102 protein-coding genes and 1 tRNA gene (1 of these 103 running past the window's edge) are annotated in these 114,209 nt (G+C 67.9%); 62 read left to right on the top strand and 41 right to left on the bottom strand.

Features of this window, described 5'->3' with window-relative positions:
- On the top strand, positions 1 to 228 hold the end of the coding sequence (gene htpX, locus JI752_RS08455; protein ID WP_216962232.1) for a protease HtpX. It extends 681 nt beyond the left edge of the window; the window shows 228 of its 909 coding nt (coding positions 682–909); its start codon lies beyond the left edge, outside the window; it ends in the stop codon at positions 226 to 228.
- A 76-nt stretch (positions 229 to 304) separates the two neighbouring features.
- Here the strand turns inward: htpX and JI752_RS08450 are convergent, their stop codons facing one another.
- A complete protein-coding gene (locus JI752_RS08450; protein ID WP_216962229.1) occupies positions 305 to 2,377 on the bottom strand; it encodes an EAL domain-containing protein in 2,073 nt (690 codons plus the stop codon).
- Between the two features lie 161 nt (positions 2,378 to 2,538).
- Positions 2,539 to 3,564 (bottom strand): EF-P beta-lysylation protein EpmB, encoded by a 1,026-nt coding sequence (gene epmB / locus JI752_RS08445; RefSeq protein WP_216962226.1) that lies wholly within the window; start codon positions 3,562 to 3,564, stop codon positions 2,539 to 2,541.
- 131 nt (positions 3,565 to 3,695) lie between these two features.
- Here epmB and efp point away from each other — a divergent pair, with 131 nt between their 5' ends.
- From efp to JI752_RS08410, 7 genes are all read left to right on the top strand, one after another.
- Positions 3,696 to 4,262: an elongation factor P gene (gene efp / locus JI752_RS08440; RefSeq protein ID WP_216962224.1), complete on the top strand. Its 567-nt coding sequence runs from the start codon at positions 3,696 to 3,698 to the stop codon at positions 4,260 to 4,262.
- A gap of 224 nt (positions 4,263 to 4,486) precedes the next feature.
- On the top strand, positions 4,487 to 5,830 hold the full coding sequence (locus JI752_RS08435; RefSeq protein ID WP_216962221.1) for a TRZ/ATZ family hydrolase: 1,344 nt from the start codon (positions 4,487 to 4,489) through the stop codon (positions 5,828 to 5,830).
- 58 nt (positions 5,831 to 5,888) lie between these two features.
- Positions 5,889 to 6,614 (top strand): bifunctional 2-polyprenyl-6-hydroxyphenol methylase/3-demethylubiquinol 3-O-methyltransferase UbiG, encoded by a 726-nt coding sequence (gene ubiG, locus JI752_RS08430; RefSeq protein ID WP_216962218.1) that lies wholly within the window; start codon positions 5,889 to 5,891, stop codon positions 6,612 to 6,614.
- Positions 6,614 to 7,300: a phosphoglycolate phosphatase gene (locus tag JI752_RS08425; protein WP_216962215.1), complete on the top strand. Its 687-nt coding sequence runs from the start codon at positions 6,614 to 6,616 to the stop codon at positions 7,298 to 7,300. The genes ubiG and JI752_RS08425 overlap by 1 nt, the downstream gene beginning before the upstream one ends.
- A complete protein-coding gene (locus JI752_RS08420; protein WP_216962212.1) occupies positions 7,297 to 8,001 on the top strand; it encodes a phytoene/squalene synthase family protein in 705 nt (234 codons plus the stop codon). The genes JI752_RS08425 and JI752_RS08420 overlap by 4 nt, the downstream gene beginning before the upstream one ends.
- A 186-nt stretch (positions 8,002 to 8,187) precedes the next feature.
- A complete protein-coding gene (gene folE2, locus JI752_RS08415) occupies positions 8,188 to 9,120 on the top strand; it encodes a GTP cyclohydrolase FolE2 (protein ID WP_216962209.1) in 933 nt (310 codons plus the stop codon).
- Between the two features lie 97 nt (positions 9,121 to 9,217).
- A complete protein-coding gene (locus JI752_RS08410; protein ID WP_216962206.1) occupies positions 9,218 to 10,942 on the top strand; it encodes a GGDEF domain-containing protein in 1,725 nt (574 codons plus the stop codon).
- Positions 10,943 to 11,140: 198 nt separating this feature from the next.
- On the opposite strand, the gene JI752_RS08405 is transcribed toward JI752_RS08410, so the two are convergent.
- The 3 genes from JI752_RS08405 to yidD form a co-directional block, all read right to left on the bottom strand.
- Positions 11,141 to 11,920 (bottom strand): M23 family metallopeptidase, encoded by a 780-nt coding sequence (locus tag JI752_RS08405; RefSeq protein ID WP_254200586.1) that lies wholly within the window; start codon positions 11,918 to 11,920, stop codon positions 11,141 to 11,143.
- A 98-nt stretch (positions 11,921 to 12,018) separates the two neighbouring features.
- Positions 12,019 to 13,374 (bottom strand): dihydroorotase, encoded by a 1,356-nt coding sequence (locus JI752_RS08400; protein WP_216962200.1) that lies wholly within the window; start codon positions 13,372 to 13,374, stop codon positions 12,019 to 12,021.
- On the bottom strand, positions 13,350 to 13,607 hold the full coding sequence (yidD, locus tag JI752_RS08395) for a membrane protein insertion efficiency factor YidD (protein ID WP_216962197.1): 258 nt from the start codon (positions 13,605 to 13,607) through the stop codon (positions 13,350 to 13,352). Before yidD ends, JI752_RS08400 begins: the two co-directional genes overlap by 25 nt.
- A 265-nt stretch (positions 13,608 to 13,872) precedes the next feature.
- Here yidD and dksA point away from each other — a divergent pair, with 265 nt between their 5' ends.
- The 3 genes from dksA to JI752_RS08380 all read left to right on the top strand — a co-directional run bounded on the left by dksA (position 13,873) and on the right by JI752_RS08380 (position 16,149).
- Positions 13,873 to 14,970, top strand: a complete 1,098-nt coding sequence (gene dksA, locus JI752_RS08390) for an RNA polymerase-binding protein DksA (RefSeq protein WP_216962194.1) — start codon at positions 13,873 to 13,875, stop codon at positions 14,968 to 14,970.
- 148 nt (positions 14,971 to 15,118) lie between these two features.
- Complete coding sequence (locus tag JI752_RS08385; protein ID WP_216962191.1) at positions 15,119 to 15,577, top strand: nucleoside deaminase; 459 nt, start codon at positions 15,119 to 15,121, stop codon at positions 15,575 to 15,577.
- A 53-nt stretch (positions 15,578 to 15,630) separates the two neighbouring features.
- Positions 15,631 to 16,149 (top strand): DUF2314 domain-containing protein, encoded by a 519-nt coding sequence (locus JI752_RS08380; RefSeq protein ID WP_216962188.1) that lies wholly within the window; start codon positions 15,631 to 15,633, stop codon positions 16,147 to 16,149.
- Positions 16,150 to 16,207: 58 nt separating this feature from the next.
- Here JI752_RS08380 and JI752_RS08375 read toward each other — a convergent pair whose 3' ends face one another.
- The 3 genes from JI752_RS08375 to cysS form a co-directional block, all read right to left on the bottom strand.
- A complete protein-coding gene (locus JI752_RS08375) occupies positions 16,208 to 17,428 on the bottom strand; it encodes an MFS transporter (RefSeq protein ID WP_254200582.1) in 1,221 nt (406 codons plus the stop codon).
- Between the two features lie 61 nt (positions 17,429 to 17,489).
- Positions 17,490 to 17,942, bottom strand: a complete 453-nt coding sequence (locus JI752_RS08370; RefSeq protein ID WP_216962182.1) for a SufE family protein — start codon at positions 17,940 to 17,942, stop codon at positions 17,490 to 17,492.
- A 171-nt stretch (positions 17,943 to 18,113) separates the two neighbouring features.
- Positions 18,114 to 19,481, bottom strand: coding sequence for a cysteine--tRNA ligase (gene cysS / locus JI752_RS08365; RefSeq protein ID WP_216962179.1), 1,368 nt, complete (start codon positions 19,479 to 19,481; stop codon positions 18,114 to 18,116).
- Between the two features lie 226 nt (positions 19,482 to 19,707).
- Here cysS and JI752_RS08360 point away from each other — a divergent pair, with 226 nt between their 5' ends.
- From JI752_RS08360 to JI752_RS08310, 11 genes are all read left to right on the top strand, one after another.
- Entirely contained in the window at positions 19,708 to 20,121 is a 414-nt protein-coding gene (locus JI752_RS08360; protein WP_216964166.1) for a hypothetical protein, read from the top strand.
- A 279-nt stretch (positions 20,122 to 20,400) separates the two neighbouring features.
- Positions 20,401 to 21,420, top strand: coding sequence for an N-acetylornithine carbamoyltransferase (locus tag JI752_RS08355; RefSeq protein ID WP_216962176.1), 1,020 nt, complete (start codon positions 20,401 to 20,403; stop codon positions 21,418 to 21,420).
- Positions 21,421 to 21,495: 75 nt separating this feature from the next.
- The gene (locus JI752_RS08350; RefSeq protein WP_216962174.1) at positions 21,496 to 22,740 is read left to right on the top strand and encodes an argininosuccinate synthase; all 1,245 of its coding nucleotides are present in this window, start codon (positions 21,496 to 21,498) and stop codon (positions 22,738 to 22,740) included.
- Between the two features lie 7 nt (positions 22,741 to 22,747).
- Entirely contained in the window at positions 22,748 to 23,836 is a 1,089-nt protein-coding gene (locus tag JI752_RS08345) for an acetylornithine deacetylase (RefSeq protein WP_216962171.1), read from the top strand.
- Positions 23,837 to 23,995: 159 nt separating this feature from the next.
- Positions 23,996 to 25,324, top strand: coding sequence for an acetylglutamate kinase (locus JI752_RS08340; protein WP_216962168.1), 1,329 nt, complete (start codon positions 23,996 to 23,998; stop codon positions 25,322 to 25,324).
- Entirely contained in the window at positions 25,321 to 25,941 is a 621-nt protein-coding gene (locus JI752_RS08335) for a GNAT family protein (RefSeq protein ID WP_216962165.1), read from the top strand. The genes JI752_RS08340 and JI752_RS08335 overlap by 4 nt, the downstream gene beginning before the upstream one ends.
- Positions 25,938 to 26,906, top strand: a complete 969-nt coding sequence (gene argC, locus JI752_RS08330) for an N-acetyl-gamma-glutamyl-phosphate reductase (RefSeq protein ID WP_216962162.1) — start codon at positions 25,938 to 25,940, stop codon at positions 26,904 to 26,906. The genes JI752_RS08335 and argC overlap by 4 nt, the downstream gene beginning before the upstream one ends.
- The gene (gene argH / locus JI752_RS08325) at positions 26,903 to 28,195 is read left to right on the top strand and encodes an argininosuccinate lyase (protein ID WP_216962160.1); all 1,293 of its coding nucleotides are present in this window, start codon (positions 26,903 to 26,905) and stop codon (positions 28,193 to 28,195) included. The genes argC and argH overlap by 4 nt, the downstream gene beginning before the upstream one ends.
- Before the next feature lie 91 nt (positions 28,196 to 28,286).
- Positions 28,287 to 29,423 carry a serine hydrolase domain-containing protein gene (locus JI752_RS08320; RefSeq protein ID WP_216962157.1) on the top strand — a complete coding sequence of 379 codons (1,137 nt, stop codon included), beginning with the start codon at positions 28,287 to 28,289 and terminating at the stop codon, positions 29,421 to 29,423.
- Between the two features lie 26 nt (positions 29,424 to 29,449).
- Positions 29,450 to 30,616 carry a glutamate 5-kinase gene (gene proB, locus JI752_RS08315; RefSeq protein ID WP_216962141.1) on the top strand — a complete coding sequence of 389 codons (1,167 nt, stop codon included), beginning with the start codon at positions 29,450 to 29,452 and terminating at the stop codon, positions 30,614 to 30,616.
- On the top strand, positions 30,613 to 31,896 hold the full coding sequence (locus JI752_RS08310; protein WP_216962138.1) for a glutamate-5-semialdehyde dehydrogenase: 1,284 nt from the start codon (positions 30,613 to 30,615) through the stop codon (positions 31,894 to 31,896). Before proB ends, JI752_RS08310 begins: the two co-directional genes overlap by 4 nt.
- A gap of 11 nt (positions 31,897 to 31,907) precedes the next feature.
- Here JI752_RS08310 and JI752_RS08305 read toward each other — a convergent pair whose 3' ends face one another.
- Together JI752_RS08305 and JI752_RS08300 are read right to left on the bottom strand one after the other, a co-directional pair.
- The gene (locus JI752_RS08305) at positions 31,908 to 32,753 is read right to left on the bottom strand and encodes a D-hexose-6-phosphate mutarotase (protein WP_216962135.1); all 846 of its coding nucleotides are present in this window, start codon (positions 32,751 to 32,753) and stop codon (positions 31,908 to 31,910) included.
- 171 nt (positions 32,754 to 32,924) lie between these two features.
- Positions 32,925 to 33,001, bottom strand: a tRNA-Pro gene (locus JI752_RS08300).
- A 183-nt stretch (positions 33,002 to 33,184) separates the two neighbouring features.
- Between JI752_RS08300 and hisS the strand changes: the two genes are divergently transcribed.
- Both hisS and JI752_RS08290 read left to right on the top strand, forming a co-directional pair.
- Complete coding sequence (hisS, locus tag JI752_RS08295; protein ID WP_216964164.1) at positions 33,185 to 34,567, top strand: histidine--tRNA ligase; 1,383 nt, start codon at positions 33,185 to 33,187, stop codon at positions 34,565 to 34,567.
- A 147-nt stretch (positions 34,568 to 34,714) separates the two neighbouring features.
- The gene (locus JI752_RS08290; protein WP_216962132.1) at positions 34,715 to 36,601 is read left to right on the top strand and encodes an aromatic amino acid lyase; all 1,887 of its coding nucleotides are present in this window, start codon (positions 34,715 to 34,717) and stop codon (positions 36,599 to 36,601) included.
- Positions 36,602 to 36,661: 60 nt separating this feature from the next.
- Here JI752_RS08290 and JI752_RS08285 read toward each other — a convergent pair whose 3' ends face one another.
- Positions 36,662 to 38,497 (bottom strand): diguanylate cyclase, encoded by a 1,836-nt coding sequence (locus JI752_RS08285; RefSeq protein WP_216962129.1) that lies wholly within the window; start codon positions 38,495 to 38,497, stop codon positions 36,662 to 36,664.
- A gap of 248 nt (positions 38,498 to 38,745) precedes the next feature.
- Here JI752_RS08285 and JI752_RS08280 point away from each other — a divergent pair, with 248 nt between their 5' ends.
- The 11 genes from JI752_RS08280 to JI752_RS08230 all read left to right on the top strand — a co-directional run bounded on the left by JI752_RS08280 (position 38,746) and on the right by JI752_RS08230 (position 48,564).
- A complete protein-coding gene (locus JI752_RS08280; RefSeq protein WP_216962126.1) occupies positions 38,746 to 39,072 on the top strand; it encodes a YerC/YecD family TrpR-related protein in 327 nt (108 codons plus the stop codon).
- An 11-nt stretch (positions 39,073 to 39,083) separates the two neighbouring features.
- Positions 39,084 to 39,998, top strand: coding sequence for an ATP phosphoribosyltransferase (hisG, locus tag JI752_RS08275; RefSeq protein WP_216962123.1), 915 nt, complete (start codon positions 39,084 to 39,086; stop codon positions 39,996 to 39,998).
- A gap of 26 nt (positions 39,999 to 40,024) precedes the next feature.
- Positions 40,025 to 41,326 carry a histidinol dehydrogenase gene (hisD, locus tag JI752_RS08270; RefSeq protein ID WP_216964162.1) on the top strand — a complete coding sequence of 434 codons (1,302 nt, stop codon included), beginning with the start codon at positions 40,025 to 40,027 and terminating at the stop codon, positions 41,324 to 41,326.
- Entirely contained in the window at positions 41,323 to 42,423 is a 1,101-nt protein-coding gene (hisC, locus tag JI752_RS08265) for a histidinol-phosphate transaminase (RefSeq protein WP_216962120.1), read from the top strand. Before hisD ends, hisC begins: the two co-directional genes overlap by 4 nt.
- Positions 42,420 to 43,499, top strand: a complete 1,080-nt coding sequence (gene hisB, locus JI752_RS08260) for a bifunctional histidinol-phosphatase/imidazoleglycerol-phosphate dehydratase HisB (protein WP_216962117.1) — start codon at positions 42,420 to 42,422, stop codon at positions 43,497 to 43,499. The genes hisC and hisB overlap by 4 nt, the downstream gene beginning before the upstream one ends.
- A gap of 46 nt (positions 43,500 to 43,545) precedes the next feature.
- On the top strand, positions 43,546 to 44,148 hold the full coding sequence (gene hisH, locus JI752_RS08255; RefSeq protein WP_216962114.1) for an imidazole glycerol phosphate synthase subunit HisH: 603 nt from the start codon (positions 43,546 to 43,548) through the stop codon (positions 44,146 to 44,148).
- A gap of 26 nt (positions 44,149 to 44,174) precedes the next feature.
- Positions 44,175 to 44,927 (top strand): 1-(5-phosphoribosyl)-5-[(5-phosphoribosylamino)methylideneamino]imidazole-4-carboxamide isomerase, encoded by a 753-nt coding sequence (gene hisA / locus JI752_RS08250; protein WP_216964160.1) that lies wholly within the window; start codon positions 44,175 to 44,177, stop codon positions 44,925 to 44,927.
- Positions 44,921 to 45,697: an imidazole glycerol phosphate synthase subunit HisF gene (gene hisF, locus JI752_RS08245; RefSeq protein WP_216962111.1), complete on the top strand. Its 777-nt coding sequence runs from the start codon at positions 44,921 to 44,923 to the stop codon at positions 45,695 to 45,697. Before hisA ends, hisF begins: the two co-directional genes overlap by 7 nt.
- Positions 45,687 to 46,313 (top strand): bifunctional phosphoribosyl-AMP cyclohydrolase/phosphoribosyl-ATP diphosphatase HisIE, encoded by a 627-nt coding sequence (gene hisIE, locus JI752_RS08240; protein WP_216962093.1) that lies wholly within the window; start codon positions 45,687 to 45,689, stop codon positions 46,311 to 46,313. The genes hisF and hisIE overlap by 11 nt, the downstream gene beginning before the upstream one ends.
- A gap of 71 nt (positions 46,314 to 46,384) precedes the next feature.
- A complete protein-coding gene (locus tag JI752_RS08235) occupies positions 46,385 to 47,974 on the top strand; it encodes a calcineurin-like phosphoesterase family protein (protein WP_216962090.1) in 1,590 nt (529 codons plus the stop codon).
- Positions 47,975 to 47,979: 5 nt separating this feature from the next.
- Entirely contained in the window at positions 47,980 to 48,564 is a 585-nt protein-coding gene (locus JI752_RS08230) for a YdeI/OmpD-associated family protein (RefSeq protein ID WP_216962086.1), read from the top strand.
- Between the two features lie 358 nt (positions 48,565 to 48,922).
- On the opposite strand, the gene mtnC is transcribed toward JI752_RS08230, so the two are convergent.
- The 3 genes from mtnC to JI752_RS08215 all read right to left on the bottom strand — a co-directional run bounded on the left by mtnC (position 48,923) and on the right by JI752_RS08215 (position 50,920).
- On the bottom strand, positions 48,923 to 49,621 hold the full coding sequence (gene mtnC / locus JI752_RS08225; RefSeq protein WP_216962082.1) for an acireductone synthase: 699 nt from the start codon (positions 49,619 to 49,621) through the stop codon (positions 48,923 to 48,925).
- Between the two features lie 106 nt (positions 49,622 to 49,727).
- Positions 49,728 to 50,285 (bottom strand): acireductone dioxygenase, encoded by a 558-nt coding sequence (locus tag JI752_RS08220; RefSeq protein ID WP_216962079.1) that lies wholly within the window; start codon positions 50,283 to 50,285, stop codon positions 49,728 to 49,730.
- Positions 50,282 to 50,920, bottom strand: coding sequence for a methylthioribulose 1-phosphate dehydratase (locus JI752_RS08215; RefSeq protein ID WP_216962076.1), 639 nt, complete (start codon positions 50,918 to 50,920; stop codon positions 50,282 to 50,284). Before JI752_RS08215 ends, JI752_RS08220 begins: the two co-directional genes overlap by 4 nt.
- Before the next feature lie 116 nt (positions 50,921 to 51,036).
- Here JI752_RS08215 and JI752_RS08210 point away from each other — a divergent pair, with 116 nt between their 5' ends.
- A complete protein-coding gene (locus JI752_RS08210; RefSeq protein ID WP_216962073.1) occupies positions 51,037 to 51,387 on the top strand; it encodes a high-potential iron-sulfur protein in 351 nt (116 codons plus the stop codon).
- An 85-nt stretch (positions 51,388 to 51,472) separates the two neighbouring features.
- Here JI752_RS08210 and JI752_RS08205 read toward each other — a convergent pair whose 3' ends face one another.
- Together JI752_RS08205 and JI752_RS08200 are read right to left on the bottom strand one after the other, a co-directional pair.
- The gene (locus JI752_RS08205; protein WP_216962070.1) at positions 51,473 to 52,897 is read right to left on the bottom strand and encodes an amino acid permease; all 1,425 of its coding nucleotides are present in this window, start codon (positions 52,895 to 52,897) and stop codon (positions 51,473 to 51,475) included.
- Positions 52,898 to 52,996: 99 nt separating this feature from the next.
- Complete coding sequence (locus tag JI752_RS08200) at positions 52,997 to 54,469, bottom strand: amino acid permease (RefSeq protein ID WP_216962067.1); 1,473 nt, start codon at positions 54,467 to 54,469, stop codon at positions 52,997 to 52,999.
- A 308-nt stretch (positions 54,470 to 54,777) separates the two neighbouring features.
- Here JI752_RS08200 and JI752_RS08195 point away from each other — a divergent pair, with 308 nt between their 5' ends.
- Complete coding sequence (locus JI752_RS08195) at positions 54,778 to 55,365, top strand: NUDIX hydrolase (RefSeq protein ID WP_216962064.1); 588 nt, start codon at positions 54,778 to 54,780, stop codon at positions 55,363 to 55,365.
- A gap of 204 nt (positions 55,366 to 55,569) precedes the next feature.
- Here the strand turns inward: JI752_RS08195 and serA are convergent, their stop codons facing one another.
- On the bottom strand, positions 55,570 to 56,808 hold the full coding sequence (gene serA, locus JI752_RS08190; RefSeq protein WP_345777334.1) for a phosphoglycerate dehydrogenase: 1,239 nt from the start codon (positions 56,806 to 56,808) through the stop codon (positions 55,570 to 55,572).
- A gap of 134 nt (positions 56,809 to 56,942) precedes the next feature.
- On the opposite strand from serA, the gene JI752_RS08185 reads away from it, so the two are divergent.
- The 3 genes from JI752_RS08185 to JI752_RS08175 all read left to right on the top strand — a co-directional run bounded on the left by JI752_RS08185 (position 56,943) and on the right by JI752_RS08175 (position 60,795).
- Positions 56,943 to 58,346, top strand: coding sequence for an FAD-binding oxidoreductase (locus JI752_RS08185; protein ID WP_216962058.1), 1,404 nt, complete (start codon positions 56,943 to 56,945; stop codon positions 58,344 to 58,346).
- Between the two features lie 296 nt (positions 58,347 to 58,642).
- Positions 58,643 to 58,963: a DUF2388 domain-containing protein gene (locus JI752_RS08180; protein WP_216962056.1), complete on the top strand. Its 321-nt coding sequence runs from the start codon at positions 58,643 to 58,645 to the stop codon at positions 58,961 to 58,963.
- Between the two features lie 44 nt (positions 58,964 to 59,007).
- A complete protein-coding gene (locus tag JI752_RS08175; protein ID WP_216962053.1) occupies positions 59,008 to 60,795 on the top strand; it encodes a DUF4105 domain-containing protein in 1,788 nt (595 codons plus the stop codon).
- Between the two features lie 178 nt (positions 60,796 to 60,973).
- Here the strand turns inward: JI752_RS08175 and JI752_RS08170 are convergent, their stop codons facing one another.
- From JI752_RS08170 to JI752_RS08135, 8 genes are all read right to left on the bottom strand, one after another.
- Positions 60,974 to 61,435 carry a GNAT family N-acetyltransferase gene (locus tag JI752_RS08170; protein ID WP_216962050.1) on the bottom strand — a complete coding sequence of 154 codons (462 nt, stop codon included), beginning with the start codon at positions 61,433 to 61,435 and terminating at the stop codon, positions 60,974 to 60,976.
- Positions 61,436 to 61,487: 52 nt separating this feature from the next.
- Positions 61,488 to 62,054 (bottom strand): elongation factor P-like protein YeiP, encoded by a 567-nt coding sequence (gene yeiP / locus JI752_RS08165; protein ID WP_216962048.1) that lies wholly within the window; start codon positions 62,052 to 62,054, stop codon positions 61,488 to 61,490.
- A gap of 118 nt (positions 62,055 to 62,172) precedes the next feature.
- Positions 62,173 to 62,943 carry an SDR family NAD(P)-dependent oxidoreductase gene (locus JI752_RS08160; RefSeq protein WP_216962045.1) on the bottom strand — a complete coding sequence of 257 codons (771 nt, stop codon included), beginning with the start codon at positions 62,941 to 62,943 and terminating at the stop codon, positions 62,173 to 62,175.
- A gap of 79 nt (positions 62,944 to 63,022) precedes the next feature.
- The gene (locus tag JI752_RS08155; RefSeq protein ID WP_216962042.1) at positions 63,023 to 65,611 is read right to left on the bottom strand and encodes an EAL domain-containing protein; all 2,589 of its coding nucleotides are present in this window, start codon (positions 65,609 to 65,611) and stop codon (positions 63,023 to 63,025) included.
- 15 nt (positions 65,612 to 65,626) lie between these two features.
- On the bottom strand, positions 65,627 to 66,520 hold the full coding sequence (locus JI752_RS08150; protein ID WP_216964158.1) for a hydroxymethylglutaryl-CoA lyase: 894 nt from the start codon (positions 66,518 to 66,520) through the stop codon (positions 65,627 to 65,629).
- Between the two features lie 11 nt (positions 66,521 to 66,531).
- The gene (locus JI752_RS08145; RefSeq protein ID WP_216962040.1) at positions 66,532 to 68,553 is read right to left on the bottom strand and encodes an acetyl/propionyl/methylcrotonyl-CoA carboxylase subunit alpha; all 2,022 of its coding nucleotides are present in this window, start codon (positions 68,551 to 68,553) and stop codon (positions 66,532 to 66,534) included.
- A 4-nt stretch (positions 68,554 to 68,557) separates the two neighbouring features.
- The gene (locus tag JI752_RS08140) at positions 68,558 to 68,944 is read right to left on the bottom strand and encodes a VOC family protein (protein WP_216962038.1); all 387 of its coding nucleotides are present in this window, start codon (positions 68,942 to 68,944) and stop codon (positions 68,558 to 68,560) included.
- Between the two features lie 21 nt (positions 68,945 to 68,965).
- A complete protein-coding gene (locus JI752_RS08135; protein ID WP_216962036.1) occupies positions 68,966 to 69,748 on the bottom strand; it encodes an enoyl-CoA hydratase-related protein in 783 nt (260 codons plus the stop codon).
- 162 nt (positions 69,749 to 69,910) lie between these two features.
- Between JI752_RS08135 and JI752_RS08130 the strand changes: the two genes are divergently transcribed.
- Genes JI752_RS08130 through JI752_RS08120 form a run of 3 tightly spaced genes read left to right on the top strand, consistent with a single transcriptional unit; the run spans position 69,911 to position 72,296 of the window.
- Entirely contained in the window at positions 69,911 to 70,171 is a 261-nt protein-coding gene (locus tag JI752_RS08130; protein WP_216962033.1) for a FeoA family protein, read from the top strand.
- Positions 70,168 to 72,039 (top strand): ferrous iron transport protein B, encoded by a 1,872-nt coding sequence (feoB, locus tag JI752_RS08125; RefSeq protein ID WP_216962031.1) that lies wholly within the window; start codon positions 70,168 to 70,170, stop codon positions 72,037 to 72,039. The genes JI752_RS08130 and feoB overlap by 4 nt, the downstream gene beginning before the upstream one ends.
- Positions 72,040 to 72,041: 2 nt before the next feature.
- On the top strand, positions 72,042 to 72,296 hold the full coding sequence (locus JI752_RS08120) for a DUF6587 family protein (RefSeq protein WP_216964156.1): 255 nt from the start codon (positions 72,042 to 72,044) through the stop codon (positions 72,294 to 72,296).
- 255 nt (positions 72,297 to 72,551) lie between these two features.
- Here the strand turns inward: JI752_RS08120 and JI752_RS08115 are convergent, their stop codons facing one another.
- The 7 genes from JI752_RS08115 to JI752_RS08085 all read right to left on the bottom strand — a co-directional run bounded on the left by JI752_RS08115 (position 72,552) and on the right by JI752_RS08085 (position 78,701).
- A complete protein-coding gene (locus JI752_RS08115; protein ID WP_216962028.1) occupies positions 72,552 to 72,917 on the bottom strand; it encodes a hypothetical protein in 366 nt (121 codons plus the stop codon).
- Complete coding sequence (locus tag JI752_RS08110) at positions 72,914 to 73,513, bottom strand: polymer-forming cytoskeletal protein (RefSeq protein ID WP_216962025.1); 600 nt, start codon at positions 73,511 to 73,513, stop codon at positions 72,914 to 72,916. Before JI752_RS08110 ends, JI752_RS08115 begins: the two co-directional genes overlap by 4 nt.
- 388 nt (positions 73,514 to 73,901) lie before the next feature.
- Positions 73,902 to 75,512, bottom strand: a complete 1,611-nt coding sequence (locus tag JI752_RS08105; protein WP_216962022.1) for a carboxyl transferase domain-containing protein — start codon at positions 75,510 to 75,512, stop codon at positions 73,902 to 73,904.
- A gap of 162 nt (positions 75,513 to 75,674) precedes the next feature.
- The gene (locus tag JI752_RS08100; protein ID WP_216962018.1) at positions 75,675 to 76,052 is read right to left on the bottom strand and encodes a hypothetical protein; all 378 of its coding nucleotides are present in this window, start codon (positions 76,050 to 76,052) and stop codon (positions 75,675 to 75,677) included.
- 310 nt (positions 76,053 to 76,362) lie between these two features.
- Positions 76,363 to 76,731, bottom strand: a complete 369-nt coding sequence (locus JI752_RS08095; protein ID WP_216962015.1) for a hypothetical protein — start codon at positions 76,729 to 76,731, stop codon at positions 76,363 to 76,365.
- A gap of 122 nt (positions 76,732 to 76,853) precedes the next feature.
- On the bottom strand, positions 76,854 to 78,029 hold the full coding sequence (locus JI752_RS08090; protein WP_216962012.1) for an acetyl-CoA C-acyltransferase: 1,176 nt from the start codon (positions 78,027 to 78,029) through the stop codon (positions 76,854 to 76,856).
- Between the two features lie 96 nt (positions 78,030 to 78,125).
- A complete protein-coding gene (locus JI752_RS08085) occupies positions 78,126 to 78,701 on the bottom strand; it encodes a GNAT family N-acetyltransferase (protein WP_216962009.1) in 576 nt (191 codons plus the stop codon).
- A gap of 124 nt (positions 78,702 to 78,825) precedes the next feature.
- Between JI752_RS08085 and JI752_RS08080 the strand changes: the two genes are divergently transcribed.
- Positions 78,826 to 81,744, top strand: coding sequence for an autotransporter serine protease (locus JI752_RS08080; RefSeq protein ID WP_216962006.1), 2,919 nt, complete (start codon positions 78,826 to 78,828; stop codon positions 81,742 to 81,744).
- Between the two features lie 146 nt (positions 81,745 to 81,890).
- Here JI752_RS08080 and JI752_RS08075 read toward each other — a convergent pair whose 3' ends face one another.
- The 4 genes from JI752_RS08075 to JI752_RS08060 form a co-directional block, all read right to left on the bottom strand.
- A complete protein-coding gene (locus tag JI752_RS08075; protein WP_216962003.1) occupies positions 81,891 to 83,048 on the bottom strand; it encodes an isovaleryl-CoA dehydrogenase in 1,158 nt (385 codons plus the stop codon).
- 167 nt (positions 83,049 to 83,215) lie between these two features.
- Positions 83,216 to 83,923 (bottom strand): carbonic anhydrase family protein, encoded by a 708-nt coding sequence (locus tag JI752_RS08070; RefSeq protein WP_216962000.1) that lies wholly within the window; start codon positions 83,921 to 83,923, stop codon positions 83,216 to 83,218.
- 477 nt (positions 83,924 to 84,400) lie between these two features.
- A complete protein-coding gene (locus JI752_RS08065) occupies positions 84,401 to 85,504 on the bottom strand; it encodes a Glu/Leu/Phe/Val dehydrogenase dimerization domain-containing protein (RefSeq protein WP_216961997.1) in 1,104 nt (367 codons plus the stop codon).
- A gap of 188 nt (positions 85,505 to 85,692) precedes the next feature.
- On the bottom strand, positions 85,693 to 86,958 hold the full coding sequence (locus JI752_RS08060) for a 2OG-Fe(II) oxygenase (protein WP_216961995.1): 1,266 nt from the start codon (positions 86,956 to 86,958) through the stop codon (positions 85,693 to 85,695).
- An 816-nt stretch (positions 86,959 to 87,774) separates the two neighbouring features.
- Between JI752_RS08060 and JI752_RS08055 the strand changes: the two genes are divergently transcribed.
- The gene (locus JI752_RS08055; RefSeq protein ID WP_216961992.1) at positions 87,775 to 91,266 is read left to right on the top strand and encodes a methylmalonyl-CoA mutase family protein; all 3,492 of its coding nucleotides are present in this window, start codon (positions 87,775 to 87,777) and stop codon (positions 91,264 to 91,266) included.
- Positions 91,267 to 91,671: 405 nt separating this feature from the next.
- Here JI752_RS08055 and JI752_RS08050 read toward each other — a convergent pair whose 3' ends face one another.
- Positions 91,672 to 92,499, bottom strand: a complete 828-nt coding sequence (locus JI752_RS08050) for a hypothetical protein (RefSeq protein WP_216961979.1) — start codon at positions 92,497 to 92,499, stop codon at positions 91,672 to 91,674.
- Between the two features lie 636 nt (positions 92,500 to 93,135).
- On the opposite strand from JI752_RS08050, the gene JI752_RS08045 reads away from it, so the two are divergent.
- The 3 genes from JI752_RS08045 to JI752_RS08035 all read left to right on the top strand — a co-directional run bounded on the left by JI752_RS08045 (position 93,136) and on the right by JI752_RS08035 (position 95,394).
- On the top strand, positions 93,136 to 94,281 hold the full coding sequence (locus tag JI752_RS08045; protein ID WP_216961977.1) for an SDR family oxidoreductase: 1,146 nt from the start codon (positions 93,136 to 93,138) through the stop codon (positions 94,279 to 94,281).
- Positions 94,282 to 94,353: 72 nt separating this feature from the next.
- Positions 94,354 to 94,842, top strand: a complete 489-nt coding sequence (locus tag JI752_RS08040; RefSeq protein ID WP_216961975.1) for a hypothetical protein — start codon at positions 94,354 to 94,356, stop codon at positions 94,840 to 94,842.
- Between the two features lie 81 nt (positions 94,843 to 94,923).
- Positions 94,924 to 95,394, top strand: coding sequence for a DUF1456 family protein (locus JI752_RS08035; protein ID WP_216961973.1), 471 nt, complete (start codon positions 94,924 to 94,926; stop codon positions 95,392 to 95,394).
- Positions 95,395 to 95,406: 12 nt separating this feature from the next.
- Here the strand turns inward: JI752_RS08035 and JI752_RS08030 are convergent, their stop codons facing one another.
- Positions 95,407 to 96,129 (bottom strand): rRNA pseudouridine synthase, encoded by a 723-nt coding sequence (locus JI752_RS08030; RefSeq protein ID WP_216961971.1) that lies wholly within the window; start codon positions 96,127 to 96,129, stop codon positions 95,407 to 95,409.
- 227 nt (positions 96,130 to 96,356) lie between these two features.
- On the opposite strand from JI752_RS08030, the gene JI752_RS08025 reads away from it, so the two are divergent.
- From JI752_RS08025 to JI752_RS08005, 5 genes are all read left to right on the top strand, one after another.
- Positions 96,357 to 97,718, top strand: a complete 1,362-nt coding sequence (locus JI752_RS08025; RefSeq protein ID WP_216961970.1) for a BamA/TamA family outer membrane protein — start codon at positions 96,357 to 96,359, stop codon at positions 97,716 to 97,718.
- A 127-nt stretch (positions 97,719 to 97,845) separates the two neighbouring features.
- Positions 97,846 to 98,742, top strand: a complete 897-nt coding sequence (locus JI752_RS08020; RefSeq protein WP_216961967.1) for a restriction endonuclease — start codon at positions 97,846 to 97,848, stop codon at positions 98,740 to 98,742.
- A 75-nt stretch (positions 98,743 to 98,817) separates the two neighbouring features.
- A complete protein-coding gene (locus JI752_RS08015; protein WP_216961965.1) occupies positions 98,818 to 99,540 on the top strand; it encodes a hypothetical protein in 723 nt (240 codons plus the stop codon).
- 53 nt (positions 99,541 to 99,593) lie between these two features.
- On the top strand, positions 99,594 to 100,151 hold the full coding sequence (locus tag JI752_RS08010) for a DUF3228 family protein (protein WP_216961962.1): 558 nt from the start codon (positions 99,594 to 99,596) through the stop codon (positions 100,149 to 100,151).
- Between the two features lie 148 nt (positions 100,152 to 100,299).
- Entirely contained in the window at positions 100,300 to 100,668 is a 369-nt protein-coding gene (locus JI752_RS08005) for a DUF4019 domain-containing protein (protein ID WP_216961960.1), read from the top strand.
- A gap of 42 nt (positions 100,669 to 100,710) precedes the next feature.
- Here the strand turns inward: JI752_RS08005 and JI752_RS08000 are convergent, their stop codons facing one another.
- Positions 100,711 to 101,028, bottom strand: coding sequence for a PAAR domain-containing protein (locus JI752_RS08000; protein WP_216961957.1), 318 nt, complete (start codon positions 101,026 to 101,028; stop codon positions 100,711 to 100,713).
- Positions 101,029 to 101,241: 213 nt separating this feature from the next.
- On the opposite strand from JI752_RS08000, the gene JI752_RS07995 reads away from it, so the two are divergent.
- Together JI752_RS07995 and JI752_RS07990 are read left to right on the top strand one after the other, a co-directional pair.
- Positions 101,242 to 102,165, top strand: a complete 924-nt coding sequence (locus JI752_RS07995) for a M14 family metallocarboxypeptidase (RefSeq protein WP_216961954.1) — start codon at positions 101,242 to 101,244, stop codon at positions 102,163 to 102,165.
- Between the two features lie 76 nt (positions 102,166 to 102,241).
- Positions 102,242 to 103,342, top strand: a complete 1,101-nt coding sequence (locus tag JI752_RS07990) for a Gfo/Idh/MocA family oxidoreductase (protein WP_216961951.1) — start codon at positions 102,242 to 102,244, stop codon at positions 103,340 to 103,342.
- Positions 103,343 to 103,668: 326 nt separating this feature from the next.
- Here JI752_RS07990 and JI752_RS07985 read toward each other — a convergent pair whose 3' ends face one another.
- Entirely contained in the window at positions 103,669 to 104,637 is a 969-nt protein-coding gene (locus tag JI752_RS07985) for a hypothetical protein (protein ID WP_216961948.1), read from the bottom strand.
- Between the two features lie 88 nt (positions 104,638 to 104,725).
- On the opposite strand from JI752_RS07985, the gene JI752_RS07980 reads away from it, so the two are divergent.
- Positions 104,726 to 105,886: a glycoside hydrolase family 18 protein gene (locus JI752_RS07980; protein ID WP_216961946.1), complete on the top strand. Its 1,161-nt coding sequence runs from the start codon at positions 104,726 to 104,728 to the stop codon at positions 105,884 to 105,886.
- Positions 105,887 to 105,913: 27 nt separating this feature from the next.
- Positions 105,914 to 106,267 (top strand): hypothetical protein, encoded by a 354-nt coding sequence (locus tag JI752_RS07975; protein ID WP_216961943.1) that lies wholly within the window; start codon positions 105,914 to 105,916, stop codon positions 106,265 to 106,267.
- Positions 106,268 to 106,288: 21 nt separating this feature from the next.
- Here JI752_RS07975 and JI752_RS07970 read toward each other — a convergent pair whose 3' ends face one another.
- Positions 106,289 to 106,924 carry a DUF4136 domain-containing protein gene (locus JI752_RS07970; protein WP_216961940.1) on the bottom strand — a complete coding sequence of 212 codons (636 nt, stop codon included), beginning with the start codon at positions 106,922 to 106,924 and terminating at the stop codon, positions 106,289 to 106,291.
- 230 nt (positions 106,925 to 107,154) lie between these two features.
- Between JI752_RS07970 and JI752_RS07965 the strand changes: the two genes are divergently transcribed.
- From JI752_RS07965 to JI752_RS07945, 5 genes are all read left to right on the top strand, one after another.
- On the top strand, positions 107,155 to 107,880 hold the full coding sequence (locus JI752_RS07965) for a hypothetical protein (RefSeq protein ID WP_216961937.1): 726 nt from the start codon (positions 107,155 to 107,157) through the stop codon (positions 107,878 to 107,880).
- A 370-nt stretch (positions 107,881 to 108,250) separates the two neighbouring features.
- Positions 108,251 to 110,365 (top strand): type VI secretion system tip protein TssI/VgrG, encoded by a 2,115-nt coding sequence (gene tssI, locus JI752_RS07960; RefSeq protein WP_216961933.1) that lies wholly within the window; start codon positions 108,251 to 108,253, stop codon positions 110,363 to 110,365.
- Positions 110,362 to 111,234 carry a DUF4123 domain-containing protein gene (locus JI752_RS07955; RefSeq protein WP_216961930.1) on the top strand — a complete coding sequence of 291 codons (873 nt, stop codon included), beginning with the start codon at positions 110,362 to 110,364 and terminating at the stop codon, positions 111,232 to 111,234. Before tssI ends, JI752_RS07955 begins: the two co-directional genes overlap by 4 nt.
- A gap of 33 nt (positions 111,235 to 111,267) precedes the next feature.
- The gene (locus tag JI752_RS07950) at positions 111,268 to 113,910 is read left to right on the top strand and encodes a T6SS effector BTH_I2691 family protein (protein ID WP_216961928.1); all 2,643 of its coding nucleotides are present in this window, start codon (positions 111,268 to 111,270) and stop codon (positions 113,908 to 113,910) included.
- On the top strand, positions 113,910 to 114,209 hold a 300-nt coding region (locus JI752_RS07945; protein WP_216961926.1), incomplete at its 3' end, for a hypothetical protein. The genes JI752_RS07950 and JI752_RS07945, both read left to right, overlap by 1 nt.

Genomic DNA, 114,209 nt, shown 5'->3' with positions numbered 1-114,209 from the left:
GGCGGTGCCCGCCTGGCCGGTCGCGAGAAGATGATCGCCGCGCTGCAGCGCCTGTCGATGACCTACGGCGAGAGCACGCTGCCCAAGACCGTGCAGGCGTTCGGCATCAGCGGCGCGGTGGGCCACGGCCTGCGTCGCCTGCTGATGACCCATCCGCCGCTGGAAGAGCGCATCCAGGCGCTGCGCAATGCGCCGATGGAGCAGGTACGCGGCACCGTGGTCGGCTGATCGCGGCCGCCACGTTGTAACGAAAAAGCCCGCCGGAAGGCGGGCTTTTTCTTTTATGCACGATGGAGCCTGACGCTCAGAACTCGTAGTCCATCGCAGGCGAGGGCGGCGCCAGGAAATTGCCCTGGGCGTAATCGATGCCTGCGCCGAAAAGCGTGCTCATGCTCGCCGCGTCCTGCACGAATTCGGCGATGGTCGTCTTGCCCAGTTCGCGCGCCTTCTCGGCGATTTCGCGCACCCGCGCCTGGTGGTCGGGATTGCCGCTGAGGTCTTCCATGAAGCTGCGGTCGATCTTCAGCAGCGCCGCGTTGAAGTGCGTGAGCAGCTGGAACGAATTCAGGCCCACGCCGAACTGCTCCAGCCCCACGCGCACGCCGTACTGGGCGACCTGGGCCTGGAATTCCTGCGCCGCGCGCAGGTGCGTGAACACCTTCGATTCGGGCAGCTGCAGCACCAGCAGGTTGCCGTCGGCGCCGTGCTTGGCCAGCTTTTCCTGGATGTAGGTCTGCAGCGTGTTGTCCTGCAGCGAGGCCTGGGTGATCTTGACCAGTACCGTGGTCTGGCGGCCGGACTTCATGCGTTCGCCGATGACCGAGATCGCCTTGCCCACGACCCAGCGGTCGATTTCCCACAGCAGCCCGTGTTCCTCGGCGATCTGCAGGAAGGCCAGCGGCGGCACGAGTTCGCCGTGCTCGCCCTGCAAGCGCAGGTAGGCCTCGTACATCTCGATCGGCTCGCCGTGCAGGCCGATGAGGGGCTGGTATTCCATGACGAAGCGGTCGGCGTCGAGCGCGTCGCGAATGCGCTGCACCCAGGCTTCCACGCGCTCTTCCTCGGCGCGGTCGGCCGCGCCGGGGTCGAACAGTTCGGTGCGGTTGCCGCCCACGCCACTGGCCGACTGCAGGCACAGACTGGCCTTGCCGAGCACGGCGGTGATGCTGGCGATCTTCTCGCCGATCTGCACGCCGCCGATGCTGACGGTGGTGCTGATCGAACGGTCCGCGGTTTCCAGCACGTGGTCGGCGAAGGCGGCGCGGATCTTCTCGGCCAGGCCGAGTGTGTGGCGGTGGTCGCTGTTGGGCACGAGCACGGCGAACTGGTGTTCGCCAAAGCGCGCGGCGACGTGCTCGGCGCCCAGCGCGCCGCGCAGGCGTTCGCCCATCGCCGCAACGAGCGCATCGGCCGCGTCCAGGCCGATCTCCTGGAGCAGCCGGTTGAAATGGTCCGGCTCGATCAGCAGCAGGCCATGGTGCGTGGCGTTCTGCGCGGCGTCGGCGACGGAGTCTTCCAGCGAACGCAGGAACGTGGCGCGATTGAGCAGGCCGGTGACCTGGTCGCGCTGGCGCAGCGCTTCGACTTCGCGCGCGAGTTCCGGATCGACTTCCTGCCGGCGCAGGATGACCTGCAGGCAGCTTTCGCCTTCGTAGGTGGCGCTGGTGAATTCCATCACCGCCGGGAACGCGTTGCCGTCGAGCGCGCGCGCCTCGGTCTCGTGGCGCGGCGGGGCCTCGCCCTTGGAAATCTGCTTGAGCAGCTGCTTGAACCCTTCGACCTTCTGCGGCGCGATCAGGTCCAGCAGCGACATGCCCTCGATGTCCTCGAAGGACTCGAAGCCGAACACCTCCAGGTAGGCCTGGTTGGCGCGGATGTGCATGCCTTCGTGGATGTAGGCGATGGGCTCGCGCGAAGAGTCGATCAGCGCGTCGCAGCGGCGCTCGGTCTCGCGGATCTGCGCCTCCAGGCGGCGCTGCGAACGGCGCGCCTCCAGGTCCGCCCATTCCTGACGGACACGCACCTGAACGTGCTCGCCGCTGCGGCGCAGGACGATGCCGCGCGCGCCCAGGGTGATCATCTCCAGCAGGCGCGTGTCGTCGACGGTGTCCAGCAGCATCAGCACCGGCAGGTCCTTGCCGCTGGCGTCGACCGCCTGCATGACCTTGGTGATCGGCACCAGCGTCGCCTCGCGCGCCGCCAGGACCAGGTCCGGCGATTGGCTGGCGATGAGCGTGGCCAGGTCGTTCTCGTTTTCCGGCCGCGATGGTCGCACCGCGATGCCGCTGTTGCGCAGGCCGCTGACGATGGCCTCGGCTGCCTCGACGCTGTCGTCGATGATCAGCAGGCGCAGCGCCGTGTCTTTGCCGAAATGCATTGCGTCACCTCCCCAAGCACGAGTTATGACATGAACAGGATGTTCAGTCCATTCGTGCGCACCGGAAATCCGGGGATATGACGGTTTAGCGACCGCAGCGGCGCGAACTTGAGACCCGCGTCGCGCGCACGATGCCAAATGCGCCGGATTGGCGGTGTCGACTAGAGCGGACGTTTGCCCGGGTCGCCGGCGACCTCGCGCACGAGCTTGGGCACGAGGTAACCCGACACGCGTGCCGCCAGCTCGCGGTGCAGGGCCAGCGCTGTCGTGTCGGGGACTTCGAAGTGCGCCGCGCCCTGCACGCGGTCGAGCTGGTGCAGGTAGTAGGGCAGCACGCCGGCCGTGTGGCCGCGTTCGCTCAGTGCGGCCAGCGCATCCACCGAATCGTTGACCCCGCGCAGCAGGACGGCCTGGTTGAGCAGCAGCGCGCCGGCGCCGCGCAGGCGTGCCAGGGCCGCGTCCACGGTGGCATCGAACTCGTTGGCGTGGTTGGCGTGCAGGACCACGGTGACCGGCCAGGGCAGGGCGGCGAGCCAGTCCACCAGCGAGTCGTCCACGCGCTCGGGCAGCACGACCGGCAGGCGCGTGTGCACGCGCAGGCGCTTGAGGTGCGGCACGGTGGTCAGCGCGTCGGTCAACTCGGCCAGCTTGGGCGTGGCCAGCGACCACGGATCGCCGCCGGACAGGATCACCTCGTCGATGGTCTCGTCGGCGCGGATCGCCGCCACCGCTTCGCGCCAGCCGGCGGCGGCGGCGGTTTCCTCGGCGTACGGGAAGTGGCGGCGGAAGCAGTAGCGACAGTGGATCGCGCACGAGCCCGTGGCGATCAGCAGGGCGCGCCCGCGGTACTTGCGGATCACGCCGTGGCCGGCCTTGGCCGCGCCGTCGCCCACCGCGTCCAGGCTGAAGCCGGGCATGGGGCGCATCTCGGCGTCCAGCGGCAGGACCTGGCGCAGGAGGGGGTCGCTCGCGTCGCCGCGTCGCATTCGGGCGACGAAGCCATGCGGTACCCGCAGCGGGAACTGGGTGGCGGCCTCGTCCGAGACGCCCAGCGCGGCCGCGTCCAGGCCGAGCATCGACAGCAGTTCACGTGGATCGCGTACGGCATCGCGCCACAGCTGTTGCCAGCGCGGTGCGGGGGCGGCGGACGTGGCGGGGTGCTGGGAAAGGGGGGCAGCAGGTATCATGACGGACCGGTTTTCCTTGCGCCGCGGCCATCCGGCCGGGCACAACAGCCCGACATTCTAGCCTCCCGCCCGCACTCACCGCATTGGGGGCGGCCGGACGACACCTATTCACCTAAGCAGGAGCTCCACTCATGGCCACCCTGGGCATGAACGACGTCAAGAACGGCCAGAAGATCCTGGTCAACAACGACCCGTGCATCATCACCGAGACCGAGTACGTCAAGCCGGGCAAGGGTCAGGCCTTCACCCGCGTGAAGTACCGCAGCATCAAGTCCGGCCGCGTGGTCGAAATGACGATGAAGGCCACCGACAGCGTCGAGCAGGCCGACGTCGTCGACACCGACATGCAGTACCTGTACTCCGACGGTGAGTACTGGCACTTCATGAACCAGGAGTCGTTCGAGCAGGTGCAGGCCGACAAGGCCGGCATGGGCGGCGCCGAGAAGTGGCTCAAGGGCGAGGAAGCCTGCGTGGTCACGCTGTGGAACGGCACCCCGATCGCCGTGCAGCCGCCGAACTTCGTCGAGCTGAAGATCACCGAGACCGACCCGGGCGTCCGTGGCGACACCTCGGGCGGCGGCGGCAAGCCGGCCACGCTGGAAACCGGCGCGGTGGTTCGCGTTCCGCTGTTCGTCGGCCAGGAAGAAATCATCAAGGTCGACACCCGCTCGGGCGAGTACGTCAGCCGAGTGAAGTGATGCATCGGCCCGCTCGCGCTCCGCGCGAGCGGCTTTGCCGATGCGTCATCCCGGCGAAAGCCGGGATCCAGGCTGTCACGCGATCCGAAGGTCATCCCTTCGCCCGCGAGTCCGCTTCCGTAATATCGGAAAGCGATCCTGGAACCATGCGAGCCGCGTCGCGGCTCGCACCCCTCCCCAACCCTCCCCTGCAGGCAGGGGAGGGCGCATAGAAGAGAGGCCGCATGACCCACGACCGCATCCCCGAAGCCTGCGACCTGTTGATCGAAGCCGGATGGGTGGTGCCCGTGGTGCCGCGCGGCGTGGTCCTGGAGGATCACGCCGTCGCCGTGCGCGACGGCGCGATCGTCGCGCTGCTGCCGATCCGCGAGGCGCGTACGCGCTTCACCGCGAAGGAAACCGTCTCGCGTCCCGACGCCGCGCTGATCCCCGGCCTGGTCAATGCGCACACGCACAACCCGATGACGCTGCTGCGCGGCGTCGCCGACGACCTGCCGCTGATGGAGTGGCTGCAGGGCCACATCTGGCCGGTCGAAGGCGCGGTGATGGGCCCGGAGTTCATCGAGGACGGCATCACCCTGGCGATCGCCGAGATGCTCCGCGGCGGCACCACATGCGCCAACGAGAACTACTTCTTCCCCGACGTGCAGGCCGCCGTCTACAAGCAGCACGGCTTCCGCGCGCGCGTCGGCCTGCCGGTGATCGACTTCCCGACCGCGTGGGCGAAGACGAGCGAGGAATACTTCGAGCGCGCCGGCGAAGTGCACGACCAGTGGCGCGACGATCCGCTGGTGGCGACCGCCTTCGCGCCGCATGCGCCGTACACCGTGTCGGACGAGAATCTCGAGCGCATCCGCATGCTCTCGGACCAGCTCGACATCCCGGTGCACCTGCACACGCACGAGACCGCGCACGAAGTGGTCGAGTCGCACGAGAAGCTCGGCCAGCGGCCGCTTGCGCGTCTGGACCGCCTGGGCCTGGTGAACGATCGCCTGATCGCCGTGCACATGACCCAGCTCACCGACGCGGAGATCGCGTTGTGCGCGCAGCGCGGCGTGAGCGTGGTGCATTGCCCGGAATCCAACCTCAAGCTCGCCTCGGGCTTCTGCCCCGTCGGCAAGCTGGTGAAGGCCGGCGTGAACGTCGCCATCGGCACCGACGGCTGCGCCAGCAACAACGACCTGGACATGTTCGGCGAGACGCGCACCGCAGCGCTGCTGGCCAAGGCCGTGGCGGAGGACGCCTCCGCGTTCGACGCCGCCACCGCGCTGCACGCCGCCACGCTCGGCGGCGCGCGCGCGCTGGGCTTCGAGTCGAGCATCGGTTCGATCGAGCCGGGCAAGCAGGCCGACCTGGTCTGCGTCGACCTGGGCCAGTTGGAAACGCAGCCGCTGCACCATGTCGTCTCGCAGCTGATCTACGCCACGGGCCGCCACCAGGTCAGCGATGTATGGATCGCCGGCCGCGCGAAGCTGCGCGAGCGCATGCTCGTCGACATGGACGCGGCCGCGCTCGTCGCCAACGCGCGGCAGTGGCGCGAGCGGGTCGCGGCGATCCGGCTGACCTGACCTTTCGATTCCATCCGTTGCGGCCGTCATCCCCGGATGACGCTTGCGGAGACTTTGCATGACGACTCAATCCTCGACCGACAGCAACTTCAGCCAGTCCGAACTCGACAAGTTCGGCGCGCTCGCGCAGCGCTGGTGGGACCCGGAAGGCCCGCAGAAGGCGCTGCACGCCCTCAATCCCGCGCGACTGGGCTACGTGGCGCAGCGCACGCCATTGCGCGGTGCGCGCGTGCTCGACGTGGGCTGTGGCGCGGGCCTGCTCAGCGAAGCGATGGCGCGCGAGGGCGCCAGCGTCACCGCGCTCGACCTGGCACCGGAACTGGTGAAGGTCGCGCGCCTGCACGGCTTGGAATCGGGTGTGAAGGTCGACTACCGCCTGCAGTCGGTCGAATCGCTCGCCGACGAGATGGCCGGGCAATTCGATGCTGTCACCTGCATGGAAATGCTCGAGCACGTGCCCGATCCCGGCTCGATCATTCGCGCCTGCACGATGCTGCTGCGGCCGGGCGGCAAGCTGTTCCTGTCCACGCTCAACCGCACGCCGGCCGCGTTCGCGCTGGCGATCGTCGGCGCCGAATACGTCGCGCGCCTGCTGCCGCGCGGAACGCACCAGTACCGCGACTTCATCAAACCGCACGAACTGGGCGCCTGGCTGCGTGACGCCGGCCTGTCGCTGGAAGACGTGAGCGGCCTGATGTACGAGCCCTGGCGCAACAGCGCCCGCGTGATCTCGCGCACCGACGTGAACTACCTGGCCTGCGCGGCCAAGCCGGACGTGGCGTGATGGCGGTGGTGGAGGCGGTGAAGTTTCCCAAGGCGGTGCTGTTCGACCTGGACGGCACGCTGCTGGACAGCGCGCCGGACATGGTCGCGGCGATCGACGCGATGCGCGCGCGCCGCAACCAGCCGCCGATGGCGCTGACCGAGCTGCGCCCGCACGTGTCCAAGGGCGGGCGCGCGATGGTCGCGGCGGCCTTCCCCGAGGTTCCGGAGGATGAGCGTCAGCACTGGCTTCCCGAATTCCTGGACAGCTACGAGCAGGCGCTGGGACGTCATAGCGTTCTGTTCGACGGCGTCGACGCGATGCTCGCGGCCCTGGAACAGTCCGGTTGCATCTGGGGCATCGTCACCAACAAGCCCGAATACCTCGCGCGCCAGGTCATCCCCGTGCTGGGCTGGGAAACGCGCTGCGCGGTGCTGATCGGCGGCGACACGCTCAGCGAGCGCAAGCCGCATCCGTTGCCGCTGCTCGTCGCGGCCGAATGCATCGGCGTGGCGCCGGAAGACTGCGTGTATGTCGGCGACGATGAGCGCGATATCGTCGCCGCGCGCGCCGCCGGGATGCCGTCCGTGGTCGCGCTGTGGGGCTATCGCCTCGACGGGGACGATCCGAGCGCCTGGCAGGGCGACGTGATGATCGAAACACCTTCGGAGCTGCTGCGTCCCGACGCCTGGCCGGTCACCCGATGACGGCACCCGACCGCGACGAGGCGCTCGACAGCTTCCTCGACAAATGGCGCGCGCGCTGGCCGGAGTGGGGCGTGGCGCAGGTCTTCGTGCCGCTGCATCAGCGCGACACGGCACTGGCCTGGGCCGCACTGCTGCAGGAACTGACCGATGCGGCCTGGGGCGGCGATGACGCCCGCCCGGGCGAGGCAAAGCTGGCGTGGTGGATGGAAGAGCTGCAGGGCTGGTCGCGCGGCGTCCGTCGGCATCCGCTGGGCATCGCGCTGCAGAAGCTGCCGGCGCCCTGGCAGGTGCTCGCGGCGGCCGTCCCGTCGTTGCGCGAAACCCGCGAGCGCCCGCGCGATCGCGACGACGCCTTCGCCATGTTGAAGCCGTTCGCGCAGGCCGCGGGCGAGGTCGAGGCGTCGCTGTTCAGCGGGACCCCGGACGGTCTCGCGCTCGTGCAGGCCGGCCTGCTGCATGCACGGCTGGCGCACACCGGCGAGTCGGCCGCCCCGCTGAGCGTGCTGGCCCGGTCCGGCGAGGGCGCGATGGCGCACGCCTGGGGAGACGAACTGTCCAGGCACTGGCCGAACGCCACCGCCACCCGGCCGCGACGCCTGTGGGCCGCGCTGGCCCGCCAGCGTCTGCGTCGCGGCGACGCCGCCACGCCGCTGCCGCCCTGGTCGGCCCTGTGGACCGCCTGGCACGGCGCACGCGGGTAAGGCAGGTCGCTTGCGCGGCATGAGTCCCGTAGCGATCCGCCGGGGACGGCAGCCTCGACTATCGTCCCGATAGGCGCCCGCGCGCGCCGGAACTGACTGTTGCAGCCCCTCCGCCGGCCGCCGCCGGAGCGGCCGCTACAATGGCCCCCGCTTGCGCTCCCCCGCGCCGACCCCACTTCAAACGCCGTGACCACGACCTCGACCACTCCGCGCCGTCTCCCCGATGTCGCTTTCGACGCCGCCGCCGCGGCGCGACCGCTCGACTGGGTCGGCATGTCCAACATCGCGCTTCCGCTGCGCGTCACAGGTTCCGACGGCGAGACGATCACCGTCGCCGCATCGGTCGACGTCGCGGTGGACCTGAAGGACGCCAACGCGCGTGGCATCCACATGTCGCGCATGTACCTCCAATTGCAGGATGCCTTCGCCAGCGAGACCGTCACGCCGGCCGGCCTGCGCCGCGTGTTGCAGACGCTGGTGGAGAAGCAGGGCGGTATTTCCAGCGCGGCGCGTCTGGTGTTGCGCTACGAACAACTGCTGTTGCGTCGCGCGCTGGCCAGCGCCAATGCGGGCTGGAAGCGCTATCCGGTGGAAATCGAGGCGACGCTGCGCGAGGGGCATCTGCATCTTGCGCTGCGTTTCAGTGTCGAATACTCCAGCACCTGTCCGGCCTCTGCTGCGTTGTCGCGCCAGCTCAACGCCGAGCGCTTCTCCGAAGATTTCGCCGCCGCGCGCCCGCTTTCGACGGCGGTGGTGAGCGAGTGGCTGTCTTCCGAGCGCGGGCTGGCCGCCACGCCGCACGCGCAGCGCAGCCGCGCCGACGTGCGCGTGGAACTGCGCCCGGCCTTCGACGAACTCCCGCTTGCGGCGTTGATCGACTCCCTCGAGGCGGCGCTGGCCACCCCGGTGCAGACGGCCGTGAAGCGCGAGGACGAACAGGCCTTCGCCCGCCTCAACGCCGAGAACCTGATGTTCTGCGAGGACGCCGCCCGCCGGGTGGCGGCCGCGCTGTCGGCCGATCCGAGGATCGAGCGTTTCGACGCACAGGTGGCCCATTTCGAGAGCCTGCACGCCCACGACGCCGTGGCGCGGGTCACGGGGCAGGGCACCTCGGCCTGACCGCCGGCCGGCGTCGGGCCGCCCTTCGTCGGGCGTTTTCGCGACGCAGTTCTCACTACGCTATGCTCCCTGACCTAGCTCGGGGACCAGACGGGTCATGGGGAAACCCTTGCGTCGGTGGTGGCAGGCTGCTTTGGCCGGGTTCGGCATGCTCGTGGCGACGTCCGCGTCGGCGCAGCTGTTCGACATGTCCCGGCTCGACGGCGATCCTGTGCCGGCCCAGGTCGTCTCCGGCGGGCACCAGAGCGAATTCGCCCGCGTCGAAGGCCAGGCCATCCACGAGACCAGCAGCCGTCCGCGCTGGTGGCGGCTGACCGCACGCCAGTCTGTGTCGCCGGCCGAATCGCCGAACCTGGTCCTGCGCTTCCCCTATCTCAACCACGTCGAAGTCTGGCGGCCCGGCGAAGTCCTGCCGGTGCGCCGCGGTCTGGTCGGCAGCGACGCCGATCCCGACTTCTCGACCCGCGCATTGGTGATCCCGCTGCCGCAGGGGCTGGCCACCGGCGAATCGATCTACCTGCGCGTGCAGGCCCTGACCCCGTCGCCGATGGCGGTGGACGTGGAGCCGCTGACGGTGGTGCATCGCCAGGACCTGCGGCACGTCGCCCTGCGCACGTTCGTGCTGGGGACGCTGGTCGTCCTGGCGCTGCTGGCCGTGGGCTTCTGGGTGGGAATCGGCGAACGCAGCTATGCGTATCTGTTCCTGACGCTGGCGTCGCAGGCGCTGTACCTGGCCTGTGTCGGCGGCGAGGTGCGCGCGCTGCCGTGGCTGGCCGACCTGGTCGGCGCGGATCCGCGCGTGGGCCGCATGTTCGGTCTGCTCGGCGTGCTGGCGAGCAACAGCTTCGTCGCGCTCTACCTCAACCTCCCGGAACGCCATCCACGTTTCATGCGCGTGCTGCACGGCTGCAACGCGGTGCTGCTGGTGCTGCTGCTGGCCAACCTGGGCAGCGCGGCGGGTTGGCTGGGGTGGCTGGCGAATGCGGTCTTCCTGGTGTCGGCGGTGACGACCTTCGTCGCCAGCATCGCCGGCGCGTGGAGCCGGCAGCGCGAGGCGTATTTCATGGTGCTGTCGTGGGCGCCGATGATCGCGCTCGTCATGCTGCGCATGGGCGAACTGCTTGGCGGTTGGCGCAATCCGGAGTGGATGGAGTACGCGTTCCCGATCGGCCTGGCGATGGGCGGCCTGGTGCTGACCATCGGCCTGACCGACCACATGCACCAGATGCGCCGCGATCGCGACCACGCCAGCCGACTGGCGACCTACGACGTGCTCACCGGCGCGCTCACGCGTTCGGCGATCAACGAGCGCCTGGAGGCGCTTGCCGACGCCGCGCATCGCGGGCGGCGTCCGCTGTCGGTGGTGTTCTTCGACATCGATTTCTTCAAGCGGATCAACGATGCGCACGGTCACCGCGTCGGCGATCAGACGCTGCGCATTGTCGCGCTGCGCACGCGCAACCGCTTGCGTACCTACGACCTGTTCGGGCGTTACGGCGGCGACGAAGTCCTGGTGGTGCTGCCCGACACGCAGTTGCGCGAGGCGCTGTGCGTGGCCGAGAACCTGCGCGCGGCGGTGAACTGCCGGCCACTGTCGATCGACAACCGTTTGTTCAGCACGACTTTGAGTCTGGGCGTCGCCGAGCTGCACCACGGCGAAAGCGTGGAAAAGCTGCTCGAACGCGCCGATGCCGCGCTGTATGCCAGCAAGGCCGCCGGCCGCGACCGCGTCACCGGCTACACGGCCTCGCGCCTGCGCACCACGGCGGCGACGCCGGTGGCGAACACGGCCAATGCGCATGACACCAGTACGGTGATGTGACGCCCGGGTTGCGGCCAAGCCGCTCGCTTTACCTCCGGGTGACGTACCGTCATTCCAGCGAAAGCTGGAATCCATCTTGATCTTGCGCTGCACGCATCAAACTGGGATCCAGCTTTCGCTGGAATGACGGTGGGCAGAAGGCCGAACTGGCAGGTGAGCGGACGCGCAGACAGATTCCGCACGCCATCTAGCGAGCGTTTACTTCGTCCGCTCCAGCACCAGCAACGGATCCACGCGCACATCGAACCAGTTCATCCCCCAATGCAGATGCGGCCCCGTCGCGCGGCCCGTCGCGCCAACGGCGCCGATCACCTGCCCCTGCGTCACACGATCGCCCACCTTCACGTCGATGCGCGACAGGTGCAGAAAATTCGAGCTCACGCCGTGCCCGTGGTCGAGCAGCAGCGTGCCGCCGGTGAGGTAGAGGTCGGGCCCGACGAACGTCACCACGCCCGCAGCCGGCGCCAGCACCGGCGTGCCCGTCGGCGCGGCGATGTCCATCCCCGAATGCGGGGACTTCGGCACGCCGTTGTAGACGCGCTGGTTGCCGAAGCGGCCGCTGATGCGGCCCTTCACCGGCCAGACGAAGGGCTGGGCGAAGTCCGCGCGATCGTCGTCCCGGTTACGCGCGGCGATGACCTGCGCCTGTTCGCGTTCAATGCGGGCGGCGATCTCCGGCGGCGGCTCGACCGTCTTGGGCGGTACGCCGCGCACATTCTCGATCGGCCAGTCGCGCGGCGTCACGGCGATGCGTGCCGTCTGCGTTCGCCCGTCGGAGGTGGTGACGTCCACGCTCACCGGTCCCGCTTCGTCCCGTCCGATGCCGAACACGACCGTGCCGTAGTTCGTCGGCCGCAGCGTGCGCGTTCCGTAACGCACGCTCGCATCCGCCGGCACTTTGCCGAACACCAGCGCGCCCTGCTGCACCGAAGCGGGAAAGACCACGCGCGTATCCACGCTGGCACCGCTCGCGGCCATGGCCGGTGCGATGTTCGCGGCTGCGGCGGCCACGGGCGTGGATGCACAGCCTGCCAGCGCCGTCGCCAACAGCGACAGCGCGATCACGAAGCCACGTCTCATCGATCGAAGGCCAGGCGCTGGCCCTGCGGCTGGCCCACCAGCTGGCGGCCGTCCCACGCGAGCATGCCGTTGACCCAGGTCGAAGCGATGCGGGAACGGAACGTCGTGCCTTCGAACGGCGACCAGCCGCACTTGGACAGCACGTCCTCGCGCTGCACGGTGAACGGCGTGTCGTCGATCAGCACCAGGTCGGCTGCGTAGCCTTCGCGCAGGAAGCCGCGTCCGATCACGTCGAACAGCTGCGCCGGCGCGTGCGCGAACTTCTGCACCACCTGCGCGGTGGTCAGTCGTCCTTCGTGCACCAGTTCGAGCGCGGCGTTCAGTGCGTACTGCACCAGCGGCAGGCCGCTGGGCGCGCCGGTGTACGGCCGCGCCTTTTCTTCCAGCGTGTGCGGCGCGTGGTCGGTGGCGAGCACGTCCAGCACGTCATCGGCCAGCGCCTGGATGATCGCCTCGCGATCGCTGGCGTCCTTGATCGCCGGATTGCACTTGATCAGGTGCCCCAGGCGCGCATAGTCGGCGCGATCGAAGCGCGTGAAGTGGATGCAGGTTTCGGCGGTGATGCGCTTGCGGCTGCCGTCGGCGCGCACCAGCGGGCCACGCTCGAACAACGCCAGTTCGTCGGCGGTGCTGATGTGCAGCACGTGCAGGCGCGAGTCGTGCTTGCGCGCCAGCGACAGCGCCAGCTGCGTGGACTTCATGCACGCCTCGCGCGAACGGATGTCCGGGTGGCACGCGGCCGGGATGTCGTCGCCGTACTTCGCCTTGTAGCGGGCGAGTTCGGCGTCGATCATCGGCGTGTCTTCGCAGTGCGTGATGATCGGCGTGGGCGCGTCGCGGAAGATGCCGTCGAGGATCTCCGGGTTGTCCACCAGCATGTTGCCCGTGGAGGCGCCCATGAAGACCTTGATGCCCGGCGCGCTGCGCGGGTCCAGCGACTGGATGGCGGCCAGGTTGTCGTTGCTGGCGCCCATGTAGAAGCCGTAGTTGCCCCAGGCGCGGCCGGCGGCGCGCCGGTACTTGTCCTCCAGCGCCGCCGCGTCGAGCGTGGGCGGGCTGGTGTTGGGCATGTCCATGAACGTGGTCAGGCCGCCGGCGACGGCCGCGGCCGATTCGGTCGCCATGTCCGCCTTGTATTCCATGCCCGGTTCGCGGAAATGCACCTGGTCGTCGATCATGCCCGGCAGCAGGCGACGGCCGGCGGCGTCGATCACCGTCTCGTTGGCGCGCGCCGACAGGCCGCTGCCGATCTGCGCGATCTGGCCGTCCTCGAAGCGCAGGTCGCCGTCGAATTCGCGGCCTTCGTTGACCAGGCGGGCGTTGACGATCAGCGTCGAAGGGGTCGATGGCATGAGTGTTTCCCGGATGAAGGTTCCGGCACGGGATCGATCCCGCCCGGGTGAAGGGGATGGCAACGCAGGATCCGGCGCAACGCAAGCCAGCCGCCCTTGAACGCGCCGAAACGGGCGATGGCCTGCATGGCGTATTCCGAACAGGTCGGGTGGAAGCGGCAGCGCGGACCAAGCAGCGGACTGATCCAGCGCTTGTAGCCGCGCAGCACGACGATGAGGAGACGGTCGATCACGGTTCCTTAATGCGGACAGGCACTTGAATATGCGGTTGCCGCAGGTGCCGGGGCAGGGTATAACAGCGCGCTTTCCCGTCACAAGGCTCCAGTTTCCGGTCGATCCGAACAGGACGGCCGCACTTCGCGGAACCGGCACGATCCTGGCGTCCGAGAAGAGTTCCGGCACTTGCATGCCGTAACGCAAAGTGGGGCATGCTGTGCTGCACACCGCCTTCGGACCTGCCGTCCGGAGGTCCTCAGGGAACAGAAGGACACGTCGCTCGTGGCAGTGAAAAAAACCGCGAAGAAGGCCGCCAAGGCCATCAAGAAGACCGTCAAGCCGGCCGCCAAGAAGGCCGCGTCCAGCAAACCCGCAGCAAAGAAGACCGCGGCGAAGAAGCCGGCCGCCAAGAAGGTGGTCAGCAAGAAGCCCGAAGCCAAGAAGGCGGCCCCAGCCAAAAAGGCGGCACCGGTGAAGAAGCCGGTCGCCAAGAAGGCGGCTGCCACCAAGAAGGCGCCGGCCAAGGCCGCCGCTGCCAAGAAGCCGGTGGTCGCCAAGAAGGCGGCCCCCGCGAGCAAGCCGGTCGCCAAGCAGGCTCCGGCGCCCGTAAAGAAGGCCGCCCCGGTGAAGACCACGCCGGTGAAGGCCGTTCCCCCCAAGGAAGGCAAGCCCACGGCCGCAAAGCCGGAGAGCAAGCCTGTCGTCAAGAAACCCGCAGCCGTATCGGCCCCCGCCACCCCGGCGGCGCAACCGGTCGCCAGCAAGCCAGAAGTTGCCAAGAATCCAGTGACACAGCCCGTATCCAACAAGGCGCCTGCACCCAAGGCGGCGGCCGCCAGCACCCCCGCGACCAAGACCGCTCCGCGCCCGGCCGGCAAGGTGGCCGTGGCCGTCGTCGCCAAGCCGCAGGCCCCCGCGCCGAAAGGCAAGGTCAAAGTCGTGCCGTACTCCACCGATGAAGCCACTGGGCGCCCCATCGTTCCGAAGGGCTACAAGCCCGCGGTCGATGAGGAATACATGAACCCGCTCCAGCTCGAGTACTTCCGCCAGCGCCTGCTTCACTGGCGCGCGGATCTGGTCGAGGAATCCAAGCAGACGATCGAGAACCTCAAGGACGAAGTCCGCGACGTCGGCGACGAGGCCGAGCGCGCCACCCGCGAGACCGAAAACTCGCTGGAGCTGCGCACCCGCGACCGCTACCGCAAGCTGATCAGCAAGATCGACAGCACGCTCAAGCGCGTGGATTCGGGCGACTACGGCTACTGCGTCGACACCGGCGAGGAAATCGGCCTGGAGCGCCTGGAAGCGCGCCTCACCGCCGAGCGCACCATCGACGCGCAGGAGCGTTGGGAACACCTGCAGAAGCAGATGGGCGACTGATCCACGCGATCGGTCCGCTCCATACGGAAAGCCCGGCCTCGCGCCGGGCTTTTTCGTTTCCGTTCGCGGGTTCTCGCCAAGCGCAGTCCATGCGGGCCGTTGGCCGCGGGCGCATGCTTGACGCTGCGATCCAGCAGAGGCACGCGTCATGGCAGAACCCGTCGACTTCACGCGCGAGGCCATCGCCCTTGCACGCGCCAACATCGCCGCCGGCGGGCGTCCGTTCGGCGCGGTCGTGGTGCGCGACGGCGAAGTTCTCGCGCGAGCCGTCAATCGCATCCACGAGACGAACGATCCGTCCGCGCACGCGGAGCTGCTCGCCATTCGCGAGGCTGCGCAAGGCCTGGGCACGCCGCGCCTGGACGGTGCCGTGGTGTATGCAAGCGGTCACCCGTGTCCGATGTGCCTGGCGTTGATGCACCTGTGCGGTGTGACGCGCGCGTACTATGCGTATTCGAACGAGGACGGCGAGCCGTTCGGTCTGTCGACGGCCACCGTGTACGGGCAGATGGCGCTGCCGCCGTCGCAACAGGCGCTGCATGTGCAAGCGCTACGCCCGGAACGCGAGGGCGGCCTGTACGAGGCGTGGCGCGACGCGCATGGCTGAACCACGGCGGTGCGTTCTTCCCGCAAAGCAAACCCGCCTAATCAGTACGAACAATGACGATGATCTGCGCATTCCTGTCACGATGTCCGAAGTATGCCTTCGTGCTGATGGCGGCAATCCTGGTGTCCGCTTGCGATTCCGGGGACGTTTCAGTTCCCGCATCCCATCAGAAATGGGGTGTTGCAGAAGACGATCACGAGTGGCATCAAGCCCCCGCGGACGCCAATCGGTCGTATCCAACGTTTATCGAGCGACTTCGGAAACCAGACGGAGCCACGGGTTTTTCCGTGAAAGTTCTGCTGACAGTCGGGGGGAAGAAGGAGTATCTCTGGCTGAATCCTGTTCGGCTGGATGGCGCGGGCTTGCGCGGTACGATCAACAATCGGCCGGTGGCATTGGCAAGCTCAATGTATGGGCAGAGTATCGAGATCCGCTCTGATGATGTGGTGGATTGGATGTATCAAGTCGGCGGCAAGACCATAGGAGCTCGCACAGCCTGCGCCAGCCTGGCGAAGGTCGATCCGGAAGCTCGGCGTGCGTACATTTCCAAGTACGGCCTGCAATGCGAGTAGCCACAAGCCGTGAGTCGCCCGTGAGCGCTCACGATGTCAGCCCCAGCGCCATCGTCGGCTAGTGCAGCTCGCGCAAATCGAGCCGGCGCAGCTTCGGCGCCAACTTCGCCGTCACGCCCACCACCGCCAGCGTCATGCAGCCGCCGAAGATCACCGACGGCACCAGGCCCAGCAGTTTCGCCGCGACGCCGGACTCGAACGCACCCAGCTCGTTCGACGAGCCGATGAAGATGCCGTTGATCGACGACACGCGTCCGCGCATGTGGTCGGGCGTGGCCAGCTGCAGGATCGTCGAACGCAGCACCACCGACACGCCGTCGCACATGCCCGAGAACATCAGCATCAACGCCGACAGCCACAGGTGGCGCGACAGGGCAAAGCCGATGATGCACAACCCGAAGCCCGCCACCGCGATCAGCAGGATGCGCCCCGCGTTGCGTTGCAGCGGCCGTCGCGCGAGGTAGATGCCCATCAGCACGGCGCCGACGGCGGGCGAGGCGCGCAGCAGGCCCAGGGCTTCGGGGCCGTAATGCAGGATTTCGCTGATGAAGGCCGGCAGCAGCGCGACCGCGCCGCCGAACAGCACGGAAAACATGTCCAGCGCCTGCGCGCCCAGCACGACTTGCGTGCTGAAGACGAAACGCAGGCCCTCGCCGATGCTTTTGAACACCGGCGCACGCTCGGCCGGCATCGGCGGTTCGGTCACGCGCAGCGAGATCACCGCGATCGCCGCCGCGGCCGCGAAGGCCGCCGCCACCAGGTAAGCGGACGTCTTGCCGCCCCACGCCACCAGCAGACCGCCGGCGGCGGGGCCGAGCACCAGGCCGGTCTGCATCACCACGCTGCTCACGCCGGCGCCGCGCGCGAACTGCTCGCGCTTGAGCACCCGCGCGAACAGCGACATGTACACCGGCGCCAGGAACGCGCGCACCACGCCATTGACCGCGATCGCCGCGTAGATCGTCAGCGTGCCGAACCAGGACGTGCCCGCCGGCAGCACGCCGCCGGCCACGCCGGCCAGCGTCAGCGTCGTCAGCAGCAACCCCAGGCACGCCGCCATGCCGAGCTTGCGTCGCGGCAGGTGGTCCACGGCGTAGCCGGCGAACAGCGCGAAGCAGAAATACGGGATGACTTCCGCCAGGCCGATCAGGCCGAGCGCGAAGGCGTCGCGGGTGAGCTCGTAGACGTGCCAGCCGACCGTCACCGCGACGATCTGGTAGGACAGCATCGCCAGCAGGCGATACGTCAGCAGGCCGGTGAAACCGCGATTGCGCAGCAGCTCGCCGACGCCCGTCGTGGCGGGCGGTTCGGCCTGAGTGGCTTCGCTCACCGGCGCGGGCTCACAGCGCCTGGCGCGCGCGTTCGCGGATGAATGCCAGCAGTGCGGCCAGGCCGTTGCTGCGCGTGGGCGAGAGGTGCTTGGCCAGGCCGATCTCGGCGATGTAGTCGGCGTCGGTGTCCACGATCTCCTGCGCACTGCGTCCGGAGTAGACGCGCAGGGCGAGGTAGATCAGGCCCGAGACGATGGCCGAATCGCTGATGGCGTGGAAATCCAGGCGATTGCGGTCGCCGTCGGCGACGATCCACACCATCGACTGGCAGCCGTGCAGGCGGTGTTCCTCGCTCTTCCACTCCGCCGGCAGGTCCGGCAGCTTCCGACCGAGGTCGATCAGGTACTGGTAGCGCTCGGACCAGTCGCCGAAGAAGGCGAACTCCTCGCGGATCGCTTCCTGCGCCTCGCGCGGGCTGGCTTCGGTCGGAAACGGGCTGGTGGGGGCGGCGATGGCGTTCATTGCGATGTGATTTTACGCGCGCTGCGGCAACGGTCGGTGAGGTGTGGCTTGCGGGACTTGGCTATTGCGCTGGGCGCGACGGCGCCGAGCTCGCCACGATGCGGCTTCGCGACCCCTCCCCAACCCTCCCCTGCAAGCAGGGGAGGGAGCAGGGCGCTGGGAGGGCGAGCGCTACGCCCGCTTCCAGCGCACGCCCTGGGGCGTGTCTTCCAGCAGGATGCCCTCGGCCGCGAGCTGGTCGCGGATCGCATCGGCGCGGGCGAAGTCGCGCGCCTTCTTCGCCGCGACGCGCTCATCGATCAGCGCCTGGATGCGCCCGTCGTCGTCGTTGCTCGCACCACGTGCGAACCACGCCGCCGGATCCTGCTGCAGCAGGCCGAGCGCCACGCCGGCGCCGAGCAGCTCGCCCTTGAGGCGCTGCTTGTCTTCCATCGACTCGGCCTTGCGCGCCTCACCGGCGATGCGGGCGATCTCGGCCAGCACCTGCGGCGTGTTGAGGTCGTCGTCCAGCATGGCCTCGACGGCGGCCGGGATCGCCGCATCGGCCGGCATGTCGGCCAGGTCGCGCAGCGTGCCGTAAAGGCGGTCCAGCGTGCGGATGCTCTGCTCGATCAGCGCGTCCGACCACTCCAGCGGCTGGCGGTAATGCGCCGAGAGCAGGGCCAGGCGCAGGGCCTCGGGCGGGTACTCGCGCACCAGGTCGTGCACGCGCTGGATGTTGCCCACCGACTTGGCCATCTTGGCGCCGCCGAAGTTCAGCATGCCGTTGTGCAGCCAGAAGCGGGCGAAGGGCTTGCCGCCGTGGGCGCACTCGCTCTGCGCGATCTCGTTCTCGTGGTGCGGGAACTGCAGGTCCACGCCGCCGGCGTGGATGTCGATGGTTTCGCCCAGGTGGGCGGCGGCCATCGCCGAGCATTCGATGTGCCAGCCCGGGCGGCCGCGGCCCCAGGGCGAATCCCAGCCGGGGAGGTCGTCGGTGGAGGGCTTCCAGAGCACGAAGTCGCCCGCATCGCGCTTGTACGGCGCCACGTCGATGCGCGCGCCGGCGATCAGTTCCTCGGTGTCGCGACGGGACAATTTGCCGTAGTCGGCGAAACTTCCGACCGAAAACAGCGCGTGGCCCTCGGCCGCATAGGCATGGCCGGAGGCGATCAGGCGCTGGATCATCTCGATGATCTGGCCGATGTGGGCGGTGGCTTCCGGCTCGAGGTCCGGCGCCTTCACGCCCAGCGCCGCCATGTCTTCGCGGTAGGCGGTGGCGAAGCGAGTGGTGATCTGCGTGATCGGCACGCCCTGTTCGCGGGCGGCGTTGTTGATCTTGTCGTCGACGTCGGTGATGTTGCGGGCATAGGCCAGTGCGCCGTAACGTCGGCGCAGCAGCTCGGCCAGCACGCCGAAGACCACCGGTCCGCGGGCATTGCCGATGTGCACGAAGTTGTAGACCGTGGGCCCGCAGACATACATGGTCGGGCGGGCGGGATCGAGTGGCACGAACGGCTCGACCCGTCGCGTCAGGCTGTTGAAGAGGTGCAGGCTCATGGAGTTACCGCCGGAAGTGCCGGCCATTCTAGCGGCAGTGCCGTCCGCTGCGGTCCGACCTGTCCGGGCGGAGCCGGGACGGAAAGCTAAAGGCGGGGTTCAGACCACGCCCGTCGTATCCGCTTACAATTTCTGAACATTTTCCGACCCTGCGAGAGTGATGGCCCGTCGAGTCCCGTTCCCGTCCGCCTTGTCCCGGTCCTTTGCCGGGTTCGTCGCGGCGGTCCTGTGGGCCGGCTCGGCGCAGGCGCAGCAGCAGCCGGCGACGCAGAACACGGTCATCCAGGCGGAGAACGTCCGCTTCGACTACGCCCAGGTCCTGCGCGTGACGCCGGTCTACCAGACCCTGCGCGCCAGCTCGGTCGAAGAGAAGTGCGAGAGCGAGGACAAGGGCGATTCGCGCCTGTCGCGGGTGGTCGGCGCCGTCAAGGAAGCCCTGACGCGCGAGGAGAAGGAAAAACAGGCCGCCGAGTGTCGGCCCGTGTCCGTCGACCGCGAGTTCCGCCGACCCATCGCCTACGACGTGGACTACACCTACAAGGGCGCCAAGTACCGCTCGCGCCTGCCCGAAGACCCCGGAAATCGCCTGCGTATCCGCGTTTCCGTGACGCCGGTCGTGCAGCCGCCGCGCAGCCGCTGACGCAGCGCGTCGATCCCTGACTTGCACCCGCGCCGGGTGCATGCGAGCATTCGCACCCTCGATGAACGCCCACTACGCCGACGCCGACGTGCTGACCTCTGCCTACATGGCGGCGGGGATGACCTCGCGCGCGCGCCGACCGTACCCCTGCCAATCCGCTGGGTAACGGTCACTACGCGCTTTCGCAACAGGCGAAGTGACACACGAAAAGCCCAGCCTACGCGCTGGGCTTTTTTGCTTTTCGGCCCAGCGAACCACCTTCCCACCGGAACGCAGTCGATGACCCACAAGCATTTCCTCAATACCCAGGACTGGTCGCGCGCCGACCTCGACGCACTGCTCGTGCAGGCCGCGCAGTTCAAGCGCAGCAAGCTCGGCGACCAGCTCAAGGGCAAGTCGATCGCGCTGGTCTTCTTCAATCCGTCCATGCGCACGCGCACCAGCTTCGAGCTGGGCGCGTTCCAGATGGGCGGCCACGCCGTCGTGCTGCAGCCGGGCAAGGACGCATGGCCGATCGAGTTCAACCTCGGCACCGTGATGGACGGCGACACCGAAGAACACATCGCCGAAGTGGCGCGCGTGCTCGGCCGCTACGTCGACCTCATCGGCGTGCGCGCGTTCCCGAAGTTCGTCGACTGGCAGTACGACCGTCAGGACATCGTGCTCAACAGCTTCGCCAAGTACTCGCCGGTGCCGGTGATCAACATGGAGACGATCACCCACCCGTGCCAGGAGCTGGCGCACATCCTCGCGCTGCAGGAGCACTTCGGCACCAGCGACCTGCGCGGCAAGAAGTACGTGCTGACCTGGACCTACCACCCCAAGCCGCTCAACACCGCGGTGGCGAATTCGGCGCTGACCATCGCCACGCGCATGGGCATGGACGTGACGCTGCTGTGCCCGACGCCGCAGTACATCCTCGATGAGCGCTACATCGGCTGGGCCGAGCAGAACGTCGCCGAGAGCGGCGGTTCGTTCGCCGTCAGCCACGACATCGAAAGCGCGTACCGCGGCGCGGATGTCGTCTACGCCAAGAGTTGGGGCGCGCTGCCGTTCTTCGGAAACTGGGAGCCGGAAAAGCCCATTCGCGAGCAGTACAAGCACTTCATCGTCGACGAAGCCAAGATGGCGCTGACCAACAACGGCGTCTTCAGCCACTGCCTGCCGCTGCGCCGCAACGTGAAGGCGACCGACGCGGTGATGGACTCGCCGCAGTGCATCGCCATCGACGAAGCCGAGAACCGCCTGCATGTGCAGAAGGCCATCATGGCCGCGCTGGTGCGCGGCCGGGATTCGTGATTCGGGATTGGGGATTCGCAAGAGCGAACACCGTCCACCTCTTTCCACTTTGAACTCCTTTCCAGAGATCCCCCAATGTCCCAGCAAAGCGCTTCCACGAATCCCGAATCCCGAATCCCGAATCCCGGCTCCAAGGACATCGTCCTCGCCTTCTCCGGCGGCCTCGACACCAGCTTCTGCGTCCCGTACCTGAAGGAGCGCGGCTGGAACGTCCACACCGTGTTCGCCGACACCGGCGGCGTCGATGCCGAGGAGCGCGCCTTCATCGAAGCGCGTGCCGCCGAACTCGGCGTCGCTTCGCACGTCACGGTCGATGGCGGACCGGCGATCTGGGACGGCTTCGTCAAGCCGTTCGTGTGGGCGGGCGAGGGTTACCAGTCGCAGTACCCGCTGCTGGTGTCCGACCGTTACCTCATCGTCGATGCCGCGCTCAAGCGCTGCGACGAACTGGGCACGAAGGCCATCGCGCACGGCTGCACCGGCATGGGCAACGACCAGGTGCGCTTCGACCTGGCGGTGAAGGCGCTGGGCGATTACGAGATCGTGGCGCCGATCCGCGAGATCCAGAAGGAACACACCGAAGTCCGCGCCTACGAGCAGAAGTACCTGGAAGACCGCGGCTTCGGCGTGCGCGCCAAGCAGAAGGCGTACACGATCAACGAGAACCTGCTCGGCCTGACCATGTCCGGCGGCGAGATCGACCGTTGGCAGGCGCCCGGCGAAGGTGCCGTGGGCTGGTGCAAGCCGCGCGCCGAATGGCCGACGCAGCCGCTGCGCGTGAAGATCGGCTTCGTCAACGGCGAAGCGGTGACGCTCGATGGCCAGAAGATCGAAGGCCACACGATGCTGGCCAAGCTCAATGGCCTGTTCGGCCAGTACGGCGTGGGTCGCGGTCTCTACACCGGCGACACGACGATCGGCCTGAAGGGCCGCATCATCTTCGAAGCCCCGGGCCTGACCGCGCTGCTCGCCGCGCACCGCGCGCTGGAAGAAGCCGTGCTGAGCAAGCAGCAGAACCGCTTCAAGCCCGACGTCGCGCGCAAGTGGGTGGAGCTGGTGTACGAAGGCTTCTTCCACGATCCGCTCAAGACCGACCTGGAAGCGTTCCTGCAGTCGAGCCAGTCCACCGTCAACGGCGAAGTCACGCTGGAGACGAATGGCGGCACGGTCACGGCGGTCGCCATCGAGTCGAAGCACATCCTCAACGCCAAGGGCGCGACCTACGCGCAGGCGGCCGACTGGGGCGTGGCCGAGGCCGAAGGCTTCATCAAGCTGTTCGGCATGAGCAGCACGCTGTGGGCCGAGGTCAACCGGAAGTAACCCGGACATGCTCGCCAAGACCCTCAAGCATCTCGAAGCGCTGGTGTCGTACGACACCCGCAATCCGCCGCGCGACATCGGCACGGGCGGCATCTTCGACTACCTGCGCTCGCAGCTCGACGGCTTCCGCATCGACGTCATCGACCATGGCGACGGTGCGGTGTCGATGCTCGCCGTGCGCGGCAACCCGACTCGTCTGTTCAACGTGCACCTGGACACCGTGCCGTCGTCCGAAGCGTGGAGCGCCGATCCGCACGTGCTGCGCGTCACCGCCGATCGCGCGATCGGCCTGGGCGCGTGCGACATCAAGGGCGCCGCCGCCGGCCTGCTCACCGCCGCATCGGTGACGCAGGGCGATGCCGCGTTCCTGTTCTCCACCGATGAGGAGGCCAACGATGCGCGCTGCATCGCGGCCTTCCTCGCCAGCGGGCACGCGTTCCGGGATGTGATCGTCGCCGAACCGACGATGTGCGAAGCCGTGCTCGCGCACCGCGGCATCAGCTCGGTGCTGATGAAGTTCCGCGGCATCGCCGGCCATGCCTCGGGTGCGAATGCGATGCACGCCAGCGCACTGCACCAGGCGATCCGCTGGGGCGGGCATGCGCTGGACTATGTCGAAAGCCAGGCGCACCAGCGTTTCGGCGGGCTGACCGGCCTGCGCTTCAACATCGGCCGCGTCGAAGGCGGCATCAAGGCGAACATGATTGCGCCCAGCGCCGAGCTGCGTTTCGGTTTCCGTCCGCTGCCGTCGATGTCCATCGACGCGCTGCACGAGCGCTTCGGCACGCTGGTCGAGGCCGGCGCGGTGGAGCGTTACGAGGAAACCTTCCGTGGGCCGTCGCTGCCGTCGGGCGATATCGCCGATGCGGAAAACCGCCGCCTCGAAGCCCGCGATCTTGCCGACGCGCTGGGCCTGCCGATCGGCAACGCGGTGGATTTCTGGACGGAGGCGTCGTTGTTCTCCGCGGCCGGCATGACCGCGATGGTGTACGGCCCGGGCGATATCGCCCAGGCGCACACCGCCGACGAATGGGTCGCGCTGGAGCAACTGAACCGCTACACCGAATCGGTAACCCGCATCCTCGAAACTGCCTGATCTCCGCACAACCGTAAGCCAGCTGTTGGAGCCCCCTTGAGTCAAGGGGGCGGCCTCGCCGAAGGCGAGGCGGGGATATGGCACTAGACCCTGAGGGGGCCGCGAAGCGGCCTCCGCCGGCCCGAAGCAGATGCAACAACGCACTTCTTACGCTCAAAGATGAATGACACTCGCGACATCCAAACCCGCCAGACCATCGTGCGCCTGCTTTCGAGCATGGCCAGCGCAAAGGAAATCTCGCAGTACCTCAAGCGCTTTTCGCAGCTGGACGCCAAGCGCTTCGCCGTGGTCAAGGTCGGCGGCGCAGTGCTGCGCGATGATCTGGAAGCACTGACGTCCTCGCTCGCGTTCCTGCAGGACGTTGGCCTGACGCCCATCGTCATCCACGGCGCCGGCCCGCAGCTGGACGAGGAGCTTTCCGCTGCCGGCATCGTCAAGCAGACCGTAAATGGCCTGCGCGTGACGTCGCCGGAAGCGCTCGCCATCGTGCGCCGCGTGTTCCAGTCGCAGAACCTCAAGCTGGTCGAAGCGTTGCAGGCGTTCGATGCGCGTGCCACCTCGATCGTGTCCGGCGTGTTCGAAGCCGATTACCTCGACCGCGACACCTACGGGCTCGTCGGCGAAGTGAAGCGCGTCAACCTCGCGCCGATCGAGGCCAGCCTGCGCGCGGGCTCGATCCCGGTGATCGCAAGCCTGGGCGAAACCGCCGGCGGCCAGATCCTCAACGTCAACGCCGACTTCGCCGCCAATGAGCTGGTGCAGAAGCTGCAGCCGTACAAGATCGTCTTCCTGACCGGCACCGGCGGCCTGCTCGACGACAACGGCCGCGTGATCGATTCGATCAACCTGTCGACCGAGTACGACCACCTCATGTCGCAGCCGTGGATCAACGGCGGCATGCGCGTGAAGATCGAGCAGATCAAGGACCTGCTCGACAAGCTGCCGCTGACGTCGTCGGTGTCCATCACCAAGCCATCGGAGCTGGCGAAGGAGCTGTTCACGCACAAGGGCTCCGGCACGCTGGTGCGCCGCGGCGAGCGCGTGCTGCAGGTGACGCAGTGGAACGAGCTGGACCTGGAGCGTCTGCGCGGGCTGATCGAATCCGCCTTCGGCCGCCGCCTGCTGCCGGACTACTTCGAGCGCACGACGCTGCATCGCGCCTACGTCAGCGAGAACTACCGCGCCGCCGTGATCCTCACGGCCGAGGACGCCGGAACCTACCTCGACAAGTTCGCCGTGCTCGACGAAGCGCAGGGTGAAGGCCTCGGACGCGCCGTCTGGCAGGTGATGCGCGAGCAGAATCCGCGCCTGTTCTGGCGTTCGCGCCATGGCAATCCGGTCAATCCGTTCTACTACGCCGAGTCCGACGGCTGCCTCAAGCAGGAGAAGTGGAAGGTCTTCTGGTACGGCATGGACGGCTTCGGCGAAATCGCACGTTGCGTGGACCACTGCGCGACGCGCGTTCCCACACTGGCGGACCCGACATGAGCGACGTAGCGTTCCTCGACCCGGTGGTCCTGGAAGGCCGCCACGTGCGCCTGGAACCGATGGAGGCCGCGCATGCGCCCGAACTCGCCCAGGCCGCGCGCGACGGCGAGCTGTGGACGTTGTGGTTCACCAGCGTGCCGTCGCCCGACAGCATCGACGCCCACGTCGCGACGATGCTCGAACGTCGGCACAAGCGCACCTTTCTGCCGTTCGTCGTGCGCCTGCGCGAGACCGGCGAGGTCGTCGGCCAGACCACGTTCTGCAACGTCGACCACGAGCACCGTCGTGTCGAGATCGGCTACACCTGGTACTCGCGGCGCGTGCAGCGCACGGCGGTGAACACCGAAGCCAAGCGATTGCTGCTGGGCCACGCGTTCGAAGCCTGGAAGTGCATCGCGGTGGAGTTCCGCACCAACTGGTTCAACGAGCGCTCGCGTGCCGCCATCGCGCGCCTGGGCGCCAAGCAGGACGGTGTGCTGCGCAACCACATGCGCATGCCCGACGGTTCCTTCCGCGACACCGTGGTGTTCTCCATCATCGAATCCGAATGGCCGGCCGTGAAGCGCAATCTCGAGCACCGGCTGCAGCAGCACGAACAAGGGAGTGAGCTGACGTGAAGAAGACCGTTGGCATCGTCGGCGCGCGCGGCTACGTCGGCGCCGAACTCATCCGGCTGATCGCCGGCCATCCGAACTTCGAATTGTCGTTCGTGTCCTCGCGGGAACTCGTCGGCCAGCGCGTGGCCGACCATTTCGAAGGCGTGGCCGGAATCGATCCGGAACTTCGCTACACCGCGCCGGCGCACGAGGAATTGCCGGGGCTGGGCGCGGACGCGGTGGTGCTCGCGCTGCCCAACGGCAAGGCGGCGGCCTGCGTGGCGGCGTTCGACGCGGCGGGGATGGACCCGGTGATCGTCGATCTGTCGGCCGATTATCGTTTCGACGACGGCTGGTACTACGGCCTGCCGGAACTCACCCGCGCGAAGTACGACGGCCAGCGCCGCATCAGCAACCCGGGCTGCTACGCGACCGCGATGCAGCTGGCGGTGGCGCCGATGCTCGATGCGCTGTCCGGGCCGGTGCAGTGCTTCGGCGTGTCCGGCTATTCCGGCGCCGGCACGTCGCCGTCGGACAAGAACGATCCGGACAAGCTGCGCGACAACCTCATGCCCTACGCGCTGACCAATCACGTCCATGAGCGCGAGGTCACGCGCCAGCTTGGGCACGAAGTGCAATTCCTGCCGCACGTCGCGCCGCATTTCCGTGGTTTGACGATCACCGCCAACCTGCCGCTGTCGCGCGTGTTCGAACGCGACGAGGTGATGGCGCGTTATCGCGAACGCTACGCGGGCGAGCCGATGGTGGAGGTGCTGGACGAGGCGCCGTGGGTGAGCCGCATCGCCGGCCGCCATCACGTCGAGCTGGGCGGTTTCACGCTCGCGCCGGACGGCAAGCGGCTGGTCGTGGTCGCCACCGAGGACAACCTCCTCAAGGGCGCGGCGACGCAGGCGTTGCAGAACCTCAACCTGGCCTTCGGGCTGGACGAACGCGCGGGCATTCCCGCGATGGAGCAGGCGGCATGAGCGGATTGTTGTGGCAGAAGCCGGGCGTGAAGGTGGATGCGCGCATCCAGCATTTCCTCGCCGGCGACGACGTGATCCTCGACCGCGAGTTCTTCCTGTTCGACATCGAGGCCAGCCGCGCGCACGCGCAGGGACTGCAGCAGATCGGCATCCTCACGGCCGGGGAACTCGCCGGCCTGGAGCATGAGCTGAGCGTGCTCGCCGCCGATTTCAGCGCCGGTGCGTTCGTGCTGGACGATCAGTACGAGGACGGCCATTCCGCGATCGAAGCGCGCCTGGTCGAACGCCTCGGCGATGCCGGCAAGAAGATCCACACCGGCCGCAGCCGTAACGATCAGATCCTCGTCGCCACGCGCCTGTGGCTCAAGGACCGCCTCGCGCGCGTGTACGCCACCTGCCGCGAGAGCGCCGAGGTCGCGCTCGCCCGCGCCGAGGCCGAGCAGTCGATCGCGCTCCCCGGTTACACGCATCTGCAGCGCGCCGTCGTGTCCTCGCTGGGCATGTGGTGGGCCGCGTGGGCGGAAGGTTTCATCGATGATGCGCAGCGCGCCGCGCAGACGTTGGCCTGGGTGGATGCGAACCCGCTTGGCAGCGCTGCCGGCTACGGCGTGAACCTGCCGCTGGCGCGCGACCACACCACGCAGGCGCTTGGCTTCGGCCGGCTGCAGGTGTCCGCCGCCTACGCGCAGCTGTCGCGCGGCAAGTTCGAGATGGCGGCGATCGAGGCGTTGTCCTCCGCGCTGCTCGACCTGCGCCGACTGGCCTGGGACCTGAGCCTGTTCACCAGCGCGGAGTTCGGTTTCGTCGCACTGCCCGCGCAATACACCACGGGCAGCTCGATCATGCCCAACAAGCGCAACCCGGACGTGATCGAACTCATGCGCGCCAGCTACTCCGCCGCCGCCTCCGCGCGCACGGAGATCGAACAGCTGCTCTCGCTACCCTCGGGCTATCACCGCGATCTTCAGTTCTCCAAGGGCGCGATCTTCCACGCCTTCGGCCGTGGTCTGGATGCGCTGGAGCTGCTCCCGGACCTGCTGCGCAACCTGGAGTGGAAGACCGAGCGCATGCGTGAAGCGCTGGATCCGTCGATGTACGCCACCGACCTGGCCGTCGACATGGCGCGCCAGGGCCTGCCGTTCCGCGAGGCCTACCGCCAGGCGGCGGACCCGGCACGCTGGGCGCAGGGCGATCCGGAGGCCAGCCTGAAGGCGCGCGTCTCGCCGGGTGCATCGGCGGATCTGCGCCTGGACGCGTTGAAGTCGCGCCTGTCCGCGTTGGCCTTGTAACCTCCGGCACAGGCCACGCGCGGGGGCGCGGGCTTCAATGCAGTCGCAGTTCCGGCATCTCACGGTTCCAACCATGATGAAGGGGAACACCATGCGAGGTTGCTTCATCGCACTGCTGACGTCCGCGCCGCTGCTTGCTTTCGCGCACGGGATTCCGACTCCCGGCGCGATCGATGCCCAAGTCGCGCGCGTGATGCGCGAGACGGGCGCGAAAGGGCTCGCCATCGCCGTGATCGACGAGGGCCGGCCGGTGCACGTCGCCGCGCACGGCGTGCGCAACGAGGCGGGCGAACCGTTGCAGACGGACACGATCATGTACGGCGCATCGCTTACCAAGGCAGTGTTCGCTTACACGGTGATGCGGCAGGTGGAGCAGGGCCGCTTCGGCCTGGACACGTCCTTCGCCGAGCTGCTGCCCAAGCCGTTGCCCGAGTACCACTCCAGCGACATCGCCAATCGCTACGCCGACTGGACCGCGCTGGACGAGCGCTGGCGCCGGCTGACACCGCGCATCGCGCTGACGCACGCCACGGGGTTCGCCAATTTCGGATTCCTCGAACCCGACGAGAAGCTGCACTTCCACTTCGATCCGGGCGCGCGCTACGCCTATTCGGGCGACGGGCTGAACACGCTGCAGTTCGTGATGGAGACGGGGCAGGGCATCGACGTCGGCGCGCAGGCCGCGAAGATCTTCGACGAGTTCGGCATGACGCGCACGAGCCTGGTCTGGCGCGCGGATTTCGCCGGCAACCTCGCCGACGGCTGGGATGCGAATGGCAAGGTCGAGCCGCACGACGAGCGCTCCAAGGTGCGGGCCGCTGGTTCGATGGACACCACGATCGCGGACTTCGCGAAGTTCGCGGCGGCGTTCGTGCGCGGCGATGGGCTCTCGCGCGAAGGGCGGGCCGAGATGGTCCGTCCGCAGCGGCCGATCACGACGAAGTCGCAATTCCCGTCATTGCAGCCGGAACTCCCTGTAAACCTGCGACGCAAGGACCTCGCGGCCGGGCTGGGCGTGGTGGTCTTCGATGGGCCGCAGGGTCCTGGCTTCTTCAAGGGTGGGCACAACGACACCACGGGCAACACCTGGGTGTGCGTCGAGCGGCACCAGCGCTGCGTGGTGATCCTGTCGAACGATGTGCGCAGCGAGAAGGGGTTTGCGGGCCTTGTGCGCTTCGTGCTCGGCCAGACCGGTGTGCCTTACGAATGGGAATACGGAACGCAGTAAGCTCCATGCATGCGGGAGATGAACGGATGAGTGCAGGCGATTTCAATGCGCAGCCGCTGCCGGACTGGCGCCGCGCCGTGCTCAAGGTCGGCAGCAGCCTGCTTGCAGGCGACGTCGGTGCCGGCAATGCGAGCGGCCTGGACCCACGCCATGCCGTCGCGCTCGCGCACTTCATCGAACAGTCCCGCGCGCGGCAACGCGAGGTCGTGCTGGTGTCGTCCGGCGCGGTCGCGGCGGGACGACATCGCGTCGGCGCCGGTGGCGACGGCCTGGTGCTGCGGCAGGCGTTGGCCTCGCTTGGGCAGGCGTCGCTGGTGACGTTTTGGCAGCAACTGGTCGATCGGCCCGTCGCGCAGGTGCTGCTCACCCACGACGACTTGCGCAATCGTCGCCGCTACCTCAACGCTCGCGCTACCTTGCGCGAACTGCTGCGGCTGGGCGCGTTGCCCGTCATCAACGAGAACGATGCCGTCGCTGTCGACGAACTCAAGCTCGGCGACAACGACAACCTCGCCGCCGCGGTGGCATCGCTGGTCGACGCGGACCTGCTGCTCATCGCCACCGATATCGGCGGCCTGTACAGCGCGCACCCGCGCGATCCGTCGGCGCGACCGGTGGAGCGGGTAGAGAAGATCACGCCCGAACTGCTCGAAGCCGCCAGCGGCGGCGCCGGAATGCTCGGAACCGGCGGCATGCGCACCAAACTGGAGGCCGCGGCGAAGGCGGGTGCGGCGGGCATCGCCACCGCGCTGTTCTGCGGACGCGATGCGGAGGTGGTGCAGGCGCTGGAACACGATCGCCTGCACGGCACGCTGGTGGCCGCGCAGGGTGATCGGCTGCGTGCGCGCAAGCAATGGCTGCGGCATGCGCCCGCGTCGGGACGCCTGCAGGTGGATGCGGGCGCGTTCGCGGCGCTGCATCGGCAGGGCGCGTCGCTGCTGCCGGGCGGCGTCGTTTCGGTGGAAGGCGATTTCCGCCGCGGCGATGCGGTGGAGATAGTGACGGGCACCGAGTCCGCGGTGTTCGCGCGCGGGCTGGCCCAATACAGCGCCAGCGAGATCCGCCGCATCGCACGCCACCACAGCAATGAAATCGAAGGCCTGCTCGGCTTCCGCTACGGCGAGTCGGTGGTGCATCGCGACGACCTGGTGCTGCTCGACGCCGCACCCGCGCACACGGAGACCATGCCATGAGCGGCTACGTCCGCCACCTGGCCGAACGCGCACGCGAAGCGGCGACCCACATCGCCCGGCTCGACGGGGACGCGCGCCGTCGCCTGATCGAACGCATGGCCGAAACGCTTTCGCACCGGCGTGCCGACGTGCTCGCCGCGAATGCCGAAGACATGGAGCGCGGTCGCGCCGGCGGCCTGGGGGTCGCGGTGCTCGACCGCCTCGCCCTGGATGACGCCCGAATCGACGCGATCGCGAACGGGTTGCGAGAGGTTGCGGCGCAGGCCGATCCGCTCGGGCAGGTCACACGGCGTGAAGTATTGCCCAATGGCCTGGTGATCGAGCGTCAGCGCATTCCGCTGGGCCTGATCGCGATGATCTACGAGGCGCGCCCGAACGTGACCGCGGACGCCGCCGCGCTGTGCCTGAAGGCCGGCAACGCGGTGCTGCTGCGTGGCGGCTCGGAGGCCCGCGCCAGCAATGCCGCCATCGCCGCCTGCCTGCATGCCGCATTGCGCGAGGAAGGGCTGCCGGAGGCGGCGGTGTCGTTGGTGTCCGATCCCGCGCGCGAGCACGTGCTGGAACTGCTGCAACTGTCCGACCTCATCGACCTGGCCATCCCGCGCGGTGGCGAGAGCCTGATCCGCTTCGTCGCCGAACACGCACGCGTGCCGGTCATCAAGCACTACAAGGGCGTGTGCCATCTGTACGTCGATCGCGCGGCCGACGTGGCGCGTGCGCTGGACCTGCTGGTGGACGGCAAGGCCTCGCGCCCGGGCGTGTGCAACGCGCTGGAGACGCTGCTCGTGCATCGCGACATCGCCGGGCGCTTCCTGCCCGAAGCGATACGGCGCCTGTCCGATTCAGGCGTCGAAGTACGCGGCTGCGAGCGGACGCGGGCGATCGTGCCGCAAGCCAAGGCGGTGACGGACGCCGACTACGACGCGGAGTACCTCGACCTCATCATCGCGGTGCGCGTGGTGGACGACCTCGACGACGCGCTGGCGCACATCGCGCGCCACGGTTCGGACCACACCGAGGTGATCGCCACGGAGGATGCGGCGGCGGCCGATGCCTTCGTGCGCGGCACGCGCAGCTCGGCCGTGATGGTCAACGCGTCCTCGCGTTTCAACGACGGCGGGCAGTTGGGCCTGGGCGCGGAGATCGGCATCTCCACCACGCGGCTGCACGCCTACGGTCCGATGGGCGCGGAATCGCTCACCATCGAGCGCTTCGTGGTGCGGGGGGGCGGGCAGGTGCGGCATGCCGGATCGCGCGAAACGCACCCGCGCGCCGACTGAGCGACGCGGACTCACACGCGCAGTCGCTGCGAACCCTGCCAGCGTTCGCCCGGCGCCAGCGTGATCGGCTCGATCACCGTCGCCGCCTCGACGCAGACGAACCGCAGGTGCTCGGCGGCGCCCAGATCGCCCATCGAAGCGGCCAGCGTCGCGCCGGGGTTCCAGACAACCGCGTCGTGGAAACCTTCGCTGTCGATATGCAATGCCGTGTCGCCGTCCTGCAGGAGCAGGCGCGGCGGCGCGGCGGCGTAGATCCGGTCGAGTTCGCCCTCGAACTGCACCGGCGCGCCTGAGGCGGGCATCGCCATGCCCTTGCGGGCGCTGTCCTCGTAACCGACGGCTTCCAGCCCGCGCAGCGCGGTCGCGGCCAGCCGGCCGACCCGAAGGTAAGTGTGCAGCGCGGCGGTGAAGGCGAAGGGCGAGGCGTCACGATTGAGGATCTCCAGCCCCACCTCCAAGGCGCCTGGCGACAGCGCGACCTGCAATCGCGCGCGGAAACGCGACGGCCACTGCGCGAGCGTGTGCTCGTTGTCCTGGAGTTCGAGCACGGCGACTTCGCGGTCCGCGTCGGTTGCCTGGATGCCGACGAAGTCCCATTCCAGCAGCCGCGCGAAACCGTGCTTGGGCAGCGGCCCGCGTCCGGCGAACTGCGGAAAGATCACCGGAATGCCGCCGCGTATCGCCACACCGGGCCCATGGCTGGCGCGCGGGCTCAGGTAAAGGCATTCGCGTGCCGGCGCCGGCTTCCATGACAGCACCTGTGCGCCCTGCAGTGCGAGCTCCGCGCTGGCGTCGCCAAGACGCAGGCGCAGACCGGGGCGGTCGTGGAGTTCGACGGATTCGACGGTGAGGGACATGGCGCGGGGCCGGATTGGACTGCAGGCATCATGCCCGAGTTCGCAGAGCGGCCTTCGTGCCCAACCGGGCGCCCGAGGCAAGCGGTGTTCGCGCGATGGCGGGGTCGGAAACGAAAAACGCCGGCATTGGCCGGCGCTTTCTGGTTCAGCTACCGCACGTTTGTGCGGAGTTGGTCGGGGAGACAGGATTTGAACCTGCGACTTCTACGTCCCGAACGTAGCGCTCTACCAGGCTGAGCTACACCCCGACTGCTGAGCCGCAAATTCTAGTCAGTTCGACGGGGGCGAGGCAAGGGGTCGGATGCAATTTCCTTCAGCGATCGTGCGGCGACTGGGGGAAATCCGGGGGCAGCCGCTAAACTGTCGACGTTTTCTCCTCGCACCGCCCCCTTCCGGCCGCCCCAGGCGGCCCGATGTCACTGGAGTTCCGCTTGATCAAGCCGCGCACCCCGCCCGGGGTCATGGAGCTGCTGCCTCCTGACCAGATCGCCTTCCAGCGCATGCTGGACACGATCCGCCGCAATTTCGAACGCTTCGGCTTCCTGCCGGTGGAAACGCCGGTGATGGAGCTGTCGGAGGTGCTGCTGACCAAGTCGGGCGGCGAGACCGAACGACAGGTGTATTTCGTCCAATCGACCGGCGCGCTGGAGAAGCAGGGCGACGGCATGCCCGAGCTGGCGCTGCGCTTCGACCTGACCGTGCCGCTGGCGCGCTATGTCGCCGAGCACGAGCACGAACTCGCATTCCCGTTCCGCCGCTACCAGATGCAGCGCGTGTACCGCGGCGAGCGTGCCCAGCGCGGCCGCTTCCGCGAGTTCTACCAGTGCGACATCGACGTGATCGGCAAGGACGCGCTGAGCGTGCGTTTCGATGCCGAGCTGCCGGCGGTGATCCACGCGGTGTTCTCCGAACTGGACATCGGCGCGTTCACCATCCAGCTCAACAACCGCAAGCTGATGCGCGGCTTCTTCGAAGCGCAGGGCGTGGCCGACGGCGAACTGCAGGCGCTGGTGCTGCGCGAGGTCGACAAGCTCGACAAGCGCGGCGAGGACTACGTGCGCGAAACGCTGACCGGCGAGGGCTTCAACCTGCCGGCCGAAGGCGTGGAGAAGATCCTGGATTTCGTGAAGGTGCGCTCCACCTCGCACGCCGACGCGATCGCCAAGCTCGACGCGCTGGGCGAAGGCAGCGACGCGCTGCGCGAAGGCGTGGCCGAGCTGCGCGAAGTGCTTGAACTCGTGCGCGCGCTCGGCGTGCCGGAAACGCACTACGCGCTCAACTTCTCCATCGCGCGCGGCCTGGACTACTACACCGGCACCGTCTACGAGACCACGCTCAACGACTACCCGCAGATCGGTTCGATCTGCTCGGGCGGCCGTTACGAGAACCTCGCCAGCCACTACACCAAGTCGAAGCTGCCCGGCGTGGGCATCTCGATCGGCCTGACGCGCCTGTTCTGGCAGCTGCGCGAGGCCGGCCTGCTCGGCAGCGCTTCGGGCAGCACGGTGCAGGCGATGGTCGCGCTGATGGACGGCGATTCGCTGCCCGACGCGCTGGACATCGCGCGCCGCCTGCGCGCGGCCGGCATCAACACCGAGATGCAGATGGAAGCGCGCAAGATCGGCAAGCAGTTCCAGTACGCCTCGCGCGCCGGCATCCGCTTCGTCGTGCTGACCGGCGAGGACGAGCGCGCACGCGGCGTCGTCGCGGTGAAGGACCTGCTGCGCGAGGAGCAGTTCGAAGTCGCGCGCGAGGAACTGGCGAGCACGCTGCGCGTGGAACTGGAGCAGGCGCAGGCGCTGGCTGGCCGGTGAGCTTTTTCTCCTCCCCCTGCCTGCGGGGGGAGGTCGGGAGGAAGTAGCAAGACGCGTTGCGCCGAGCGCTTGCACGAGCCACTTCACCCCAGCGCGACTCTCCTCTGCATTCGCAGGGGAGGGAGCTGCAATCACAACGGAATAACCATGAAACCGATCCGACTCGATGGCCGTTCCCTTACTCGAGCACAACTGGTCGATGTCGCTTACGGCGCGCACGTCGAACTCTCGCCCGACCAGCTTCCCGCGGTAACGCGCGCCGCCGAGTTCCTGGCCGAACAGGTCAGGCGCGAGGAGCCCATCTACGGCGTGTCCACCGGCTTCGGCAGCAATGCCGACCGCCTGCTCGGAAACCATCGCCTTCGCGATGAGCTCCCCGGCGCCACGCGTTCGAAGGAGACGCTGCACGAGGAGCTGCAGCGCAACCTCATCGTCACGCATGCAGTGTGCGTGGGCGAACCGTTCGCGCCGGAAATCGTGCGCGCGATGCTGTGCATTCGAATCAATACGCTGATGCGCGGGCACTCGGGCATCCGCGTGGAGACGCTGCGCGCACTCACCTCGATGCTCAACGCCGGCATCGTGCCGGTGGTGCCGCAGCTGGGCTCGGTCGGTGCATCCGGCGACCTGGCGCCGCTGTCGCACCTGGCGATCGTGCTGCTCGGTGGCGGCGAAGCGTTCTACGAAGGCCGGCGCATGCCGGGCGGCGAAGCGCTCGAGCTCGCGGGCCTGGCGCCGATCACGCTGTCGTACAAGGAAGGCCTGGCGCTGAACAACGGCACGGCGCAGATGCTGGCCTGCGGCGTGCTCGCGCTGGACCGGCTGGAAGACCTGCTCGACACCGCCGATCTCGCCGCGGCGATGACCATCGACGCTTTCGCCGGCCGCCTGGGCGCGTTCGCCGAAGAAGTGCACGCACTGCGCCCGCATCCGGGCCAGGTGCACAGCGCGGCCAACCTGCGCATCCTGCTGGACGGCTCCACGCTGGCCGACATTCCGTACCACCTGGTGCCGAAGTTCCGCGCCTGGCAACCGGGCAGCTGGGATTCGGAGCAGGCGCAGTCGCTGCGCTTCGACATCGGCTGGGATTGGGTGCCGATGTCGCAGCGCCACGGTCGCGAGAAGTTCTACGAGCGCTTCCGTCCGTTCCGCGGCGGCAAGAAGCACCAGCCGCAGGACAGTTACTCGCTGCGCTGCATCCCGCAGGTGCACGGCGCGGTGCGCGACGCGATCGCGCAGGCCGCGCGCGTGCTCGACATCGAACTCAATGCGCTGACCGACAACCCCATCGTCTTCCCCGATGCGAAGGCGAAGTTCGTCGAGCAGCAGGTGATTTCCGCCGGTCATTTCCACGGCATGCCGCTGGCGCTGGCGATGAGCTACGTGAAGGCGGCGATCCCGGTGCTGGCGAGCATTTCCGAGCGCCGCCTCAACAAGCTGGTCGATCCGGCGACGAACGACGGCCTGCCGGGCTTCCTGATCGGCAACGAGGACTCCACCGAGTCCGGCCACATGATCGTGCAGTACACGGCGGCGGCGATCGTCAACGATCTGGCCAGCCGCGCGCATCCGGCGTCGGTGTATTCGATTCCGACCAGCGCCAATGCCGAGGACCACGTGTCGATGGGCGCGAACGAAGCGCGTCACGTGCTGGCGATGGCCGACGATCTGGGCAAGGTGATCGCGCTGGAGCTGTACACCGCGGCGCAGGCGCTGGATCTTCGCCGCGACATGATCAATGCGGCGCGCGACCTGGCAGGCCGCGCGGATGCGGCGGCGCTGGCGGCGAAGGTGTCGGGCGGTCCGACGCCGGGAACGCTGGAGTACGACGCGTTCCTGGACGAGGTGGAAGCGCTGCGCGCGGAGCTGGCGTCGGCGGAGGAGTTCCACCCCGGTCGCGCGGTCGCGTTGGCGCATGCGGCGATCCGCGAAGCGATTCCGTTCCTCGACCGCGATCGCGCGCTCGACGGCGAAGTCGCCACGGCGGTGCGTCTGGTGCGCGAGGGAACGATCCTGGGCGCGGCGCGGGGCTGATTCGCCGCGCCTTTACCGTCATCCCGGCGAAGGCCGGGATGACGTGACGCATCCCTCACCTCACGCCGGCTCCTCCTGCGACGTCCGCACGCAGTCGCGACCGTCGGCCTTGGCCCGATAGAGCGCCTGGTCGGCCAACTGCAGCAGCGGGTCGATGCCGGCGACGGCCAGCGTTTCGATCGCGTGGACGCCGATGCTCGCCGTTACGTTGATTTCGTGCGTGCCGCTGCGGAACGGCGCTTCGCGCAGATGCTGGCGCAGGTCTTCGGCCACCTGCGTGGCGGCGGCGAGGTTCAGGCCCGGCAGCACGACGACGAACTCCTCTCCGCCAAAGCGCGCCAGCAATGCGTCCTGGTGCGGGCGCAAGGCGTGGCCCAGCGTGCGTGCGGCCCAGCGCAGGCATTCGTCGCCGACCAGATGGCCGTGGCGATCGTTGATGAGCTTGAAGTTGTCCAGGTCGATCATCAGCAGCGACAGCGGGCGGCGATGCTCGCGCGCCTGGCGCAGCAGCGCGTCGAAACGGTCACGGAAATGGCTGCGGTTGTGGAGCCCGGTGAGGGCATCGCGCTGGCTGGATTCGCGCAGCCGTGCGTGGGCGTCCTCCAGCTGCACCAGCGCGCTGCGCAACTCCGCGGTGCGCTGTTCGACCTTGTGCTCCAGTTGATCCTTGGCCTCGCGCACGATGCGTTCGTTCTCGTTGCGTAGTTGCGCGTAGCGGTGGCCCAGCGCGACGGACAGCAACAGCATCTCCAGCGCCGAGCCGATCTGCACGCCGTACTCGGTGAGGAAGTTCTTCGGCGTCAGGCCGAACGCGACACCGACGAACAGTCCCGTTCCCAGCAGGAACATCGCCCACGCCAGCAGGAACAACTTGGCGGGCGCATAGCCGCGGCGCACCACGGCGATCGACACCACCGCGATCCAGGCGATGCTGATCAGCACCGCGGCAGACGCCAGCGGCGTGGAGATGTGATACGGCAGCCAGGTGGAGGCGATGCCCAACAGCGCGAAGAACGCGATCAGCACCAGCCCGACGCGATCCCCGCGCGGCCAGCGTTCGCGCAAGCCCAGGAAGATGCGCGCGAACTGCTGCATGCCGATCTGCGCCAGGCAGATCGACAGCGGCACCATGCGGTCGCTCAGCCATGAACTGTTCGGCCACAGGTATTCGAAGCCCAGCCCGTTGAGCGTGAACAGCACCAGCCCGAACGCGGACAGGTGGAACAGGTACCAGAAGTAGCTGGCGTCGCGCAGGCTCAGCCACAGCGCCATGTTGTAGAAGAACAACGCCAGCAGGATGCCGTAGTACGCACCGATCACGAACTGCGCATCGCGCGAGAGTTCGGCGAAGGCCACCGGTGTGAACAGCGACAGCGGCACCTGCATCGAGCTCTCGCTCTGCACGCGCACGAACAGGTCCACGGGTTCGCCGCGCGGCAGCGTCACCCAGAAGTTGGGGTGTCGATAACGGATGCTGCGGGCGCTGAAGGGCAGGTGGTCGCCGCCGGCCTGGAACGCGGTGCGGCCATCGGGATAGCGCGCATAGACGTCGATGCGATCGCTGAGCGCGTAGCTCTGCACGAGCAGCCAGCGCGTCTCGGCGTTGTCGCGGTTGACGACGCGCGCGTGGAACCAGAACGCGCCGTCCTGGAAGCCGAAGGCGGTTCGACCGTCGGGCAACGGCGCGAAGCGGCCTTCGTCCAGCCATCGCTGCGCGGAGGCGAAGTCGCCATCGCCCTGCGTGTCGTGGACATAGCGCATCGCCGGGGCGAGTGGCACCTCGGTGCGGTCATGGCGCAGTTCGATCAATCCCGCTGGCGGAGCGGCCAGTGCCGGAAACAGCAGCAGGCACAGGCCTGCAAGGCACAGCCGGACCCAACGTGGCGCACGTCCCATCTCATCCCCTTGCCAGTCACCGAAACGTCGGTCACCGGTCCTGGCCGCAGCTGGCGGTCCCGCGGGGTAGGCGGGGGCGAGCCTCAACCGTCCCGGGCTTCGCTGCGCCGGTGACGCCATCGTCACTATCGCTATAGACGGCGTGAACGCCGCGTTCAGGCCGCGCTGCCGGAAACAGGTCCGGAGGGTTGACGCGGGTCGCTGACGGAAGGTCTAATGTATTAACGCGTTAATACATTGACCCGGATATGAAGCGTCGACCCCTCGAAAGCGAGCGCAGTGAGGAAAACCTGGCCTTCCTGGCCTCCGCGCTGCTGACCCTGCGCACGGTGGAGGAGGTCCAGGCCTTCCTGGAGGACCTGTGCACGCCGGCCGAGCTGGAGGCGATGGGCGACCGCTGGCGCGTCGTCCCGCTGCTCCAAGACAGCGTCCCGTACCGCGAGATCCACGACCGCACCCAGGTCAGCGTCACCACCATCGGCCGCGTCGCCCGCACGCTGGAGCGCGGCGCGGGCGGCTACGGCATCGCCGCCGGCCGCCTGGCCGTACCACCCGCCGCCACGAACGCCGGCTGATCGAGACCCCCATGAGCCCGTCCCCCAACACGCCGGCGCGCGACCGCCTGCGCATCGCGATCCAGAAATCCGGCCGTCTCGCCGATCCGGCGCGCGCCCTGCTGACCTCCTGCGGCCTGAGCTGGCGCGAGAGCCGCGACCGCCTGTTCTGCTACGGCGAGTCGCTGCCCGTCGACCTGCTGCTGGTGCGCGACGACGATATCCCCGGCCTGATCGCCGAAGGCGTGTGCGACCTGGGCATCGTCGGCCGCAACGTGCTGCTCGAACAGGGGTCCGATCGCGCGGGCAACGGCGCCGCGCCGTCGTTCCGCGAATTGCGTGCCCTGGGTTTCGGCGGCTGCCGCCTCGCGCTCGCCGTGCCCGACGCATGGGACTGGCAGGGGCCGGAACAACTGGCGGGCAAGCGCATTGCGACCAGCTATCCGGGCCTGCTGTCGAAGTGGCTGGCCGAGCAGAACATCGACGCGAAGGTGGTGCTGTTGTCGGGCTCGGTCGAAATCGCGCCGCGGCTGGGGCAGGCGGACGCGATCTGCGATCTGGTGTCCAGCGGCGCGACGCTCGCGGCCAACCAGCTCAAGCCGGTGACGACGCTGCTGGAAAGCGAAGCCGTGCTCGCCGGTCCCGCCGAAACCCTGGACGCCACGCGCGGCGAACTCGCCGACCTGCTGCTGCGCCGGCTCGACGGCGCGCTGCGCATCCGCCACAGCAAGCTGTTGCTGTTCCAGGCGCCGCGCCGTGTGCTGCCCGACTTGCTGCCGCTGCTCCCCGATGCAGAAGCACCGACCGTGATGCGCCTGGACGACGGCGACGACCTCGCGCTGCAGGCGCTGTGCCACGGCGCGGTGACCTGGCAGCGGCTGGAGGAACTCAAGCGCGCCGGCGCGCGCGGCCTGATGGTGCTGCCGGTGGAGGGCATGCTGGCATGAACGCCGTCGCCACCACCGAAACCGTAATGCGCCGCGTCGACTGGCGCCAGCTCGATGAGCGCACGCAGGCCCAGCTGCTGCGCCGTCCCGCCCAGCTCACTTCGACCACCACGGCCAGCGCGGTCTCCGCGATCATCGAGGAAGTGCGCGACCGCGGCGACGCCGCGCTGCGCGCCTTCGGTGCACGATTCGACGGCATCGAACTGGACGAGTTCGCCGTCGGCGAAGACGAATTCCGCGCGGCCGACGCCGCCCTTTCCGACGCACTTCGCCAGGCCATCGACGAAGCCGCCGAACGCATCGCCATCTTCCACCGCGCCGGCATGACCGCGCCGTACACCGTCGACACCGCGCCGGGCGTGCGCTGCGAACGCGTGCTGCGCCCGATCCAGCGCGTCGGCCTGTACGTCCCCGCCGGTTCCGCGCCGTTGCCGTCCACCGCGCTGATGCTCGGCGTGCCGGCGCAGTTGGCCGGATGTCCGGAGATCGTGCTGTGCACGCCGCCGCGTCGCGACGGCAGCGCCGATCCGGCCGTGCTCTACGCCGCGCGGCGATGCGGCATCGCGCGCGTGTTCAAGGTGGGCGGCGCGCAGGCCATTGCCGCGCTCGCCTACGGCACGGCCACGCTGCCGCGCTGCGACAAGCTGTTCGGGCCGGGCAACGCCTACGTGACCGAAGCCAAGCGCCAGGTCGCGATGGACCAGGACGGTGCGGCCATCGACATGCCGGCCGGCCCGTCCGAAGTCCTGGTGATCGCCGATGCCGGCGCGAACCCGGCGTTCGTCGCCGCGGACCTGCTCTCGCAGGCCGAGCACGGCCCCGACTCGCAGGTGCTGCTGCTGTGCGACGACGATGCGCTGCTCGATGCGGTGGCCGACCAGGTGGCGCTGCAGTTGCAGGCGCTGCCGCGCGCGGATATCGCGCGGCGTGCGTTGCAGTCGTCCAGTGCGATCCGCGTGGACTCCATCGAACAGGCGCTCCAGATCAGCAACCGCTACGCGCCCGAGCACCTCATCCTCGCCCTGCGCGACGCACGCGCATGGCTGCCGCGCGTCACCGCAGCCGGCTCGGTGTTCCTCGGCGACTGGGCGCCCGAAGCACTGGGCGACTATTGCAGCGGCACCAATCACGTTCTGCCCACCAGCGGCGCGGCGCGCTTCGCCGGTGGCATCAACGTGGCCAGCTTCCAGGTGGCGATCACGGTGCAGGAAGTGCAGCCGCGCGGCATCGAAGCGATCGGCCCCTGCGCCGTCGAACTGGCGCGTGCGGAAGGACTCGACGCGCACCTTCGCGCGGTCGCACTGCGCCTCGAGGCGGTGGCACCGTGAACGCCATCGTCGACACCGCATCGCCGAGCCCGCTCGTGCTGGTGCGCGAGGACCTGCGCGATTTCGCCGGTTACCGATCCGCGCGCAGCGACCGGATGCGGGGCGACGTCTGGCTCAACGCCAACGAATCGCCGTGGCCGAATCTCTCCGACCGCGACGGCGCGCTGCGCCGCTATCCCGATCCGCAGCCGCAGGTGTTGTGCGACGCACTCGCGACGCTCTACGGCTGCGCGCCGGAGCAACTGCTCGTGGGTCGCGGCAGCGACGAATGCATCGATGTGCTGGTGCGCGCCATATGCCGCCCCGGCGGCGATGCGATCATCGTCAACACGCCGACCTTCGGCATGTATGCCGTCAACGCGCGCCTGCACGGAACGCGCATCGTCGACATTCCGTTGCGCGAGCGCGACGGCGAATGGCGCTGCGATTTCAACGCCGTGACCGAGGCCGCGCTGACGCAAGGCGTGCGGCTGGTGTTCCTGTGCTCGCCCGGAAATCCGACCGGCGCGTTGCTGCCCCAGGGTGAAATCATCGCGCTCGCGCAGCGGCTGCAGTCACGCGCGCTGGTCGTGGTCGACGAGGCCTACATCGAGTTCGCCGACGCGCCCTCGGCGACGCGTCTCATCGACACCCAGCGCAACATCGTCGTCCTGCGCACCTTGTCGAAGGCGCACGCGCTGGCCGGTGCCCGCATCGGCAGCGTCATTGCCGACGCGCAGCTCATCGAGGTGCTGCGCCGCTGCCAGGCGCCGTATCCGTTGCCTGCCGCATGCGTAGACGAGGCCCTGCGCGCGCTTGCCCCGCACGCCGCCTTGCAGACGCGCACGCGCATCGCCCAGGTGCGCGGCGAGCGCGACAGGCTGGTGCAACAGCTGGCTGGATCGCCGGGCATTCGTCGCGCCTATCCATCGCATGGCAACTTCGTGCTGGTGTGTTTCGACGACGCGCAGGCCGCGCTCGACCGTCTGCTCGCGGCAGGCGTGGTCGTGCGCGACATGCGCGCGACGCCAGGCCTGGAGGACGCGCTGCGCATCAGTCTGGGCACGCCGGAACAGAACGCCCTCGTGGCTTCGATCCTGCGCGGAGGCGCCGCATGAGCGCCACGCCCATCCTGTTCGTCGACCGCGACGGCACGCTCATCGAGGAGCCGGGCGATTTCCAGATCGACCGCTTCGACAAGCTGCGCTTCGTCGCGGGCGTCATCCCGGCGATGCTGCGCCTGCGCGACGCCGGCTACGAGTTCGTGATGGTCACCAACCAGGACGGCCTGGGCAGCGACGCCTTCCCGCAGGCGGACTTCGACGGGCCGCACGCGCTGATGATGCAGGTCTTCGAAAGCCAGGGCATCGTCTTCCGCGACGTGCTCATCGACCGCAGCCTGCCGGCGGAGAACGCGCCCACGCGCAAGCCCGGCATCGGCCTGGCCCTGCCGTTGCTGCGCGATCGCGGCATCGACTGGTCGCGCTCGGCGATGGTCGGCGATCGCGACACCGACACCGCCTTCGCCCGCAACCTCGGCATCCGTGCGTTCCAGCTGCGCACGGAACAGTTCGGCGGCGAGTGGGACTGGCGCGGCATCGCGCATGCGCTGGCCGACGCGCCGCGCACCGCGCGCGTCACGCGCAACACGCGCGAGACGCGCATCGACGTCGCGCTGGACCTGGACCGCGTTGCCGACCCGAAGGTGACCACCGGACTGGGTTTCTTCGATCACATGCTCGAACAGCTCGGCAAGCACGGCGGTTTTGCGCTGGAACTGCGCTGCGAAGGCGATCTGCACATCGACGAGCACCACACCGTCGAGGACAGCGCGCTCGCATTCGGGCAGGCGCTGCGTGAAGCCCTGGGCGACAAGCGCGGCATCGGTCGCTACGGCTTCACGCTGCCGATGGACGAATCGCTGGCCAGCGCGGCGCTGGATTTCTCGGGGCGCCCGTACTTCGTGTTCGAAGGCGACTTCGCCCGTGACCGCGTCGGCGGCCTGCCGACGGAACTGGTGCCGCACTTCTTCCGCTCGCTGTGCGACGGCGCCGGCCTGAACCTCAATCTTCGCGTGCAAGGCGAGAACGACCACCACAAGGTCGAAGCCTGCTTCAAGGCCGTCGCGCGCGCACTGCGCCAGGCGGTGCGACGCGAAGGCCACGAGCTGCCGAGCACGAAGGGCACGCTCTGATTCCCATGCATGACGGCGGTATTCGAATGAACCCGAGAGCAGTGCCATGACCGACGTCGTCCTCATCGACTGGGGCGGCGGCAACATCGGTTCGGTGCGCTACGCACTGGAGCGCATCGGCGCACGCGCCGTGCTGAGTGCAAACGCTGACACCATCGCCAACGCGCCGCGCGTGATCCTGCCCGGCGTGGGCGCGGCGACACCGGCGATGCAGCGATTGCACGAACTCGATCTCGTCGACACGATCCGCGCGCTGGAGGCACCGCTGCTCGGCATCTGCCTGGGCATGCAGTTGCTTTACGAGTCCTCGGAAGAAGGCGGAGTCGGAGGGCTGGGGCTGTTGCCCGGCCGTATCGAGCGCATTCCCGCCCATGCCGGGGTGCGTGTTCCGCACATGGGCTGGAACCGGCTTCGATTGCAGAAGGCATCGCCGCTGCTGGAAGGCATCGACGAAGGCGAATGGGCCTACTTCGTGCACAGCTTCGCCGCCCCGTTGACCGCCGACACCCTGGCGCGCAGCGACTACGGCATCGGCTTCACCGCGATCGCCGGGCGCGGGCGCTGCTTCGGCGCGCAGTTCCACCCCGAGCGATCGGCCGCGGCCGGCCAGCGCCTGCTCTCGAATTTCATCGCAATGGAGGCCGCGTGAACGCGACGACTGCTGCAACGTCCGCGATGGCAACGGACTTCCAACTCTATCCCGCCATCGACGTGCGCGAAGGACGCGTGGTGCGGCTGAACCAGGGCGACTACGAGCGCGAGACGCGCTATGCGCCGCCCCCCCTGGACCTGGCCACGAAGTACGCGAAGCAGGGTGCGCGTTGGCTGCACCTGGTCGACCTCGACGCCGCGCGCGAAGGTGGCTACACCTTGCGGACGCTGGTGCGCGACATCGTGGCCGCAACCGGGCTGCGCGTGCAGACCGGCGGTGGCGTGCGCGGCGAGGACGATGTGGCGTTGATCCTCGAAGCCGGCGCCGAGCGCGTCGTCGTGGGCTCGCTGGCCGTGCGCGAACCCGAGCGCGTACTCGGCTGGATCGCGCGCTTCGGCGCGCAACGCATCACCGTGGCGCTCGATGCGCGGCAGGACGCGAGCGGCGCATGGCGCCTGCCGACCGCCGGCTGGACGCAGGACAGCGGTGCGTCGTTGGAGCCGCTGGTGCGCCGCTTCGCCGACGGCGGCCTGCGCCACCTGCTGTGCACCGACATTGCACGCGACGGCATGCTGTCCGGCCCGAACCTCGCGCTGTACCGCCACCTGGCGGAGCTGGCACCGGAGGTGCACGTGCAGGCATCCGGTGGTGTGCGCGACATCGACGACATCGAATCCACGCGTCGCGCCGGTTGTGCCGGTGCGGTGCTGGGCAAGGCGCTGATCGAGGGCCACTTCGCGCTCGACGAAGCGCTGCGCGAGGTGCGCGAATGCTGAGTCGCCGCATCGTGCCATGCCTGGACGTGCGCGACGGACGCGTCGTGAAGGGCGTGCGCTTCCGCGATCACGTCGACATGGGCGACATCGTGGCACTGGCGCTGCGCTATCGCGACGAAGGCGCGGACGAACTGGTGTTCTACGACATCACCGCGAGCCCGCAGGGGCGCAGCGTGGACCGGCAATGGGTCGAGCGCGTGGCGCGCGTGATCGACGTGCCGTTCTGCGTGGCCGGCGGTATCCGCTCCGTCGAGGACGCACGTGCGGTGCTCCACGCCGGCGCCGACAAGGTGTCGATCAACACGCCAGCGCTGGAACGCCCGGCGCTGATCGGCGAAATCGCCGACGCGTTCGGCGTGCAATGCGTCGTCGTGGGCGTGGACAGCCTGCGCGACGAAGACGGGCAGTGGCGCGTGCGCCAGTACACCGGCGATCCCTCGCGCACGCGTGCGTTGCCGCAACGCACGCTCGACTGGGTCGTCGAGGCCCAGGAACGCGGAGCCGGGGAGATCGTCCTCAACTGCATGGGCAGCGACGGCGTGCGCAAGGGCTACGACATCGAGCAACTGCGCGCGGTTCGCGAGCGGTGCGACGTGCCGCTGGTCGCTTCCGGCGGCGCGGGTGCGATCGACGACTTCGCCGAGGTGTTTCGCGAGGCCGACGTGGACGCGGCGCTGGCGGCGAGCGTGTTCCATTCCGGAGCGGTGGCCATTCCCGAACTCAAGCGGCACCTGCGGGCGCAGGGCATCGAGGTGCGTGATGTCGGTTGATCCGACGGTGAGCGCGGTCGATTCGCTCGCCTGGGAAAAGCAGGGCGGCCTGATCCCGGCCGTCGTGCAGGACGCCGACACGCTGCGCGTGCTGATGCTCGGCTACATGGACGTCGCGGCGCTGCGTGCGACGATCGAAAGCGGCCATGTCACCTTCTTCAGCCGCAGCCGGCAGACGCAGTGGGTAAAGGGCGAGACGTCGGGGCACTACCTCGACCTGGTCGCGCTGGACGTGGACTGCGACGGCGACACGCTGCTGGTGACGGCCAGGCCACACGGGCCCACGTGCCATCTCGGTCGCGAGAGCTGCTTCCCCAGCGCACCGGGCGCGACCGGCTCGTTCCTGCGTGAACTCGATGCGCTGGTGGCGCGACGCGATCGCGAAAGACCGGCCGACAGCTACACCACACGCCTGTTCGACGGTGGCGTGCGCCGCATCGCGCAGAAGGTGGGCGAGGAGGGCGTGGAGACCGCGCTGGCCGCGGTGGCGCAGTCGGAGGAGGACCTGCTTGGCGAAGCCGGCGACCTGCTCTACCACCTGCTCGTGCTGCTGCGCGCGCGCGGGCTGGGGCTGGCCGACGTCGAGGCCCTGCTGAAGGCGCGTCACGCTGGCTGAAGCACAACGCGCGACTTCCGGCGGACACGGGACCGGCCGATAATCGCGTGGTCCCGCGCCCGAGTCCCGCCATGCCGCACGCGTCCTCCGTCCTGCTGTCCGCCCTGCTGGCCCTGGTCGCCACCGACGTCGCCGCACAGGCCAGCGTCGTCGGCATCGTCTTCGATGATGCGAACGGCAACGGCCAGCGCGAGGCGCGCGAGCGCGGCATCGCCGGCGTGAAGGTGTCGAACGGCCGCGAGCTGGCGATCACCGATGCACAGGGCCGCTACACCTTGCCGATGCGCGAGGGCAGCACGCTGTTCGTCGTCAAGCCTCCGCAGTACGCGACGGCGACCGGCGCGAACGGCCTGCCGCTGTTCTGGCATCACCTGTTCCCGCAGGGATCGCCCGCGTTGCGCTTCGGCGGCATCGCGGCGACGACGCCCGCATCGTCGTACGACTTCGCGCTGCGCGCGCGCCCGGCGAGCAAGGGCGACCTGGAGATGCTGGTCTTCGGCGATCCGCAGCCGAAGAACCGCACGGACGTGGGTTATTACGAGCGCGACATCGTGCAGCCGCTGGTGGGCCGTCATGCCGCGCGCCTGGGAATCAGCCTGGGCGACATCGTGAACGACGATCTGAGCCTGTATCCCGACGTCAACCGCGTCACCGCGCAGCTCGGCGTGCCGTGGCTGCACGTGCCGGGCAATCACGACCTGGACTTCGACGCGACGCGCGACGAGGACGCGCTGCTCGGCTTCCGCAACGTGTTCGGCCCTGACAGTTATGCGTGGGAGGAACCGCAGGCGAGCTTCATCGTGCTCGATGACGTGGTCTACCAGCCGGCGAAGAAGCCGTCGTATGTCGGTGGCCTGCGCGAAGACCAGTTCGCCTTTCTCCAAGCCTACCTGGCGACGGTGCCGAAGACGCGGCGCGTGGTGATCTCGGCGCACATTCCGTTCTTCGAACCGGTCCCCGGCGTGGAAAGCTTCCGTCGCGCCGATCGCGAGCGTCTGTTCGCGCTGCTGCAGGATCGTCAGAACGTGTTGCTGCTCAGCGCACACACGCATAACCAGCGCCACTACCACCACGATGCGTCGACCGGCTGGCACGGTGCGCAACCGCTGCACGAGTACAACGTCGGCGCGACCTGCGGTGCGTTCTGGTCGGGCGTGAAGGATGCGAAGGGTATCCCGGACACGATGATGAGCGACGGCACGCCGAACGGCTTCGCATGGGCGACGTTCCGTGCGGACGGTTCGTATTCGTTGCGTTACCAGGTGGCGCGCGGCGCGAAGGACGATGCGATTGGCTTGCACGCACCGAAAGTGTTGCGCCGCGGTGCGTGGCCGGCCTTCGGTGTGTTCGCGAACGTCTACATGGGCGACGCCGACAGCCGCGTCGAGTACCGCATCGACGGCGGCGACTGGAAGCCGATGAAGCGCGTGGACCAGCCCGATCCGGTGCTGCTGGCGGAGAACGTCGCCGACGATGCCGCCGACGCGCTGCGCGGCTTCGACCGGGCGCCGGAGGCCGATCCGTCGACGCATCTGTGGCGCGGCACGCTGCCGACGGACCTTGCTGCGGGCGAGCACCGCATCGAAGTGCGCGCGTTCGATCGCTGGCAGGGTGAGCAGCGCGCGCAGACGCGCTATCGTCTGGACGACGCCACGGAGTAGCCGCCATGCCTGCCGAGCTGCCGACCGACTTGCCGATCAAACTGTTCAAGACGGAAGCCGCCTGGGAGAAGTGGCTTGCAGCGCATCGCGATGCGCCGGGTGCGTGGCTGAAAATCGCCAAGAAGGACCAGGGCGTGACGTCGGTGACGTACGCGCAGGCGCTGGACGTGGCGCTGTGCCACGGCTGGATCGACGGCCTCAAGCGCGCCTGCGACGAGCAGTATTTCCTGCAGCGCTTCACGCCGCGCAGGTCGAAGAGCCTGTGGTCGAAGATCAACGTCGGCAAGGTGGAGAAGCTGGTCGCGGACGGCCGCATGCAACCGGCCGGACTGCGCGAAGTGGATGCGGCGAAGGCAGACGGTCGCTGGGCTGCTGCGTACCACGCCGCCAGCGGCATGGAATGCCCGCCGGAACTCGCCGCGGCACTGAAGAAGAATGCGAAGGCGCGCAGGTTCTTTGAATCGCTCGACGGCGCAAATCGCTACGCGTTCTGCTGGCGCGTGCATACGGCGAAGAAGCCGGAGACGAAGGCGGCGCGGGTGGAGAAGTTCGTCGGGATGATGGAGCGGGGGGAGAAGATCCACGCTTGAGGCCGACGTTGCGGTCGTCGTCGCCTGTGCCCACCATCCAGGCGATGCGATGAGGAGCCGTCATCCCGGCGAAGGCCGGGACCCAGGCTGTCACACTCTCCGCAACGTCACGTCATTCCAGCGAAAGCTGGATCTTTTGGGCCGCCGCACGGCGGCACTATCCATCTTGCTGTTGCTACGCACAGACACCAGGGAAAGCATGAAAAGTCCCTGGAGGGTGCCGCCGTGCGGCGGCCCATAAGCCCCCGCCTTCGCGGGAATGACGGTGGGGCGGTTCACCCGAGAGGGAGTGCCCGTGCACCACGAGCCTGGGTCCGGCCTTCGCCGGGATGACGGATCAGAGGGCAAGCCGGCCGGCTCAGCCGATCGCGATGCCCGCAAACGAATCCACGCGAGTGTGCCCATGCGTCGCCTCGCCAACACGTGGCGTCGGATAGTCCTCAAGGCGATCGATCAACACCGTCTGCAAGCCGGCTTCGCGCGCGGCATCGAGTTCCTCGACGACGTCGGACAGGAACAGGATCTCCCCCGCCGGAATGCCGATCGATTCGACGATGTTGCGGTAGCTCTGCGCCTCGCGCTTGCCGCCGATCTCGGTGTCGTACCAGCCGGAGAACAGCGAGGTGAGATCGCCCGCGTCGCTATGACCGAAGAACAGGCGCTGCGCCGGGACGCTGCCGGAGGAGTACACGTACAGCGGCAGGCCGGCGGCGTGCCACTTGCGCAGGGCCGGGGCCGCGTCAGGGTAGATGTGCGCGGTGAAGTCCGCGCTCTTGTAGCCGTCGGCCCAGATCATGCCCTGCAGCGCCTTGAGCGCGGTGTGCTTGCGGTCCTCGTCGATCCAGCCCTGCAGGACCTCGACGATCATCGCGTCCTCGCACATGCCGCCGTTTTCGGCGGCGACGGTGTCCAGCCACTTGCGCACGCCCGGCTCCTTGCCGCGCGCGGCGACGAAGCGGGGCAGGGCGCGGCGCGCGTAAGGGAACAGCACGTCCTTGACGAACGAGATGCTGCTGGTGGTGCCTTCGATGTCGGTGAGGATGGCGCGGACGGTCATGGGGCTCGGTGTTCGGGGGGCGGGCGTTCGCACGCGCGTTCGGCGCGGCGGAAGGCGCTGATCCCCGCGTGCGCGGGGATGGCGGCGTGACGGACGTCGGCGGGCCTCAGCCCGCCTGGCCCTTCTCGTAGCGCGGGAAACGCTGGGCGATGTCGGTGCCGGTGAAATGGCCGACCCAGCCGTCCGGTTCGGTGAAGAAGCGGATGGCGATGAAGCTCGGCTCCGGGCCCATGTCGAACCAGTGCGTGGTGCTGTCGGGCACGGCGATCAGGTCGCCCTGCTCGCACTTCACCTCGTACACCTCGCCGTTGACGTGCAGGCTGAACAAGCCGGAGCCGGCGACGAAGAAGCGCACTTCGTCTTCCTTGTGGAAGTGCTCGTCGAGGAACTTGGTGCGCATCGTCTCGCGCTGCGGGTTGTCCGGCGCGATGCTCACCACGTCGACGGTCTTGAAGCCGTGCTGCGCGACGAGGCGGTCGATGTCGGCACGGTAGGCGTCCATGATCTTCTCGGGCGCATCGCCCGGCGCGACCGGCGCGTTGGCCTGCCACTGTTCGAAGGCAACCCCGATCTTGCCCAGCTCCGACGCCATCTCGGCGTGGTCGGCGGTGGACAGGCGCGGGTTGGACGGGTCGTTCTCGGAAAAAATGCGCAGGCGGCTCATCGCTGCAGTCTCCTCAGTTCAAGCTCGCAGCCGAGCAGGAATTCGAATGCTTCCAGGTGGCGGCGGGCTTCGGGCATGTCGCGGCCCCAGGCATAGAGGCCGTGGCCGTCGATCAGGTAACCCCACATCTGCTGGCGATCCAGCAGGCAATCCACCTGCGCGGCCAGCGTGTGCATGTCCTGGCTGTTGGGCAGGACGGGAAGTTCGACGCTCGTTTCGTGGGTGGTGTTGCCCGCGAAGGCTTTCAAGAGCTCGTAGCCCTCCAGATGCACATGGCCGGGCCCGGCGTACAGGCGCGAGGCGACGGTCTGGACCATCGAGTGCGTGTGCAGGACGCAGCCGATCTCCGGAAAGCGCTTGTAGAGCTGGGTGTGCAGGAGCGTCTCGGCGGAGGACTTCTGGCTGGTCGCGACCGGCTGGCCGTCCAGGTCCACGACCATGATGTCGGCCTCGGTCAGCTTGCCCTTGTCGCGGCCGGAGACGGTGATGGCGATGTTGGCCGCGTCCATCCGGCGCGAGAAGTTGCTGCTGGTCGCCGGCGTCCAGCCCAGCGCCGACAGCTCGCGCACGTTCACGATGATCTCCCCGGCGCAATGCGCCAGGCGCTGGGGGTCGTAGGGGAGGGTGTGGTTCATGGGGAAAGTGTAGCGGACCCTCGGGAAAGGCCGGGTTACCGGATCGGGGCGGAGGGCGTTCACCCTCACGCCGGCCTACCTTCGCGCTCGGATACTCCCGCCCGTGGAGGTGGCCCATGAACGCTCATGACCCTTCGAGGCGACGCTTTCTCGGCAAGGCGGCGCTGATCGCGATGGCGGCCTTGGGAACGGAAGCGGTGGCCCGCCAGGCGGCCTCGCCGGCCGCGAAGCCCGCGACCGCCGCGACGCTGCCCCGGCTCACGCCCGACAACGCCCTCGCCAAGGCCCTGGCCTATACCGACAACGCGGCGACGGTGAAGCACGCCCTCTTCAAGCCCGGCAGCAGCTGCGCGAACTGCAACTTCTACAAGGGTGCCAAGGGCGAGCCGTCCGGGCCGTGCCAGATGTTTCCGCAGAACACGGTGTCGGCGAAGGGGTGGTGCACGGCCTGGGCGAAGAAGGCCTGAAGCGGCGATCGGGAAGGCGATGCCGACCCACAAAAAAAAGGGCGCCGCGAGGGCGCCCTTTTTCGTTGTCCCCGCAGCAGAACCGTCAGCCGTGCATGCGGCTGTGGCGGTAGCCGTACAGGAAGTAGATCAGGAAGCCGCCGATCGTCCACACCGCCATCAGGAACCAGTTGTGCGCGGTCATCGTCGACAGCAGCGCCAGGCAGCTGAGGATGCCCGCGCCGCAGATGAGCCACGCCGCCGGAATGCGGAACGGACGCGGCAGGTCCGGCTGGGTGCGGCGCAGGATCAGCACGCCGCCGCAGACCGCGGCGAAGGCGATCAGCGTGCCCATCGAGGTCAGCTCGCCCAGCACGTCCAGCGGGAACAGCGCCGCCAGCAGGGCGATGCCGATGCCGGTGATGACCGTGTTGATGTGCGGCGTGCGGTACTCGGGGTGGATCTTGGTGAACACCGGCGGCAACAGGCCGTCGCGCGCCATGATCATGAAGATGCGCGGCTGGCCGATGATCATCACCAGCACCACCGACGACAGGCCGATCAGCGCGCCGATTTCGACCACCACGCGCAACCAGCCCAGCTCCGGGTGCGCGGCGACGGCGGTCACCACCGGCTCGTCCGTGCCCAGCTGGTAGAACGGCACCAGGCCGGTCATCACCGCGGCCATCGCGATGTAGAGCACCGTGCAGATGGCGAGCGAGGCGAGCATGCCGATGGGCAGGTCGCGCTGCGGCTTGTGCGATTCCTGCGCGGCGACCGACACCGCCTCGAAACCGATGTAGGCGAAGAACACCATCGAAGCGCCGCGCAGCACGCCTTCCCAGCCGAACTTGCCCGGGCCCTCGTTGGCGGGGATGAAGGGTTCCCAGTTGGCCGGATTCACATACTTCCAGCCGACGAAGATCACCAGCAGGATCAGGCCGGTCTTGAGCACCACCATCGCCATGTTCATGGCCGACGACTTGCGGATGCCCACGTAGCACAGCCACGTCAGCAGCAGCACGATGGCGGCCGCGGGCAGGTTGGCGATGGCGCCGGTGGGGCGCAGCTGCCCGTCCAGTGGCGCGCTCACCCAGGCCTTGGGCAAGGTGATGTCGAAGTGTTGCAGCAGGCTGAGGAAGTAGCCGGTCCAGCTCACCGCGACCGCCGAGGCGGACACGCCGTATTCCAGTACCAGCATCCAGCCGATGAACCACGCCGACATTTCGCCCAGCGTGGCGTAGGTGTAGGTGTAGGCGCTGCCGGAGACCGGCACCATCGAGGCGAACTCGGCGTAGGCCAACGCGCAGAACGTGCAGCAAATGGCCGCCAGCACGAAGGACAGCATGATGGCCGGGCCGGCGTGATTCGCCGCCGCCTGGCCGGTGATGACGAAGATGCCGCCGCCGATCACTGCGCCGATGCCCAGCGCCGTCAGGCCCCAGGGGCCGAGCGTGCGGTGCAGTTCGAGGCCTTGTGCGTCGGCGTGGCTGGCGTGGGGATGCTTGGTCGCCCAGAGTTGTCGGAACATCGCGTTGTCCCCGGTGCCGGCGCGCGGCCGGCATTGAATGGCATGGCTGTAACGAACAAGGCCGGCGGGGAAACCGCCGGCCTTGGGGTGAATCAGCGATCAGCGCAAGTTCTTGCGGACCTTGCTGTTGCGATAGCCGTAGGTGAAGTAGATCAGCAGGCCGATCGCGGTCCAGCCGGTCATCAGCGGCCAATGCTCGGAGAACGGCTTCCAGAACAGGTACAGACACGCGGCCGCACCGAGCGGGCAGATGATCGCGGCAGCCGGCACGCGGAACGGACGCGGCAGGTCCGGGCGGCTCTTGCGCAGCACCAGCACGCCGATCGACACCGTGGCGAAGGCCAGCAGCGTGCCCATCGAGACCAGTTCGCCGAGCAGGCCGATCGGCAGGAAGCCGGCCAGCAGCGCGGCGAAGATGCCGACGATGATCGTGCCGATGTACGGCGTCTGGAACTTCGGATGGACCTTGGCGAAGACCTTCGGCAGCAGGCCGTCCTTCGACATCGAGTAGAAGATGCGCGGCTGGCCCATCAGCATCACCAGGATCACCGAGCTCAGGCCGGCGATGGCGCCGATTTCGACGATGTGCTTGAGCCACGCCAGGGCCGGGTACGCTTCCAGCGCCGTGGCGACCGGCTTGGGCGTGCTCAGCTGCGGATACGGCAGCAGGCCCGTCAGCACCAGCGCGACGATGATGTAGATGATGGTGCAGATGACCAGTGAGCCGAGGATGCCGATGGGCATGTCGCGCTGCGGGTTCTTGGCTTCACCGGCCGCGGTGGAGACCGCGTCGAAGCCGATGTAGGCGAAGAACACCACCGAGGCGCCGCGGATGATGCCGTCGATGCCGTAGCGGCCCGGACCCTGGTTCTCCGGAATGAACGGCACCCAGTTGTCCGGGTTGATGTACTTGGCGGCGAAGGCGACGAACAACACGATCACGAACACCTTGATGGCGACGATGATCGAGTTGACGAAGGCCGACTGGGTGATGCCCACGTAGCACAGGCCGCTGATGGCGGCGATGATCGCCACGGCCGGCAGATTGATGAGGCCACCGGTGTAGACGATGCTGCCGTCGACCACGTTCAGCGGTGCCGCCGCGAGCGACGCGGGCAGCGCCATGCCGAAGGTGCTCAGCAGGCTGTTGAGGTAACCCGACCAGCCCACCGCGACGGTGGAGGCGGCGAACATGTATTCCAGCACCAGGTTCCAGCCGATGAACCAGGCGACGAACTCGCCGAGCGTGGCATAGGAATAGGAGTAGGCGCTGCCCGAGACCGGCAGCATCGAAGCGAACTCGGCGTAGCACAGGCCCGCCAGCGCACAGGCGAAGCCGGCGATGACGAAGCTCAGCACGATCGCCGGGCCCGCGTGTTCGGCGGCGGCGTGTCCGGAGAGGACGAAGATGCCCGCGCCGATGACGGCACCGATGCCCAGCATCACCAACTGCGTGGCCGTGAGAGACCGCTTGAGGGTGGCCTCGCCCTGGAGGCTGCCTTCAACGGGCTCGCCCGCATCGACGTGACCGGCGGGCTCGACCGGCTTGGTGAGGAACAGGTTTTTGAACATCGGATTCCCCTGGGAATGTGTGATCTTCCGCCCGTTCAGGCCGGGCGATGGAGCGATAGGGCCGTGGGGGGCGGGCCACCTTAACCCACGCGGGAAAGCAGCGGCAAGCGCGTTGGGTCACAGGGCTGGACAACTTCTTGTAGCCCCCGCGCCACGGTGTCATGCGGGTTCAAGCGCAGCGGAACACCGGTGCCGCGCGGAGCTGTGGCGAGGTGGCGTCGCCACGGCCGTGCAGCGACCGGAACTGCCCGGCAGGTCGCAGTCCGGCCCCGTCGGCGACGTAAACTGTCGCGCCGCAGATGCAGGTCATGCCGTTGAACATCACGTCTTCCGGACCGGAACTTTCCGCACAGGTCGCGACGTTGCGCGACGCACTCGGGCGTTACGCGAAGACGTGGCCCGGCGAGGACGAGGTCGCGCGCTCGTTCGCGCAGTTCCTGGATTCGGCGCAGACCGTGTTCGAACGCATTCATCTGTCCGGCCACTTCACCGCATCGAGCTGGCTGGTCGATCGCAGCGGCACGCGCGCGCTGCTCACCCATCACCGCAAGCTGGAGCGCTGGCTGCAACTGGGCGGCCACGCCGACGGAGACCGCGACCTGTCGCGCGTCGCACTGCGCGAAGCGGAAGAGGAGTCCGGCCTGTCGGGCCTGCGCGTGGAGCCGCAGATGTTCGACCTGGACCGCCATTGGATTCCCGAGCGCGGCGACGTCCCGGGCCACTGGCACTGGGACGTGCGCTACGTCGTGCACGCCGAGGGCGGCGAGGACTACGTCGTCAGCGAGGAATCGCACGACCTGGCCTGGCGGCCGATCGCGGAGATCCTGGCCGATCCGGCCAGCGATGAGTCGATGTTGCGCATGGCGCGCAAGTGGGTGGCGCGCGGGGCACGCTGAGGTTCGCGTTCGCCGAGATGACGTATCAATGCAGACCCTGCGGCTCAATTCCGCACTGGCGTGAGCCTGCGTAGCCCGGGTAAGGCCGAAGGCCGCACCCGGGGAAACGCTCGACGTGGCATCACGCGAAAAAGCCCCGGGTGCGCTCCGCTTGCCCGGGCTACGAGGTGCGTCGCTACATGCCGCGTCAATACCGCGCTGGCGTCAGTACAACACCCGCGTGCGCAGCGTCCCCGGAATCCGCGCCAGCTCCTCGCGCACCTGCGCGACCTGTTCGGTCGTGGCGGTCACGTCGATGACGACGTAGCCCACCTTCGGGTGCGTGCGCAGGAACTGTCCGTCGATGTTCACGCCCAGTCGCGAGAACACGTCGTTCACCTGCGACAGGATGCCCGGCACGTTGCGGTGGATGTGCAGCAGGCGAAGGCTGCCGGTGTGCTCGGGCAGGGTGACTTCGGGGAAGTTCACCGCCGACAGCGTGGAGCCGTTGTCGCTGTAACGAATCAGCTTGGCCGCCACTTCCAGGCCGATGTTGTCCTGCGCCTCCAGCGTGCTGCCGCCGATGTGCGGCGTCAGGATCACGTTGTCCAGGCCCACCAGCGGCGAGACGAACGGATCGGCGTTGCCCTTGGGCTCGGCCGGGAACACGTCCACGGCCGCGCCGCCGACATGGCCGGACTTCAGCGCCTGCGCCAGCGCGTCGATGTCGACCACCGTGCCGCGCGAGGCGTTGATGAGGTGCGCGCCGGGCTTCATCTTCGCGATCTGCGCCGCGCCGAACATGCCCTGCGTGGCCGGTGTTTCCGGCACGTGCAACGTCACCACGTCGCTGCGTTGGAGCAGGTCGTCCAGGCCCATCGCCATGCGCGCGTTGCCGAGCGACAGCTTGGTTTCGATGTCGTGGAAGATCACCTGCATGCCCAGCGCTTCAGCGATCACGCCGACCTGCGTGCCGATGTGGCCGTAGCCGACGATGCCCAGCGTCTTGCCGCGCACTTCGTGGCTGCCGGCGGCGGATTTCGACCAGCCGCCGCGGTGGCACTGCGCATTCTTCTGAGGGATGCCGCGCATCAGCATGACCGCCTCGGCCAGCACCAGCTCGGCGACGCTGCGCGTGTTGGAGTAGGGCGCGTTGAAGACCGGGATGCCGGCCAGCTCGGCGGTGTCCAGGTCGACCTGGTTGGTGCCGATGCAGAACGCGCCGATCGCCATCAGCCGGCGCCCGTGCGACAGAACGTCCGCATCCAGGTGCGTGCGCGAACGGATGCCGACGATGTGCGCCTGCGCGATCTCCTGCCGCAGCAGGTCCGGCGGCAGCGATTTGTCGTAGACCTGGATGTTCGAGTAGCCGGCGTTGCGGAAACTTTCCACCGCGGTCGGCGCGAGGCCTTCCAGCAGCAGCACGCGGATGTCGGACTTCGGGAACGAGGTCGAAAGGCTCACGACGGTGTCTGGATGTGGGCGGGCTTCGACTATGTCAGAAATCGGGCCCGGTTGCTGCGGTGCATCACTGGACGCCATGGCGCCGCCGGTGGCAGGCTGGACCTCCCGTTGCGGCCGCCTGCGAACCGCCTGCCATGACCGATCCGCGCACCCCTGATCCCCGCCTCGAACGCCTGCGCGAACGCGTGCCGGGCCTGCGCCTGAGCACCGATCCGGCCGACGCCGAGCACTACGGCCGCGACTGGACCCGGCGCTGGACGCCGGCGCCGCTGGCGATCGCGTTGCCTGCGTCGACGGAGGAGGTCGTCGCCGTCGTGCGCTGGGCGAACGAGGAAGGCGTGGCCGTGGTGCCCTCCGGCGGGCGCACCGGTTTGTCGGGCGGCGCGGTCGCGGCCAACGGTGAACTCGTGCTCAGTCTGGAGCGCATGAACCGCGTGCTCGACTTCGACGCGGTCGATCGCACGATCACCGTGCAGGCCGGCATCGCACTGGAGGCCGTGCACAACGCGGCGCGCGAGCACGGCCTGGTGTATCCGGTGGATTTCGCCGCACGCGGCTCGTGTTCCATCGGCGGCAACATCGCCACCAACGCCGGCGGCATCCGCGTGATCCGCTACGGCAACACGCGCGAGTGGGTCGCCGGGCTCAAGGTGGTCACCGGCGCGGGCGACGTGCTCGAGCTCAACCGCGCGCTGATCAAGAACTCCAGCGGCTACGACCTGCGCCAGCTGATGGTCGCCTCGGAAGGCACGCTGGGCATCGTGATCGAAGCGACGCTGCGCCTGACCGATCCGCCGCCGCCGACCAACGTGATGCTGCTGGCGCTGCCATCGTTCGAGACGCTGATGCAGGTGTTCGCGGCCTTCCGCGAACGCCTGACGCTGGAAGCCTTTGAATTCTTCACCGACCGCGCGCTGCACCACGTGCTGGCGCACGGCGCGCAGAAGCCGTTCGACGAAGTGCATCCGTTCTATGTGGTCACCGAGTTCGCGGTGGGCTCGCAAGTACAAGAGGCAGCTGCGATGGCGGCTTTCGAGCATTGCCTGGAGAACGGCCTGGTGAGCGACGGCGTGATCAGCCAGAGCGATGCGCAGGCCGCGCAGCTGTGGCGGCTGCGCGAAGGCATCACCGAGAGCCTGGCGAAGTACAAGCCGTACAAGAACGACGTGTCGGTGCGCATCTCGGCGATGCCGGCGTTCCTGGCGGAAACCCAGCAGCTGCTGGCGCGCGAGTACCCGCAGTTCGACGTGGTGTGGTTCGGACATATCGGCGACGGCAACCTGCACATCAACGTGCTCAAGCCCGAAGGCGCCGCCGACGCGGAGTTCATCGTCCAGTGCGAGCACGTCACCAAGTTGCTGGCGCAGGCGCTGGCGCAGCACGGCGGCAGCATCTCGGCCGAGCACGGCATCGGCCTGGTCAAGAAGCCTTATCTGCTGGGCACGCGCAGTGCGGAAGAAATCGCGCTGATGCGGGGGATCAAGCGCGTGCTCGATCCCAAGGGGTTGATGAATCCGGGGAAGCTGTTCGACGTTTGATGCCTGTCTCTTCTCCCGCTAGCGGGAGAAAGTGCCCGCAGGGCGGATGAGGGAAACGCAGCGTCACGGCCTGCACGCGCAGTGCAGGGAAGCGCCGGTGTTTCGAGGCGGCCGCTTCGTTCTCCCTCACCCCAACCCCTCTCCCGCAAGCAGAAGAGGGGCGCGTCGAACAACCCGCCACAATCGTGAACGGCGCGCACGATTCACCCACCGCCACACTTCCCTTGTCGTCACGACCGGTTAGTCTGCGCGGGCCGGCCGCGAGGCCGCCCCCTCCAACGAACAGGGACCCCCAGATGAAGCGCACCACCGTGCTGTTGACCCTTGCCCTCATGGCGGCCGCGCCTGCGGCATTCGCCTCCAGCTTCGCCGGCACGTCGGCGGGCTCGTCCGCCGGCGGCAGTTCGGCCTCGAGCAATGCCAGTTCCGATTCCTCGTCGGGCAACGACGACAAGGTGGTGCTCGCGGCGCGCGACGACGCGGCCAGCTTCGTCGCCAGCGACGGCGCGATCCGCGGCGCCCAGCTCGAAGCCGCGCTGCGCCACCTGCGCGCAAACGTTCCGCAGGCCGCGCAGGCCAGCGACCTGGAACTGGCGCAGGCCATCCTCGCGCAGTGAGTGTGATTCACGGCCGCCGCCCGATGCGCGGCGGCCTTATCGCAATGGCGATGACCGCCGCGTTGTGGAGCGGCGGTGCCGGCGCCACGCTGAGGCTCGATGCGACCGGCCTCGCGCCGGACGAAGTCCTCGCCACGCAGCGGCTGCTGGACGACGCGCTCTCGCGTCTGCCCGAGGGCATGCGCGTGCAGTCCGAGCACGCGCCCGTCGCGCGCTGGAGCGACGCGCTCGATCCGCAGGTGTATGGTCACGCCGGCCGCTCCGAGCTGCTGCTCAATCGCGCGCTGCTGGCGCCGTTGCTCGATGCCGCCGACGTGCAGGCGCAGGCCCGGGCACGCACGGCGGTGCTGCACGAACTGGCCCATTTCCACGATCGCCGCGACGGCATTTCGCGCGATCCGCGCTTCCTCGATCTCGCCGGCTGGCAGGTGCGGGCCACGCGCCTGACCACGCGCGTGGCGGGCCGCACGCGCGAGAACCGCTTCGTCGACCGCAGCCCCGATCGCTACGAACTGACGAAGCCGTCGGAGTACTTCGCGGTCAACCTCGAACACTACCTGCAGGATCCGCAGTACGCCTGCCGCCGCCCCGCGCTGGCGCGTTACCTGCGCGAACGCGTGGGCGCGGCGCCCGTCGTCGCGTCGCAGTGCATTGACGATCTGGTCTATGTCGACGCGGGCGAGGGCGAGGGCGGCGCGCTCGCCTCGATCGATCCCGCGCGCGTCTACGCCATCGACTACCTGCTGGCCGAAGGCAACGCACAGCCGATGAGCCGCTGGGGCCACAGCATGCTGCGCGTGGTGGTGTGCGCGCCGGGCCGCGCGTTGGGTCCGGAGTGCCGGCTCGATCTGGCGCACCATCGCGTGCTTTCGTTCCGTGCGTTCGTCGACGACGTGCAGGTGTCGAGCTGGCGCGGGCTGACGGGACGCTATCCGTCGCGCCTGTTCGTGCTGCCGATGGAGCAGGTCATCGACGAGTACACGAAGGTCGAACTGCGCGGCCTGCGCTCGGTGCCGCTGCGGCTGGAGCGCGACGAGATCGCCGCCGTGCTGGAGCGCACCGCGCAGCTGCACTGGAGTTACGACGGCCGCTACTACTTCCTCGGCAACAACTGCGCAGCGGAAACCTGGAAGCTGCTCCACGACAGCGTGCCGCGACTGGCCGGGCAGGGCATCGGAAGCATCACGCCGACCGGGTTGTTGCGTCGTCTGGAAGACGCCGGTGTCGCCGATGCTTCGGTGCTCGACGATCACGCTGAGGCGTTGAAGCTGGGATATCGCTTCGAATCGCAGGGCGCGTATTTCGCGCAGGTGTACGAAACGGCGCGGTCGTCGCTGGGATTGCCGTACCGCTCCGCCGAAGAGTGGATGGACTTGCCGCCGCCGCAACGCAGGCCGTGGCTGGAACGCGCCGACCTGCGCGGCAGCGCGGCGCTGCTGCTGCTGGAACAGGCGGCGCAGCGGCGCGCGCTGGCGCAGGTGCGCGAGGCGCTCAAGCGGCGCTACCTCGCATCGGGGCGAGAAGAGACGGAGGCGACCGATGCGGTGCGCCGATTGATGCAGGAAAGCGCCTACCTCGGTCGTCCTTCGCGATTGCTGGAAGGCGGCGGCTACGGGCTGCCGCAGGCCGACGAGCGACTCGCCCTGCAGGCACGCAGCGCGGCGCTGCGCGACGATCTGCGGCAGGTGCGCGCGGACCTGGAGCGCGGTGCGCGGGACTGGATGGGCGTGGCGCAACGCGAACGACTCGATGCGATCGCGGTGAACACGGATCTGCTAAGCGCGCGTCTGCGTGCGTTGCATGCGGAGCAGGGTGGGTTGCGGTTGCCTTGATTCTGCGCCGCAGCGTCCGGTCACTCTCTCTGCGGCAAGCTCCCGCACCGTCATTCCCGCCTTCGCGGGAATGACGATGGAGTGGTTCGCCGGTGAGGGAGTGCCCGGATGCGGCGGGCCTGGGGCCCGGCCTTCGCCGGGATGACGGAGAATCAGCGGTACAGGCGAGCAGGCAAGCTCAACCCTCAGAGGCACCACTCAGCCACTTCGTCATCAACCGCCGCGGATTTTCGGCATAGCCGCTGCGACGGTAGATCTCGCGCGCGAGTGGATTGTCGTCGCTGACTTCCAGCCGCACGCAGCGCAGCCCCTCGGCCCGGCAGACCGCTTCGACTTCCGCCAATGCGCGCTTGCCGACGCCACCGCCGCGTTGCGCGGGCAGCACGTACAGCTCGTCGAGCAGGCCGTAGCGCCCGCCGAATTCCAGACTGAAACAGAAGCCGACGGCGAAGTACCCCGCCAGCGCACCGTCGCGTTCGATCAGTACCAGCCGGCCGTTGTACGGTTCGCCGATCAACGCTTCCAGCGCCGGGCGGACACGCGACTCGTCCCACGCGATGTGCTCATCCGCATGGAACTGGCGGATCACCGGCAGCAGCGCCGCGAGGTCGGCGGCGGTGGCGGGGCGGAAGGTCGGCATCTGCGTGCAGCGAAACAGGCGGCGCGACCGGTCGGCGCGCCGCCGTGCGGAATCAGTCCGCCCGACCGGCGAACTCGCCCGTCGTGGTGTTCACCAGCACGCGCTCGCCGTTGCCGATGTACTCCGGAACCATGATCTCGATTCCGGTCGACAGCTTGGCCGGCTTCGGACGCTTGGTCGCGGTGCCGCCCTTGAGCTCCGGCGGGGTTTCGATCACTTCGATCGCCACGCTCTGCGGCAGCTGCAGCGCGACCGGGGCGTCGTCGATGATCTGCACGTAGCAGCCGGTGAGGTCGGCGACGATGTAGCCGGCCAGGTCGCCGACGACGTCGGCATCGAGCGTGTACGGCGTGTAGTCCTCGTCGTCGAGGAAGACGAACGCGTCGCCGTCCTTGTACGAGAACGTCGCCTGGCGGCGGCTGAGCTCGACTTCCTTGAGCTCGTCTTCCGCGCCCATGCTCACGTCGAGCTTGGTACCGCCGGGCACGCTGTACATGGTGAAGCGGAACTTGACGTTGCCGCCGCGGCCCTGCGGCGAGCTGCGTTCGATGTCGCGGATCTGGTAGACCGCGTTGTTGTGTTCGACAACGTTACCTTTTTTTACGTCGTAGGCTTTCATGGCTGTGTTCGGGATTGGAGATTCGGGATTCGGGATTCGCAAGAGCGGCGATGCAGGGTTCGGGGGCGAGGTGGGCTCTTTCGAATCCCGAATCTCGAATCCCGAATCCCGGCTTCACTCACTTCGGCGCCAGCCGCGTCGCGCCGTCCAGGCGGATCGTCTCGCCGTTGAGGTAGGTGTTGCCCAGGATGTACGCGACCAGGTCGGCGAACTCCTTCGGCTGGCCCAGGCGCGAGGGGAACGGGATCGAGGCGGCCAGCGACTGCTGCACCGAGTCGGGCATGCCGTCGACCATCGGCGTCCAGAACACGCCGGGCGCAATCGTCATCACGCGGATGCCGAAGCGGGCCAGTTCGCGCGCCATCGGCAACGTCATGCCGACCACGCCGCCCTTCGATGCGGAGTAGGCGGCCTGGCCGATCTGGCCTTCGTACGCGGCCACCGAGGCGGTGTTGACGATCACGCCGCGCTCGCCGTCCACGCCGGCTTCGTTGTGCTGCATCAGTTCGGCGGCGGCCTTGGCGACGTTGAAGCTGCCGACCAGGTTGACCATCACCGTGGACTGGAACTGCGACAGCGGCATCGAGCCTTCCTTGCCCAGCACGCGGCCGGCGCCGAGGATGCCGGCGCAGTTGATCAGCACGTTCAGCCCGCCGAGGAACTCGCGCGCGGCCTTCACGTTCTCGACCACGCCCGCCTCGTTGGTCACGTCGGTCTTGAAGTAGCGGGCATTCTCGGCGCCCAGTTCGGCGACGGCGGCCGCGCCCTTTTCGTCGTTGACGTCGAACAGGGCGACCTTGCCGCCGTGGGCGACCAGGTGCTGGGCGACGGCGAGGCCGAGGCCGGAGACGCCGCCGGTGACGATGGCGCGGGCAGATTCAAGATGCATGGGTCGGGTCCAGGACGCGGAAAGGCGGGATCTTACCGGACGCGGGGCCCGCTCCGGCCGCGAACCGGCCGCCGCGCGCCTAGCGGCGGCTGTTCATTCCCGGCGTGCGGTAGGTCTCGCGGATTTCTTCCGGTGTCAGGCCGGGCGCGAACAGGAAGCCCTGGCCCACATGCACGCCCAGGTCGAGCAGGAAACCGCGGTGCTCTTCCGTCTCCACACCCTCGGCGACCAGCGCCAGCCCCAGGCTGCGGGCGATGCCGGTGACGGCCTGGCAGACGGCCACGTCGGACTGGTTGTCCGGGACGCCCTGCACGAACAGCTGGCTCAGCTTGAGCCCGTGGATGGGCAGCCGGCGCAGGTAGTTCAACGCGCTGTAGGCCTCGCCGAAATCGTCGATGGTCAGGATCACGCCCAGCTGTCGCAGCGCGGCGAAGGTGCGCAGCGTGTCGGGCGCGTCCTCGATCAGCACGCGCTCGGTGAACTCCAGTTCCAGCGCATGGCCGGGCAGGCCGTATTCGGACAGGACGGCGCTCACGGTGCTCGCCAGGTCTTCGCCGAGGAACTGGCGGTAGGAAACATTCACCGCCACGCGCGGCACCTTCAGCCCGGCGTCCTGCCAGTCGCGCATTTGGCGGCAGGCCTCGTTGAGCACCCAGTCGCCGATGCCGACGATGTCGCCGGTGGTCTCGGCGTGGTCGATGAACTTGTCCGGGCGGATCTCGCCCAGGGAATGGTTGCGCCAGCGGATCAGCGCTTCGACCGCGGTGACTTCGCCGTTGCGCATGTCCACCTGCGGTTGGTAGACGAGATGGAATTCGTCGTTGTTGACCGCGCGGCGCAGGTGCGTTTCCAGCTGCAGGCGATGCAGTTGCTGTTCGGCCAGTTCCGGCGTGAAGGTCTGCCAGCCGTTGCGGCCGCGGCGCTTGCTGTCGTACATCGCCACGTCGGCGCTCTGGATCAGCTGCTGCGAACGCACGCCGTCTAGCGGTGCCTGCGCGATGCCGATGGAGGCGGTGATGCTGAACTCTTCGCCGTCCAGGCGGAAACTGTCGCCGAAGATCTCCAGGATCGCGTCGGCCAGGCGCTCCGGACGCGAGGGATCGCTGCCGGCGTCGCACAGGATCAGGAACTCGTCGCCGCCGAAGCGCGCGATCAACCCTTCGCTGCCGATCGCGCGCTGGATGCGCCGCGCCGCCGAGGCGAGCAGACGGTCGCCCGCGGCATGGCCGAGCACATCGTTGACCACCTTGAAGCGATCCAGGTCGACGTACAGCACGGCCAGTTGCGAACGCAGCGGGTCGTCGAGGCGGCTCTCCAATTCGGCCAGCACGGCGTCGCGATTGAGCAGGCCGGTGAGCGGATCGCTGCGCGCCTGCACGCGCAGGCTTTCTTCGTCGTGCTTGCGCTCGGTGATGTCCTGCAGCGTGCCGGTCAGGCGCGAGTTGAGCGGATCGCCGGCCTCGGCCTCGCCGATCACGCGCACCCAGAACGCGCGACCGTCGGCGCGATGGCCCTGGACTTCCAGGTCGAAGTTGCGGCCGAAGGAAATCGCCTGGCCGAGCGCGGCGCGCAGGCGGTCGCGGTCGTCGTGGCGCAGGCACGAAAGCATGCCTTCGATCGTCTCCGGCGGCGGACGGTGGCCGAGGATGCGTTGTCCTTCGTGCGTGAGGTACAGCCGATCCGGCGCGACGTCCCATTCCCAGCCGCCGATGTGCGCCATGCTCTGCGCGCGATCGAACAGGGTGCTGTCGCGCTTGAGCGTGGTCACGTCGGAGAACAGCGAGAGCACCTGCTGCGGCTTGTCGCCGCCGGGCGGAAACTGCGGCACCGAAGTCACCGACATCCACATCAGCTGCTGGCGTGCGCGGTGGTACAGGCCGAGCACGGTGCTCTCGATGATGCGGCCGGTCTGCAACGCGCGCTGCGACGGGTAGCGCTCCGGCGGCATCTGGCGGCCGCGTTCGTCGACGACGAGCCAGTTGTCGGGATGCAGCGCATCGTTGACCGATTCGCCGTCGGCGATGCTGAGGATCTTCATCGCGGCGACGTTGGCGTACACCACCTGCATGTCGGCGTCCTGCACGACGATGCCGCGGTCGATGGCTTCCATCAGCTCGCGGTAACGCAGTTCGGCGGTGTGGCGGCTGCTGAGGTCGCGCGCGACGGCGACCATCGCCTTGCGTCCATCGAAGGTGAGCCCGGCGGTGTGCACTTCCACCGGGAAGCGCGTGCCGTCGCCGCGCATGTTGGTCACCTCGACCACGTAGGTGCCGCCGCGGTTGAGCGTCTCCCACACCGGCGCCATGTGGTCCTGCGGCAGGTCGGGGTTCAGCGTCTCGATCGGCTGGCCGATGATCTCCTCGCGCGGGCGGCGGTAGGCATCCATGCCGGCGCGGTTGAGGTCGAGCACGGTGCCGTCCCAGGCGATGATGCTGACCGGATCGGGTACGGCGTCGAAGAGGCTGCGGTAGCGCTGGCGTTCGGCTTCGCAGTCGGCCAGCGTCCGGGTCAGGGCGTCGTGTGCCTGTTGCAGCAACGTGCGTGTCGCGGGTGTGATCGCGTTGTCGCGCAACGCCTGTTCCAGCGCCGCCAGCGTGGCTTTCGCGTCCGCCGGCTCGGGATAGGCCGGTGTGCCGGGAAGCTCCTGCGCTGGCGTGCGGTGTGTCATCGGGGTCTCGTCAGGTCACGCCGCCGCCAGGGCCTTGGCGACCTTGCTGCCGGTATCGCGCCCGAGCAGCGTCGCGAGCCAGCGGCCGGTGTCGGCCAGTTTCGCCAGGTCGATTCCAGTCTCGATCCCCAGGCCATGCAGCATGTACACCACGTCCTCGGTTGCGACGTTCCCGCTGGCGCCCTTCGCGTACGGGCAGCCACCCGTGCCCGAGACCGCCGAGTCGACCACCGCCACGCCTTCTTCCAGGCAGGCGAGCACGTTCGCCAGCGCCTGCCCGTAGGTGTCGTGGAAGTGCACGGCTAACGCGTTGATCGGCACTTCCGCCGCCACCGCCAGCAGCATCGCGCGCGCCTTGCCCGGCGTGCCGACGCCGATGGTGTCGCCGAGCGAGATCTCGTAGCAGCCCATTTCGTGCAGGGCCCGCGCCACGCGCACGACGTCGCTCAGCGGCACGTCGCCCTGGTAGGGGCAGCCGAGCACGGTGGAGACGTAACCGCGCACGGCGACGCCGTCGGCGCGCGCGCGCTCCATCACCGGCCTGAAACGCTCCAGCGATTCGTCGATGCCGGCGTTGATGTTCTTGCGATTGAACGCTTCCGACGCCGCGGTGAACACCGCGATCTCCTCCACGCCGACGGCGCGTGCGCGTTCGTAGCCCTGTTCGTTCGGCACCAGCACGGGGTAGTGCACGCCCGGCTGGCGGTGGATGCCGGTGAAGACCTCGGCCGCGTCGGCCAGCTGCGGCACCCACTTGGGGCTGACGAAACTCGTCGCTTCGATGCTGCGCAGGCCGGTGTCGGACAGGCGGTCGATCAGCGCGATCTTGTCGGCGGTGGCGATGGTCGCCTTCTCGTTCTGCAACCCGTCGCGCGGGCCGACTTCGACGATGCGGACGGCGGGCTTCATGGCGGCCTCGCTCATGCGGTCTGGTCGAGGGAGACGAGCACGGCGTCGGCCTCGACGAAGTCGCCGCTGGCCGCGCGCACCTGCGCGACCTTGCCGGCGCGGGGCGCCTTCAGGCTCAGCTCCATCTTCATCGCCTCGATCACCATCAGCTCCTGTCCGGCCTCCACGGTATCGCCCTCGGCCGTCCTGACCAGCACCACGCGCCCGGGCATCGGTGCGAGCACCTGGTGACCGGCATTGCCGGCACTGCTGCGCTCATGACGATACATCGGGACCCCCAGCAGGCGCAGGCGACGTTCGCCGTCGTGCACCACCAGCCGCTGGCGTCCTTCGGCCAGCGTATCCAGTTCAAACGTAAAGCGGCGTCCATGTCCGCCAATGCGCAGGCTGAGCGCGCCGTCGGGCCCGATGCGAGCCCCTTCGACCGCATGGGAGCGGCCCTGCAGCTCGATCCGGTAAACCCCGCCCGCGCCCTGCGCGTGCAGCTCGTGGCGGGTCTCGCCCTGCAGGAAGGCCAGGCTGCGGTGGCCGCCGTGCCCCAGGCGCCAACCGTCGGCGATGGCCCAGGGCGAGCTCGGATCGGTCGAAGCGGCCGCCAGCCTGCGCGTGTCGCCTTCCTGCGCGAGCAGTTGCGCGGTGGCCGCGGCCAGCAAGAGGTCGGCGTCGTCCTCGCCGGGGGACGGCATGAACTCGTCCAGATGGCGGTCGAGGTAACCCGTGTCGATGCGGCCTTCGACCACGACGGGGTGACGCGTCAGCCGTTCGAGGAACTCGATGTTCGACTTCGGCCCGGCGATGTCGCACGCCGCCAGCGCCGCGCGCAGCTTCGCCAGTGCGGCGGGGCGGTCTTCGGCGTGAACGATGAGCTTGGCGATCATCGGGTCGTAGAAGATCGTGACGGTGTCGCCTTCGACGACGCCCGAATCGATGCGCACGCCTTCGCCCGGTGCGGGCAGGCGCAGGCGTTCCAGGCGGCCCGAACCCGGCAGGAAGCCGGCTTCCGGATCCTCCGCGTACAGGCGCACTTCGATCGCGTGGCCGTCCTGCGCGATGGCCTCCTGCGCCAGCGGCAGGGGTTCGCCCGCGGCGACGCGCAGCTGCCATTCGACCAGGTCGAGTCCGGTCACCATTTCGGTGACGGGATGCTCCACCTGCAGGCGCGTGTTGATCTCCATGAAGTAGAAGCCGCCGTCCTGGCCGACGATGAACTCCACCGTGCCCGCGTTGACGTAGTCGATCGCGCGCGCGGCCAGCACGGCCGCATCGCCCATCGCGTGGCGCAGCTGTGGCGTGAGGAAGGGCGAGGGCGATTCCTCCAGCACCTTCTGGTAGCGGCGCTGGGCGGAGCATTCGCGTTCGTTGAGGTGGATCGCGTGGCCGTGCGCGTCGGCGAAGACCTGGATCTCGATGTGGCGCGGCTGTTCGACGTAGCGTTCCAGCAGGACGCGGTCGCGGCCGAAGGCGTTGGCCGCTTCGCGCTGGCAGCTTTGCAGGTTCGCGGCGAACTCACCGCTGTCGCGAACGATGCGCATGCCTTTGCCGCCGCCGCCGTGCGCGGCCTTGATCATCAGCGGATAACCGATGGCGTCGGCCTCGCGTTGCAGGCGATCGGGCGCCTGGTCTTCGCCGGTGTAGCCGGGCACGACCGGCACGCCCGCCGCCTGCATCAGGTCCTTCGCGCCGGCCTTGCTGCCCATCTTGCGCATCGATGCGGCCTTCGGGCCGATGAACACCAGGCCGGCGGCTTCCACCGCATCGGCGAAGTCGGCGTTCTCGCTGAGGAAGCCGTAGCCGGGATGGATCGCCTTCGCGCCGGACTTGAGCGCGACCTCGATGATGGCCTCGCCGCGCAGGTAGCTTTCCTGCGGGCGCGGGCCGCCGATGTGGAATGCCTCGTCGGCCTGGCGCACGTGCTGCGCGTCGGCATCGGCATCCGAGTACACGGCGACGGTGCGGATGCCCAGGCGGCGGCAGGTGCGGATGACGCGGCAGGCGATCTCGCCGCGGTTGGCGATCAGGATCTTGTCGAACATGCACTCACTCTGGGCTGTGGCAGACGGCTTCGAGGTTGTTGCCGTCGAAGTCGATGACGTAGGCGCCGTAATAGTTCGGGTGGTAATGCGGGCGCAGGCCCGGCGCGCCGTTGTCGCGCGCGCCGTGCTGCAGGGCGATGGCGTGGAACTCGTCGACCGCCTTGCGCGTGGCGGCGACGAAGGCGACGTGCACGCCGGTGGTGGCGGTGGCGCCGGTGCCGATCCAGAACGCCGGCTTGCCGGTCGGGCCGAAGCCGCAACCTTCGTAGCCGCCGGTCTGCTCCTTCGTCACGTCCATGACGATTTCGTAGTCCAGCACGCCCAGCACGCGTTCGTAGAAGGCGCGTGCGTGTGCGTAGTCGGAAACGGTGACGCCCATGTGGTCGATCATGTTCGTGTCCTCGTCATGCCTTTATTGGGTCCAGCGCGGCTTGCGCTTGTCCAGGAACGCACCGAGGCCTTCCTGGCCTTCGTCGGACACGCGCAGGCGGGCGATCAGGTCGGCGTTGTCGGCATCCAGGCGATTGCGGTCGCGTTCGAACGCCACGCGCCGCACCAGCGACTTGGCCTGCGCGCTGGCGCACGGGCCGGCCTTGAGCAGCAGGTCGACCTGGCGCTGCACTGCCGCGTCCAGGCCGTCGGCCGGCACCACCTGATGCAGCAGGCCGATGCTCAGTGCGGTGGCTGCATCGAAGATTTCGGCCGTGGCGAACCAACGCCGCGCCTGGCGCGGACCGATCGCATCGATGACGTAGGGCGAGATCACCGCCGGCAGCAGGCCGAGCTTGCTTTCGGTCAGGCCGAACTTCGCCTCCGTGGAGGCGATGGCGATGTCGCAGCAGGCCACCAGCCCGACGCCGCCGCCGAAGGCCGCGCCCTGCACACGGGCGACGGTGGGGCGGGGGAGTTCGTCGAGCAGGCGCATCAGACGGGCGAGGGCGAGCGCGTCGGTGCGGTTCTCCGCCTCGCTGGCGGCGGCCATGCCGCGCATCCAGTTGAGGTCGGCGCCGGCCGAGAACGAAAGCCCTTCCCCTTCCAGCACCACCACCCGGACACTGTCGTCCTCGGCCACCGCCTCCAGCGCGCCGGTGAGCGCGGCGATCAGCATGGCGTCGAAGGCGTTGTGCAGCTCGGGACGGTTCAGGCGCAGCCGGGCGACGGGGCCTTCGCGCAGGTTCAACAGCGGGTTGGTCATCGGGCCCGGACGCTTGTTGGAGTCTGGCGAATGATAGCCGCTGCCCTCCGGGCGCCGTGCGACGAAGGTTGCGGCGAGGCCCGGAGTGCTACAATCGAGAACGATTCCCATTTGGTGCCGAGGCCCGGACGCACGCCGCCGGGGCTGGCCTGCAGGTGAACCTTGAAGCTGTCCGAACTGCCACGCCGCACTGCCGCCACCGTCGACACCGTCGAAGACCAGGCGCCGAACGACGCGATCGCCCGCCGCCTGCGTGAGCTGGGCTTCGTGCGCGGCGAGCGCGTGGAAGTCATGGCGGCCGGTCCGGTCGCGAAGGAGCCGCTGCTGGTGCAGGTCGGCTTTACCCGCTTCGCCCTGCGTCGCAGTGAAGCGGCGCGCGTGCGCGTTTCGCTGGACGGCGCTGCGGCCGGAGCCACCGCATGAGCGCCGCCGAGACCGCTGTGCGCGTCGCGCTGATCGGCAACCCCAATTGCGGTAAGACGGCGCTGTTCAACCAGCTCACCGGCAGCCGGCAGAAGGTGGCGAACTACGCCGGCGTCACCGTGGAGCGCAAGGAAGGCCGCTTCCACGCGCCGTCCGGCCGCAGCTACGCGGTGCTGGACCTGCCCGGTGCGTACAGCCTGCACGCGGCGAGCCTGGACGAGGCCGTCGCTCGCGACGTCTGCCGCGGCTTCTATCCCGGCGAACCCACTCCGGACGTGCTGGTGTGCGTGGTCGACGCGACCAACCTGCGCCTGCACCTTCGCTTCGCGCTGGAAGTGCGCGAACTCGGCCGGCCGATGGTGCTGGCGGTCAACATGATGGACGCCGCCAAGCGCCGCGGCATCGAAGTCGACCTGGCCGCGCTGGAGCGCGAGCTCGGCGTGCCGGTCGTGCCGACGATCGCCGTGCGCAACGGAGGCGCGCGCGAACTGGTGGCGATGCTGGACCGCGTGTCCGAGAAGCTCCACGAACCCGACACCCATCTGCCCGAAGCGTTGGCCCACGACCCCGATGCGCTGCATGCCGAAACGCGCCGCCTGCTGTCGCTGGCGGTGACGATGCCGCGCCGCACCGCCGAGGTGGACGACGCACTCGACCGCTGGCTGCTGCATCCGGTGCTCGGTCTGATTCTGCTGATCGTGGTGATGTTCCTGATCTTCCAGGCGGTGTTCGCCTGGGCGACCCCGATCATGGACCTGATCGACGACGGAACCGCCGCATTCGGCGCGGCCGTGCGCACCGCGCTGCCGGAAGGGCCGCTGACGAGCCTGTTGACCGACGGCATCATCGCGGGCCTGGGCGGCGTCATCGTCTTCCTGCCGCAGATCCTGATCCTGTTCGCCTTCATCCTGGCGCTGGAAGAGTCCGGCTACCTTCCGCGCGCGGCCTTTCTGCTCGACAAGCTGATGGCCGGCGCCGGTTTGTCGGGCCGCTCGTTCATTCCGCTGCTGTCGAGCTTCGCCTGCGCGGTGCCCGGCATCATGGCCACGCGTTCCATCCAGGACCCGCGCGACCGTCTGGCCACGATCATGGTCGCGCCGCTGATGACCTGCTCGGCACGTCTGCCGGTGTACACGTTGCTGATCGCGGCCTTCATCCCGTCGCAGAAAGTTGGCTGGTTCAACCTGCAGGGACTGGTGCTGTTCGGCCTGTACGTGGCCGGCATCGTGAGCGCGCTGGCGGTGTCGTGGATCATGAAGAAGTGGCGCCGCGACAAAAGCGAGCACCCGTTGATGCTGGAGCTGCCGTCGTACCGCATCCCGCATCCGCGCGACCTGCTGATCGGCTTGTGGGAACGCGCGTGGATTTTCCTGCGTCGCGTCGGCGGCATCATCCTGGCGCTGACGATTCTCTTGTGGTTCCTGCTGTCGTTCCCGGCCGCGCCGGTGGGCGCGACCGGCCCGGCCATCGATTACAGCTTCGCAGGCCGCATCGGCCATGCCATGACCGCCGTGTTCGCGCCGCTGGGCTTCAACTGGCAGATCTGCATCGCGCTGATCCCGGGCCTGGCTGCGCGCGAGGTTGCGGTGTCGTCGCTGGCGACCGTGTATGCGCTTTCCGCCGTCGACGACGATGCCGCCGCAAAGGCGCTGGAACCGATCATCAGCACCGGCTGGTCGCTGGCCACGGCACTGTCGCTGCTGGTGTGGTTCATCTATGCGCCGCAGTGCATCTCGACGTTGGCGACCATCAAACGCGAAACCAACTCGTGGAAGCAGGTCGCGATTTCCGCGGGCTACCTGTTTGGGCTGGCCTACCTGGCTTCGCTGGTGACCTACCAGGTCGCCGTGGCGCTGGGAGCAGGATGAGCATGGACGCCGGCCTGCTCGCGCAGTACGCGATCATCGCTGTGGCGGTGCTGCTGAGCGCGTGGTTCGTCGCCAAGCGGCAGTTCCCGAACGCAGTGCGCCGGCTGCGCATTGCTATCGCCATTCCGCTGGTGCGCGAAGGTCGCGCCGGATGGGCGCAGAAGGTGGGTCGCTGGATCGCGCCGCCCGCCGCGTTGAATGACGGCAGCTGCGGTGGGTGCAACAGCTGTGGGCCGACGATTCCGAAGCGGCATTGACCCCTGGAAGAATCCCTTGGTCGATTGACCCACGTGCGCTAACCGCAGCGGCCGTAAACCCTTCGACAGAAGGTGCTCGCAACGCAATCGAGAGGGGCGCAAGCGGCGACCCCAGAGGCGAGAATTTCGGACGTCCCTGGCCCTCTCTCCAGCCCGTGACGCCGAGCCCCTCTCCCACTTGCGGAAGAGGGGCTGGGATGACGGCCGTTGTTTTAGCGCTCGACCATGCGCGCATGTGCGCGACACCTCGCGCTCTCAGTGCCGACCGCGCTTCGCCCGATACCCGCGCACTTCGACCGCCTCGACCTCGAGCGTGAACGAGCGCTCCTCGCCGTGGAAGAGTGCGCCCACGCCCATGACCTGGCGTTCCACTTCCTCACCGTCCGCATTGCGGATGGTGAGCACGACCGAGTACTCCAGCGCGTTGTCGCCAGGCGGCGGTTTGATGGTGCCCTCCACGCGCAGCGGCACCGACCGCCGCTGCGCGGACTGCGCGGCATCCGGATCGAAACGCAGGTGGTGCCGGCACGATGGACAGACGTTGGCGCTTTCCAGGATCGTCGTCTTGCAGTGCGGGCAGGTCCGCGTCGCGCCGGGTGTACCGGGGCGCGCGAGGCTCATGACGCGGTGGACGCCTCGGACTTGGCTTCGTTCTTCTCCGTCTTGTCCGCCTTCTCGGCCTTGCCGGACGGCTTGGCATCGCGATCGTCGAAGCCGAAGTCCACCTGGCCGCGCATGCGCGAACCCGGGGCAATGCTGACCACGCCGGCCTTGACGTCGCCTACCACCACGCCGCCCTCGAGCAGTTCGACGCGCTGGGCAGATTCGACGTTGCCTTCCAACTCGCCGGCGATCACGACCTTGCGCGCGCGCACGCCGCCGTTGACCTTGGCGCCCACTTCCACGGTGAGATCACCGTCCACCTGCACGTCGCCCTTGAAGCGACCGGCGATGCGGATGTGGCCGGCGCCATTGATCTTGCCTTCGATCGACAGGTCGGCGGCGATCACGGATTCCTTGCCTTCGCGCTCGGCCGCTCGGGGCGTCTGCGCAGGAGTGGGAGAGGGCGCGGTAACAGCAGCGGGCTTGGGTGCGCCGAACGAGAACTCGTCGCGAGTCGGCTCCTTGGGCAGAGCGGACTCGGGCTGGCCGGGTGCCGGAGCGGGCGCGCCTTCGCGCTTCGGGGCGGGGGACTGTGGGGAATTGAAGATCGCCATGACGCACTTCCTCGATTGGCAGGAGCGGGGCAATGCACGGGGGTGCAAAGAACGGGTCAACCCACCCGAGGCTACGCACGCAAAGCTTCGCACTGTGTGACAAGGCGCAATGAATCGAACGCTGCATTCGCGTCGTTCATGGAGTGATCACCTGTCTGAATCGGGGCGAGCAGTGGCTCGGCATGCGCCTATGCGATGCGCAGATGCAAAATCTCGTGTCCCTCAGGGCGTCGCGGCTTGACTGGCGAAGGTTTGCTGGCACTCGCCACGACGTGTCCTGCGCCTCATTCGGCCCGCGCCCTCCTGTGAGCTCACACTGCGATCTGACCCGATACGCGCGCGGTTGCAGCGGCGACGCCACGCGCGTGCGCTATCGGGCCTCTCCGCATCACATGCGGAACACGCCGAAGCGCGTGCGGTCCTCGATCGGCGCATTGAAGCTGGCTGACAGCGCGAGACCGAGCACACGTCGCGTATCGGCTGGATCGATGATGCCGTCATCCCACAACCGCGCGGTGGCGTAGTACGGATTGCCCTGCGATTCGTACTGGTCGCGGATCGGCGCCTTGAAAGCATCCTCTTCCTCGGCCGACCACGATTTGCCCGCCGCCTCGATGCCATCCCGCTTGACCGTCGCCAGCACGCTGGCCGCCTGTTCGCCGCCCATTACCGAGATGCGCGCGTTCGGCCACATCCACAGGAAACGCGCACCGTAGGCACGGCCACACATCGCATAGTTGCCGGCGCCGAAGCTGCCGCCGATGACGACGGTGAACTTGGGCACGTGCGAGCAGGCCACGGCCGTCACCATCTTCGCGCCGTCCTTCGCGATGCCGGCGTTCTCGTACTTGCGACCGACCATGAAGCCGGTGATGTTCTGCAGGAACACCAGCGGGATACCGCGCTGGTTGCACAGTTCGATGAAATGCGCGCCCTTGAGCGCGCTCTCGGCAAACAGGATGCCGTTGTTGGCGACGATGCCGACCGGATAGCCGTGCACGTGCGCGAAACCCGTTACCAAGGTCTTGCCGTAGCGCGCCTTGAACTCCTGGAACGCGCTGCCGTCCACCACGCGCGCGATCACTTCGCGAATATCGAACGGGCGGCGCGTGTCCTTGGGCACGATGCCGTACAGCTCGCCCGGCGCGTACAGAGGCTCGCGCGATTCCTGCACCGCGACCGGCAGCGTCTTGCGACGATTGAACGTGCCGACGATGTCGCGCGCGATCTGCAATGCATGACGATCGTCCTCGGCGAAATGATCCGCCACGCCCGACACGCTGGTATGCACGTCGGCGCCGCCGAGTGCTTCGGCATCGACGACTTCACCCGTGGCGGCTTTCACCAGCGGCGGGCCGCCGAGGAAGATCGTGCCCTGTTCCTTGACGATGACCGATTCGTCGCACATCGCCGGGACATAGGCGCCGCCGGCGGTGCACGAGCCCATCACAACGGCGACCTGCGGGATGTTCTCCGCGCTCATGCGCGCCTGGTTGTAGAAGATGCGGCCGAAGTGCTCCTTGTCGGGGAACACCTCGTCCTGCAGCGGCAGGAATGCGCCGCCCGAGTCCACCAGGTAGACGCAGGGCAGGCGGTTCTCGCGCGCGACTTCCTGCGCGCGCAGGTGCTTCTTGACCGTCATGGGGAAGTACGTGCCGCCCTTGACCGTCGCGTCGTTGGCGACGACCACGACTTCCTGGCCCATCACCCGGCCGATGCCGCAGACCAGGCCGGCCGCCGGTGCTGCGTCGTCGTACATGCCTTCGGCGGCCAGCGGCGCGATTTCAAGGAAGGGCGAGCCCGCGTCGAGCAGTGCGGCGATGCGATCGCGCGCGAGCAGCTTGCCGCGCTCGGTGTGCTTGGCGCGCGCCTTCTCGCCGCCGCCTTGGGCTGCACGGGCGAGGCGGGCGTCCAGCTCGTCGACGAGCGCGCGGTGGTACGCGACGTTGTCCTGGAATTCCTGCGAGCGGGGATCGATGTGGGAAGTCAGTGCGGGCATCGATGCTGCGGCGTGCGGAAGATGCGGCATCAGACCATAAAGCGCCGCTCGCGGCCAATCGCGGACGGGCGCAAACGGCTGCCCGTGCACGGCGCTTTCCGGTGTCAGAAAAAACGAAGGCCCGCGGTGAGCGGGCCTTCGGGACCTCTGCTGCAGAGTGCCTTACTTGCGTTCGGCCGCTTCCTGCTGCGCCTTCTCGGCGGCGGCATCGGCCTTCTCCGCAACCTTGCCGGCCGCGTCGGCGGTGGCCTGCGCTGCATCGGCCGTGGCGGCGGCGGCGCCCGCGGCGGCATCGTCCGCGACTTCCTTCGTGCGGTCGGCCGCGTTCTCCATCGCCGTGCCCGCGCGTTCGGCGGCGGCATCGGTGGCGGCAGCCGCAGCCTCGGCGGTTTCGCGCGCGGCGTTGGCGGTTGCGTCAGCGGCCTGGTCCGCGGCAGCGGCGGCCTCGGCAGCTTCGCTCTGCGTGTCGGCGCGATTGCAGGCCGACAGTGCGAGTGCGGTGACGGTCATGGCAATGGCAGCGTAGAGCTTGGTGTTCATGGGTTCTCTCCGGATGACGTTGGTTGGGGGTCCCAGCCGGGGCGGACGATGCCAGCGTTGGTGCGAAGGAAAAGTCATCGGCGGCGCCATCGTGCTCCCCGGTGATGAACCCTGACGAAACCCGGGGCGGGGATAGGAGGGCGAGCCCTCGCTGGGATCGGGGGCAAATTCCGCGGGCCCGAAGAAAGGCGAAACCCCGGTGATGTCGGCGCCGTGCGCGTTTGGATCGCGCAAAAAAAGAAAAAGCCGCCGGGAATCCGGCGGCTTCTTCGAAGAGGTAAGAACCTGGGCAGTTGCCTGCCCGAGGTTATTACTTCTTGCCTTCTTCCTTGGCAGCGTCGGCAGCCTGCGTGGCAGCGTCAGCAGCCTGGGTGGCGGCGTCAGCGGCCTGCGAAGCGGCGTCGGCAGCGGCGTCGGCAGCGGCCGGAGCAGCAGCGGCGGCGGTGGCGTCGGCCGAAGCGGCGGCAGCGTCAGCAGCCTGGGCAGCGGTGTCGGCAGCGGCCTGGGCAGCGTCGGCAGCAGCGGCGTCGCCAGCAGCAGCGGCGTCGGTGGCAGCAGCAGCGGCTTCGGTCGAAGCAGCGGCGGCGTCAGCAGCAGCTTCGTCAGCCTGCTTCTGGTTCGAGCAGGCGGCCAGAGCGGCAACCATAGCCAGGGCGATCAGCGCCTTGTTGAAGGTCATGATTTTTATCCTCGTCGTTTAGTTAGGCAACGCGCAATTGCGCGTCAATAACATGATGACAAGCCGGTGACGCGTGTCAAGCGGCTTGGCCGGTTTTTTTTGAGTAATGCGTTCTTAACGTCTTATAGCAGCTCGATGGCGACAGCGGTAGCCTCGCCACCCCCGATGCACAGCGAAGCCACGCCCCTCTTGACGCCCCGTGCACGCAACGCGTGCAGCAACGTCACGACCAGACGGGCGCCGCTGGCGCCGATGGGATGCCCCAGGGCAACAGCGCCGCCGTTGACGTTGAGCTTCTCGTGAGGGATGCCCAAGTCCTTCATCGGCGCCATGGCCACACAGGCAAACGCTTCATTGACCTCGAACAGGTCAACGTCCTCGACCTTCCAGCCGGCCTTGGCCAGAACGTTTGAAATCGCTTTCACCGGCGCGGTGGTGAACCATTCCGGTGCCTGAGCATGGCCGGCGTGCGCGACGACGCGCGCGATCGGCGTCAGGCCGCGCTTGCCGGCTTCTTCGGCGCTCATGAGCACCGTGGCGGCGGCACCATCGGAAATCTTGGAAGAGGAGGCGGCGGTCAGCACGCCTTCCTTGCCGAACGCCGCGCGCAGCGTCGGGATCTTGGCCAGGTCGATCTTGCCCGGCTCTTCGTCGGTGTCGACGACGACGTCGCCCTTGCGACCCTTGACGGTCACCGGGACGACTTCGTCCTTGAACGCACCGTTGGCAAGCGCGGCTTGCGCGCGACGTGCGCTTTCGGTCGAGTAGGCATCGAGCGACTCACGATCGAAGCCGTACTTGTCGCACGCCATGTCGCCGAACACGCCCATCGCCTTGCCGTCGTACGGATTGGTCAGGCCGTCCCATGCCATGTGGTCGAGCATTTCCGCGCTGCCGTAGCGAATGCCCGTGCGCGAGTTGTTGAGCAGGTGCGGTGCGTTGGTCATCGACTCCATGCCACCGGCGACGACGACGCTGGCAGAGCCGGCCTTGATGAGGTCGTGCGCGAGCATGATCGACTTCATGCCCGAACCGCAGACCTTGTTGATCGTGGTGCAACCGGCCGAAGTGGGCAGGCCCGCATTGAGTGCGGCCTGGCGAGCCGGCGCCTGACCGAGCCCGGCCGGCAGCACGCAGCCCATGATCACTTCGTCGACCTGATCGGCGGCGACGCCGGCGTGCTCGAGCGCGCCCTTGATGGCGGCCGTGCCCAGCGCCGGGGTCGGCACGCCGGTGAACTGGCCAAGGAAGGAACCGATGGCGGTGCGCTTGGCACCGACGATGACGACGTCGCTCATGGGGACTCCAGCAGAAAACTACGGCGGATTTGGACCGGCGCGCGGCCGGAACCCGTCGATTATGCGGGGCCGTGCTGCGGCGCCGCAAACCCGGCCTCAGCGCAGCTTCAGCAGGTAAAGCTGGCGGCCCCGCCCGGGCGGTCCCTGGCGCTTGAAGCCGTGCGGCTCGTACAGGTCCGGCACGCCGGTCCAGACGAAGGCGGCGGCCTGGCGCTCGCCGGGCGCCACGGCCTGCGGGTAGGCCTCTATCTCCTTCGCGCCAGCTTCCCGGGCCAGGCCCACGGCCCCCGCGACCAGCGCTCGCCCCACGCCTTGGCCGCGCCAGGAGGCCGGCACGTACAGACAGTTGAGCGACCAGGTGCCGGCCGACCAGTCGCGCACGAGCGCCTTGCTGCGATCCAGGCGCGGGAAATCCGCCCTGGGCCCGATCGCGCACCAGCCCACGGGCGCTTCGCCCGCGAACGCCAGCACGCCCGACGCTTCGCCGCCTTCCACCAGCCGGCGGAACGCCGCGCGGTTCGGTTCGCCCTTGGCAGCGTCCCAGGTGCGCCCGCCCATCGGCACGCGCCACCACATGCACCAGCACCCGCCGCAGGCGCCGCGTGGACCGAACAGGGCTTCGATGACGGGCCAGTCGCCGGCCCGCAGCGGACGGGTGTGCACGGCGGTCACGGTTCACCAATGTGCATGGGGTGTGGATCCGTTGCATCGAACGCGATGTCGATTGTGGGCCGACCCGGATTGGATCGATACTCCATCCACGCCCGCTGGGGAGCGGCGCGATCACGAGGACGACATGCATCATCTGGAAAAAGGACTTGTCACTGCGATGCGCGGTGTGTTGCTGTGCGCGGGCTTCGTGGGCCTGGCGGCCTGCGGCGGCGGAGGCGGCGGTGGAAACGTCCGCTCCGACGGCCCGCTCTACGCACCCACCACGCCGCAGACACCCACGACGCCGACGCCGCCACCGTCGTCCACCCCCGTCGTCAGCACGCCGAACCCGGCCTACAGCGAGCACATCGCGCTGACCAACACCGCCCCCGCGCGCCAGGCCGGTTTGACCGGCGCGGGCCAGCGCATCGGCGTGGTCGACAGCGGCGTGATGCGCACGCACCCGGCGTTGTCGCCGCGCGTGCTTGCAAACCTCAACTTCGTCGGCAGCAGCAACAACCTGCTGGTGGACGACGTGCTCGGTCACGGCACGACCGTGGCGCAGATCGCAGCGGGCGCGCCCTTCGGCGCTTGGCCGGGCGGCATCGCGCCGGGCGCGCAACTGGTGTCCGCGCGCATCCTCGCCGACAAGCCGCCGACCGACGACGGCAGCGGCCAGGGCAATGAAGTCAGCGGCGAGCTCGGCCTGGCGCAGGTGCACCAGCAGCTGATCAGCAGCGGCGTGCGCATCATGAACAACTCGTGGGGCGGTCTGTACTGGACCAACACCGCGGCGACCAATCCGATCGCCGAGGAGTACCGCCCCTTCATCCACGGCAACAACGGCCTGGTGGTCTTCGCCACCGGCAATGACGGCCGCCCGAACCCCGACAGCATGGGCGCGCTGCCCAGCCAGCCCGGCCCGGGCGGCACGCTGCCGGCCGCCGACCTGGAGCGCGGCTGGCTCGCCGTGACCGCGGTCAATCCGTCCAACGTGCAGCAGTTGGACGTGGACTCCAAGGGCGTCGTCTACGCGAACGCCTGCGGCGTGGCGATGCGCTATTGCCTGGCCGCGCCGGGCACGGTCGTGTTCACCGGCGATGACGACAAGCCCAACGCCCCGACGTACTGGAAGGGTGCGGGCACCTCCTTCGCGGCGCCGCAGGTGTCGGGCGCGGCCGCGGTGGTGTGGCAGGCATTCCCGTACTTCAGCAACGACCTGGTGCGACAAACGCTGCTGGGCACCGCCACCGACCTCGGCGCGCCGGGTGTCGATGCCGTGTTCGGTTACGGCCTGCTCAACGTGGGCAAGGCGATCAACGGACCGGGCCGTTTCGACTGGGGCCAGACGACGGTCGACGTCACCGGCACCGACAACCGTCCCTGGTCGAACCCCATCGCCGGCACGGGTGGGTTGACCAAGCGCGGCACGGGCACGCTCAGGCTCACGGGCGACAACACCTATACCGGCAACACCGTGGTCGAGCAGGGCCGCCTGCAGGTGACGCGCGCGCTGCCCGGCGGTGCATCGATCATGCAGAACGCGCGCCTTCAGCTCATCGGCGGCATTCCCGTCAACGGCACTGTCCGTCCGCTCGAAGTCGGCCGGATCACCAACATCGGTTTCATCAACTTCACCGGCGGCGAAACGGCCTACGGCGCCGACTATCGCCTGACCGCGCTGGACGTCGCCACGCCGACGTCCACGATGGAAGTGGAGATCGGCGCGCACATCACCGTCGACACCACGGCCCGCCTGGGCGGAACGCTCGCGCTGCTCGGCCGCGCGCCGAACTACGTGATGCCGACGCCGAGCGTGACAAGCCCGCACCAGGAGGTGTTCCTCAACGCGCAGGGCGGTGTGATCGGACAGTTCTCCACCGTGTCCCTGTCGCCGTTCGTGGCAGGCACGGTCGGTTACGACACCAACCGCGCGTGGGTTTCGCTGACCCGCGCCGACGTGGCGACCACCGCCTCGTCGCTGGGCCTGACCCCCACTGCGCAGTCCAGCGCGGTGCGCATGGAAGGCGCGATGGATCAGATCGACGACAGCCTCGCCAACGGCGCGGGCACCGACGCCGACCTGCTCGCCGGTGCGACCGCGTTCCAGGGCACGCCCACGGCCAGCGCGGCGGAGCAGTCGCTGTCCAGCCTCTCGGGCGAGTTGCACGGCGCCGACACCGCCTTCGCGATGATGGCGATCGAAGGCAACCGCCGCGCGCTGGAATCGCGCATCGATGCATTGCAGGACGCCCCGATGGGCGGCGCGTGGTTCGACAACCTCGACTCGCAGCGTGCACTGTCGCGTTTCGACATGCAGTCCGACGGCTGGATGGCCGGCCAGGATCGCCGCTTCGGCGACCTGACCGTCGGTGCCGCGCTCGCGCAGACCGAAGGCTATGCGCACCACGACCAGCGTTTCGACCGTGAGCACAACCGCCAGCTCGAGGCGCAGTTCTATGCCAGCTACGACCTGGGCCAGGGCTACCTGCTGGGCAGCCTCGCCGTCGGCCGCATGCAACGCTGGACGCGTCGCGACGTGCTGCTGGGCGCCGACGCGTTCCGCATCGGCACCGACTACGCGCAGCGCTACGCCAGCGTTGGCGTGCAGGCAGGCCTGCCGGTGCGCGTGGGGCAGGGACGCATCACGCCTTATGTCGGTGTGCAGAACCTGCAGCTGGAACGCGATGGCTTCAGCGAGCAGGGCGCGTACGGTTTCGGCCTGAGCACCAACGACTCGACGCTGCGCGTGACCCAGGCGCTGCTCGGCGCGCGTTACGCGACCGGCTGGAACGTCGGCTCGTCCGAGTGGGACCTGCAGGCACGCATGGAATGGCAGCGCGGACTGTCGCAGTCCGGCAACGACCTGCACGCGCGCTTCACCGCGGTGGACCTGTGGTCGCCGATTCCCGGCAGCGCGCTCGATCGCAACGTCGGCGTGCTCGGCCTGGGCATCGGCACCTGGTTGCGCGGCGGCAGCCGCCTGAGCCTGGACCTCGATGCACGTCGCGACCAGGGCGAGACCTGGTCGCAGGCGATGCTCAACTGGACGACGGCGTTCTGATCGCATGAAACGAAAAGGCCGCTGCGCGATGCAGCGGCCTTGTTCTTTGCACACTCCCCTGCCAGCAGGGGAGTGTTGGGGACGGGGGGCGACTGGCGAGCTCACCGCGGAACGCGCTCGATCCGAACGCGATCCCGCTACATCGCTCAATGCCGCTCTTCGAACAGCTCCCGCCCGATCAGCATGCGCCGGATCTCGTTCGTGCCCGCGCCGATCGCGTAGAGCTTTGCGTCGCGCAGGATGCGCCCGGTCGGGAACTCGTTGATGTAGCCGTTTCCGCCCAGCGCCTGGATGCCTTCCAGCGCCACTTGCACGGCCGCTTCGGACGCATGCAGCAGGCACGCCGCCGCGTCGACGCGGCTGCTGTGGCCACCGTCGAAATCGCGCGCCACCTGGTAGGCGAACGCGCGGCTGGACTGCAGCGCGGTGTACATGTCGGCGATCTTGCCCTGCATCAGTCCGAACGTGCCGATGGCCGCGTTGAACTGCTTGCGCTCGCGCACGTAGGGCAGGGCGATGTCCAGCGCCGCCTGCATCAGACCGATCGGCCCGCCGGTCAGCACCAGTCGCTCGGTGTTGAGGCCGCGCATGAGCACGCGCACGCCCTTGTTCACCTCGCCCAGCACGTTTTCCGCCGGAATCTCGCAGTCCTCGAACACCAGCTCGCAGGTGTTGGAGCCGCGCATGCCGAACTTGTCCAGCTTCTGCGCGGTGGAGAACCCCTTCATGCCCTTCTCGACGATGAAGGCGGTCATGCACTGGCTGCCCGCGTCCTTGCCGGCGGTGCGCATGTAGACGATCAGCACGTCGGCTTCGGGGCCGTTGGTGATCCACATCTTGTTGCCGTTGGCGATCCACTTGCCATCGCGCAGTTCGGCGCGGCAGCTCATCGAACCCACCACGTCGGAACCCGCGCCCGGCTCGCTCATCGCCAGCGCGCCCTTCCATTCGCCGCTGCACAGCTTCGGCATGTACTTGTTGCGCTGGTCCTCGTTGCCGTTGGCGTAGAGGTTGCTCACGCACAGGTTGGAGTGCGCGCCGTAGCTCAGGCCCACCGAACCGGAGGCGCGTGAGATCTCTTCCATCGCGACCAGATGCGCGAGATACCCCATGTCGCTGCCGCCGTACTCGCCGGGCACGGTCATGCCCAGCAGGCCCATTTCGCCCAGCTTCGGCCACAGGTCCTGCGGGAACCAGTTCTCCTCGTCGATCTGCGCCGCGCGCGGTGCGATCTCCACCTCGGCGAAGCGGCGAATGGCGTCGCGCAGGGCATCGATGTCATCGCCGAGGGGGAAAGGGCGCATGGGAATCCTTGGGTCTGGAGGGCGGGCGCGTGTCGGACGACGTCGCGCGATGCGCCGATTCTAGAGGCCCGGCATGAAACCCTCGTCGTGCGGTGCAATAAAACGCGGGAAACCAGGCGCCCCGGGCCCGCTGCAATGGCGAATCCGGGGCGCCCGATGCGTCCCGCTCAGCCGCCGTAGCGAACCAGCGGACGGCCGTTCAGCGGCTGCACGTTGCGGTTGTTGTGGCGGTAATGCGCCACGAAAGCGTCGACCTGCTGCTTCGACATCGTCACCGGCGCGGGCAGGACATACCACTCCACGTTCTCCGTCAGCGGCGGCGTGGTCAGCGAGCCCAGGTAGTGGTAGTAGCCGCGCTTGGCCGGCAGCAGGCCGTCGATGTCCACCTCATGCGGCGCGTTGCGCTTGTGCGCCAGGCTGTCGAGCACCGCCTGCGCCTGTGCGTTGGGCTTGCCGATCTCGTACATCACGCCGACCACGGCGAGCCGGCCGTCCTGCGCCTTGAAGACGTAGTGGCCTTCCAGCGGGAAGTGCTTGCCGTCGAGCGTGTGCTCGCTCTGCGCGTGGAAGTGGAACTGCGCCAGGGTGAAGTGGCGGCCGCGGATCGTCGCCTGCGTGGCATGGGTTTCCACTTCCACGGCGTGGCCGTTGTCGATGGCCTCCATCGGCGCGTGCGTGTGGTCGAACGACAGCGCCAACGGCTCGTCGTCGCGCGCCGGAGCGGCGTCGTGCGTGACGATGTCGATGGGCGACTGCGCGGTGTCGTGCGCGGCCTGCCACTGGTCCTGGTGGTCGTAGTCGATCTTGCCGTCGCCGGCATTGGCGGCGAACGCGGCGGCAAGGCACAGGGCGGCGAGGGGAAGGGCGGCTCGCATGAGGGCAACTCCGAAGTGGGGTGTTCCACTTTGGACGATGGGCGCGCAGGCGTCTTTCGGAATAGCCTGAAAAACGCGGGCGTTAGGCGTCATGACGGTGGAAGGCCAGGACGCGGCCGTTACGCCCACCGCTCCCGTCATCCCGGCGAAGGCCGGGATCCAGGCAGTCACGCTTTCCGACTCGTCTCGTCATTCCAGCGAAAGCTGGAATCCATGTTGACGTTCGCTATTGCCGTTCGCGATTCCATCGGTCAGCAAAGCAAATGGATCCCAGCTTTCGCTGGGATGACGAAAGTAGGGACTGAAGACGTGACAGCCTGGATCCCGGCCCTTCGACAAGCTCAGGACAGGCCTTCGCCGGGATGACGGTTCCCCAAGGTTTGCGAAAACGGTGAAGGTCGTGCACTCCCAAAAGAAAACGCCCGGACAAGCCGGGCGTCATCTCATTGCATCGTGCTGATGCCGTCGCAGACGGAATCAATGCCCGCCGCGAATACGGCCCTGGAAACGCGGAGCCGAACGGCCCAGCGGCAGCTTCAACTTGCCGATGGCGTTGATGCGCTCTTCGGCCAGACGATCGGCCGCGCGGTAGGTCGGGATCGCATCACGCTCGGCGATCTCGAAGATGCGCGCGAGGTTGTGATAGATCGTGCGCATCATGCGCATGGCGCGCTCGCGGTTGTAGCCGTCCAGCTCCAGCGCCACGTTCATCACGCCGCCCGCGTTCACCGCGTAATCCGGTGCGTACAGGATGCCGCGCTTGGCCACTTCGTCGCCGATGGCGTTGTTGGCCAGCTGGTTGTTGGCCGCGCCGCAGATGACCTTCGACTTCAGGCGGGGCAGGGTGTTCTCGTTGACGGTGCCGCCCAGCGCGCACGGCGAGTACACCTCGGCCGGGACGTCGTAGATCTCGTCCAGGCCCACGGCCTCGACGCCGTACTCGGACACGGCCTTGTCGACCAGCGCCTTGTTGATGTCGGTGGCGAAGATCTTCGCGCCGCGCTCCTTGAGCAGCTTCACGAACTCCATGCCCACATGGCCCAGGCCCTGCACGGCGTAGGAGTACTTGCCCACTTCCTCATCGCCGAAACGCTTGTTGAGCGTGGCCATCAGGCCCTGCAGCGTGCCGTAGGCGGTGAACGGCGACGGGTCGCCCGAACCACCGTGGACCTGGTGCACGCCGGTGACGTACTCGGTCTCGCGGTACACGTATTCCATGTCGTTGACGTCGATGCCAACGTCTTCGGCCGTGATGTAACGACCGCCCAGCGATTCGACGAACTGGCCGAACGCGCGGAACAGCGCCTCGGACTTGTCGGCCGCCGGATCACCGATGATCACCGCCTTGCCGCCGCCGATGTTCAGGCCCGCGACCGCGTTCTTGTAGGTCATGCCGCGCGAGAGGCGGAGCACGTCGTTCAGCGCGTCCTGCTCGGTCTTGTACGGCCACATGCGCGTACCGCCGAGGGCCGGACCGAGCACGGTGTTGTGGATCGCGATGATGGCCTTCAGGCCCGCGTCCTTGTTGTGGCAAAACACGACCTGCTCGTGGCCGAAGGTGTCCAGGGTTTCGAAAATCATCGGGTGCTCCGCGTTGGCGCGAGGTGTTGCGCGTCGCGCTATACGCCAACTGTGATGGGTAAGTCGTTGAATCGAAATGGATTCGCCTCTGCGGCACAGGGGTGTGACCCCACCGCAGGCGCGACAGTCTAATGCAATCGGCGGATACGGATAGGTACGCCGACGGACGGCTTTGGGGCTTCGCCCGTTCAGAAATCGCGGTACCGCGCCTGGCGCAGCCAGAGGGTCGCCAGCCACTTAACGCCGTGCTCCACCGGCAGGCCCGCGTGGAGCGAATCCACGTCCGGCGACCCGTCCGGATGGAGGTTGTCGAAGATCACCGCCCGGCCCGGGCGCGGCTGGACCTGCAATCCGGCGACCGGGAATTCCGTCTGCCCGCCGGCCTCGACCTCGTTGAGGTACACGCAGATGGTGCGCAGGCGGTTGCCGGCCTGCGGGCGGTCGGCTTCGATCGAACTGGGCGGGCGGTAGTCGCGGTGCGGGCGGTATTCCTGGCCCGGCTCGTAACGCAGCACCACCAGATGCTCCGCGTGATCCAGCGGCACCCCGGCGGCGGCCGCCATGCGCAGCTGCACCGCGCGCAGCGACAGGTCTTCCAGGATCGGATCGAGCGCGGCGTCGGCGCTGGTGCGGATTTCCTGCGCCACCGGCAGGCCCGTTTCCGGATCCAGCGTGCGCGAGCGTTGCAGGTGCGATTCGGCGTTGGCGATCAGCAGACGGCATTCCTCCGCGCTGAGCAGGCCGTCGACCGTCATCACGTGCGGGCGTGTGGATTGCAGGCGCAGGTCGGGCGCGCGCAACGCTTCTTCCATTTCGAGCATGCCCGGCGCGGTTTGCGACGGCGCGAACTCGGGCACGGTGATGTCCGGCAGCGGGCCGATGCCGCGCGCTCGCAGTTGCACGCGCAACTCGTGCGCGGCCCCGGGCTCGGGCTTGGCGCCTTCGCCGTGCATGAGGCGTTCGACGAACAACCGCGCCGCGACCACGTCGCCCAATCCCGTCGCGCGTTCCAGCAATTGCAGGCTGCGCAGCTGATCGCCGGGGTCCGCCTTGCGGCCGAAATGCAGCGCCGCCGCACGCAAGGCCGGCGGGTAGTCGGCGCGCACGGCGCGCAGCACGCGTTCGTTGATGCGGCCGTCGCGCGGCAGCGTGCGTCCGCCCAGCGACATCAGCGCCAGGAAATAACTTGCGATCGGACTGCCTGCGGCTTCCGCGCGCAGCAACCATTCGGCGGCGCGCGTCGGTTCGGCGCGACAGCCCACGCCGTACATCAGCATGCGCGCGTATTCGATCTGCGCATTCGCCAGCCCGGCTTCCGCCGCGCGGCGGTGCAGGGAGAACGCCTCTTCCATTTCGTGCCGCACCACCAGCGCCGAGGCCAACTGGTACAACGCCTGCGGCGACCCGTCGTGGGCGCGGCGGCGCAGTTCGAGGAGGGCGGCGTCTTCGTTCATGGCGTCACGCGGTGCGGGCCCGGGAGTGTAGCCAGAAAGCGACCCGTCTTTACCGAAGATGGCGGCATGGAGCAGGACGGCCTGCACGAGTGGCGGCGAAGGCCGCGTGCGCATTGTCGGGGTCGGGTCCTTCATGCCGTCGCTCCGTCCGGGAGACACCCCGGCGCGCCGGCTCCGCGGGGCAGCGGCGGCGAGTGGGGGGTAAGGATTCAGACGTATCGAGCGGCACGGGGCGGCCGGGATCTTCAGCCGCTCTCCCGTCGGGAGAGGGGATGGGGTAAGGGGCGGGGTAAGCGGTGTGTCCCCATCATCCCGGCGAAGGCCGGGACCCAGGCCCGTACGCCTTGCGCTCCATCGTCATCCCGTCGAAGGCCGGGGCGTGGCAGTTCACTGTCATCCCGGCGAAGGCCGGGATCCAGGCCCGTACGCCTTGCGCTCCATCGTCATCCCGTCGAAGGCCGGGGGCGTGGCAGTTCACTGTCATCCCGGCGAAGGCCGGGATCCAGGCTCTCACGCCCCAACTCCCAGGCCCCAACTCCCAAGCCCGTCATCCCAGCGAAAGCTGGGATCCATGTTGCTCTCCAGGGCGATCGGAACCTGCGGGACGCCTCCAAGAGCCAAATGGATTCCAGCTTTCGCTGGAATGACGAGACAGCGCGAAAGGGGCGCGGGCCTGGGTCCCGCCTTCGCCGGGATGACGGCAATCCGGACGGACGAACGACCTATCGGACGGGGCCGCTCCCGCGCCGCACAACAAGCCCCTAATCCCCCTCGGGCTACAATACGGATTCGACCGTTTCCGTATTTCGAGCGTCCATGAGCACCCCCGCGACCAACCTCCCTGAAGCCCAGACCGAGACCAGCCCGCTGCGGTTCGTCACCGCCGCCAGCCTGTTCGACGGGCACGACGCCGCCATCAACATCATGCGGCGCCTGATCCAGGGACAGGGCGCGGAAGTGATCCACCTCGGCCACAACCGTTCGGTGGAAGACGTCGTCCGCGCCGCGCTGCAGGAAGACGCCGACGGCATCGCGCTGTCGTCCTACCAGGGCGGCCACGTCGAGTACTTCAAGTACATGGTCGACATGCTGAAGGAACGCGGCGCCGGCCACATCCGCGTCTTCGGCGGCGGCGGCGGCACCATCACGCCGGAAGAGATCCGCGAACTCCAGTCCTACGGCGTCGAACGCATCTACCACCCCAACGACGGCATGCACATGGGCCTCGTGGCGATGATCGAAGACGTCATCCGTCGCGCCGGCGAGGGCCGCAAGTCCGCCGAGCATCCCGACAAGACCGCCGCCATCGATGACGAAATCAGCATCGGCCGCACCCTCAGCGCCATCGAAGAAGGCGTGTTCGACGAAGCCCAACTCGCGCACCTGCGCAAGCAGTGGCAGCTGGCCGGCGGCAAGACGCCCGTCGTCGGCATCACCGGCACCGGCGGCGCCGGCAAGTCGTCGGTCACCGACGAACTGCTCAACCGTTTCCTCGCCAGCTTCCCGGAGATGCGCATCGCCGTGATCTCCGTCGACCCCACGCGTCGCCGCACCGGCGGCGCGCTGCTGGGCGACCGCATCCGCATGAACTCGTTGCGCTCCAAGCGCGTCTACATGCGTTCGATGGCCACGCGCCGCCAGCACGCCGCCACCAACACGGTGTTGAAGGACTGCATCGGTTTCCTCAAGGGCCTGGGTTACGACCTGGTCATCGTCGAGACCGCCGGCATCGGCCAGAGCGATTCGGAAATCGTCGACCTCGTCGATTTCCCCATGTATGTCATGACCAGCGACTTCGGCGCGCCGAGCCAGCTGGAGAAGATCGACATGCTCGACTTCGCCGAACTCGTCGTGCTGAACAAGTTCGACAAGCGCGGCGCCGAAGACGCCCTGCGCGACGTGCGCAAGCAGTGGAAGCGCAACCGCGTCGCCTTCCAGACCAAGGACGAAGACGTCCCGGTCTACCCGACCATTGCCTCCCAGTTCAACGACCCCGGCATCAGCTGGATGTTCGCCAACCTGTGCCGCCTGCTGCGCGAGAAGCTGCAACTGCCGGCCGACAAGTGGACGCCGGAACTCGACACCTCGCTGAAGGAACCGCGCGCCACCGTGCTGATTCCCGGCGCCCGCGTGCGTTACCTCGCCGAGATCGCCGAGCAGGGTCGCGGCATCAACGCGAAGATCGAAACGCAAGCCGAGACCGCCGACCGCGCGCAGAGCTACTGGCAGTCGCTGCATGACCTGGGCGATGGCGCGCTGCCGAAGGCGCTGGATCTGTACGACTCCGCGCACCTTCTCAACGACACCGTTCGCCCTGAGCGTAGCCCGCAGGGCGAAGTCGAAGGACAGCCCGTCGACCGCACCCTCCTCACCCTCCGCCAGCGCTACAACGACGCCGTCCAGTCGCTCACGTCCGAAGCGCTGAAGCTCCTGCGCGACTGGCCCGCACGCCTCAAATCCATCACGGATGAAGTCAACGAATACCAGGTCCGCGACAAGACCATCCGCGTCGAGAACTACCGCGAATCGCTGTCGCACCAGAAGATCCCGAAGATCGCCGCGCCCACCTACAAGAGCTGGGGCGAACTGCTGACCTTCCTGCAGAAGGAAAACCTGCCGGGCTACTACCCGTACACCGGCGGCGTGTACCCGTACCGCCGCACCGGCGAAGACCCCATCCGCATGTTCGCCGGCGAAGGCACGCCGGAGCGCACCAACCGCCGCTTCCATTACCTGTCCGTCGGCCAGCCGGCCGCGCGCCTGTCCACCGCGTTCGACAGCGTCACGCTCTACGGCGAAGACCCCGCCGTGCGCCCGGACATCTTCGGCAAGATCGGCAACTCCGGCGTCAACATCGCCACGCTGGACGACATGAAGAAGCTGTACTCCGGCTTCGACCTGTGCGCGCCCAGCACCTCGGTGTCGATGACCATCAACGGCCCGGCGCCGATCATCCTGGCGATGTTCATGAACACCGCCATCGACCAGCAGGTCGAGAAGTACCTGCGCGCCGACCAGCACCGCTGGGACGAAGCGCACGACAAGATCGAAAAAATGTTCGAAGGGCGCAAGCGTCCCGAATACAGCGGCATGCTGCCCGAAACCAACGACGGCCTCGGCCTGGGCCTGCTGGGCGTCACCGGCGACCAGATCGTCGATGCCGAAACCTACGCCAACATCAAGGCGCAGACGCTGGCCACCGTGCGCGGCACCGTGCAGGCCGACATCCTGAAAGAGGACCAGGCGCAGAACACCTGCATCTTCAGCACCGAGTTCGCCCTGCGCATGATGGGCGACATCCAGCAGTACTTCGTGGACAAGAACGTCCGCAACTTCTACTCGGTGTCCATCAGCGGTTACCACATCGCCGAAGCCGGCGCGAACCCGATCAGCCAGCTGGCTTTCACGCTCAGCAACGGCTTCACCATCGTGGAGTACTACCTCGCGCGCGGCATGAAGATCGACGACTTCGCGCCCAACCTGTCGTTCTTCTTCAGCAACGGCATGGACCCGGAATACACCGTCATCGGCCGCGTCGCCCGCCGCATCTGGGCCCGCGCCATGCGCGAACGCTACGGCGCTTCCGCGCGCAGCCAGATGATGAAGTACCACATCCAGACGTCCGGCCGTTCGCTGCACGCGCAGGAAATCCAGTTCAACGACATCCGCACCACGCTGCAGGCGTTGTACGCGCTGTTCGACAACTGCAACAGCCTGCACACCAACGCCTACGACGAAGCCATCACCACGCCGACGGAAGAAAGCGTGCGCCGCGCCGTCGCCATCCAGATGATCATCAACAAGGAGCTGGGGCTCAACTTCAACGAGAACCCCTGGCAGGGCAGCTTCATCGTCGACAAGCTCACCGACATCGTCGAAGAAGCCGTCTACAAGGAATTCGAAGCCATCAGCGAACGCGGCGGCGTGCTGGGCGCCATGGACACCATGTACCAGCGCGGCAAGATCCAGGAAGAAAGCCTGTACTACGAGCACAAGAAGCACGACGGCAGCCTCCCGCTGATCGGCGTGAACACCTTCCTGCCCAAGGACCACGGCGGCGACATCGTCACCGAGATCGAACTGATCCGCTCGACCGAAGGCGAGAAGGGGCAGCAGATTGATAACGTGGCCGGGTATCAGGGCAACCGGAATGGGTTTGCGGTTGAGGGGCTGAAGTCGCTACAGGCGACCGCCCGTGAGCGCCGCAATGTGTTTGCCAGTTTGATGGAGGCGGTGAAGACGCACAGCCTCGGGCAGATTAGTCATGCGTTGTATGACGTCGGTGGGGAGTACCGGCGGAATATGTAACTTTAAGGCCCGCTTCGGCGGGTCTTTTTTCAACCGATTAGACAGGGAGAGGGGAGTAGAGTGAGTTCGGATTTTTTGAAGGAGTACTTGGATCACATCGAACGGCGCGACGCGAAAGACGGCCTTACCAAGTGGGTGCTCATGGCCGCGCTCGGTGCAGCCTCTTGGCAGTTGACGACGCTTATTAAAGATGTCCAGCTTATCAAGACCGTGCAGCTCGTCGGTGTATCAATAGGTGCCAGGTTGTCGTCGATGGATGCACGCGTTGCAGGGTCTGGCATCGGGTTTCGGAGCAGGCACGTACCGCAGAAGAACGGGCCGCGCCTCCATTCGGCGAACGCGGCGAAGGATGCGCCGGCGACGACGATGCAAAGGAGTGCAAGCGCGGCAATGCATTTGAACTTTCTATTCACAGCAATTGGCATGGATCGACCTCGCTAGGTTTTCTGCGTTGGTTACATCGGTGGGGGAGAGGTTCTGTTTCAGGTAGGCGAGCGAGCGTTGCGAAATCGCGTTGCCGTCGGACAGCTCGACCGCCCGGTAGTAGGCGAGCGCCTTGACCGGATCGCGCTCCGTCAGCACGCCGTACTCATAGGCGTTCGACAGGTCGAGCAGGGCGTCGATGCTTCCTTTGGCCGCATTCGCGTTCATGTAGGCCATCGCCTTGCGCTTGAAATTCGCGACCGCTTCGGGATGCCGGAGCCAATCGACGGGCGGGCCGAGCACGCCCTCCGCGCTCGCCGGATAGAGGAATTGCGCATCCACGTTGCCGGCATCGGCGGCGGCCTCAAGCCATTGGCCGGCGGCCGTGTAGTCCTCCGGCGCCAGGCTTTGGCAATCCGGCGGAATCAGCGCGGTCGGCGTTGAACTCGGCGCGTTTCGCTTCGCGGCCTCGGTACGTAGCCTGCAATCGTTGGCTTTGACGAAGATCGCGAGCGCGGCCGATGTATCTCCGGACTTCGCTGCCGGAGTCAGTGCATCGATGACTTGCGCGGCGTCACCGAGTATCGGCGTCAGGTTGGAAAGCGGGGTGTAGTGCGCCGCCTTCTGCCGCTGGACAGGAGGGTTCGCCTGCGGCTCCTGGCCGAGATCGCCGGTGGACCTTTCGTTCGACTTCGAATCCGGAAGTCGCGCCGAGGTCTGCGTGGCATACGGCGCTACTGCGTCCACGCCGCGCAGGCTGTAGAAGTAGACCGCGGCCAGCGCAGCCAGAGCGACAGCGGACGCCGCCACAAGAGCCCTTGTTCGCACAAACACCTCCAGATCTACTTCGCTTGCCGCAACCTATCGACACTGCAAAGTGAGCGGCAACGCGTGCATGTCGCTCTGCCGAAGCAGAGTTGGGATGAGGTGCGATCGCTCTACATAGGCGACTCGGCCAGCGCGAGTCGGTAAGTGGGACGAAACCGCGCGGTGCTTGAGTCCATATCGCCGACTCATCCGATTCGTAAGGAAGATGTGCGCGAAATTCGCTACGACTAAGACCGTGATGACGAGATCCGCTGTTGCTGTGCTTTGCTTCTTTTCGGTGCTGCTGGCCTCCATTCCGCTTCAACGGTGGGTTCCATCGGAGTGGTACGTGCTGTCCCTGGCGGTTGTTGCCGGATCTGTTTGGCTCGTTGTTCCGTTGGTCGAAGGGTTCAAGCGCAGGCGCCGAAGTGGCGGGGGGCGTCGGCCGACATGTCTGGCGCAAGGGCGCGTACGAGCGATCGAGTGAAACGTCGGCCTCACCCGGCCTACCAACCGTGCACATCGACACATTGACGCCCCCACGCCGGGGCGAATTAGAGTTACTGCGTTTGCACCCGCAGAAGGCCAGCCGAAGGGCAGGGCGCCTGCCGGTCCGCCCGCTCAGCCTGGAGCCTTTCCATGACCACCCGCCGTGACCTGCTCAAGTTCAGCGCACTTGCCGCCGCCGCGGCCGCGCTGCCGTCGTTCGCATTCGCGCAGGGCAACAAGCCCGTGGGGAAGGCGGCCAAGCCGCTGAACATCCTCATCCTCGGCGGCACCGGGTTCACCGGGCCGTTCCAGGTGAACTACGCGCTGGCGCGCGGGCACAAGGTGACGCTGTTCAATCGCGGCAAGAAGCCGACTCCGGAGTGGCCGGGAGAGGTAGAGCAGCTGTTCGGCGATCGCAACACGGGCGACCTCAAGTCGCTGCAAGGGCGCAAGTGGGACGTGTGCATCGACAACCCCACCAGCCTGCCGTTCTGGGTGCGCGACGCCGGCAAGGTGCTGGCCGGAAACGTCGGGCACTACCTCTTCATCTCCACCATCTCGGTGTATGCCGACGGCAGCAAGCCCGGCATCGACGAGGACGATGCGCTCGCCGTCTACAAGGGCAAAGACGCGATGGCCGAAACGCAGGAGTCGCTGCGCGCCGACATCGAAAACCTGTACGGCCCGCTCAAGGCACTGAGCGAGGCCGAAGCGCACAAGCAATTCGGCAAGCGCGTGACGATCGTGCGTCCGGGTTACATCGTCGGCCCGCGCGATGAGACCGATCGTTTCACCTACTGGCCGCACCGCGTCGCGCAGGGCGGCGAAATGCTGGTGCCGGGCGATGGCCTCGACCCCGTGCAGGTCATCGACGGCCGCGATCTGGGCGAATGGATGATCCGTCTGGCGGAGGCGGGCACGCTGGGCGCCTTCAATGCCGTCGGCCCGGAACAACCGTTGACGATGGACGCGATGTTGCGCACCTGCCAGAAGGTCACGGGCGGAAAGCCGAAATACACGCATGTCACGCCGGAATTCCTGGAAGAGAAGAAGGTTCCGGAATTGCCCATCTGGGTGTCGCGAAAGAGCGGTCCGTATGCGGGCTACGGCGCGGTCAGCAATGCGCGTGCGATCCAGGCCGGGCTCACCTACCGCCCACTCGAAACCACGGTCACCGACCTGATGGCCTGGTTCCGCAGCCAACCGGCCGAACGCCAGGCGACGCTGCGCGCTGGCCTTACTCGCGAGCAGGAAGCGGAGTTGCTCAAGGCGTGGCATGCGCAGAAGGGTGCATAACCTACGCAGATCGATGCACCTCGGATTCGATGACCCGCCGATCTTCATCACGCGGGTAGCAGGAAGCAGACGATGAGCAATGCACACGAAACGTGGAGCGCAGCCTGGGAGGCGATGGAGCAGGGCGACGTCAGACTCGCCTACGATCTGTTCCTCCGGTCCGCCAATGAGGGGAATGCCGATGCGCAGGTCGCCATCGGCTACGCGATCGAACACGGTGACTTCCATTGGCTGGACCCGGCGGACGCGGACCTCTGGTACCAGCGGGCGGCTGAGCAGAACAACATGTGTGCCCTCTACAACATCGGGCTCAACAAGATTCAACGCGGTGAACTGGTCGATGCGTTCGCGGTGATGAAGCGCGCGTACATGGCGGGCGAGCAGGACGCGTTGGTCCACCTGCTGGAGCTGTTTCGCTACTCCGGCCTGCCAGCGGGCGACGACGTCTTTTTCAAGGCAAAGCTGAGAACGGCGCTGCGACGAAGGGACGTCTCAGACGCTCTGGTGACCAGAGGCCGGGCCCTGCTGTCGGCGACCGATTCGGGCCTTCAGGCGCCGTAGCGCGGTTAAGTCGAGCGGACGCCCCGTCACGGCGCAGTGCCCTAAACTGGTCGCCCCACGCAGCAAATCGCTCCAAGCCCCATGATCACCAACGACGTTCTGCGCAGCATCCGCTACATGCTGGACCTCAGCGATCAGCGGGTCGTGGAGATCACCCAGCTGGCCGATCCGGCATTCACGCTCGACAAGGCCGACGTGCAGGCGTTCCTGCGCCGCGAAGACGATCCCGACTACGCCGATTGCAGCGATGCCGTGCTCGCGCGGTTCCTCGACGGGCTGGTGGTGTACTGCCGTGGCCGCGATGAAAGCCTGCCGGTGCGCCCGCCGGAGAAGCGCGTCACCAACAACGTGGTGCTGAAGAAGCTGCGGGTCGCGTTCGAGTTGAAGGATGTCGACATGCACGCGGTGTTCGAATCCGCGGGCTGGCCGGTGTCCAAGCCGGAACTGACGGCGCTGTTCCGCCAGCCGGGCCATCCCAATTACCGCCCGTGCGGCGACCAGCTGCTGCGCAACTTCCTGAAGGGCCTGACGATGCGCGTGCGCGGCGACTGACGCGGCTTCGCGCTAGAACCGCACGCCCACCGGCAGGTAACGCCACTGGCCGGGCGGCATCTTCGCCAGCGACACCTTGCCGATGCGCAGGCGCCGCATCGCCACCACTTGCAGGCCCACCTGTGCGCACATGTCCGGGATCTGCCCGGGCTGCACGTCCTTGAGGGCGAAACGCAGGCGGAATTCGTTCTGCCAGCTGACCTTGCACGGCGCCAGCTCGCGCCCCTGGTAACGCAGGCCGTGGTTGAGGCGGCGCAGGCCGTACGGCGCGATCTCGCCGGAGACCTCGACGACGTACTCCTGCTCGATCTGCGCGGCGTCTTCGGTGAGCCGGCGCCACACGCGGCCGTCCTGGGTCAGCACCATCAGCCCGCTGGCCTGCGTCTCCAGCGGCACCAGTGGCGTCAGACGAACCAGATGGCGTCGCAGCGGGCGCACTTCGCTCGGATCGTCGGCCCAGCGCGTGTCCGGCGTGACCAGCGCGGCCGCCGGCTGATGGCCGGCGATCGCATCGAAACCAACCGGCTTGTGAAGCAGCACAGTGGCGGGCTCGGGCGCTTCCAGCACGGCGTCCGGATCGAGTTCGACGCGTTCGTCCGTCACCGGGTGCTGCGGCGCCTCGACGACGTGGCCGTCCACCCGCACCCAGCCGTTCTCGATGTAGTGCTCGGCATCGGCGCGCGAACACCCGACCAGTTCGGCCACGCGCTTGGAGAGTCGGACGGGATCGCTCATGGGGGTGCCTCGGTGGGGGCGCGTACTTTGGCACACGTAGCGGGCGCGTACCGGAATGCGGCGGGCTGGATCGGCGCGGAGGCGGCGCCGGCGCGGAAGGGTGGGTGATACGCGCCACTTCGCACCTGCGTGGCCGTCGAGCATCGCGGCATCGCCATAACCCCTCGCGGCGTACACTCCGCGCGACGGGCCAGGTCGACGGCCCCGTGGCCTCCCGGAGGCCGTGAATGCTCAGCGTCGGGCACCAGGATGGCCGCAAGCGCGGCACGCCCACCGTGATGCGCCGCAGCGTGAAGTCAGCCGCGTCGGCGTTGCTCGCATTCACGTTTGCAAACGGTGTGCTTCCACCGACGGCATGGGCACAGGAAGCGGACGCGTCACAGCCCCGCATCGTCGAAATCCGCCTCGTCGGCAACGACAAGACGCGCGACAAGGTGATCCTGCGCGAACTCGCGCTGGCATCGGGCGATGTCGCCGACCCTGTCGCGATCGAAGACGGCCGCCAGGCGGTGCAGGATCTGGGGCTGTTCCGCCAGGTCGAAGCGACCACGCATCCCGTACCGGGCGGTGTGGCGCTGGAACTGAAGATGCGCGAGAAGTATTTCCTGCTGCCGATTCCGCGCCTGGACGCCAGCTCCGATCGCGACGTCAGTTACGGCGCGCAGTTGCGCTGGGACAACGTGTGGGGCCTCAACCATCGGCTCGACATCACGGCGGAGAAGGGCGACTTCCCCGAGGAGCGCGACCGGCGCAAGGAAACCAGCGTGCAGCTGAGCTACCGCGCGCCGTACATTTTCGACAGTCCGTACGAACTGCGTACGCGGCTGGAGTGGATCGACCGCGAGACGCCGGTGATCGACCCGCTCACCAACGAGGTCACCGACGACACGTTCGACGAAACCTTCGAGCAGGTCGAAGTGATCGCCACGCGCGACCTGCGCACGGGGCGCCCGCGCGATGGCTGGATCGTCGGCGGCGGACTGTTCTGGAAACGGCAGGACGTGTCCGGCGAGTTCGCGCCGCCGCCCGACGGCCAGGCCATCGCCTTGGTCGGCACGGCGACGTTCGACGACCTGCGCTACCACATTTACAGCGACACGGGTCGGCGATTCTCCGCGCGCATCGAAGCGGCGGGCGAAGGCCTGGGTTCGGACTACGACTACACGCGCACCACCGTGAACTACTTCCAGTCGAACGCGCTCGGCGACACACCGCACCAGACGCTGCACGTGCTGGGCAGCGCCGGCGTGCTGACCGGCGGGCCCGGCAGCCGCAACGAGTTCTCGCTGGGCGGTTCGGGGCGCATGCGCGGCTACGACTCGGATTTCCTCGAAGGCGATCGCTACTACTACGGCTCGGTTGAGTATCTGCGTCCGATCAAGTGGAACTGGCTGCGCTTGCTGGCGTTCGTCGAAGTCGGCGGTTCCGGCGACGATCGCGAAGGTCTGCGCGACGATTCGCCCTACGCCGATGTGGGCCTGGGCGTGCGCATCCGCTTGACCTGGTTCGTCAACATCGAAATCGAGCTCGGATGGGCCTATCCGCTGCGCGGCGGCGAAGGCGCGAACTTCTTCGCTGGCGGCAACTGACGGCGATGCGCCTGCGCGCAGTGGCGGGCCGGGCGACTCAAAGTTGCGAAGCGGGCTGCATCGGCTGGGTGCGGGCGCGACCCGGGCGCTAAGATCATCGCCACCAAGGACTTCCGCAGGGGGCGGAATGAACGGACTCAAGCCTGTGAGCCACCGCCGCAGCGATGCGCTGACGCGGGTCGGCTGGGACCAACTGGAAGTGCTGCTCGCCGCGTACTACCGCAGCGAGGGTTATGAGGTCGAGCATGTCGGCACCGGCGCCACGGGCGCGAAGACCGACGGCGGCATCGACCTGAAGCTGCGTCGCGACGAGCAGTTCATCGTCGTGCAATGCAAGCACTGGAACGCGATGAAGGTGCCGCACAACGCGGTGCACGAGCTGCTGGGCCTGATGGTCAACCACGGCGCGACGGGCGCGATCCTGGCCAGCAGCGGCGAGTTCACCAAGGCCGCGATCGAGGCCGCCACGAAGCTCGGTCACGTCCAGCTGATCGACGGTAACGAGCTGCGCATGATGCTGGGCCCGATCCGCGAGCCCGCGCCGGCGTTCGACGTCCGCATGGGCGGCGTCGATGGGGTGGGTTCCGCGATGGCGCGACGCGTCGGCGAGCGCCTGTTGTCCGCCGCCGAAGACCGCATTCGCTACGGCAGCGGTGGAAGAGGGCGGCGCACCGCCACGCGCAGCATTGCGGCGGTGATCGCGGTCAAGCTGCTGGGGGCGGCGTTGTTCCTCGCCTTGATGCTGGTGCTTTATCTGTTCGTATGGCGCACGCTGCAGAGCGCACTGACCCCAGCGCGGCCACCAGCGGTCGCAGCGCCCGCAGCGCCCCCCGTTGCGAAGACGGCCGCGACATCGACGGCCCCGAACCCTTGCCACGAAGTGATCGATGCGCCGTCCGGCACCTACATCGACCACTGTGCGACGACGGTGGCATCGCGCCCCTCCGCCGCGCAGGTGCGCGAGCAGCAACGGCGGGCGGAGGAAGCGATGAAGGTCATCGCGGAGTCGACGCCGGAACTGTAACGAGCGGTATCGAGTTGCCCCGCGCGGCCCTGCTTCTTTGGCATGATCCGTCCACGATCAGGCGCAGGAGGCGATATGGACGAGGCAGGGCAGGGCGTGTCCGAGGGCGGTCAGGCAAGGAAGTGCAGCGCGAACGCGAGGCGCCGTCTGGGTCGGTGCGCGCTGCTGATCGCGCTTGCGTGGTCGGCCGCGGCAGGGACGGTGCCGGCCGTTGCTCCGGAATCGGGCGGAGCGGGGCCCGTCATTGCGACGGCGGAGGAAACACGCGCCATTGTCCAGGCCGTGCTGGAAGCGGTCGATTTCGCGGGCGAGCCTGCTCCTCCGACGGATGCACAGGAGGCACCGGCGCCTGCGTCGGCGCGCCTGCTGTTGCTGGTCGATGAATCGCTGTGCCTCGGCGACGCACCCGGAATCCGGTGCGATGACCACCTCGTGGATGCGCCGCCCAAGGCACTGGCCGGGTTCGTGTCGCGCGCGCTCTTCGACGATCTGGCGCGGGCCAACGTAGCGCGCGTTCCGCTCGATCTGTCGGGCATTCCGGGCACCGCGCCGGTGCGCCGGAGCGATCTGGAAAACCTGGGCGCCTGGGACGGATGGCCACGGTTCCATCGCGACTTCCCCGACACCAAGGGGTTCATGAAAATCACGCGCCCGGTACTGAGCGAGGACCGGAGCGTTGCGCTGATCTATGTGGCCCACTACTGCGGGCCGCTGTGCGCGGTCGGAATGATGCTTCGCCTCGAGCGCTCGGCGCAGGGCTGGCGGGTCGTCGCGGAAAAGGGCGTGTGGGTGAGCTGAGGCCGCCCGCGCCCGTGACCGATAATGCGTCATCGCCGCCTAACCTCCCGCCCATGTCCATCATCCTCACCGACTTCGCCCGCACCCGCCTGTTCCCGCGCGAGCCGCGGCGCAACACGATCCAGGACTGCACGCCGGAGGAGTTCGAGCGGCATCTCAACGACGTGACGCCGCTGAAGGTGCTCGACGGCTACGCGCCGTTCTGCAAGCTGCACGTGCACCGCAACTGGACCTCCACGCGCTGCCTGGCGGTGCCGATCACCGACGCCAACCGCCACCTGCTGCGTTCGGACTACGAGGCCCGCACGCGCGAGGAACTGCCGGTGCTGGTGCGCTGGTTCGAAGGCCTGGAACCGCCCGTGGCGGACTACCTCGTCGTGATCCTCTACAGCCGCGAGCAGTTGGCGAAGGAGGGCACGCACACCACCGCCGACTGGGGTGTCGTGGGCTGCATGTACACGGCCGAACCCGTCGAGACCCCGATGGCGCCGATCACGATGCTGCGCAACGCGCTGGGCGTGGAAGAGGGCGGCTCCGGCGTGCCAATCGATCGTGAGGCGTATCTGCGCAGCGTGGAGTTCTGGCGGGGGCATGCGAACTGGCGGGGGTGACGTAGCGCACGCCACTGCCGCGTGTCCTGGTTTGGACTCCGGACATTTCTCATGGAGTCGCCTGTCGCGCATGGGCATGCTGCACGGCCGTGCTGCGGATCTCGCTCGCACGGGCATTGCCATCCCACCTGCGTGCACACGGGCGCCCATGAACGACATCGACTGCGGCAGCATCGTCAACGCCGCCACCCGCCTCGTCGAGATGATCGACGGCGGTAACGCCACCCAGGTCTGGCAGCGGGCTTCGTCCGTGGGGCGGCAGGTGCTGGACGCGGGCGCGTTCCATGAAGCGATCATCGACTCGGGGCGGCCGATGATCGCGCCCGTCTCGCGCCAGTGGTCCGAGGTCGTCCGCTACCACGTCGGCGCGGGCGATGCGCAGGGCAATCCGCCGGGACTCTACGTGGCGGTGATGTTCAGCACCACCTTCGCCGGCCAAAGGACCTGCGACGAGCGGGTCACCCTGAGGCTGGACGAAGACGACGCGTGGCGCCTGGTGGGGTATGCGATGCGGTGATGGCGGGACGTGTGCGCTCGGCCCGCGATCAGGGCCGTTCCCTCACGACGGCCCGGTCGTGTCCGACGCCGTGTTTTCCTCGGCCACTTCCACCGACACCAGCCGCTGCTTGCGCGACACCAGGCGATGGCCGCAGGCGAGCGCCGCGCCGTCATAAGCGACCCGGAGGTTGCCGAAGTAGATGGCGCCCTCCAATACCGTGGTGCGGCCGCACTGGCCGCAGGTGACGGCGTGTCCGGGGCAGGTCACCGCCCGCAGGCCGCCGTCCGTGCACGCGACCCGGACATCGGGCAGTCCTTCGATCGTCTGCCCGCCCGCGGTGGTGGTGTCACCGACGACGATGATGTAACGCTTCGGCATTGCGCTTTCCCCGAGTGAACTGGCGCTAGTTGCCGGTGATGCAAAGAGAGTGGCAATGTGACTTTGTCTGACGTGAAGGGGCGACGCGGCCGGCCGGAATTGTCGATGGCCGGACGGTTTCGGTCGCAACCTTTGGTCCGATGCCAACCGGCGGTTTGCATCGGCGCGCCTGCTAAAGTGCGGCCTCGCCCTGCTACCGAGTGTTTCCGCGCCATGACCATGACTGTCATCCCGTATCCCATCGGCACACCCGGAACGCCCTGGGGCGCCGCGGAGAAGGCGGCGTGGCTGGCGCGGCAGGTGCGCCAGCGCAGCTATGCCGACGAGGTGGTCCGGGCCATCGACGGCCTGCGCGCGGACTTCGACGTGGTCGAGTACGGCCGGCTGGACTACGGCGACGAGCACTTCCCGCTGCTGGCAATCAGGAACCGCGACTGGGACGACGCCCTTCCCGTCGCCCTGGTCACCGGCGGCGTGCACGGCTACGAGACCAGCGGCGTGCACGGCGCGCTGCGGTTCGTGGCGCTGCACGCCAGGGAGTTCGCCGGCCGGGCGAACCTGCTGGTGGCGCCGTGCATCAGTCCGTGGGGTTACGAACGCATCCACCGCTGGAATCCCGATGCGATCGACCCCAACCGTTCCTTCCGCGACGACAGCCCGGCGCAGGAATCGGCGGCCCTGATGCGCCTGGTCGCGCCGGTGCGCGATCGCGTGCTGCTGCACATCGACCTGCACGAGACCACCGACACCGACGAGACCGAGTTCCGCCCCGCGCTGGCCGCGCGCGACGGCAAGCCCTTCCAGCCCGACGGCGTGCCGGACGGGTTCTACCTGGTGGACGACAGCGAGCACCCGCAGCCGGCGTTCCAGCAGGCGGTGATCGAGGCGGTGGCGAAGGTCACGCACATCGCACCGGCCGACGCGCAGGGGCGCATCATCGGATCGGACGTGGTCGCACCGGGCGTCATCGAATACCCGCTGCGCAAGCTCGGCCTGTGCGCCGGCGTCACCGACGCGCGCTACAAGACCACCACCGAGGTCTATCCCGACAGCCCGCGCGCCACGCCGGAGCAGTGCAACGCCGCGCAGGCGGCGGCGGTGTGCGCGGCGCTGGAGTACGCGCTGGCGCACCGGTAGCGGTTCGCGTTACACGCGCGGCGCATGGCGTCGCGCGCAGGCAGTGCATCGATCCTTTCTTCGAGCGAGTCACGCCATGCCCGATCCTTCCCGCCGCAGGTTCCTCACCGAAACCGCCGTCGCGCTGGCCGCCGCGCCCTTCATCAGCACGAGCGTCACGCGCGCCCGCGCGCAGGAAGCCCGCAAGCTCGGCGTGGCCGTGTGCGGCCTGGGCCGGCTGAGCGAACACCAGATCGCGCCCGCGCTGGCGAAGACGAAGCATTGCCGGCTGGCGGGCATCGTCACCGGCACGCCGGCCAAGGCCGAAGCGTGGAAGGCGAAGTACGGCCTGCCCGCCACCAGCGTGTACGGCTACGACACGATGCACCGGATGGCCGACAACCCGGACATCGACATCGTCTACGTCGTCACGCCCAACGCCCTGCACGCGCAGCACACCATTGCGGCGGCGAAGGCCGGCAAGCACGTGTTTTGCGAGAAGCCGCTGGAGATCTCCGTCGAGCGCTGCCAGCAGATGATCGACGCCTGCAAGCAGGCCGGCCGCCTGCTCGGCACGGCGTATCGCTGCCAGTACGACCCGCATCACCTGGAGTGCATCCGCCTGGTGCGCGAGGAGGTGTTCGGCAAGCCGACGATCCTGCAGGCGGGGTTCGCCATCAACGTGGGCAATCCGGGGCAGTGGCGCCTGCAGCGGGCGCTGGCCGGCGGCGGTGCGTTGATGGACGTGGGCATCTACGCCTTGCAGGCCACGCGCTACCTCACGGGCGAGGAACCGGTGATGGTGTCGGCGCAGGAGACCAAGACCGATCTTCGCCGCTTCGCCGAAGTCGACGAAAGCATGGTGTGGACGACGAAGTTCCCCAGCGGCGTCGTGGCGTATTGCAGCACCAGCTACAAGGCGGGCGGCATCCAGAATCTGCGTGTGAATGCCGAGCGCGGCTGGTTCGAACTCGATCCGGCGTTCTTCTACGACGGCAACCACGGGCGTCGCAGCGACGGCAAGGAGATCCGGTTTCCGGAGATCGACCTGTTCGCCGCGGAGATGGACGACTTCGCGCGTTGCGTGCTGGAACAGCGGCCGAGCAAGGTGTCCGGCGAGGAAGGGATGCGCGATGTTCGGATCATGCAGGCGATCTACGAGTCGGCGCGGACGGGTCGGGCGGTGACGTTGGGGTGATCGGCGTGGGCGTAGCCTTGATTCCCGCCGGCCTGGGCCGCGGGAAGACCCGTGATGCAGGAATGACAGCTGAAGGCGCTTTCAAGAGGCGCTGTCATTCCCGCGAAGGCGGGCTCCGCTCCACTTCGGCGGAGCCGAACATCCAACTGTCTGAACTTCATGCTCTCCGTAGAGCAGAACTGGTGCTGCAAGTTGGATCCCCGCCTTCGCGGGGATGACAGCTCAGGAGGTCGCGATCTTCAGGCAGATCTCCCTACTGCCCTTACGCCACCCCTTCTCAGCGCACTTCCTTCGGCCACCGGTGGAAGTGGGGCTCTCGAAGCGCGTTAGGTCCCTTCTTCTTCCTCTTCCTCGTCGTTCCCACGCCACCACGCGTGGCTCTCCACTCGCTCCGGCGGCGCGTGATCCGGCGTTTCGATGCCGTCGATGCGACGTCCCGGCCCGCGTGAGACCCACTCTTCCAGCAGACGCACCACGGCCGCCTTGCCCTGCGCGCCGATGCCGAGGTTGCGTTCGGCGTTCCATCCGTCCGCTTTCGACTCGCCCGTTTCGTCGTGATCGTGCGGCGTGCCGTAGCTGCAACGCAGGCAGTAGTGCACCAGCGAGCTCGTCCAGTCTTCCACGTAGCCGATGCCGGGCAGCGTGGCCTCGGTCAGGTCATTGAGATCCTCAGGCGTCGCGCAGTGCACGAAGGCCACGAACGTGCGGAACTCCGACGACGCCAGCGTGTCGAGCGCGTTGAACACCGGCGCCGTGCGGTCGCCGTTGCCGGTGCGGCGCCGGCCGGTGGGGGCGCCGTCGTGCAGGACGATGTCGAACAGACGGTGGCCGCTCTCCGGCAGCGGCACGTTGAGCAATCGCGCGCGCACGATGTCGATGCGCCGGGCCCACACGGTTTCGCCACGGCCCCAGGCATTCAGGCGGATGCTGACCAGGCCAAAGTCGCTTTCGATGGGACCGTCGCCTTCGGGTATGCCGATGCCGCATTGCGTCCACTGGTTGCGCGCCTGCGCCCAGTCGCCCAGCGCGGTGGCGGCGATGCCGGCGTTCCAGGCCATGCTTTCGTCGAAGCCGCCCTTCAAGGCCTGCGCGCGCAGGTTGTGGTGCAGGCTGTCGGACCACTCGCGCAGGTACTTGTGCGCCAGTCCCTTCATGTAATGCAGGTGCACGGCGTCGGGCTGATGTTCAAGCAGTTCGCCGAACTGCTGCGCGGCCAGCGTCAGTTCGCCGCGGCCGAAGGCCTCGTAGGCCTGCTTTTCGAGGGTTGTCGTCTCGGACGGATCAAAGGCGGTCATGCGCATCCCCATGCATTGGCCGAAAGCATAGCGTGCACCGGCCCGCAGGGCGGGTATCGTGGCGCTCTCCCGCACACGAGACGACCGCATGCTCCGCCCGACCCTGGCCGCCATCGCGCTTCTCCTTGCCGGCGTGGCCGGCGCCGGCCATGCGGCCGAGCCGATCATCGGCGCCTATTACCCCGGCGGTTCCGCCGCGCGCTATCCGGTATCGAAGATTCCCGCCGACACCGTCACGCATGTGTTCTACGCCTTCGCGCGCATCGAGGACGGGCGCTGCGTGGTCGCGCCGGACGCGGCCGCGCATTTCAAGGCGTTGGCGGAGTTGAAGCGCCGGCATCCGAAGTTGCGCACGCTGATCTCCATCGGCGGCTGGGAAGCCGGTGGCTTCTCCGATGCGGCGCTCACGGCGGAAAGCCGCGAGCGCTTCGTGTCCTCGTGCATGGCAATGTTCTTCGACACCCACCGCGGCAGCTTCGACGGCGTCGACATCGACTGGGAATTCCCGGTGTACGGCGGGCCGAAGGAGATCACCGCGCGACCGGAGGATCGTCGCAACATGACGCTGCTGGCGCAGGAGTTCCGCGTCCAGCTCGACAAGAGGGGCGCGCAGGACGGAAAGACATTCCTGCTCACGGCCGCATTGCCGGCCGGGCGCATGCAGTCCGACGGCCCCTACGATCCGGCGCGCAGTTTCGACCTCGCCGCGCTGGGCCGCACGCTGGATTTCATCAACCTGATGACCTACGACATGGGCACGGCATTCTCGACCGTGTCCACGTTCAACGCACCGCTGCGCGAAGTGCCGCAGGATCCGTTGCCGGCGGAACTGCGCCGTTACAACAACGTCGAAGGCGCGGTGGAGTTCTACCGCGCGCACGGCGTGAGCGCCGACAAGCTGGTGCTGGGCGTGCCGTTCTACGGCCGCGGTTTCCGTGTGAAGGACGCGGATAACGACGGCCTCTACCGGCCCTACACCGAGCCCTATGCCGCCGGCGACTGGCGCGAGATCCGCGCGAAGCTGCTCGACAACCCGAAGTGGAAGCGCCACTGGCATCCCGTCGCGCAGACGCCGTATCTGTTCAACGCGGACGAGTGCGTGTTCGTCAGTTACGAAGATCCCGAATCGATCGGCCTGCGTTCGCAACTGGCGAAAGAGCACGGCCTGCGTGGCGTCTTCATGTGGGAGCTCACGGGCGACGACGAGCAGCACAGTCTGCTGAAGGCGATGGCGCAGCCGTTCAAGTGAGGCGGGCGCGCTCGCAGTGAAACGCGCGTGAAGTCGGGATCGCGGCACGGGGCGCACAATGACGCCCCCGCGAACGAGGCGGCCTTCATGTCCGAGCACCCCGATGACACCGCGACCCTGCAGGCGTTGCTCGATCGCCTGGTGAAGTTCCGCCTGCCGCGCGCGATGGCGCTGAAAAAGCGCGTCGATGCCGGCGAACGAATCACCGACGCCGACCTGGACTTCATGAAGCGGGCGCTGGAGGACGCGCAGGACGGGCAGCATTTCGTCGCGCGCAACCCGGAGTTCCACGCGCTCGGCGCGCAGCTCGTGCAGCTCTACGAGCACATCGTGGATAAGGCCACGGAAAACGAGAAGAACGCCCAATCCAAAGACGGTTGAGCGTCCGCCAACACCGCGCGCTTACTTCGACGGCGCCTTGGGCAACGAGGCCAGCGTCTGCGTCGCCACGGTGTCCAGGTTCACCGCGCCGGCGCCCTTGGCCTTCACCGAGCCGCGATAAAGCGCGCGCCACAGCACGCGGATGTCGGAGGGCTGGATCGCCTCGATCTGCAGGCCGCCCTCGACCGTGTCGACGGTCTTCACCTTGAACGTCGGCACGCCACCGGCGCCGTGTTCGACCAGTTGCGAACAGCCGCCGTGCCCGCATTCCAGCGCGCTCTCGCGGATGCTGCCGCCCTGCGACCTGGTTTCCTTCACGCTCGTCTGCTGCACATCGCGAACACCGACGCGGTAAGCGAAGGCGAGGTCGGCCTTGCGCACGTCGTCGATGCGGCGATAGCCCTTCGCTTGCAGGGCCTTGTTCAACGCTGCTTCCAGCCGCGCGCGCAGTGCCGGGTCCTGCACGCGCTGGTCGAACTCCGCGCTCAGCTGCGCGGGCATCGGCACCCAGGCGTAGGTCGGGCCGGGAAGCGAAGCGGCGGGTTTGGAGACCTCGACGGACGACGTGGGCTGCTTGCGCGATTGCGCGTCGGCGGGCGAAGCAAGCGAGGCGATCAGCGTGCTGCAGGCGAGCGCGATGGCGAGCGTTCTCATCATGACGGCCTTCCCCGGGCGGTGGCGATGGCCGTCATCGTGGTGGCGGGGGCATTAGGGCGGCGTGAGGTGTGGGGCTGTGCATGCGGACATACCCCTCTCCCTGGCCGCCTTCGGCGGCCTGTCCCTCTCCCGCAAGGGGAGAGGGAGGTCTCATGCGCGCGCCGTCGCCCCATCCACGACACGCCCGCGCACGATGCGCTAGCGTGTCCGAAGCAGGCACGGGAGGCCCCATGCGCAACCTGGATTTCAGTTCCTGGCAGGCGGTGCTGTCCACGCTGATCGGGCTGGCGGTGATCACGCTGATCGGCGTGGGCATCCGCCTGATCGTGATGCAGATCGTGCAGGCACGACGTGAGCGCGAGAACCGCCAGATCAACGAGCGCCTGCGCACGCTCATCGCGGCCTACAAGACGCTGGGCGGTTCCTTCACCGGCAACCTAGCGGTCGATCCCACCCACCTGCGCGACCTGCAACGGCGTGGCACGGACGCCACGCCTGGCGTGGAGCCCGGCAGCGCGGAACTGACGTGGCCGAGCTCGGACCGCTCGCGCCGTATCCGCGATGCGGTCGAAGGCGCACTGTCGGACATCCTGCTGCTGGGCACCGACGAACAGGTGCGCCTGGCCGCGCGCGCGGCGGAGGACCTCGTCGCCGGAAGGCAGGTGCACACGGCCGAACTCGTCGTCTCGCTGCGCGACTTCATCCGCGGTGTGCTCGACCTGGATCCCGTGCCGGCGAACCTCGACATCCCGCGACAGGGCCCCGCGCGCCCGTCGTCCAGCACCAAGGGAAAAGGCGAGGGCGCGAAGGAAGACCGACAGGGCGGTCGCGGCGGTGGCGGAGGAATGGGCGGCGGCATGGGCGGCGGCATGGGCGGCGGGCTGGCCGCCGGCGGCCTCGGCATGGGGCTGGGCGCGGGCCTCGCCGACGAAACGCAGGACGACGGCAGCCGTTAGCCCGGCAGCGCCTCCACGGCGGCGATCACCACGTTGCGTCCTTGAGCCTTCGCTCGCTAAAGCGCGGTCGGCCGCTGCGTTCAGGTTCACAAAGTTGCATCGTTCGGCGGCCACGGCGCCCCGACCTTGGCGAGCACCTGGAGTCAGCCCCCGCGTCTGCTCCCTACTTCACCCCGAGACGGGCCGCGACCAGCCTGCATCGCGAACGTTCGTCGAGGCGATGAGCATTGCGATCGAGTAAGGCCGGACATGCTGCGTACGTGTGTGCGCTCAGAAGATGGGGAACGAACTCGAGCGGCACGCACCGAAGACTCTTTCGTGTTGAGCAGCGTGCTGATCACCACGCACATTCTGGCCCTTGCCTCCATGGATGATCGCAATGCCGATGCAGTCGGACCTTCGCTTTCGACTCGCCGTCCCCGACGGCCCCGACCTGGATGTCGTCCGGTTTGAACTGGAGGAAAGTGTCTCTCAGCCTTTCCGACTGGAACTGGACCTGTCCAGCTTCAACGACGCCATCGACACCAACACATTGTTGGACCACGAGGCCACCTTCACCATAGAGCGTGACGGCATCGCCGAACGCACCGTCGTCGGTATCGTCACCGCGTTCGAGACGGACGAAACGGGTTTCCAACGCACCCGTTATCGCGCCGTCGTCGAATCGCCGCTCGCGCGACTCGCGTTGAGGCATAACAGCCGCATCTTCCAGCAGGTCAACGCGACCGAGATCCTGGCGACGCTGTTGAAGGAACATCGCGTGGTCGGCACGCGCACCGCCTATGTCGGCCACCATGAGGCCCGGGAATATGCCGTCCAGTACCGGGAGCTGGACAGCGCGTTCCTGCACCGGCTGGCGACCGAAGAAGGCATCGTCCATTGGCACGAAGTCGTCAATGGTCAATCCACCCTGGTGCTGAGCGACAAGATCGATAGCGCGCCGGCGCTTGAGGGCACGGTGCTCTACCAACCCGCTCCGGCGGGCGACGCGCCCGGCCCACACCTGTGGCACTTCGGCTATCGCCGGCAGCTCGCGCCGACGCGCGCCACGAGCCGGGAGTACACCTTCAAGAATCCCCGATACGACCTGGAGCACCAGGCCAAGGCATGGGCCTCCGAGAACGCCATTGGCGATTACGAACACTACGATTACGCCGATCGCTACAAGCGCGATGAAGCCGGCAAACCGTTCACACGCACCCGCCTGTCGGGCCTGCGCAACGCAGCCGAGCATGCGCGGATCGAGGGCGACGATGCCCGCCTGTGGCCGGGTCTGGCGTTCGACCTGGCCGGCCATCCGACGGCCCGTTTGAATGACCGCTGGCGCGTCGTGTCCATGCGCCATGCGGGTGAACAGGCAACCAGCCAGGAAGCCGACGGCTTTGGCGCCGAGCACGGCACACGTTATCGCTTCGAGGCCACCGTGGTCCCGGCGCATTACGACTGGAAACCGGAACCCGCGCCGCGCCCGGTCGTGGACGGCCCGCAGATCGCGCACGTCGTCGGCCCCGAAGGTGAGGAGATCCACTGCGACGAACACGGCCGTGTCCAGGTCTGGTTCCCCTGGGATCGCCAAGGCCCGCGGGAGAACGCAACCTGTTGGATACGCGTGAGCCAGGGCTGGGCCGGCACGATGTACGGCTTCATGGCGCTGCCGCGCATCGGGCACGAGGTGATCGTCAGCTTCCTGGAAGGTGACCCGGACCAGCCCATCGTCACCGGCCGTGCCTATCACGCTGCGAACCGTCCCCCGTACGAGCTGCCGCACCACAAGACACGCACGACATTCAAGACGCAGACGCACAAGGGCGAGGGCTACAACGAGCTTCGCTTCGAAGACGAAGCCGGACAGGAAGAGATCTTCGTCCACGCGCAGAAGGACCAGAACATCGTCGTCGAGCACGACGAGACGACGAGGGTGGGGCATGACCGCAGCGAGGACGTCGGCAACGACGAAGCCATCGCCATCGGTCATGACCGCAAGGAATCGGTCGGCAACGATGAGACGCTGAGCATCGGTCAGGACCGCCGCGAGACGCTGGGCCGCGACCACGTCATCGACATCGGCCGCAGCCGCCACGTCACCATCGCCAAGGACCTGATCGAAGACATCGGCAACGTCCGCATCGAAAAGACCGCAACCGATCGCAAAGCCGAAACCGGCGGGCATTACGAGCATCGCGTCCAAGGACGTATCACTGTTGAAGCGGGCGAGGCCATCACGCAACGCACACAACTGTCTGAACTGGACGGAGCCGAGCGTATTGTCCTGCGCGGTCCTGGCGGCACGATCACGATCGACGGCAGCGGAATCCGCGTCGAGGCGCTTGAAATTCGCCTCAAAGGACCGGTGAGGATAGAAGGCGGTGGCGCCGGTAACAACTTTGCGATCAGCGGCTCGCCGAAAGAACCCATCTGTCTGGAATGCCTGCTCAAGGCGATTGCCGCCCGGCAAGGCGTGGTGAAGTTTGGAGGTGGCGCATGAGCACGTTGCGCAGCCGCCTCAATGTCGATCTGGTCGAACACCCGCAGTCGCGCCCGGCGCTTCTGATCGAGGCCGGTGTGTTGTCGCCGCCCCAATGCGAGCAGTTGCACGCCAACCCAAAGGTTTCGCTGCATCCGCTGCTGACACAGCCGGAGTACACCAATCTGCGCGAGCACGGCCCGATGCTGGTCGCCTGGGATGCGCGCGGCGGCGACAACCTCGACGAGCTGGAGGCCTTGAACTCCCTCGCCCGCCATGCGTTGCAACCCGCGCTGTGCGGCTGGCTGGTGTCGACGTGCCCGCCGGAGCAACTGGCGCAACATCTGGCGCAGGCCAACCGCATGATGGGCCCGGACGGCGACGACTACCTACTGCGTTACCACGTCCCGCATGTACTCGACGCGTTGTCCCGGCGCGATGTCGCCTGGTCGCAGGCCTTCTTCGCCCCACTGGTCGTGTGGTGGTGGCGCGTGCCGTCACCGCAGGACAACCGCGCCGCATGGCGCAGCCATCGCGGCCTGGCGCGACCGCAGCCGGTCACGTTGCCGCCGCTGCATCCCGATCCCGCACTGTGGAGTGCGTTGCTCGGCGACGATCTTGAAGCCCACCTGATATTGCACAGTCTGGAGCAGTTCACGCCGTCGGTGTTCGCCGTCGACTGCCCCGGCGAGCGTTTGAGCCAGGTGGCCCACCTGTTGAGCCAAGTGAGCGTCCATGGCCTGACGCGCGAAGAGGATCGTTTCGACTACGTGTTGTGGTGTCTGACGCAACCTGCCGCTCCCGAGCGTCTGCCGCGATGGCCGCAGGCGCTGGCGGCTGCGCAGGCGGGCGGTGCACGTCTGGCCCAGACCCTGATGACCATGAACTGAGGCGCCCCCATGGATACCCCCAATCACGAACAAATGCGTGCCTACCTCGAACAGGCCGACCGGCTGGGATGTTTGAACACATCGCGCACCGGATGTACCCCACCGCTGGTGGTGCTGCCCTTGCGTTATGCCGTGGTGGGGCTGGACGAGAACGACCCGGCGCAGGCCGGATTGCCGCTGCTGCCGGCGCAGCTGGCCCTGGGACTGCCCCGCCTGCAGCGCGCCCGCTACGTGGTACGCACGCTGCGCGCCGGCTACCTGTATGTGTTCCACAAGCAACGTGGGCAGTGGCATGTGAAGCCGATGCAGATGGGCGACAACGGCCGCATGTGGACCTACCACCCGGATGCGCCGCCGCCGGCCAATGCGTTGGCAGGGATGCATCAGGCATTGCAGCGGCAGGCGCCCGACGGGAGCGGAAAATCGCAGATCGGCGCGACGCTCGAATTTGGCGCCCCGGACCAATACGAGGAAGTGCGCCTGCTGTACACGCCGGACCCGCTGACGTCGGTCATGCAGGAGCGTTACCGCACCGAGTCCGCGCTGCGCGACACCCTGCAGTGGCTCAACGTGCGTCAGCAGGCCAACAAGTACAAACCGCACCTGGACACGCTGGCATCGGAGCAGATCGGCGAGATGGTGCTGGATTACCGCCTTCGCACCGGCAAAGTCGTCGTGCCGTATTCCGCGCCCGGTGAAGCGCGGCCGCCGTTCGCCGCCGAAGCCGAAGCGGCATTGCGCAAGCAGCTGTATCCGCTGGACGACCGCTTCCTGCCGCCCGCGACGACGGTGCAGATGGGCATCGTGCTGCACGACCCGATCGGCATCACACAGGAGTTGAACGCCTGGCGCAATGCGGCGACCGAGCAACTGAAGGACTGGTTGGAGTACGAGAACAAGGCCGGCGTCAGCAACGAACGGCTGGTGACCACGGCGCAGGCGTTCGGCCAGGTGCGCGAGTTGTTCCAGCAGCGGCGTGCGGCGATCGCGAGCCAGCACGAGATCGACATCGAGCGGGCCCGCGTGATGGACCCGGGCATAGCGCGCGGCCGTGGCGCGGTGCTGAACGATGCAGAGGAGCGCACCTGGAACGAACAGGCCGAAGCGTACCTGCACGAGCACGCACAGGTCGTCACGGCGAAGTACCGGCAGAAGATGGAAGCGGGCGAATACGCGCGCGTATTCGAGACCCGCTACGCCAAGTCGGTGAAGACCGACCGGATGCGGAGCAACCTGGACTTGTTCGCGCAGCAGGGCGAAGCCGCGCAGAAACTGGCCGACAGGCGCGCGCCGGATCATCGGACGTGGCTGCAAAGCGCGCAGTTGCACAACGCGCTGGACGCCTACGACGACGCCGACACCGGTAGCGGCTGGTGCTTCGCCCACCAGACCGGGCTGTGCGTGATGGGCCTGGACGGCGACGCGGACGGCGCCAAGCTGCTGGACGCGTGGTGGAGCGCCCCGCAGACCGATCGTCCCAACCTGGCGCTGCGTGGGATCACGCTGAACCAGGCGCACATCCAGCAGGCGCTGGCGCAGACGATCGAGCGGGCGAAGCCGCCGGACACGGTCGGCCAGACCCTGGATGCGATGCAGAGCGCGCTGAAGCAATCGAGCGATCTGTTGACGCAGTTCGGCGCGGCGGACGCTTACCTGGACACGGTGTCGACCTACTCACCGGTGCAGAAGGCTGGTGCGCTGGCATGGGTGGGCAGCCTGGGCCGGCAGGTGTTGCGCACGAGCGCGCCGAACTTCGCCGACAGAGCCCTGAACCACTGCATGAGCGTGCTGCTGGCGGCGCTATTGGGCCCGCAAGCGGTGGAGATGCGCCTGGCCGAGCACGCCCGGGCTGGACGCGCACCGGCCCCGGGTCGCGTGCGGCAGCCGGTGATGCGAGCCCTGGAAAAGCGCTTCGTCGACAACGTGACCAACGCGCACAAGAACGACTTCTACAAGGTGCGTGCGGGAGGCGTGTTGTTGTTCCTGCAAGCCGGGTTGCTGCTGATGCAGGGGCGCCAGTACGAGGAGCAGAGCCCGGGACGGTTCTGGTCGGAATTTGTTGCCGGTGGGCTGGCTGCGGCGGGCGCCGGTCACGAACTGCTGGCGGTGGGCACCGAGCATGTGCTGGCCACGACCGCGAAGGACAGCGTGGCCCATCGCGGGGCGCAGATCAGCCTGGGGCGGTTCCGGCTGTGGGGTGCGACGCTGTCGGGTGTGGCGGGAGTGGTGAGTATTGGGTGGGATATGGGGGATGCAAGCAAGAGTTTCAGTCAGAGCAAGTCGGCCCTTGGTACTGCATATACGGTTCGTGTTCTTGCCACCGGCGCGCTAATCCTCGGTCAAGGCGGCGCGGCGTTCGCTGTTGCTGGACCGCTGTTTAAGTGGCTGGCGGATACCACTGAACATGCTGGGCGGCGAGCAGGGTTCTTGAGACTTGCTGGGTTGTCCAGCCGCCTGGCCGCCAACGATGCGGCCATGCTGCTACTAGGGCGAATGACGTTCTACGGCACGGTGATCATTACCGTGGCGACCATCGCGATAGCGATCTTCGACGATGACGCACTGGAGAAATGGTGCGACCGCTGCTGCTACCGGCTGCGTGACGATACGAAGTTGTACTCGTCGATGGAGGATGAGCTGGGTGATCTGTTTGGCACATTGGAGGAGATCGCCTGATGTATTACGCAGAATGGTTGTGGTGGTACGGGGCAACGGAGAGCGCGGAAAGTCGCGCGGCTGCGAAGAAGGCCAAGCAGGACTACAAGCCAGATTTGTATGAGAACGAGCTTGAAGAGGAATTGGTCAACTCGCATAGCAGTGTGAGCGAAACCCCCCAACTGCGTAACCCGGTGTGTAGCGTCCTCGAAAATTCGATCCAGTTGGAAGTAGAGTTTCCCCAGAAGGAGCTCTGCATGAAGAAGTCGAAATTCACCGAGGAACAGATCGTCCGGATCCTGAAAGAGGTTGAAGCCGGC

This window comes from Lysobacter sp. MMG2 (genome assembly GCF_016735495.2).
Taxonomy (GTDB): domain Bacteria; phylum Pseudomonadota; class Gammaproteobacteria; order Xanthomonadales; family Xanthomonadaceae; genus Lysobacter_J.
The sequence above is the reverse complement of the archived record's forward strand: the minus strand, read 5'-3'. Positions and strand labels throughout refer to the sequence as shown.

Bases quoted from the DNA above. Each gene is read 5' to 3' on its own strand.
- JI752_RS08450 (WP_216962229.1), bottom strand. From the start codon at position 2,377: ATGCATTTCGGCAAAGACACGGCGCTGCGCCTGCTGATCATCGACGAC.
- epmB (WP_216962226.1), bottom strand. From the start codon at position 3,564: ATGATACCTGCTGCCCCCCTTTCCCAGCACCCCGCCACGTCCGCCGCC.
- efp (WP_216962224.1), top strand. From the start codon at position 3,696: ATGGCCACCCTGGGCATGAACGACGTCAAGAACGGCCAGAAGATCCTG.
- JI752_RS08435 (WP_216962221.1), top strand. From the start codon at position 4,487: ATGACCCACGACCGCATCCCCGAAGCCTGCGACCTGTTGATCGAAGCC.
- ubiG (WP_216962218.1), top strand. From the start codon at position 5,889: ATGACGACTCAATCCTCGACCGACAGCAACTTCAGCCAGTCCGAACTC.
- JI752_RS08425 (WP_216962215.1), top strand. From the start codon at position 6,614: ATGGCGGTGGTGGAGGCGGTGAAGTTTCCCAAGGCGGTGCTGTTCGAC.
- JI752_RS08420 (WP_216962212.1), top strand. From the start codon at position 7,297: ATGACGGCACCCGACCGCGACGAGGCGCTCGACAGCTTCCTCGACAAA.
- JI752_RS08410 (WP_216962206.1), top strand. From the start codon at position 9,218: ATGGGGAAACCCTTGCGTCGGTGGTGGCAGGCTGCTTTGGCCGGGTTC.
- JI752_RS08405 (WP_254200586.1), bottom strand. From the start codon at position 11,920: ATGGCCGCGAGCGGTGCCAGCGTGGATACGCGCGTGGTCTTTCCCGCT.
- JI752_RS08400 (WP_216962200.1), bottom strand. From the start codon at position 13,374: ATGCCATCGACCCCTTCGACGCTGATCGTCAACGCCCGCCTGGTCAAC.
- JI752_RS08385 (WP_216962191.1), top strand. From the start codon at position 15,119: ATGGCAGAACCCGTCGACTTCACGCGCGAGGCCATCGCCCTTGCACGC.
- JI752_RS08380 (WP_216962188.1), top strand. From the start codon at position 15,631: ATGACGATGATCTGCGCATTCCTGTCACGATGTCCGAAGTATGCCTTC.
- JI752_RS08370 (WP_216962182.1), bottom strand. From the start codon at position 17,942: ATGAACGCCATCGCCGCCCCCACCAGCCCGTTTCCGACCGAAGCCAGC.
- cysS (WP_216962179.1), bottom strand. From the start codon at position 19,481: ATGAGCCTGCACCTCTTCAACAGCCTGACGCGACGGGTCGAGCCGTTC.
- JI752_RS08355 (WP_216962176.1), top strand. From the start codon at position 20,401: ATGACCCACAAGCATTTCCTCAATACCCAGGACTGGTCGCGCGCCGAC.
- JI752_RS08350 (WP_216962174.1), top strand. From the start codon at position 21,496: ATGTCCCAGCAAAGCGCTTCCACGAATCCCGAATCCCGAATCCCGAAT.
- JI752_RS08345 (WP_216962171.1), top strand. From the start codon at position 22,748: ATGCTCGCCAAGACCCTCAAGCATCTCGAAGCGCTGGTGTCGTACGAC.
- JI752_RS08340 (WP_216962168.1), top strand. From the start codon at position 23,996: ATGAATGACACTCGCGACATCCAAACCCGCCAGACCATCGTGCGCCTG.
- JI752_RS08335 (WP_216962165.1), top strand. From the start codon at position 25,321: ATGAGCGACGTAGCGTTCCTCGACCCGGTGGTCCTGGAAGGCCGCCAC.
- argH (WP_216962160.1), top strand. From the start codon at position 26,903: ATGAGCGGATTGTTGTGGCAGAAGCCGGGCGTGAAGGTGGATGCGCGC.
- JI752_RS08320 (WP_216962157.1), top strand. From the start codon at position 28,287: ATGCGAGGTTGCTTCATCGCACTGCTGACGTCCGCGCCGCTGCTTGCT.
- proB (WP_216962141.1), top strand. From the start codon at position 29,450: ATGAGTGCAGGCGATTTCAATGCGCAGCCGCTGCCGGACTGGCGCCGC.
- JI752_RS08310 (WP_216962138.1), top strand. From the start codon at position 30,613: ATGAGCGGCTACGTCCGCCACCTGGCCGAACGCGCACGCGAAGCGGCG.
- JI752_RS08305 (WP_216962135.1), bottom strand. From the start codon at position 32,753: ATGTCCCTCACCGTCGAATCCGTCGAACTCCACGACCGCCCCGGTCTG.
- JI752_RS08290 (WP_216962132.1), top strand. From the start codon at position 34,715: ATGAAACCGATCCGACTCGATGGCCGTTCCCTTACTCGAGCACAACTG.
- JI752_RS08285 (WP_216962129.1), bottom strand. From the start codon at position 38,497: ATGGGACGTGCGCCACGTTGGGTCCGGCTGTGCCTTGCAGGCCTGTGC.
- JI752_RS08280 (WP_216962126.1), top strand. From the start codon at position 38,746: ATGAAGCGTCGACCCCTCGAAAGCGAGCGCAGTGAGGAAAACCTGGCC.
- hisG (WP_216962123.1), top strand. From the start codon at position 39,084: ATGAGCCCGTCCCCCAACACGCCGGCGCGCGACCGCCTGCGCATCGCG.
- hisD (WP_216964162.1), top strand. From the start codon at position 40,025: ATGCGCCGCGTCGACTGGCGCCAGCTCGATGAGCGCACGCAGGCCCAG.
- hisB (WP_216962117.1), top strand. From the start codon at position 42,420: ATGAGCGCCACGCCCATCCTGTTCGTCGACCGCGACGGCACGCTCATC.
- hisH (WP_216962114.1), top strand. From the start codon at position 43,546: ATGACCGACGTCGTCCTCATCGACTGGGGCGGCGGCAACATCGGTTCG.
- hisA (WP_216964160.1), top strand. From the start codon at position 44,175: ATGGCAACGGACTTCCAACTCTATCCCGCCATCGACGTGCGCGAAGGA.
- hisF (WP_216962111.1), top strand. From the start codon at position 44,921: ATGCTGAGTCGCCGCATCGTGCCATGCCTGGACGTGCGCGACGGACGC.
- hisIE (WP_216962093.1), top strand. From the start codon at position 45,687: ATGTCGGTTGATCCGACGGTGAGCGCGGTCGATTCGCTCGCCTGGGAA.
- JI752_RS08235 (WP_216962090.1), top strand. From the start codon at position 46,385: ATGCCGCACGCGTCCTCCGTCCTGCTGTCCGCCCTGCTGGCCCTGGTC.
- JI752_RS08230 (WP_216962086.1), top strand. From the start codon at position 47,980: ATGCCTGCCGAGCTGCCGACCGACTTGCCGATCAAACTGTTCAAGACG.
- mtnC (WP_216962082.1), bottom strand. From the start codon at position 49,621: ATGACCGTCCGCGCCATCCTCACCGACATCGAAGGCACCACCAGCAGC.
- JI752_RS08220 (WP_216962079.1), bottom strand. From the start codon at position 50,285: ATGAGCCGCCTGCGCATTTTTTCCGAGAACGACCCGTCCAACCCGCGC.
- JI752_RS08215 (WP_216962076.1), bottom strand. From the start codon at position 50,920: ATGAACCACACCCTCCCCTACGACCCCCAGCGCCTGGCGCATTGCGCC.
- JI752_RS08210 (WP_216962073.1), top strand. From the start codon at position 51,037: ATGAACGCTCATGACCCTTCGAGGCGACGCTTTCTCGGCAAGGCGGCG.
- JI752_RS08205 (WP_216962070.1), bottom strand. From the start codon at position 52,897: ATGTTCCGACAACTCTGGGCGACCAAGCATCCCCACGCCAGCCACGCC.
- JI752_RS08200 (WP_216962067.1), bottom strand. From the start codon at position 54,469: ATGTTCAAAAACCTGTTCCTCACCAAGCCGGTCGAGCCCGCCGGTCAC.
- JI752_RS08195 (WP_216962064.1), top strand. From the start codon at position 54,778: ATGCCGTTGAACATCACGTCTTCCGGACCGGAACTTTCCGCACAGGTC.
- JI752_RS08185 (WP_216962058.1), top strand. From the start codon at position 56,943: ATGACCGATCCGCGCACCCCTGATCCCCGCCTCGAACGCCTGCGCGAA.
- JI752_RS08180 (WP_216962056.1), top strand. From the start codon at position 58,643: ATGAAGCGCACCACCGTGCTGTTGACCCTTGCCCTCATGGCGGCCGCG.
- JI752_RS08175 (WP_216962053.1), top strand. From the start codon at position 59,008: ATGGCGATGACCGCCGCGTTGTGGAGCGGCGGTGCCGGCGCCACGCTG.
- JI752_RS08170 (WP_216962050.1), bottom strand. From the start codon at position 61,435: ATGCCGACCTTCCGCCCCGCCACCGCCGCCGACCTCGCGGCGCTGCTG.
- yeiP (WP_216962048.1), bottom strand. From the start codon at position 62,054: ATGAAAGCCTACGACGTAAAAAAAGGTAACGTTGTCGAACACAACAAC.
- JI752_RS08160 (WP_216962045.1), bottom strand. From the start codon at position 62,943: ATGCATCTTGAATCTGCCCGCGCCATCGTCACCGGCGGCGTCTCCGGC.
- JI752_RS08155 (WP_216962042.1), bottom strand. From the start codon at position 65,611: ATGACACACCGCACGCCAGCGCAGGAGCTTCCCGGCACACCGGCCTAT.
- JI752_RS08150 (WP_216964158.1), bottom strand. From the start codon at position 66,520: ATGAAGCCCGCCGTCCGCATCGTCGAAGTCGGCCCGCGCGACGGGTTG.
- JI752_RS08145 (WP_216962040.1), bottom strand. From the start codon at position 68,553: ATGTTCGACAAGATCCTGATCGCCAACCGCGGCGAGATCGCCTGCCGC.
- JI752_RS08140 (WP_216962038.1), bottom strand. From the start codon at position 68,944: ATGATCGACCACATGGGCGTCACCGTTTCCGACTACGCACACGCACGC.
- JI752_RS08135 (WP_216962036.1), bottom strand. From the start codon at position 69,748: ATGACCAACCCGCTGTTGAACCTGCGCGAAGGCCCCGTCGCCCGGCTG.
- feoB (WP_216962031.1), top strand. From the start codon at position 70,168: ATGAGCGCCGCCGAGACCGCTGTGCGCGTCGCGCTGATCGGCAACCCC.
- JI752_RS08120 (WP_216964156.1), top strand. From the start codon at position 72,042: ATGGACGCCGGCCTGCTCGCGCAGTACGCGATCATCGCTGTGGCGGTG.
- JI752_RS08115 (WP_216962028.1), bottom strand. From the start codon at position 72,917: ATGAGCCTCGCGCGCCCCGGTACACCCGGCGCGACGCGGACCTGCCCG.
- JI752_RS08110 (WP_216962025.1), bottom strand. From the start codon at position 73,513: ATGGCGATCTTCAATTCCCCACAGTCCCCCGCCCCGAAGCGCGAAGGC.
- JI752_RS08105 (WP_216962022.1), bottom strand. From the start codon at position 75,512: ATGCCCGCACTGACTTCCCACATCGATCCCCGCTCGCAGGAATTCCAG.
- JI752_RS08100 (WP_216962018.1), bottom strand. From the start codon at position 76,052: ATGAACACCAAGCTCTACGCTGCCATTGCCATGACCGTCACCGCACTC.
- JI752_RS08095 (WP_216962015.1), bottom strand. From the start codon at position 76,731: ATGACCTTCAACAAGGCGCTGATCGCCCTGGCTATGGTTGCCGCTCTG.
- JI752_RS08090 (WP_216962012.1), bottom strand. From the start codon at position 78,029: ATGAGCGACGTCGTCATCGTCGGTGCCAAGCGCACCGCCATCGGTTCC.
- JI752_RS08080 (WP_216962006.1), top strand. From the start codon at position 78,826: ATGCATCATCTGGAAAAAGGACTTGTCACTGCGATGCGCGGTGTGTTG.
- JI752_RS08075 (WP_216962003.1), bottom strand. From the start codon at position 83,048: ATGCGCCCTTTCCCCCTCGGCGATGACATCGATGCCCTGCGCGACGCC.
- JI752_RS08070 (WP_216962000.1), bottom strand. From the start codon at position 83,923: ATGCGAGCCGCCCTTCCCCTCGCCGCCCTGTGCCTTGCCGCCGCGTTC.
- JI752_RS08065 (WP_216961997.1), bottom strand. From the start codon at position 85,504: ATGATTTTCGAAACCCTGGACACCTTCGGCCACGAGCAGGTCGTGTTT.
- JI752_RS08060 (WP_216961995.1), bottom strand. From the start codon at position 86,958: ATGAACGAAGACGCCGCCCTCCTCGAACTGCGCCGCCGCGCCCACGAC.
- JI752_RS08055 (WP_216961992.1), top strand. From the start codon at position 87,775: ATGAGCACCCCCGCGACCAACCTCCCTGAAGCCCAGACCGAGACCAGC.
- JI752_RS08045 (WP_216961977.1), top strand. From the start codon at position 93,136: ATGACCACCCGCCGTGACCTGCTCAAGTTCAGCGCACTTGCCGCCGCC.
- JI752_RS08040 (WP_216961975.1), top strand. From the start codon at position 94,354: ATGAGCAATGCACACGAAACGTGGAGCGCAGCCTGGGAGGCGATGGAG.
- JI752_RS08035 (WP_216961973.1), top strand. From the start codon at position 94,924: ATGATCACCAACGACGTTCTGCGCAGCATCCGCTACATGCTGGACCTC.
- JI752_RS08030 (WP_216961971.1), bottom strand. From the start codon at position 96,129: ATGAGCGATCCCGTCCGACTCTCCAAGCGCGTGGCCGAACTGGTCGGG.
- JI752_RS08025 (WP_216961970.1), top strand. From the start codon at position 96,357: ATGCTCAGCGTCGGGCACCAGGATGGCCGCAAGCGCGGCACGCCCACC.
- JI752_RS08020 (WP_216961967.1), top strand. From the start codon at position 97,846: ATGAACGGACTCAAGCCTGTGAGCCACCGCCGCAGCGATGCGCTGACG.
- JI752_RS08015 (WP_216961965.1), top strand. From the start codon at position 98,818: ATGGACGAGGCAGGGCAGGGCGTGTCCGAGGGCGGTCAGGCAAGGAAG.
- JI752_RS08010 (WP_216961962.1), top strand. From the start codon at position 99,594: ATGTCCATCATCCTCACCGACTTCGCCCGCACCCGCCTGTTCCCGCGC.
- JI752_RS08005 (WP_216961960.1), top strand. From the start codon at position 100,300: ATGAACGACATCGACTGCGGCAGCATCGTCAACGCCGCCACCCGCCTC.
- JI752_RS08000 (WP_216961957.1), bottom strand. From the start codon at position 101,028: ATGCCGAAGCGTTACATCATCGTCGTCGGTGACACCACCACCGCGGGC.
- JI752_RS07995 (WP_216961954.1), top strand. From the start codon at position 101,242: ATGACCATGACTGTCATCCCGTATCCCATCGGCACACCCGGAACGCCC.
- JI752_RS07990 (WP_216961951.1), top strand. From the start codon at position 102,242: ATGCCCGATCCTTCCCGCCGCAGGTTCCTCACCGAAACCGCCGTCGCG.
- JI752_RS07985 (WP_216961948.1), bottom strand. From the start codon at position 104,637: ATGACCGCCTTTGATCCGTCCGAGACGACAACCCTCGAAAAGCAGGCC.
- JI752_RS07980 (WP_216961946.1), top strand. From the start codon at position 104,726: ATGCTCCGCCCGACCCTGGCCGCCATCGCGCTTCTCCTTGCCGGCGTG.
- JI752_RS07970 (WP_216961940.1), bottom strand. From the start codon at position 106,924: ATGATGAGAACGCTCGCCATCGCGCTCGCCTGCAGCACGCTGATCGCC.
- JI752_RS07965 (WP_216961937.1), top strand. From the start codon at position 107,155: ATGCGCAACCTGGATTTCAGTTCCTGGCAGGCGGTGCTGTCCACGCTG.
- tssI (WP_216961933.1), top strand. From the start codon at position 108,251: ATGATCGCAATGCCGATGCAGTCGGACCTTCGCTTTCGACTCGCCGTC.
- JI752_RS07955 (WP_216961930.1), top strand. From the start codon at position 110,362: ATGAGCACGTTGCGCAGCCGCCTCAATGTCGATCTGGTCGAACACCCG.
- JI752_RS07950 (WP_216961928.1), top strand. From the start codon at position 111,268: ATGCGTGCCTACCTCGAACAGGCCGACCGGCTGGGATGTTTGAACACA.